Consider the following 115343-nt stretch of genomic DNA (forward strand, 5'->3'; position numbering starts at 1 on the left):
CTGAAGGGACCGCCCCATGGGCCCGCACGGTGGCACGCACCCCGCCCCTGAGGCGTCCGAACATGGCCCCACACAGGGAATTTCAGGGTATCCCGCAACCCCTGCGCTTGCTGCAAGGGGCAGTCCCGGCTTTGTTTTGGTCGAATAGTTGCAAGTCAGAGCGACATCGAGGAAGAAATTCACCTAAATTCCCTTGATTCGGACGCGCCTGCGCATAGGATGAATCGTAGACGGGGGCTTTCCATGCCCCCACTATCGAGAAGAGGTGCCTTTTGTCTATTTTTGACGAGCTGAAGGGCAAGGCCGCAGAACTGAAGGACAAGGCGGCCGAGTTGATTCACGAAAACTCGGACAAGATTGGTGGCGCCATTGACAACGCCGGCGACTTCATCGACGAAAAGACCGGGGGCAAGTTCTCCGAGCACGTCGACAGGGTCCAGGATGGCGTCAAGGACCACCTCAACAAGGATCAAGGCGACGGCGGCACGCCGACCGTCTAGGTCCCTGCCTGGTTTACTAGGACTCTTGCCCTAGGCACGACAAACGGGTGCCGGTACCGCCGTGAGGCGGAACCGGCACCTGTCGTTTGCACGGAAAGAAGCGATTTGACCTCCACCGCCATACCCGGCCCTCCACGGCGATCCGCACTTGCGCAGCCGATCATGGCGGGTCTTGTCACCGCCTTGGTCGGATACACCTCGTCCTTTGCCGTGGTGCTGACCGGGCTCAAGGCCGTCGGGGCGACGGACGCCCAGGCCGCCTCGGGGCTTTTCGCCCTCACCATTGCACTGGCCATTTGTGCAGTCGGTCTGGCGTGGTTCACCAAGCGACCGATCACCACCGCTTGGTCGACCCCCGGTGCCGCGTTGCTGGCCGGGGCCGCTGCCGTGAACTTCGGTTGGAACGAGGCGGTCGGCGCCTTCATCATGACCGGCGTGCTGATTGCAGCCACCGGGGCCATCCCCTGGCTGGGCCGGCTTCTGGCCGCAATCCCCGTCCCCCTGGCCCAGGCCATGCTGGCCGGCGTGCTGCTCAAGCTCTGTCTGGCACCATTTGTGGCGCTGTCCACCATTCCGCTGCATGTCGCACCGGTCATCGTGGTGTGGCTGGTCTTCCTGCGGCTGAGTCCGCGGTGGGCGGTTCCCGCCGCGATGGCCGCGGCACTGGGCATAGCAGGCTTTTCCCTGGGGCAGGCCGGCGCAACGGGAATGATCGGTGACTTGCTGCCGGGCCTCGAGTTCACCGCCCCGGCATTCAGCCTCGAAGCATTCACCGCTATCACCCTGCCGCTTTTCGTGGTCACGATGGCGTCGCAAAACGTTCCGGGCGTGGCGGTGCTGGCAAGCTTCAATTACGAAACGCCGTGGCGCGCCTCCATGCTCGCCACCGGCATCGGCAGTTCCGCGGCGGCATTCCTTGGCGGGCATGCCATTAACCTTGCGGCGATTTCCGCCGCCCTGGCGGCCGGGGACGAGGCCGGCGAAGACCGGTCCAGGCGGTGGATCGCGGCGGTATCGTCCGGCGGCTTCTATGTGCTGCTCGGGCTGGCGTCGGCCGCGATCACGGCACTGGCGACCGCGAGCCCCGAGGGCCTGCTGGAAGCCGCAGCGGGCCTGGCCCTGCTGGGCACCCTGGGCGCTTCCGCCTCCTCCGCCCTGTCGGATCCCTCCAGCCGCATGAGTTCCCTGGTCGCATTCCTGATTGCCGGATCCGGCCTGAGCTTCGCCGGGATCGGCGGGGCATTCTGGGCGTTGGTTGCGGGCCTGGCGCTGCGTCTGCTCATCGAACGCAAGCGCCACTGACCCGGCGCAGGTTCCACCCGCGGAGTCGTTGGCCCCGGGGAATGCACGAAAAAGGCCGTGGCGCCCGCCCCGCTCCCCCTCGAAAAGACGGGGCTTGCGGATTCGGGCAGTCACGGCCTTCATGGCTGGAGTCTAGAGCGCCGGTTCCCCGGTCTGGCCTTCGCGGGCCAGTGCGGTGAGGCGCGAGACGGCCCGGAAGTACTTCTTCTGGTAGCCGCCGGCCATCATTTCCGGGGTGAACAGCTCGCTGAACGGCTTGCCCGAGGCGATGATCGGCACGTCCTTGTCGTACAGGCGGTCGGCCAGCACCACGAAGCGCAGCGCAACGGCCTGCTCGGTGATGGTTTCGACGTTGTGCAGGACCAGCACGTCGGTCTCGGCCAGCAAGGCGCGGTACCGGCTGGGGTGGACCTTGGACATGTGCCCGATGAGGTCGGAGAACTCGTCGACGGCGAAGGTCTTGTCCCCGTAGCGCTCGACGGCGAATTCCTCGATGAAGCCGTCCTCCAGGGGCACCGGCGCGTCGGGCAGTCCACGGTGGCGGAAGTCAACGCCTTCGACGCGGTGCACGTCGAACTGCTCGGAGAGCACCTTGATCTCGCGCTGGAAGTCCACCGCGGCAAAGCGCCCCTCCCCCAGTGCGCCGGGCAGGGTGTTGGAGGTCGCCGCGATCTTCACGCCGGCATCGGAGAGCTCGCGCATGAGACGGGACATCAGCACGGTGTCTCCCGGGTCGTCGAGCTCGAATTCATCGATGCAAACCAGCGAGTAGCCGCTGAGCACCTCGACGGTCTGGCGGAACGACAGGGCGCCGACGAGGTTGGTGTACTCCACGAAGGTGCCGAACGCCTTGCGGCCCGGGGCCAGGTGCCACAGCGAGGCCAGCAGGTGGGTCTTGCCGACGCCGAATCCGCCGTCGAGGTACATGCCCGACTTCTCGACCTTCTTTTTGCCAAAGAGCTTGCCCAGGAAGCCGCCCTTGGAATTGCCGATGGTCGAGGCAAAGTGCTTGAGCTTCGTGACCGCCTCGGCCTGGGTGGGCCAGGCCGGGTCCGGCCGGTAGGTGTCGAAGGACACCTCTCCGAAGCGGTAGGACGGGTGGAAGCCGGCAAGCAGGTCGTCGATGGAGACCGTGGGGGTCCGTTGGGAAAGATGCGTAATCGTGGCCATACGGCGGAACGGTCCTTAAATCTTCGGGTGGTGGTGTGCGTGCGCGGCGCAAAGACACGCCCCCGCCATTTTATGCCCACACATTCGACAACCACTAAAACGGGGGTCGCGCCCTTCAGGCGCCGGCCCGCGGCCCCCGGCGCAAAGGCCGACGCTTGGAGCGAAATATGGCGTCGAATGACAGTGGTTCGCCGCCGGCAGGGCCCCGGATCGCTAGGCTGGAAGCAACACCATTTCCCCGATTTTCTTGTTGCGAGGTCAATTCACCATGAGCCTTCCCATCGATTCCAATCCGTCATTCGCCAACTACGCCCACCCCGAACGGCTGGTCTCCACCGAATGGCTGGCGGCAAACCTGTCCACCGAGGGCCTGGTGATTGTCGAATCCAACGAGGACATCCTGCTCTACGACACCGGCCACATCCCCGGAGCGGTGAAGGTCGACTGGCACACCGAGCTCAACGACGAAGACACCCGCGACTACGTCGACGGCGAGCGCTTCGCCGCGCTGATGGCAGCCAAGGGCATCGGCCGCGACTCCACCGTGGTGATCTACGGCGACAAGTCCAACTGGTGGGCTGCCTACGCGCTGTGGGTCTTCACCCTCTTCGGCCACGCGGACGTCCGCCTGCTGGACGGCGGCCGCGACAAGTGGATCGCCGAGGGCCGGGAGACCACCCGCGAAAAGCCCGTGGCCGTGCCGGCCAGCTACCCGGTCATCGAGCGCGACGACACCGTCATCCGCGCATTCCTGCCCGAGGTGCTGGGGCACTTCGGCAAGCCCATGATCGATGTGCGCTCCACCGAGGAATACACCGGCGAGCGCACCCACATGCCCGCATACCCGGAGGAGGGCACGCTGCGCGGGGGGCACATTCCGACGGCCGCCTCCGTTCCGTGGGCCAAGGCGGCGGCCGAGGACGGCACGTTCAAGTCCCGTGCCGAGCTCGAGGAAATCTACCTGGGCGAGGCCGGGCTGGCGGCGGGCGACGACGTCATCACCTACTGCCGCATCGGCGAGCGCTCCAGCCACACCTGGTTTGCCCTGCAGTTCCTGCTCGGCTTCGAGAACGTGCGCAACTACGACGGTTCCTGGACCGAATGGGGCAATGCGGTGCGCGTTCCCATCGTCAAGGGCATCGAGCCCGGCGCCGTGCCCGCGGGATACGGAGCCTAGGACCATGAGCGAGATGCCCGCTGCCCTGGCCGAGATCGTCGAGGACTTCCAGTCGGTCACCGAGCCCGAACGCCTGGAAATGCTGCTTGACTTCTCCGAGGAGCTCCCCGAGCTCCCGGCACGCCTGGCCGAGCATCCCGACCTGTTGGAGCAGGTCGTGGAGTGCCAGACGCCGCTGTTCCTGAACATCGAGGTGGAGCCCGGGGGCGAGCACCGGGTCTCCCTGTTCTTCTCCGCTCCCCCGCAGGCGCCGACCACCCGCGGCTTCGCCTCGGTCCTGCACCAGGGACTCGACGGGCTGCCGGCCGCGGAGGTGCTTGGCGTCCCGGACGACATGCCGCAGTTGCTGGGGCTGACCCGGGCCCTGACGCCGTTGCGTTTACGGGGCATGAGTGCCATGCTTGCCCGTATCAAGCGACAGGTCAGCGAGCGGGTTGCCGCTGCCGGCTCCTAGGCCGAAACCATCGAGGAAGTTTGGGCGTCGGCACGTGCCGGCGCCCAAACACGTTTTTGGAGGATCCCGAAAGCCCATGTCCAAGAAGAAGAGCACGCATTCGACCGGCACGCCCGCGACCACGCTGCTGGACCGCGAGTCCGTCCCCTATACGGTTCACTCCTACACCCACGACCCGGCCGTGGACAACTACGGGCTGGAGGCCGCCGAGGCCATCGGCGTTCCCCCGGGCAGGGTGTTCAAGACGCTGCTGGTCTCCACCGGAGAACCCGGGCCCGCGGCCCTGGTGGTGGGCATCATTCCGGTCGACCGGACCCTGGACCTCAAGGCCATGGCCACGGCCCTGGGCCTGAAGAAGGTGGAGATGGCGGACCCGGCGGTGGCCGAGCGCCGCACCGGATACGTGGTGGGCGGCATTTCGCCGCTGGCCCAGCGCAACCGCTTGCGCACGCTGCTTGATGCCGGCGCGCTGGCCCATGAGACCGTCTACGTCTCCGGCGGGCACCGCGGGCTTGACCTCGAGCTGGCCCCGGCCGACCTGCAACGGCTAACCGAGGCAGAGGTTGCCCACATCTCCCACTAGTTCGCGGCGGCATCCCCGGGACGCGGTGCATCGAGCACGCCCGTCACGAACGCGGCGACCTCGGCCTCCCAGCGCTGCGGGTCGACGTTCCACTCGCGGGTGTGCCCGGCGCGGCTGAAGCGGCGCAGGCCCACCAATTGCGGGCTCAGCTCCGTCAGCTGTTCCGAGGGGCCGATCGGGACGAAGTCGTCGTCCTCGCTGTGCAGGATCAGGGTGGGCATGCGCAACTGGTCGTGCCGCTCGACCCAGTTCAGGATCTTCAAGTCCAGGGGGGCCGCGAGCCCGGTCATCCAGCGTCCCGCCTTGTTGCCCAGCAGCCATTGGCCGAACCTGCCCACGGCCTCGGGGATGCGGTTGCGCTTGGCCTGGTGCGAGAGCACGTCGATCCAGTTGATCACCGGCCCGTCCAGCACCAGGGCGCCGATCCTGCGTGCGTGCCGCGACCTGTCCGCCACCTGCAGGGCGATGGCCCCGCCCATGGACCAGCCGAAGAGCAGGATTTCCTTCGCGCCGTGGTCAAGGGCGTAGTCGATGGCGGCCTCGATGTCCGGCCATTCCGTGGCGCCCAGCCCGTAGCGCCCGTCCACCGCCGCCGGGGCCACCCCGTCGTTGCGGTAGGAGACCAGCAGTGCGCTGAGCCCCAGGCGCTGCAGCGTCGGGACGGCACGCAGTCCCTCCTTGCGGTTGGCGCCGCGGCCGTGGACGCAGATGGCCCAGGTGTCGGCCTCCGCGTCCCCCTTGATGAACCAGGCCGGGGCCATGCCGCCCATGATGGGGATCTCGACGTCGCTGTACGCGACGTCGACGTCCTCCGGCGAGTCATAGACGATCCCGGAAAACCGACCGCGGGCGGCGGCGGCAAGGTCGCCGAAGTAGACCTGCTCCACCTCCCGGGTCACGGTGCCGTCGCCCGGTCGGTAGCCCTTGGGCTCGCCCAGGCGCGCGTGCCCGGTGTCGGCCGAGAAGAACAGCGAGTAGCGTCCCGGGGCGGTGGAATCCTTGTTCGCCGACAGGATCACGTCCCTGCCCTTCTCGGTGGGCACCAGGGCCAGGATCTCCAGGCTCTGGTCCGGCTCCGCGTCGGGGGTCACCACGCGGCGCGCGAAGTAGGCCGCCAGCGCCGAAACACTGCCGGCAAACACCGAGCCGGCCGCCGCTCCGATGCCCACGCCCAGCAATGCCCAGCTCAGTCCCTTGCCAGCGGATCGCGCGCGCGGGGGCTTCGGGGAAAGTTGTTCCTTCATGCCTACCATCATTGCAAACAATGGCCACCGTCTTGTGGTTTTGGCGGGCACCGGATTCCGCGCCCGTGTTGCGCCGGGGGCACGCGGGAATGGGCGCGGCCACATAGGTGTTGTGCGTTGTGTGAGTGATATCCAGCCCCCAGAAGAATCCAGCACCCCCGACATGCCAAGCGTCACCAAGACCGACGAACAGTGGCGCACCGAATTGACCCCCGAGGAGTACCAGGTCCTGCGCAAGGCGGGAACCGAGCGCCCCTTCACCGGCGAGTATTGGGACACCACCACCGAAGGCGTCTATGAATGCCGCGCCTGCGGCCAGGAACTCTTCACCTCCAACGCCAAGTTCGATGCCAACTGCGGGTGGCCCTCCTTCTTCGCCCCGTTGGCGGAGGACCGGGTCCGCTACATCCGCGACTCCACGCTCGGCATGGTCAGGGTCGAGGTGCGCTGCTCCGCCTGCGATTCGCACCTGGGCCACGTCTTCGAGGGCGAGGGCTTCAATACCCCCACCGACCAGCGCTATTGCATGAATTCGGTCTCGCTGCGGCTGAAGTCGAGCTAGCCGGCACCCCGCGGTTTGGGCCCGGGCCCGGGGGCATCGCGATGACCCGGGGCCCGAGCATTCCCCGTGCGCATGCCTTGGTGCCCGCCCCACGGCACTTGCAACAGTATTGCTGATGCTAGAGCCGTATTTCAATCAGCAACCATGACCCCTCAGTACGCTGGAGCCAAGCCAAGTTCCGCAGCATCCGCGCGGCGTGTCCGGCCGTACCGAAAGGGGTCCCCCACCATGTCCCAGGCAACTCTTCCCAAGCCGCTGTCCAACGCGGAACTCGTCACCTCCGGGCCCTGGCTGGCACTGAAGAACGCCGCCACCGAGTTCCAGGGCCTGCAGGGACAGGACGGCTCGGTGCCGGTGGATGCCGACAAGCCGCGCGCCGCGGCCCTGGCGGGAACAATCGCCGAGTCGCTGGAGGCACTGGCCCCGCACTTCCCGCACGATGCCGCCTACTTTCGGGGGCTCGCCGCCGACCTGGACAACTGGTCCCGGGCGGGCTTCGGGGTCCCCGACTTCCTCGACTCCCTGCAGGCGTTCGCACCGCAGCTGGCGCGCGAGGACGGATTGCGCCACCTGGTGCTCTTCCCGATGTACACGCAGAACGGGTCCACCGACAGGTTGCTTGAAGCTGTGCTCGTCGAGGTCATCTGGCCCGAGTTCATCTCCGGCCTGGAGTCCGGGGACTACTCCAACAAGCTCTTCGTCCCGCTGCGCTTCCTGGACTTCACCCCCGGCTATGACACCAACTCGGCGGTGCTCTTCCCCGAATCGGTCGCCATCCGCGAAACGCCCGCCTTCACCTGGGGGGCCATCTTCCAGGACCGCGAGGCGGCACGCTTCCGCCGCGTGCTGAAGTCCGCCGCGGAGATCACCAACCTGGAACTGCCCGCGGATGCCGCTGAAATGCTCGGGGACCAAAGCCTCACCGAGGAGACCTTCGTGATGTGGGACCTGATCCACGACCGCACCCACATGCGCGGGGACCTGCCCTTCGACCCGTTCATGATCAAGCAGCGCATGCCCTACTTCCTGTACTCGCTCGAGGAGCTGCGCTGCGACCTGACCGCCTTCCGCGAATGCGTCAAGATCGCCAACGCGGCCTCCGCCGACGAAACCACCCGCCACCGCGCCAAGCTGGTCCAGTATGCGGTGATCTTCGACCGGATCTTCCGCTTCGCCATCACCGGCACGCGCACCCGCAACTACGACGCCGTGGGCGGCCAGCTGCTCTTCGCCTGGATGCACCAGCACCATGTGCTGCACTGGACCGACACCAAGCTGTCCATCGACTGGGACCAGGTCCCCGCGGTGGTTTCGGCCCTGGGCGACGCCATCGACGAACTGTACTGGCGCTCGATCGACCGCCCGAAGATCGCCCACTGGCTGGCGGCCTACGAGCTGGTCTCCGCAACGCTGACCCCGCACCCGGCCTCCGTCTGGGCCAAGGGGCCCGACGCGCTGCCGCTTGCCGGCCCGCTGCGCGAGACGACCAACCAGGTCCTCGACGACGAGTTCCCGCACTCGATGTTCTACGAGGCACTGGCCAAGAAATTGCGTCCCGTCATCGACTCCACCGTCGGCATCACCGGCACCTCGTCCATCTAGCACACCCGCCGACCCCGGAATCGAAGGCTAGAATCTGTTTCATGGCTGACCTCACTGACTTGAGAGTACTCATTGCCGGGGCGACCAGCGCCTCGGGCGTCGCGGCGGCGCACGCGCTGTGCGCGGCCGGCGCCACGGTGCTGGCCGCCGGCTCCAACGCCGGGCGGCTGGCCGAGCGGCTGCCCTTCGTGCACGGGCGCTACGAGGTCGACCTGGCCAACCACGCGGCGGTGACCGAGCTGCGCCAGCTGATCGATGTCGAGCGAGGCCCCATCGACGGGCTGCTGCACCTGGTCGGCGGCTGGCGCGGCGGCAAGGGCCTGGCCGGGCAGGGCGACGACGACTACGAATTCCTGCACACCCAGGTCGTCACCACGCTGCGCAACACCACCCGGGTCTTCCGCGACGACCTGGTGGCCTCGCGGTGCGGCCGGGCCGCCATCGTCTCGGCCACCGCGGTGGACGCCCCGTCGGGTTCCAACGCCAACTACACCACGGCCAAGGCCGGAGCCGAGGCCTGGATGCGCTCGGTGGCCGCGGAACTGCGCACCGCCCAGTCGGGGAACAAGGAGCACCCGGTTCCCCAGCGCGCCGCCGCCGCCGTCTGGGTCGTCAAGGCGTTCACCGACGCCGCAACCCGCGCGGCGCACCCGGAGCGCGGCACCGCCGGCTTCACCGACGTCGCCACACTCGGCGCGGCGGCCATCGAGCTTTTCTCCGGCGATGCCGACGCACTCAACGGCGCGCGGATCCACCTGCCCACCCGCTAGCACCCCTCTCCCCCATCCCCCCTGCAATCCCCCGTAAGGACCCCATGCCAGTGACTTCCATGATCCACGACCCCTCGGTGCGCGGCTTCGCCTCGGACAACTACTCCGGGATCCACCCCGAGGTCCTTTCCGCCCTGGCCGAGGCCAACGGCGGGCACCAGGTCTCCTACGGAGAGGACCAGTACACCGCGGAGCTCGGACGCGTCATCGCCTCGCACTTCGGCGAGACGGCCACGATCTTCCCGGTGTTCAACGGCACCGGCGCCAACGTCACGGCCCTGCAGTCGCTGCTGCCGCGCTGGGGCGCGGTCATCTGCGCCGACAGCGCCCACATCAACGTCGACGAGAACGGCGCACCCGAACGCATCGGCGGCATGAAGCTGCTCTCCGTGCCCACACCCGACGGCAAGCTCACCCCGGAGCTCATCGACCTCGAGGCCTGGGGCTGGGGGGACGAGCACCGCGCCCAGCCGCTTGCCGTCTCGCTGACCCAGTCCACCGAGCTGGGCACCCTCTACACCCTCGGGGAACTGCGGGCCATCACCGAGCACGCCCACTCCCTGGGCATGCGCGTGCACATGGACGGCGCCCGGCTCTCCAACGCCGCCGCCGCCCTGGGCACGGGCCTGGGCGAGATGACCACCGGCACCGGGATCGACATCCTGTCCCTGGGCGGCACCAAGAACGGCATCATGTTCGGCGAGGGCATCGTGACCCTCACCGAGGGCCCGGCCGAGTCGATGAAGTACCTGCGCAAGATGAACATGCAGCTGGCCTCCAAGATGCGCTTCATCTCCGCCCAGCTGCTGGCCCTCTACGGCACCGACCTGTGGCTGCGCTCCGCCGCCCACGCCAACGCCATGGCCGCCAGGCTCTCGGCCGCGGTCGCGGCAACCGACGGGGTGGAGCTGGTGTACCCGACCGAATCCAACGGCGTGTTCGCCGCGCTGCCCAACGCGGTGGCGGACCGCCTGCGCGAGCGCTTCCGCTTCTATGACTGGGACCGCTCCGCCGGCCAGGTGCGCTGGATGTGCTCCTTCGACACCACCGAGGCGGACGTCGATTCCTTCGTCGCCGCACTCACCGAGGAACTTGCCAAGCAGTAGGTTGCCACCGGTCGCCGGTGAGCGGGGGCACAACGCCCTTCCGCTCCCCGGCGTGCCGCAGGCGGCCAAGCCATGGCCGCACTTTAGACTCGCCATGTGACATCAAACGGACCAGTCCAAGCAGTGCCGCCAGCCTTCCTCGAGGCCCTGGCCGCGGTTCGCCGCGCCAGCTGCCGGCGGGAGATCCACCTCCAGGAGATCCCGGCCCCGGCCCGGCTGGCACCCTACGCCCTGGCCCTCTCCGCCGATGTCTATGAACGCGTCGCGCGCAGGACCGCGTCCCCCGCGGAGTCCGCCCCGCCGGCGCACGCCGAGGAACTGGCCACCGGCCGCTTCGTGCTGCTGCACGATCCCGCGGGCTCCGCGCTCTGGGACGGCACCTTCCGCATCGTGACCTACATCCGCGCCCGCATGGAATCGGAGATGGGAAACGACACGATGCTCGGCTCGGTCGCCTGGACCTGGCTGCTGGACGCGCTGAACGAATCCGGCGCCGACTACCGGCAGGCCGGCGGCACCGCCACCCGCGTGCTCTCCGAAAGCTACGGCACCCTGGAGCACCGCAACGAGACCATCGACATCGAGCTGCGGGCCTCCTGGACCCCGGGCGACCACGACATCTCCACCCATCTCGAGGCCTGGGCCGACATGGTCTGCACCTTCGCCGGCCTGCCCCCGCTGCCCAGCGGCGTCACCGCGCTGCCGCACCGCCGGCTCTCCTAGAACCCGCGGCCCCGCGGCCCGGCACATCGGGCCCCGGCGCAATCGGTACTAGAATCGTTAGACCATGACCCGTACCCACCACGCCACGAGCCCCAGCCACAGCGCCGTGACGGACGAATCGTCCGCACCGGCGCAAGCCCCGGATCCCGCCGACCCCGTGCAGGAGGCTCCCCCGGAGCCCGTCCTGCTGGACATGCCGCGCGACGGGGTGCCCGAGGTCATCACCACCGAGCCCGGCCTGCGCCGCGCCGCGCGTGCCATCGCCGCCGGCACCGGCCCGGTCTCCGTCGACGCGGAGCGGGCCTCCGGCTTCCGCTACGGCCAGCGCGCCTTCCTGGTCCAATTGCGCCGCGAGGGATCGGGCAGCTGGCTGATCGACCCGGTGCCCTTCGAGAACCTGGATCCGATCCAGGAGGCCATCGGGGACGAAACCTGGATCCTGCACGCCGCCTCCCAGGACCTGCCCTGCCTGCGCGAGCTGGGCATGGACCCGGCACGGCTCTTTGACACCGAACTTGCCGCCCGCATTGCCGGGCTGCCGCGCGTGGGCCTGGGCCCGGCCGTGGAGTCCCTGCTGGGGCTGCGCCTGGCCAAGGAGCACTCGGCCGCCGACTGGTCAACCCGCCCGCTGCCCGAGCCGTGGCTGCGCTATGCGGCGCTGGACGTCGAGGTCCTGGACCGGCTGCGCGAGGAACTGATCAAGATCCTGTCAGCCGACGGCAAGCTCGGCTTCGCCGAGGAGGAATTCGAGGCGGTGCGCACCGCTCCCCCTGCCCCTCCCCGCGTGGACCCGTGGCGCCGCACCTCGGGCCTGCACCAGATCCGCGACCGCCGGACGCTGGCCGCGGTGCGCGCCCTCTGGGAGACCCGCGAGTCGCTGGCCCAGACCCGGGACACCGCGCCGGGCCGGCTGATCCCGGACTCGGCGCTGGTCGCCGCGGCCAGGGCCATGCCCAAGAGCGTTCCGGCGCTGCTGAAGACCCCCGGCTTCCACGGCCGCTCCGCGGCCAAGGACGCCCCGAAGTGGCTGCGCGCCCTGCAGGACGCCGCGACCACCTCCGACCTGCCGCCGAACCAGGTGCCCTCCAACTCCCCGCCCCCGCCCAAGGTCTGGGCGGACAAGGACCCGGTGGCCGCGGCGCGGCTGCAGACCGCGCGGGCCCGGGTGGCCCGCACCGCGGAGTCCCTGAACATCCCCACCGAGAACCTGCTCACCCCCGACACGCTGCGCCGGCTGTGCTGGAGCCCGCCGGCGGAGATTGACCCGGACACCGTCGCGGCCGCCCTGCGGGCGCTCGGCGCCCGTGAATGGCAGATCGAGCTGGTGGGCCCGGTGCTCACCGTGGCGCTGCTGGACCCCGACGAGTTGGCCAGGCGCTGATGAACGGCCGGGCAGGCACCTTCCGCAACCGGGAGGAACCTGCCCGGCTTTTTTCTTGCCCGGGCAGGCGCGGCTTGCACTCTAAGTTACTCACCAGTAGCGTATGGGGTGGATCACATCCCCATCCCGATCACAAGGAGTACCGGTGAGCCCCCAGCCAGTGAACACTTCCAACGCGCGGCAGGTCCGCGACGTCGTCTTCGTCGACGGCGTCCGCACCCCCTTCGGCAAGGCCGGAGAGAAGGGCATCTACCACGGCACCCGCGCCGACGACCTCGTGGTCAAGTGCATCCGCGACCTGATGCGCCGCAACCCCTCGCTGCCCGCGTCACGCATCGACGAGGTCGCGATCGCCGCCACCACGCAGACCGGGGACCAGGGCCTGACCATCGGGCGAACCGCCGCGCTGCTGGCCGGACTGCCCCGGTCGGTCCCGGGATTCGCCATCGACCGGATGTGCGCCGGGGCCATGACCGCGGTGACCACCACTGCCGGCTCCATCGCCTTCGGCGCCTACGACGTGGTCATCGCCGGCGGCGTCGAGCACATGGGCAACCACCCCATGGGCGCCGGGGCCGACCCGAACCCGAGGTTCCTCTCCGAACGCATCGTGGACCCGGCGGCCCTGAACATGGGAAACACCGCGGAGAACCTGCACGACAGGTTCCCCGACATCACCAAGGAACGCGCCGACGCCTACGCGGTGGCCTCCCAGGAAAAGCTCGCCGCCGCCTACCAGGCCGGGAACATCCAGCCGGACCTGGTCCCGGTCGCGGCCCGCCGCCCCGGGGAGGGCTTTAAGCTGCACACCGCCGACGAGCCGCCCCGCCCGGGCACCACCCTGGAGTCGCTTGCCGAACTGCGCACCCCCTTCCGCGCCCACGGCCGGGTCACCCCCGGCAACGCCGCGGGCCTGAACGACGGGGCCACCGCCGCGGTGCTCGCCAGCGCGCAGGCCGCCGAAGAGCTGGGCCTGGGCGTGAAGATGCGCCTGGTCTCCTACGCCTTCGCCGGGGTCGAGCCCTCGGTCATGGGCATCGGGCCGGTGCCCGCCACCGAGAAGGCGCTGGCCCAGGCCGGCCTGGGCATCGAGGACATCGGGCTGTTCGAGATCAACGAGGCCTTCGCCGTCCAGGTGCTCTCCTTCCTTGACCACTACGGGATCGAGGACACCGACCCGCGGGTGAACCGCTACGGCGGCGCCATCGCCGTGGGACACCCGCTGGCCTCCTCGGGCGTGCGCCTGATGAACCAGCTGGCCCGGCAATTCGAGCAGGACCCCTCGGTCCGCTACGGCCTGACCACCATGTGCATCGGGTTGGGCATGGGCGGGACCGTCATCTGGGAAAACCCCCACCACGCCGACTACGGAAAGGATGCCTAAGGCCATGAGCCAGAGCACCATTGAAAGCTTCGCAGCCCTCGCCTCGCTGGTACCCCACGAGATCATCACCCACTCCCTGGTCGAAGACGTCCGGCTGCCCGGCGGGCGGACGATGGCGCTGCTGACCCTGGACAACGGGTTCGACCACACCAAGCCCACCACCCTGGGCCCCAACACCCTGCTGGAACTGCACGCGGCGCTGTCCGCGCAGAAGCAGCGCGCCGCAGCCGGGGAAATCCAGGCCCTGGGGCTCACCGGGAAGCCCCACTACCTCGTCGCCGGCGCCGACCTCAACGGCGTCAAGTCGCTGGCCTCCCCGGAAAACGGCGCCGCCATGGCAACCCTGGGCCACGCGGCCTACGACCTGCTGGCCGACCTCGGGGTCCCCACCTTCGCGTTCATCAACGGCGTCGCGCTGGGCGGCGGGCTGGAGATCGCCCTGGCCTGCACCTACCGCACCGTCTCCACCGGGGCCACCGGCATCGGGCTGCCCGAGGCCTTCATCGGGCTGGTCCCGGGCTGGGGCGGGGTCTACCGGCTCCCGCGCCTGACCGGGCCCGAGGCCGCGATGACCGTGATGATCGAAAACCCGCTGAACAACAACCGCTCCCTGGACGGCGCCGCCGCATTCAAGCTCGGCATTGCCGACGCATTGTTCGAACCCGCCGACTTCCTGGAGCAGTCCCTGCTCTGGGCCGACGGCGTGCTCACCGGCGCAACCACGGTGCAGCGCCCGAACGCCGTGGAGCCGAACGGCAACCCCGACATCGCCGCACGCTGGGCGGCCGCCGCGGCCAAGGCCCGGGCCTTCGTGGAGGCCAAGACCTCCAACGCAGCACCTGCACCTGCCAAGGTGCTGGAGGTCTTCGAGGCCGGCGCCACCATCACCCAGAAGGAATCCGCCGCACTGGAAATCGCGGCGCTGACCGAACTGATGCAAACCCACGCGTTCCACAACACCGTGTACGCGTTCCTCGACCTGGTGCAGAAGCGCTCCAAGCGCCCCGCCGGCGCCCCGGATGCCAAGCTGGCGCGGCCCGTGACCAAGGTCGGGGTGGTCGGCGCCGGGCTCATGGCCGGCCAGCTGGCCCTGCTCTTCGCCAAGAACCTCAAGGTCCCGGTGGTCATCACCGACATCGACGCCGCACGGGTCACCTCGGGGCTGGCCCACATCCACGGCGAGGTCGACAAGCAGCTCGCCAAGGGCCGCATCTCCAGCGACGCGGCCAACCGCACCAAGGCCCTGGTCACCGGCTCGGTGTCCAAGGACGCCTTCGCCGACGCCGACTTCGTCATCGAGGCGGTCTTCGAGGAACTGGCTGTCAAGAAGCAGGTCTTTGCCGAGGTCGAGGCCGTCGTCTCCCCCGAGTGCATCCTGGCCACCAACACTTCCTCACTCTCGGTCACCGAGATGGGCCGGGACCTGGCACACCCCGAACGCCTGGTGGGTTTCCACTTCTTCAACCCCGTGGCGCAGATGCCGCTGCTGGAAATCGTGCGCGCCGAGGCAACCGGCGAGGTGGCCCTGGCCACCGCGTTCGCCGTGGGCAAGGCGCTGCGCAAGACCAGCGTGCTGGTGGCGGACGAGGCCGCCTTCGTGGTGAACCGCATCCTGCTGCGCCTGATGGGCGAGGTCGCCAAGGCCTTCGATGACGGGACCGACGCCAAGGTGGCGGACACGGCACTGCGCCCCCTGGGGCTCCCCATGAGCCCGTTCACGCTGCTGGCGATGGTCGGGATCCCGGTGGCGCACCACGTCTCCGAATCGCTGCACGCCGCCTTCGGCGAGCGCTTCCACGTCTCGGGCAACCAGGAGGTGCTCATCTCCCACGGCATCAAGTCGCTCTGGGCACCTGCCGCCGACGGCGGGGAGGAGATTCCCTCCTCCACGCTGAAGCTGCTGTCCTTCGGGAACACCCCGAGCACCGGAGCGGAACTGCTACGGCGCACCCAGGACGCTCTGGCCCAGGAGATCGGGTTAATGCTCGCCGAGGGCGTGGTCGCGGGTCCCGAGGACATCGACCTGTGCATGGTCATGGGCGCGGGATGGCCCATGCACCTGGGCGGCATCACCCCGTACCTGGACCAGGTGGGCGCCTCCGAACGCGTCAACGGCGCGAAGTTCCACCGGGACCGGGGCTGATCCCGCTCCCGCCGCACCGGATGGGCCGCCGGAGGAAGATTCCTGCGGCCCATCCATCGACCTCGAATCGATTCTGCGCGACACTTTGGGTATGAAACAAAAGATCACTCTGCTGCCCACCCGCCGCAGTGTCATTGAGGCCTCGCTGGTTGCCGGCGCGGCGGTGACCTTGGTGTCATGCGGCTCCGGCGACAAGGCCCAGGACCTCCCCGAATCCACCGGCACGGCCACCGACGCGATCGACGCGGCGAAGCTGCCGGTGCAGGGCACCGCCTCCGTCACCGTCGACGGGCGCGGCTACCTGCTCTACCGCCCCGACGAGTCAACCGTCCTGGCCTACACCTCGGTGTGCACTCACCAGGGCTGCAAGGTCGGCACCGGCAGCGGCGAGGTCTTCGAGTGCCCCTGCCACGGCTCCCAGTTCTCCAAGACCGACGGCTCGGTCGCCCAGGGGCCGGCCAAGAAGTCGCTGGCGAGATTCGCCGCCGCCATCGAGGGCGACAAGGTCAAGATCTACCTCTGATCCGCCACTGCCGCGGGTGTAAGTGACATCGCACCCCGACTCGGCCCTTCCCGTGCGCGTGCATGGAATGATGGGGTGCATGAATCCGCTTTCCTCCCCCGGCACGCGCCGGGCCTTCGTCGGCACCACCGTGGCCGCCGGCGCCACCCTGGCCCTGGCCGCCTGCGGCGACGGTTCCTCCGCGGCGCCGAACAACGTGCCCTCAGCCCCGCCCGAGCCCGTCGGGGCGGGCACCGTCGTGGCGACCACCGCGGAATTGGCCGTTGGCACCCGGCTGGCGGTCTCCGCCGTGCGCACCCGGGGCGAGGAAGCCGGCCAGGAGGCGGGCTTTCTGCTTTTCCGTCCCAACCGCCATACCGTGCTGGCCTACACCGCGATTTGCACCCACCAGGGGTGCGCCGTGGGCGCGAAGGCGCCCGAGGGCGAGGCCTTCTACTGCTCCTGCCATGGCTCCTACTTCCAGCCCGAGGACGGCAAGGCCGTTGCGGGACCCGCACGCGGCGCGCTGGAGCGCTTCGCCGCGCAGATCAAGGGCGAGCAGGTCCTGCTCTTTATCTAGGTCCCGCCTTGCCCGGCCCCTCGACGGCAGGGCGGCTATCGCCCGTCGCCAAATCCGTGGGTCATGAAGTCGACGGTCGAGTCATCGAGCCCCGACAGCGAGAGCCAGCCGGCGTCGCTGGGGTCCCCGGGCACCCCGAACGCGGTGAGGCTCGCGCCCCAGCGGGTGCACACCAGCTCGTTGTCCGCGTTGACCCAGTGGGTGGCAACCAACAACCCATCCGCCCAGGCCTCAAAGCGCCGGGCGGTGAGGGTGGTGCCCAGCGGGATGGAAAGCTCCTCGGGCGGGCCGACCCGCCGGATGTGCGCATTGGGTTCCGCGGGAGGATGGACCCCGGGATCCAGCGCTTCCTGGCCCGCCTCGTTCAGGCGCCAGTACACCATCTGGTTTTCCGGGTCCTCGATGGCGCGCATCACCATGAGGATGTCGGCAAAGCTCGGCATGGAGTCCACGGGTGAACCCTGTGGTTCCCGGCGCATGAGCCGGGCCTGGTCCATGCTCCGGTCCCGGAACCAGCTCAGTTCCCAGCTATTGGCGGCCGGGTCCAGCCGCACCCGCGACTCGGCCCGGTAGGGTTCGACATCGTCCTCCACCAGGACGCGGGTCAGCAAGACATTCGATTCCAGGTTCCGGTAGAGGACCCCGATCCGCTGCCGGTCGCGAACCAGCACATCCCACCGCTCAAAATCCTTTGGCATGTTTTCTCCCGTGGCTCGTTGGCCCCCAAGAAATCCCACAATACCGGCCCGGAGGGCGGATTCGCCGCCCGGGGGTCCGTCCCGCCGCAACAGGAGGGCCTAGGCCCGGATGCCCCCTGGCGCTCCCAGCCGGTGCACGCGGTGCGCGGCGGCGGCCATGAACGCCTCGTCGTGGCTGGCGAGCAGCACGGCCCCGCCGCGCTCCAGCACGGCCCCCAGCGCCATGTGCAGCCGCTCCACCCCGTGCGCGTCCAGCGCCTCGGTCGGCTCGTCGAGCAGCAGCACCATCGGCTCGCGCACCAGCACCGTGGCCAGGGCCACGAGGCGGCGGGCGGAGGCAGGCAACTCGTAGGGGTGGGTGTCCGCCGCCGCGGCGAGCCCCAGCGCATCCAGCACCGCCGGGACGCGGGCCGCCTCCGGGCCGCGCCGGGGCAGGCCGAAGGCGACCTCGCGGTGGACGGTCCGCTCGAAGAGCTGGTCGGCGGGATTCTGCAGCAGCATCCCCACTGACCCGCCGGGGTTCGTTCGATGCACGATTTCTCCGGCGCCGGGGCGCAGCAGGCCGGCGGCGGCCTTGAGCACGGTGGTCTTCCCCGACCCGTTCGGCCCGGTGAGCGCGACACACTCACCGGCCCGCAGCCGCAGGTCCAGGCCGGCCACAATGGGCTCGGCCGAAGCGGCGTAGCCGAGGTCGACTCCGGCAAATTCAAGCAGGACCGACGCATGGGACAGCGGCCGGCGGTTCGCCGCGGTTGCGGTGCGGGGCGCCACGGCGGTGTCCGCCTCGTGGCAGCTTCCCCCGCGCAGGAACAACACCCGGTCGGCGCCGGCCGCGAGCCGGTCCCGGGAGCGGGTGAGCAATACCAGCGCGGTGCTTGCGGAGCGCAGCCGCCCGACCAGTGCCGAGACGCGGGCCGCCGCCGCGGCGTCAAGCCCTGCAAGCGGTTCGTCCAGGACCAGCACCGGCGGGGCGTCCAGGGCGAGCGCTGCCAGCGCCACGAGGCGTTCCTGCCCGCCGGAGAGCTTCCCCGGATCGCGGGGCAGCAAGGCGTGCAGCCCCAGCCGGTCCGCGAGCGCGGCGATCCGCTCCCGCATCCGCGCGCGCGGCACCCCGGCGTTCTCGAGGCCGAGGGCCAGTTCCTCCTCCACGGTTTCGCGCACCCCGGAGAGGTAGTGGCGGGCGTCCTGGGGCAGCATCCCGACCTGGCGGGCCCACCCCACCGGATCGATGCGCGGCCCGGCACCGGCGGTGTGGCGGATCTCCTGCCCGGCCAGGTGCAGCGTCGCCTCCAGCTCGTCGCCCCCGTGCCGCGGCAGCATCCCGGCCAGCACGGCGCCGAGCGTGGACTTTCCCGATCCGGAGTCCCCCGCGATCACCGTCAGCGATCCGGGCGCAAGGGACAGGTCGATGTCGCGCAGCGTGTCGCCTTCGGCCCCGGAATAGCTGAAGCGTTCCAGGGCCAGCCGCAGGACCGTGTCCCGGCCCGCGCTCATGCCAGCTCCATCCAGGTCGGGGCCAGGACCGCCAGCGGGCCCAGGACGATGCAGGCCATGGCAATGCGGCGCAGCCGGCGCTGTCCTGCCGAGTCCGGCACGCTGCGCAAGCGGGTGTGCGGCCCGGCGGCCGGGAAGCCGCGCGCGGCCAGGTGGGTGGAGCGGTCCGCTGCGTCCTGCAGGGCCGAGAGGACCAGCGGCACCGAGCGCAGCCTCACGCGCCGCCACCAGCCCAGCGGTCCGGCTCCCGCGGCGGCCCCGCGCAGCGCCTGCGCCTCCCCGATGGCCCGCTGCCGCTGCGCCAACCGGGGCAGCAGGGACAGCGTGGCCGCCACCAGGTAGCCCAGTTGCGGCGGGGCGCCGGAAAGGTCGACGGCGGCGACGAGGTCGTGCCGGTCGATCAACAGCGTGCACAGCAGCCCGGCGACCACCAGGACGGCGGTGCGCAGCCCCAGTTCGGCTGCAAGCCGCAGTCCCTCGGCGGTGATCCGCAGCGGGCCCGCGGCCGCCAGCACCTGGCTGCCGGCGGTGTCGACCATCCCGTGGATGAGCAGCTGGGATCCCCAGGCCGGTGCCAGGATGGCAGCGGCCAGCCCCGCCAGCCTGCGTGCGCGGCGCGCCCACACGGCCAGCAGCAGGCAGCCCAGCAACACCGTGCAGCTCAGCCACCAGCGGCCGGCCGCCGTGGTGGTGGCCACGACCGCCGCCGCGAGGGCGAGCACGGTGAAGGGATGCAGCGGCGCGGTGCGGGGCACGGGCACGTTCCTAGCGGGAGCCGCGGCGGCCAAGAACCCGGTAGCGGCGGACGAACGCGAATCCGGCGGTCAGCCGCCCGGGCAGCGCGTAGATGAGGAGCGCTGCGAGCAGGAAGACGATGGCCTTGTCCCCGGGATCCGAGATCAGCGCCTGCTTGGTGACGGCGCCCAGCAGCGAGTCGCCCATCGAGCGGAACGCGGCGACCAGGGCGCCGGTGCCGACCCCGGAGGTCCCGCCGAAGACGAACGCGGCGACGGGTGCGGAGAGCACGCCGACCAGCACGCCGGCGACAAGTCCGGCGACCGGGGCCAGGTAGGGGCGGCGCAGCGCGCCGAAGCGGGCGGCGGTTCCGGCCAGGAAGCCGACCAGTGCCGCACCCGCGGCGAAGGGCAGCACCGTCGGGTTGAACAGCGACCAGATGAGCGTGCCGAGCACGCCGGTGGCGGCGCCTGCCCGGCGTCCGGCCAGGAAGCCGACGAGCACGGTGCCCAGCGAGTCCAGGTAGAGCGGGATCATCACGGAGCCGACGAACTGGCCCAGCACGATGTTCAGCGCCAGGGCCACGGGGATCAGCGTGAGGGTGGCGACGGGAAGTTCGGGCAGCACGGCTGCCAGCAGCAGGATCGCGGCGGCCAGGTAGGCGGCGAAGGTGGCCAGGGCAACGCCCTGGCCGAGGCCGTCGATGAGGCCGGCCGGCTGGGTCAGGACCAGGGCGGTGTAGGTGCCCATCAGCAGGAGCACTCCGGCGGCGGCCATCAGCCGGCGGCGCAGCGGGTGCCCGGTGGCGTTCTCGGGCAGGGTCAGGTTCGGTGACATGGGGGTCATTCCTCGGGTGCGGGTGGGCGCCGCCGGGGATGCCGGTGGCGCCGGGAAGCGGGAACAGGGCCTAATGTCACCTCGGCCCGGAGAACGATTCTAGCCGACGCGGTCGGCGGCCGCTTCGCTCAGGAGGCCGTATCGATCCGCCGGGCCAGGGCACCGAGCCGCGCGACGAGCTCGGCGAACCCGGCTTCCGGGTCGTTCCAGGACACGACGTGCGCGTTGGCCGGCTTGCCCCAGAGCGAGCGGAAGTCCGCCACGGTGGTTCCGATGAGCAGCGGGGAGTCGGTTTCGACGTCCACGGTGGCAGGGGCGCTGCGGTACTCCAGGGTGCCGGCGGCGATCCCGGCCGCAAAGTAGTCGTGCACGTGGGCAATGTAGCCCTGGTCGTAGGCGCGGTGGAACTCGAAGTAGAAACGCAGGGCATCGGAGAGGTAGCGCACCAGCGGGTTCGGGGACGCGCTGCGCTTGCCTTCCGGGTCCCCGGGCAGCACGATCTCGGGTTCGGCGCAGCCGGCGGCGGCGGCCAGGTCGGTGAGCAACCCCGGGCGCATCTCGAAGCGCTCGGTGCTGTCCAGCGAGCACACGACCGGCAGCCTCTCTGCCTCCAGCCCGGCGGCGGCTGCAGCGGTGTAGGCGGCGTAGACCTCGGCGGCGGCATGCGGGTCGACGTGCGTGTTCCACTCCGCGGTCGGGGTGGTGTTGCCCTGGTGGTAGAAGGCCCCGCCCATGATCACCACCCGGCCCAGCAGCCACGGCAGCCTGGGTTCGCGGCGCAGGGCGAGCGCAAAGTTGGTCAGCGGGGCACTCAGCAGCGCGGTCAGTTCCCCGGGGGCGGCGCGCGCGGCCTCGATCCAATACTCGACGGCGTCATCCCGGTCCGTGCGCGCGGGGCCGGGATCCGGCAGCGTGGCATGGCCGACGCCCTGCGGGCCGTGGGTTTCCGGGGTGGTGACCAGCGGGACCGCCAGGGGTTCGCGCGCACCGATGAGCACCGGCACCTGGGGCTGCCCGCACAGCGCCAGCAGCGCCCGGTTGTTCGCGGCGACCCGGTCGGCGTCGACGTTTCCGGGCGAGGAGGTGACCGCCACGATTTCAACGTGCGGGCAGGCGGCCAGGTAGGCCAGGGCAAGTGCGTCGTCGATCCCGGTGTCGTTGTCGACCAGGATCCGGGTGCGCGGGAATGCCATGGCCTAGAAGAGCGCGATCTTGGGCACGGCGGGGAAGATCGCCTCCAGCTCGGCCAGGTCCCCGGCACCCGGCTTCCAGCCGGCGGAGTCGGCGTTTTGCCGCACCTGTTCGGGGCGGGTGGCCCCGGCGATGACGCTGGCGACCGAGGGCCGGGAGGCGAGCCAGGAGAAGGCGACCTGAAGTTCGGTCAGCCCGCGGGCGGCGGCGAACGCGCCGAAGTCGCGCAGCTGCCCGAAGTCCACGGTGTCCATCAGGTGCCTCCGGGCATGGGTCAGCCGGGAGCCCTCGGGGGCCGTGCCGCCGGAGTACTTGCCGGTGAGCAGTCCGTTGGCCAGCGGGAAGTACGGCAGCAGGCCCAGCGAATAGGCCTCGGCCGCGGGCGCGACCTCGAGCTCGGCGCGGCGATCCAACAGGTTGTAGTGGTTCTGCGAGGAGATGAAGCGCGCCCCGCCGGCGGCGCGGGCGGTGAACTCGGCCTCCGCGATCTGCCATCCGGCGCGGTTCGAATGCCCGAGGTAGCGCACCTTGCCGGAGCGGACCAGGTCATCGAGCGCCGCGAGGGTCTCGGCGATGGGGGTCAGCGGGTCAGGGGTGTGGAATTGGTACAGGTCGATGTACTCGGTGCCCAGGCGCCGCAGCGAGGCTTCCACGGCGCGGACGATGTAGCGGCGCGAGCCGCGGGCACCGAAGTCGTTGCCGTTGGCCCCACCCATGTCCATGCCGAACTTCGTGCCGATCACGACCTCGTCGCGGCGCTTGCCCAGAGCCTTGCCGAGCATGGTTTCCGAGAGCCCGGGCTCCCTGCCGTAGGTGTCGGCCACGTCGAAGAATGTGATTCCGGACTCAAGGGCGGCGTCGATGACGGCGTCGGTTCCGGCTTGGTGCTCGGTTGCGGTGCCGGCACGGCCCAGGTTGTTGCAGCCGAGCCCGACGGCCGAAACCACCAGCCCGGAATTGCCCAAACGGCGATACTCCACAGTGCTCATAAGGATTCATCCCTTCAAATAATTATGCATACGGTGCCGCCCGCGCAGGCGCCACCGGCACGGGCCCGTGACCACGGCCCCCGGAAAACTCAAGTATGGCCTGCTTTTCGGGCCGTTGCATGTCGCCCTGCAGACTTGTCATTGTTCCGCGGAAACTCCCTTGCACGCTATAGGATGGGGAGCATGTCTAAAGTCCTCACCTCCCTGCCCGTTGGCGAACGCGTAGGTATCGCGTTCTCCGGTGGCCTTGATACTTCCGTCGCAGTTGCCTGGATGCGTGAAAAGGGTGCGATCCCTTACACGTACACCGGCGACCTTGGCCAGTACGATGAACCGAATATTGATGCAGTCCCCGGCCGCGCCCTGGAATACGGCGCCGAGGCCGCACGCCTGGTCGACTGCAAGCCGGCCCTGGTCGAAGAGGGCCTGGTGGCCCTGGCCTGCGGCGCCTTCCACATCCGCTCCGGCGGCAAGGCCTACTTCAACACCACCCCGCTGGGCCGCGCCGTGACCGGCACCCTGCTGGTGCGTGCCATGCGCGAAGACGGCGTGGACGTGTGGGGCGACGGCTCGACCTACAAGGGCAACGACATCGAGCGGTTCTACCGCTACGGACTGCTCTCCAACCCGAAGCTGCGCATCTACAAGCCGTGGCTCGACCCGGCCTTCGTCCAGGAACTCGGCGGCCGCTCGGAAATGAGCGAATGGCTCGTCGAGCGCGACTTCCCGTACCGCGACTCGGCCGAGAAGGCCTACTCCACCGACGCCAATATCTGGGGCGCCACCCACGAGGCCAAGACCCTCGAGCTGCTCAACACCTCCCTGGAGTCGGTTGAGCCGATCATGGGCGTGCGCTACTGGGACGAGTCGGTCGAGGTCAAGACCGAAGACGTTTCGGTGACCTTCGAGGCCGGCCGCCCGGTCGCCATCAACGGCGTGGTCTTCACCGACGCCGTCGCCCTGGTTGACGAAGCCAACAAGATCGGTGGCCGCCACGGCCTGGGCATGAGCGACCAGATCGAGAACCGCATCATCGAGGCCAAGTCCCGCGGCATCTACGAGGCGCCGGCCATGGCGTTGCTGCACATCACCTACGAGCGCCTGCTCAACGCGATCCACAACGAAGACACCGTGGCCAACTACCACGCAGAGGGCCGCCGCCTGGGCCGCCTGATGTACGAGGGCCGCTGGCTGGACCCGCAGGCACTGATGCTGCGCGAGTCCCTGCAGCGCTGGGTCGGCTCCGCCGTCACCGGCACCGTCACCGTGCGCCTGCGCCGCGGCGACGACTACACCGTGCTCGACACCGTGGGCCCGAACCTCAGCTACCACCCGGACAAGCTGTCCATGGAGCGCGTGGGCGACTCGGCCTTCGGCCCGCTGGACCGCATCGGCCAGCTGACCATGCGCAACCTGGACATCGCCGATTCCCGCTCGCGCCTGGAGCAGTACGCGAACCAGGGCCTGCTGGGCGAGAAGACCGTGAAGCTGGTCGGCGAGCTGGAGGCCGGCGGAGCCTCGGCGATCGTCGATGCCGAGGCTGTTGACGCCGACGAGCTCGCAGGCGACCGCGCCCTGGAGCGCGCCGCCTTCGATTCGGGCACCGACTAAGTAGCAACACCGGCGGCCTGTTGAGGCGGCCATGGCGGGCGGGATCCTTTTGCCGAGAAATCGGCGAGGGACCCCGCCCGCTTTTTCATCCCCCGGCCACGGCTTGCTAGACTCCGGTCCATACGCCGAGATCGGAGAATCCTTGACCAGGAACACCGCACGCCGCCAACTATGGAACGCTGCACACGTTGAGCGCGCCGTCCTTGCCGAGGACCTCGCCACGCTCGAGGACTCCCAATGGGCCACACCCTCGCTGTGCGGCCGCTGGAGCGTCAGGGAAACCCTGGCCCACCTCACCGCCGCGGCAAGCATCGGACCGGCGCGTTGGTTCGGCAGCGTCCTGGGTGCCCGGTTCGACTTCGACCTGCACAACGACAGGCGGCTGGCCGAACATCTCGGTGCCACCCCGGCCCAGACGCTCGAGGGCTTCAATGAAATCATCACCAGCACCACCGCGACCTTCGGTCCGGTCGAGGCCTGGCTGGGCGAGGTCATCATCCACTCCCAGGACATCCGCCATCCGTTGGGGATCGCGCAACGAGTAGGAATCGAGGCCGCAACGGCCGTTGCGGGCTTCCTGGCCAAGGGCGACTTCACCGTCCCCAGCAAGACCAACGCCGCAGGATTGCGCCTCGAGGCCACCGACGGCCCGTTCGCGATCGGCGACGGCCCCCTGGTAGCCGGCACCACCATGGCGCTGGTGATGGCCATGGCCGGACGCGGCGCCTATTGCGACGAGCTCACGGGCCCCGGCGTCCAGGCCCTGCGCGCCCGCTGCCTCCCGCCGCCAGGCACCGGGACGCAGGATCGCAGGGCCTGAGGAGCCCCGGGCAGCACGATGCCCGGCAACGATTCCTCGCTGCCGGGCATCGGGTCGGGGTTGCTAGGCCAGGGTGAACGGCGCCTTGGCCGGCAGCGGGTAGGCCTGCCTGGCCTTCTCGACGTCCTCGAACGGCGCGGTCGCAATCGACAGCTTGGTGAAGTCCAGCTTGGCCTCGCGCAGGCACGTCTTGATGGCAGCAACTGCCTTCTTGGGCTCCGGGGAGAGGATGCGGATGTTCAGCTTGTGCGGGGCGTAGTCGGAGGACTCCACGGTGCCCAGGCCGCGCCAGGCCAGGTGGCCGACGAGTGCTTCCTTCGCGGTGGTTTCCAGGTACTTGTCCCTGTCGGTGCCGGTGGCGGTCTTCAGCGCGTACTGCACGATGACCCACCCCTGGTCTTCCTCGGCCAGCGGCACGAAGCCGTCCTCCTGGCAGGCCTCGGTGAACGCCGCCAGCAGTCCCTCGGCCGTCGCCGCGGTGACGTCCTTGGCGGTCTCGGTCTTGGACTGGTGCCCCACGGTGCCGTGGTTCACGACGAACTGGCCGAGCTCCTCGCCCTCGTAGGTGGAGAACCAGGCCTCGCGGAAGTACATGGTTCCGTCTTCGTCGCGGCGGTAGGTGCGGACTATTGACATGCGGTGGTGCTCCTTAGCGGGATGATGCGTCTGAAAATGCGGTGCGGCCGCGGACCAGCCAGCCGGTCGCGGTGCCGTCGTAGGGGGCGCGCGACTCACTGAGGGAACTAAGCAGCGCCCTGGCCTCGTCGCCGATGGACTCCACGAGTTCCCGCGGATAGTCCATGAGGGCGGCGTGCTCCGCGAATTCGTCCTCGTCGTCAAGGAAGATCCCGCGTGAGCGCGAATCTATGACATCGAGGTCCATGTCCACGGAGTTCGCTTCCCACCCGCCGCGGGAAAGTTCCCGCCAGCCGATCTGGGTGGACAGGTCCAGGTACACGCGGAAGTCCTCGGCGGGGTCGTCGTAGAAGGTGCCCAGCCACTGCCCGGCGCGCGGAACCAGGCACACCGCGTCGGTGTCGGCCCAGTGCCCGTGGCCCGGGCGCGAGACCAGGGAGCCGGCGGGCTGGTAGATCCAGTGGCCATGGGCATCCGCGCCGAGGTAGCGCCCGGGAACCACCCAGTGCGGGGTCCCGTTGTATTTCCAGGCGCGCACCACCACCAGGTCCCCGGGGACGGCCCCGGCCGGGTCCCGGGGCAGGTTCGCGGGCACGGGCGCTGCGGCGCTCACAGCTGCGGGATCTGTCCGGTGGGCATCTCGGCCCCCGGCAGCGGACGGGCGAAGGGGACCTTGGTGCCCAGCACCTGGGCCAGGGTGTCGTTCGCGATCCGGTCGGCGGTCAGCCCCACCCGCTCCATGACCTGGTCGCGGGTTCCGTGGGCGAGGAACTCGGTGGGCAGGCCCACCTCGTTCAGGGCGGTGTCGACTCCGGCGGCCCGCATTTCCTGGCGGATGCGCGAACCCACGCCGCCGGCGCGGACCCCGTCCTCGACGCAGACCACGATGCGGTGGCGGGCGGCCAGGCCGATGATGGAGCGCGGCACCGGCAGCACCCAGCGCGGGTCGACCACCGTGACGGTGATGCCCTGGGCGTTCAGGCGCGCGGCGACGTCCAGGCAGAGTTCGCTCATGGCACCCACCGAGACGATGAGCACGTCGCGTTCCTCGCCGGAGCCGAGCTTGGCCAGCACGTCCACCCCGTCGTGCAGGCGCTGGATCGCCACGATCTCCGCACCGACATTGCCCTTGGAGAAGCGCACGACCGAGGGTGCGTCGGAAATGGCCACCGCCTCGCGCAATTCCTCGCGCAGCCGCACCGCGTCGCGGGGGGCTGCGAGGTTCAGGTTGGGCACGATCTGCATCAGGGCCATGTCCCACATGCCGTGGTGGCTGGGCCCGTCCGGCCCGGTGACCCCGGCACGGTCAAGCACGACGGTGACGCCGGCCTTGTGCAGGGCGACGTCCATGAGCAGCTGGTCGAACGCCCGGTTCAGGAAGGTCGCGTAGACGCAGACCACGGGGTGCAGGCCGCCGAAGGCAAGGCCCGCGGCCGAGGTCATGGCATGCTGTTCGGCGATTCCCACGTCCAGCACGCGTTCGGGGTGCCGCTCGGACATGGTCTTCAGGCCCACCGGCTGCAGCATCGCGCCGGTGATCGCCACGATGTCCGGGCGCTCATCGGCGATGTCGGCGATCTCCTCGCCGAAGACCGAGGTCCAGGAACGCGCCGAGGCCTTGGAGACCGGTTCGCCGGTCTGCGGGTCGATGACCCCGACGGCGTGGAACTGGTCGGCCTCGTCGGCGCGGGCCGGGGCGTAGCCGCGGCCCTTTTCGGTCAGTGCGTGCACGATGACCGGTCCGCCGAAGTTGCGGGCCTGCTGCAGCGCCTGGTCGACGGCGGCCTGGTTGTGCCCGTCGATGGGGCCGATGTATTTCATGCCCAGGTCCTCGAAGAGGCCCTGGGGTGCCCACCAGTCCTTGATGCCCTTCTTGGTGGCATGCAGGGACTTGTAGGTGAACTGGCCCACGGGGCCGGAGTCCTTCAGGCGGTTCTTCAGCCTGTCCATGGTGTTTTCGTAGGCCGGGTGCGTGCGGAACATGTCCAGGCGCTGGCGCAGCCCGGCCAGTTGGTCGGCGAGGCCGCCGATGGTCGGGGCGTAGGAGCGGCCGTTGTCATTGACCACGATGACCACGCGGCGGTCCTTGTCGGCGGCGATGTTGTTCACTGCCTCCCAGGCCATGCCGCCGGTCAGGGCGCCGTCGCCGACCAGGGCCACAACGTAGCGGTCGGCTTCCCCGGTGAGCTTGCGGGCGCGGGAGATCCCGTCGGCCCAGGACAGCGAGGAGGAGGCGTGGGAGGACTCGACGATGTCGTGCACGGACTCGGCACGTTCGGGATAGCCGGAGAGCCCGCCGGCCTGGCGCAGCGTGGAGAAGTCCTGGCGTCCGGTCAGCAGCTTGTGCACGTAGGACTGGTGCCCGGTGTCGAAGATGATGGAGTCGGTGGGTGAATCAAAGACCCGGTGGATGCCCAGGGTCAGCTCGACCACGCCGAGGTTGGGGCCCAGGTGGCCCCCGGTGCGGGCCACGTTCTTGATCAGGAAGGAGCGGATTTCCTTGGCCAGCTGGTGCATTTTAGCCGCGTCCAGGCCACGCAGGTCCCGCGGTTCCTTGATGGTCGGGAGCAGTGGCACGGAGGCATTCCTTTCGCAGTGGCAAATACCCGTTCAATCTTACCGCTCGTCCCTTGCCGCCGGGCACCATGGCGGTGCACGCCACAATGTCCCGCCCCGCCCCCCGCGGGTGTTGGCCCGGCGGGGCCGCCCTTGCGTAGGATCATGTTGTGGGCAAACCACGTCCTTCAGCACCCCCTACCGCGACCAAGGATCCCCAGAGCCATGAGCACTTCGCACCCCCGGACCCCCTCGGTCCTCTTTGTCTGCAACACCAATGGAGGCAAGTCCCAGCTGGCCGCGGCGCTGCTGCGCCAGGCGGCCGGCGATGCGGTGGCGGTGGAATCCGCCGGGCTTATTCCGGCCCACCACATCAACGAGCTTGCAGCCTCGGTGGTTGAGGAAGTCGGCGCCGACATGCGTGCCGAGGTCCCCACCGCGTTGACCGAGGAGGCGCTGCGCGCCGCGGACCGGGTCATCATCGTCGGCGGGGCGAAGGTTCCCGAGCTCGAGGGCGTCGCCATGGAGCGCTGGGTTCCCGCCGAGGCCCCCGCTGGCCTGGCCACCGAACGGGAGCGCATGGAATTCCTGCGGGATGACATTGCCGCTCGGGTGGCGGCGTTGAACGACGAGCTCGGGACCGCAACCGTCTAGTCGCCATTGTCCCGGAGCCGCACTTCGAAGCCGTCGCGGGCCGGGCATCCACGAATGAGGCCGCCCCCGCTCTCCCCCGGGCCAACGAACGCCGGGACCACCCCACGGTGGCCTTGGTGATGGCACAGGTCAGTGCCCGGCGGCGCCGTCGTCCCGGTCCACCCGTCCACCGCCGGTTCCGTCCGCCCTCCTTGGCTGGCGGGGATCGTCGGCCGGGTCCCGTGGTGCGACGGAGCCGTCGAGATCCCGGCCGTCCCCGGGTTCGGCATCCGGGTCAAGCGATTGGGCCCTGGTGGCCTGTTCATGGGCGCTGGCGCGTGCCGACTGGGCGTCCGCGGTCTGGTTGCGCGCCTCTGCCTGCAGGCGATCCGCGTCAACCTGGGCCTGTTTGGCGTCTGCGGCCGCCCGGGCGGCCTTGGCCTCGCTCTCCCGGGCATTGAGCTCGTCGTCTGCCGCCGACTCGCGGAGGGTTTCCGCCCGCTCGTGGTCCTTCTCCTTCTTCCGCCGCTGGCCAAGGAAAAACACGAGTCCAAGGACTGCCAAGACGACAACGATGATGACGATGGTCCACACCAGCTGGCCTGAATCCATGATTTTCGACCTCGTTCCAATTGCAGCAATGGGTGTGGGACCAGTAAAGCCCAAAACAGGAACGGCCGCCATGGATATGCCGCCGCCCATCGCGCTGCCCCGAGGCGAACTCTTGTTTCCCGCGATTCCCTGGACGTTGAAGAAGCCAAGGGCGCCAAGGCCGGGTTAAAGACCGCAAGGGCGGGCCGTTCCGGATTTCTCCGGTACGGCCCGCCCTTGCGAGCGTGGATCTGGCGCTAACCGATTAGTTGGCGGAGATCTGACGCAGGACGTATTGCAGGATGCCACCGTTGCGGTAGTAGTCTGCCTCGCCCGGGGTGTCGATGCGCAGGACGGCATCGAAGGAGACGCTCTTGCCGTCTTCCGCCACGGCGGTGACCTTCAGGGTCTTGGGGGTGGTGCCGTTGTTGAGTTCGGTCACTCCCTCGACGGAGAAGGTCTCGGTGCCGGTCAGGCCCAGGGTCTCGGCGTTTTCGCCGGCCGGGAACTGCAGCGGGAGAACGCCCATGCCGATCAGGTTCGAGCGGTGGATGCGCTCGAACGACTCGGTGATGACGGCCTTGACGCCCAGCAGCGCGGTGCCCTTGGCAGCCCAGTCACGCGAGGAGCCGGAACCGTATTCCTTGCCGCCCAAGACGACCAGCGGGGTGCCGGCTTCCTTGTAGTTCTGCGCAGCGTCGTAGACGTAGGCCTGCGGAGCACCTTCCTGGGTGAAGTCGCGAGTGAAGCCGCCCTCGACGTTGTCCAGGATCTGGTTGCGGATGCGGATGTTCGCGAACGTGCCGCGAATCATGACCTCGTGGTTGCCACGGCGCGAGCCGTAGGAGTTGAAGTCCTTGCGGTCCACGCCGTTGGCCAGCAGGTACTGGCCGGCCGGGGAATCGGACTTGAAGGAACCCGCCGGGGAGATGTGGTCGGTGGTGACCGAATCGCCCAGCTTCAGCAGTACGCGCGCACCGGAAATGTCCTCGACAGGAGCCGGGGTTGCCTGCATGCCCTCGAAGTATGGGGGCTTGCGGACGTAGGTCGAATCCTCGGCCCACTCGAAGGTGTTGCCTGCCGGGGTGTCGAGCGCCTTCCAGCGATCGTCGCCGTCAAAGACGCCCTCGTAGCCGCGGGCGAACATGCCCTCGTCGATGGAGGAATCGATGGTCGCCTGGACCTCGGTCGGGGTCGGCCAGATGTCCTTGAGGAACACCTCGTTGCCGGCCTCGTCGGTGCCCAGGGAATCGTTCTCGAAGTCGAAGTCCATGGTGCCGGCCAGGGCGTAGGCGATGACCAATGGCGGGGACGCCAGGTAGTTCATCTTCACGTCCGGGTTGATGCGTCCTTCGAAGTTGCGGTTGCCCGAGAGCACCGCGGTGGCGGAGAGGTCGTGGGCCTGGATGGCCTCGGAGATCTCAGCGTCCAACGGGCCGGAGTTGCCGATGCAGGTTGCGCAGCCGTAGCCCACGATGAAGAAGCCGAGCTTCTCCAGGTACGGCATGAGGCCGGACTTCTCGTAGTACTCGGTGACGACCTTCGAGCCCGGGGCGACCGAGGTCTTGACCCACGGCTTGGCCACGAGGCCCTTTTCCACTGCCTTGCGTGCCAGCAGTGCTGCGGCAAGCATGACCGAGGGGTTGGACGTGTTGGTGCAGGAGGTGATCGAGGCGATGGAAACCAGGCCGTGGTCGATCGAGAAGGACGTTCCGTCGGCCTTGGTGACCTCAACGCTGGTCGACGGGCGACCAATGTTCAGCTCGTCGGCTGCGCCTGCGGCGTAGTTGTGGATGTCCTTGCGGAACTGCTCCTTCGCGCTGGAGAGCTCGATGCGGTCCTGGGGACGCTTCGGGCCGGCGATGGAGGGAACCACGGTGGACAGGTCCAACTCGAGGAACTCGGAGAAGCGGATCTCGCGGCTCGGGTCGTGCCACAGGCCCTGCTCCTTGGCGTAGGCCTCGACGAGGTCCACGTTCTCCTGGGAGCGGCCAGTCAGGCGCAGGTAGTCCAGGGTGACATCGTCAATCGGGAACATGGCCGCAGTGGAACCGAATTCCGGGGACATGTTGCCGATGGTCGCGCGGTTTGCCAGCGGAACCTCGGCAACGCCCTGTCCGTAGAACTCCACGAACTTGCCCACAACTCCGTGCTTGCGCAGCATCTCGGTGATGGTCAGCACAACGTCGGTGGCGGTGGCGCCGGCGGCGATCGCGCCGGAGAGCTTGAAGCCCACCACGCGCGGGATCAGCATGGAAACCGGCTGGCCGAGCATTGCTGCCTCGGCCTCGATGCCGCCCACGCCCCAGCCCAGCACGCCCATGCCGTTGACCATGGTGGTGTGCGAGTCGGTGCCGACGCAGGTGTCCGGGTAGGCACGCAGCACGCCGCCGACCTCGCGGGTCATCACGGTGCGGGCCAGGAACTCGATGTTCACCTGGTGCACGATGCCGGTGCCCGGCGGGACGACCTTGAAGTCGTCAAACGCGGTCTGGCCCCAGCGCAGGAACTGGTAACGCTCGCCGTTGCGCTGGTACTCGATCTCCATGTTGCGCTCGAGCGCACCGGCGTTGCCGAATGCGTCGATCTGCACGGAGTGGTCGATGACCATTTCGGCAGGTGCCAACGGGTTCACGCGGGTGGGGTCGCCACCAAGGTCCTTGACGGCCTCGCGCATCGTGGCGAGGTCAACGATGCACGGAACACCGGTGAAGTCCTGCATCAAGACGCGTGCCGGGGTGAACTGGATTTCGGTGTTGGGTTCGGATGCGGGATCCCACTGGCCCAGGGCCTTGACGTGGTCCGCGGTGATGTTCGCACCGTCTTCGGTGCGAAGCAGGTTCTCCAACAGAACCTTGAGGCTGTACGGAAGGCTTTGCGCACCTTCGACGGCGTTCAGCCGGTAAATTTCATATTCGTTGCCCTTGACGTCCAATACGCCCTTGGCACCAAAACTGTCCACATTGCTCACGGGGACTCCTCTCGCCGGATTCTTCATCTTCGTTGCACGCCCACAAGGAAATCCAGTTAGGCGATCCTAACTGAGTTTACCTGTGGTTTATTGCGGCAGAGCTATAGACAGTCTATCCCCCGCCGCCCCTACAACCCCGCCAACCCGACATTTTCGAGCCGGACGGAGTCACATCATCGCCTAGTGGCGGACAAAGAGTCCCACGGTTTCCATGTGGTGCGTGTGCGGATAAAGGTCGATGACATCGACCTCTTCCAAGCGGAACCCCGAGGCCATGAGATCGGCCGTGTCACGGGCAAATGATGCAGGATCGCAGGAAACGTAGGAGATCTTCTTAGCGCCCGAGCGCACCATCGCGGAAACGGCGGTCTTGCCTGCACCGGTGCGCGGCGGATCAAGCACAATCGAATCCAGCTTGGCCTTGCGCGTATTCAATTCCCGCGACAAGGTCTTCTCGACCCGCCCCTGGGAAATGATCGCCTGCGGGAATTCGCGCAGGTTCTTGACCGCGTCCTTGCTGGTTCCGGGGGCGCCCTCGATGGACAGCAGCATGCCGTCATCGCCCACCGCCTTGGCCAGGGGCGCGCTGAAGAGACCTGCCCCGGCGTAGAGGTCGGCGATGCGCGTCCCGTAGCCCGGCGCCAACTGGCTCATCACGCGCTCGACCAGGGTGACCGGGGCCAGGCGGTGGATCTGCCAGAAGCCCTCGCCGGTGATCCGGTAGTCGTGTCCGGCCACGGCCTCCGAAAGCCAGGTGCGCCCGCGCAGGCGCTGCAGCGCGCCGCGGCCGTCGGCCACCGAGCCGCCGACCTGTGTGACGGAGGCCGCGGAAACCCCTTCCGGCAGGCGCTTGGCCGCACGCCCGGCGGCCCCGGCGACGGTGCCGTCCTCGACGAAGAGCACCAGCACGCCGGAGTCCTCCCCCGAGCCGACGGCAACCTCGACGCGGCTGATGCCCACCAGAGGCAGCTCCCAGAGCTTGAGCTCGTTGATCTTCGGGTGCGCCAGCGGCATTTCCTTGACCGGTACCAGGTCGTTGGAGCGGAAGGGGCTCATGGCCAGGCGGCCCTTGGCATCGACGGCGAACGCCGTGCGGGTGCGCCAGCCCAGCGCGTCCGCGCTCTCGCCTTCGGGGGCCCGCACCGAGGTGAAGCCGTGTTCGGCCGCGTTGATGCCGCCCAGGCGTGCCAGCTGCTCAACGAAGATCTGGCCCTTGATGTCGCGCTGAGCCTCCAGGGAGATGTGCCCGAACTCGGCGCCGCCCACCGGCAGCGCACCGCGTGCGGCGGCGTGCAGGGAGTCGGCCTGGGTCCAGAAGTGCGGCACCCGGTGTTCGGAGGCCTCGTGGACCTCGACGACGTCGCCGCGCCAGAAGCGGGCCTTCTCGCCGTCGTCGCGCACGGCGACGGACACCAGCTCGCCCGGGATGCCGTGGCGCACGAAGATCACGCGGCCCTCGTGTCGGGCGACGGTGTGGCCGCCGTGGGCCGGTGCGTCGAGGCGCACCTTCAGGATGTGTTCTGCGGGGCTCATGGCTTGTCTTTCAGCTTGGAAATCGGGGGTGATGCCGGAGGTGTCTTGGTCTTGGGGCCGGCCGAGCCCTCTTCGGTGGGTCCCAGGAAGGTCGAGACGTCGGAGGAGGCCAGGCGCCAGGGCACCGAGGCCACCACGACCCCGGGCTCGTAGTGCAGGCGGTTCTTGATGCGCATGGCGGTCTGGTTGTGCACCAGCTGCTCCCACCAGCGGCCCACCACGTATTCGGGGATGTAGACGACGATCAGGTCGCGCGGCGAATCGCGCTTGATCGAGCGGATGTGCTCGATCAGGGGCGCGGAGATCTCGCGGTAGGGCGAGGCCAGCACCGTGATCGGCACCGGGATGCCCAGGGCCTCCCATTGCCTCAGCGTCGCCTCGGTGCGTTCCGAGTCCGCGTCCACCACGATGGCATCCAGCTTCGAGGGGCGCGCGGCGCGGGCGAAGGCCACGGCGCGCAGCACCGGCTTGCGCAGCGTGGAGACCAGCACCAGCGCGTGGACGCGGGCCGGCAAGGCGGTGGCGGAGTCGTCCCCGCCGATGGCAAGTTCCTCATCGACCTGCACGTAGTGCCGGTGCAGCGAGTCCATCATGAGGAACAGCACCGCGATGCCCAGCACCGCAAGCCAGGCGCCGTGGACCAGCCGCGTGCCCAGCACGATGACCAGCACCGCGGCGGTGAGTGCGAAGCCCGCCAGGTTCAGCAGCCGCGAGCGGTGGATCCGGGCGCGCACGCGCTTGTCCGGGGTCTGGGCCAGCTCCCTGCCCCAGTGCCGGATCATGCCCAGCTGGCTGAGCGTGAAGGACACGAAGACGCCCACCACGTAGAGCTGGATCAGGGTCGGCACGTGGGCATCGAACACCCAGATCAGCACGATGGCGGCAATGGACAGGGCCAGGATGCCGTTGGAGAACCCCAGCCGGTCCCCGCGGGTGCGCAGCTGCCGCGGCAGGTAGCCGTCGGTGGCCAGGTGGGAGGCGAGGTTGGGGAAGGAATTGAAGGACGTGTGCGAGGCCATCAGCAGCACCGCGACGGTCAGCGCCAGCACCAGGTACAGGCCCAGCGAACCGGGACCGAAGATCGCCTCGGCCAGCTGCCCGAGGACCGGGTGCTGGATGTAGTCGGCCGGGATCGGCCCGCCGTCCAGGCGCAGGCCGGTGGCGGGGTCCTCGACGACGTGGACCCGGGCGGCCCGCGCCAGGTACATGGTGCCCAGGGTCAGTGCGCCGGCAAAAAGGCCCAGCAGCAACAGCACCGTCGCCGCGTTGCGGGCCTTGGGCGCGGCGAGGGTGTGGACGTTGGAGATCGGGACCTCGACGCCGGTTAGCGCGGCGGATCCGGTGGAGAAGGCGCGCAGCACCAGCAGCACCCCGGCCAGGCCGGTGAGCCCGTGCGGGTAGTCGGGATCGGGAACGACCTCGAAGCCTGCGCTGGGTGCGCTGCCCAGGGTACCGGTGGCGGCAAGGATCCCGCCGGCGGCCAACATCACCAGGACCACGCCGATGAACAGGTAGACCGGCGCGGCGTTGCCGATCTTGGACCTGCCCCGCCCGCGCAGGTTCAGCACCGTCAGGACCACCACCCCGGCCGTGGCAATCCATGCCTGGCTCCCGGCCATCGCGGGGAACGCGGCAACCACGTAGTGCGAGGCCGAGGAAATCGACACCGCCACGGTGAGCACGAAGTCAACCAGCAGTGCCGCGGCCACCGTGGTCCCGGCCCGCGGGCCCAGGTTGACCGAGGCGATCTCGTAGTCGCCGCCGCCGGAGGGGTAGGCCTTCACGGACTGGCGGTAGGAGGCGATGATGACCAGCATCACCACCATGACGGCCAGGCCCACCGAGGGCGAGAACGCCATGGCGCCCAGCCCTGCCAGCGCCAGGGTGAGGATCACCTCGTCCGGCGCATAGGCGATGGAGGAGAGGGCGGAGGCGGAGAAAATCGGCAGCGCAAGGCGCTTGCGCAGCGGGGCCTGCTTCAGGCGCTCGGTCCTGAAGGGGCGCCCCACCAGAATCCGCTTCAACGCGTCGAGGAATGAAAGCACGATCCAAAGCTAGCCCCCTTTGCCCGCACCTGTCATACACCACACCGTCGGCGGCGACGTGAAGAATCACGCATCGGGGACCCGAATCGTGAAAGACTGGTGCACGAACCGTGCCGCGGAGGACCGCAGGCAGCTCGGTGGGAACCAAAGGATGGATCATGGCGCACTTCGTCATCATGGGCTGCGGACGGGTGGGAGTGACCCTTGCCCACACACTCGACGACGCCGGGCACTCGGTGGCGATCATCGACCAGGACGACCGGGCCTTCCGCCGCCTGCGCCGCAGCTTCTCCGGCCTGAAGGTCTCCGGGGTCGGCTTCGACAGGGAAACCCTGGAGCGGGCGAAGATCTCCGAGGCCTACGCCTTTGCCGCGGTCTCCAGCGGCGACAACTCCAACATCCTGGCCACCCGGGTGGCCCGCGAGACCTACCACGTCCCGCACGTCGTGGCCCGGATCTACGACCCGGGACGTGCCGAGATCTACCAGCGCCTGGGCATCCCCACGGTGGCGGCGGTGCGCTGGAGCTCCGACCAGGTGTTGCGCAGGATCCTGCCCGAGCACTCGCTCCACGGGGACTACCGCGAGGCCTCGGGCCGATTGTTCCTCGGCGAGGTGAACATCCACGAGGGCTGGTACGGCTACGGACTCGAGGAGCTCGAGGCCGCCGCCCCGATCCGCATCGCCTACCTCTCGCGCTTTGGCGAAGGCGTGCTGCCGGTGCCCGGCATGCGGCTGCAGCAGGGCGACATCGTCCACGCCATGATGCCGGTGGACGCCGGCAAGGACATCGAGAAGGTCCTCTCGGCCGCCCCCAAACCAACCACGGAGCAAAACGCGTAATGAAGGTCATGATTGCCGGAGCAGGGTCGGTGGGCAGCTCCATCGCCAAGGAATTGATCAGCCACGGGCACGAGGTGCTGCTCATCGACGAGAAACCCGAGGTGGTCTCGCGCGCCGGGGTGCAGGGGGCCCGCTGGCTCTTCGGGGACGCCTGCGAACTCTCGGTGCTCAAGGAGGCCAGGCTCGAGGAGGTCGACGTGGTGGTCTCCGCCACGGGCGACGACAAGGTGAACCTGGTCGTCTCCCTGCTGGCCAAGAGCGAGTTCGGGGTCGGTCGCACCGTGGGCCGGGTCAACAACCCGAAGAACGACTGGATGTTCGACGACGCGTGGGGCGTTGACGTCGCGGTGAGCACCCCGCGGCTGATGACGGCCCTGGTCGAGGAGGCCGTGGAGGTCGGCGACCTGGTGCGGCTGATGACCCTGCAGTCGGGCGTGGTCTCCATGGTGGAGTTCACCGTCCCGCATGATTCGACGATGATCGGGCGCACCATCGGCTCGGTGCCGTGGCCGGCCGGGGCGACGGTGGTGGCGATCCTGCGCGACGACGTGCCGCTGGCACCCAGCCAGGACGACGTCATCGAGGGCGGTGACGAGTTGTTCTTCGTGACCACGATCGTGGCCGAGGACGAGCTGCGCACCGTGTTGCGCGACGCGCGCGTCGATTCCTAGCGGCATCGGGCCGGCTAGGCGCGGGGTCCCGGCGTCGGCCCGGCGGTCGTTGCCTTCTGCGGCCGGGAGATCATCCAGGCGATCCACAGTCCGGCCGCGTAGAGCGGCACTCCCATGGCCAGGCGCGCCGCGCCCAGGGCCGGGACATTGTCGGCCAGGTACAACGGCACCTGGACGGCCAGCCGGGCGGCAAAGACCGCCACCACGATCCAGGTCGCCCAGGCATACTGCCGGGCGCGAAGCCGGTGCTCCCGCCATTGCATGTTTTCCGAGCGGATGAACCCGAAGATCACGCCCATCAGCGGCCAGCGGACCAGGATGGAAACGACCAGCGCGCCGCCATAGGCCAGGTTCGTGTAGAAGCCGGGGACGTAGTAGTCCTTCGCCTCCCCGGTGACCCGGGAGAAGACCGCGCAAATGGCCACGCCCGCCAGGCCGGTCAGCGCCTGGGCGAGGGTCCCGCGGCGCACCAGGCGCAGCACGGTGAACACCAGGGCCACGGCGACCGAGGCGATCAGCGCCGTGTTGAGTTGCTGCCACAGCGTGAAGATGACCAGGAAGACCAGGCCGGGCAGCAGCGACTCGACGAGCCCCCGCACCCCGCCAATGGTCTTGAGCACGTCGATCTGGCCGTCGTCGCGGCGTTCGATGCCGGCGTTGGCGCCGATGCGCCGGGCCACGTCCTCGGCACCGGGGCCGTGCTCCTGCGGCTGGGGCGTTTCTTCGTTGTGCTCGCTCATGGCGTTCGGTTGTCCTTGGGGCGACTCGAGGGTGTGATTCGGCGGTGCGCGGCGCTAGCGGGCGGTGCGCTCGGGGAGGATCTCGTAGCGCGGGTTGAAGACCGTGGGCACCAGGTCGATGGGCGCGACCATGCCCTGGTAGCTGATCCGGGAGCCTGCCACGAGTCCCGGGACCCGGCGCTGGCCCACGAAGACCAGCCGCAGGTGCGGCACCGCATTCCGGCGGCCCCCGGGCGGGGCCGGGTGGTCAACGACCGTGACGGTGAAGGCCGGGGCCTGCGCCGGGGGAAGGATCGTCATCGATTCGACATAGCCGCGGTGGGAGATGCGCCCGCGCACCGGAAGCTCCGCCAGCGACGCCAGCGGCTGGATTCCCTCCCCCGCCGGTTCGCCGGGCTGCTTGGCGGCTTCGTCCCGGGGGGCCTGCGGCCGCTTGGCCTTCACCGGTTTGTCCTTGGGCAACGGATCAGCCGATCTGCGTGATTTCCGGGCCGCGTTCGGGACGCTCGGTGCCGGGCTGCTGGTCCGCGTCCGGCCGGGCCAGGGCCCCGGAGGGCACGGTCAGCGGCAACAGCTCGGTGGGGGGCATCGGCGTGTCGCCGCGCACCACCACGACCTGGGCCAGGGCGTCCTCCATGGTCTTGGACTCGGCCGTGTCGGTCAGCGCGGCCCCGCCGATGACGGCGCGCAGGAACCAGCGCGGCCCGTCGATGCCCAGGAAGCGCAGTGCCACGTGGCCCTGGCGTCCGTCGGGGGCCGCCTGCGGGACGCGGGCGAGCAATTCGTTGCCGAAGCGGCCGGGCACCATTTCGGTTTCCCCGCCCTGGTCGGCGATGCCGGTGGCGATCTGGGTGGAAATGCCCGGCCACAGCTCATCGGTCTTGGGGGCGGCGAAGACCTGCAGCTGCATGCGCGAGCCGCCGATCTCCAGGGCCACGGCGATGACGCGCTGCGTGGATTCCTCGACTTCCAGACGCAGCTGCAATCCGGGAACCGGCTTGATCAGCAGGGCGCCCAGGTCCAGGTAGCCGTCGTGGTCCTCGAAGTCGTCCCCGTCGAACGGTCCCCCGGTGCGTACCGGCGCGGTGCGCGCGGAATCCGCGGCGGCCGCGGGGCCGCCCCGGGGTGCGGCCTCAGGGGCGTCCGCCGTAATGTCGCCCGCGGCCTGCCCGGGCTTGCTGGAGGCGGCGGCGTTGAGCCCGGCGATGGTCTGCTCGGGCTGCGCTTCGGCGCCGGCCTTCTTCTTGCGCTTGAAAATCATGGAAGTTGCCTTCTTGCTGTATCGACCGTGAGATTTCGGTGGTCGGCCCTAGTGGCTGCTGTTTGCGGTTTCAAAGCCACCGGTGGAACCAAAGCCGCCGGCGCCGCGCGAGGAGTCGTCCAGGTCCTGGACCTGGATGAAGTGGGCCCGCTCGACCTTCTGGATCACCAGTTGGGCGATGCGGTCCCCGCGCTTGAGCACGATCGGGGTGGCTGCATCCGTGTTCAGCAACGTGACCTTCAACTCACCACGGTACCCGGCGTCCACGGTTCCCGGCGCATTGACCACCGTCAGTCCGTGCTTCGTGGCCAGGCCCGAACGCGGGTGGATCAGCCCCACGTAGCCCAGGGGCAGGGCCAGGGAGACACCGGTGGGCACCAAGGCCCGCTGCCCCGGCGCCAACGTCACGTCCTCGCGGGCACACAGATCGGCACCCGCATCGCCCTCGTGTGCATAGCTCGGGACCGGGAGGTCCGGATCAAGCATTTTCAGGGCGATATCGACTCTCGATTCGGACATGTATTTTCCACTCCAGGGGGTTCGGGATTGAGGTGCCGGCCGCGTCGCGGCCTCTGCCGTTCCCCATTAACTCTAGTCCCTTGCGCGCCTGTGCGCTGGCCGGGAGGCGACACCCAACCGCCTATGCTTGTGGGTATGGCCGAGAACCCTTCACCACAGCACCCTGCCCCCGTCCACTTCCGCGAAAGGCTCTGGCCTTCCTGGTGGATCTGGGTCGTGACGCTGGGCCTGGGCGCCACCGCCGCCGTCGCATTCATGCCGGTGGGCATCGGCTGGGGCGTGGTCGCCGGCATCATCGCCCTGGGCCTGATTGCCTTTGCCCTGGTCATCAGCACCCCGACGATCGAGGTCCGCGATGAAACCGTGCGCGTGGGTCGTGCCACCATCGAACGCGAGTTCATTGGCGACGTCACCGGATACCGCGGGGCGGCCGCCTACCACCAACGCGGTCCGGGCCTGAACGGGATCGCCTACATGTGCATCCGCGGCTGGATCGACCCGGTGGTGCGCATCGGGATCACCGACGAGCGCGACTCCACTCCGTACTGGCTGACCTCGACCCGGCGGCCCGAGGAGCTCACCGCGGCCCTGGGCGGGGTCATGGTGCAGTACCGCGAACCGGTGGAGAGCAGCGAGGCGGAAGCCGGCAGCTCCCCCGACGCCACCGACGAACCCGGCACCGCATAGGCCACCGCGCCCCGCAGGAATTGCCACAGCGCCCGCCACCCGTTTCGGGTGGCGGGCGTTGTGGCGTGCGCCGTGCGCGGGCAGTGCCCGCGCACGGCGCCTAGCCCTCGCAGTCGGTGCAGTAGAGCAGGCCGTCCTTCTCCAGGGCGATCTGCGAGCGGTGCCGCACCAGGAAACAGGAGGCGCAGGTGAACTCGTCCGCCTGCGCCGGCAGCACCATGACCGCAAGCTCTTCGCCGGACAGGTCGGCACCCGGCAGCTCGTAGCTGTCGGCCAGGGCCGCCTCGTCTTCGTCAATGAGGTTCGAGGCGTTGGTGTTGGTGTTGCGCTGCGCCTTCAGCTCGGGCACGGCCTCGGGCTTCTCATCGTCTTCGGCATGCTTCCGAGGTGCATCGTAGTCGGTTGCCATAATTGCTGCTTCACACTCCGCTTGGTTCAAGCTGTTGTTCGTATCGGGTCGCCCCGGGGTCCGGTTCCGGCCCCCTGGTCAACCCACGCGTATGGATGCGCTTATGATGCAACGCAGAATGACGCATTTTTGTGCCCGGTCGGGAACCGACTGTTCATCATTGCATCTTCGGGTCCAAAGGCGGGATTTTTTACCCGGTTTAACCGACTTTTCCGCAGCTCCGTGGGAATAATCATGAAGCCGGTCCGCGCCACACCAATGCACCTCTTAGGTAATTGACCCTGCAGGTGGCAGAGTTTTAGTCACAACACGACGGTTTGTGGAGGATAGTCATGCGTCAACTCCGACTGGTGGGAATCCACGAGAACGGTGAGAGCCTGCACCTGAGCAGCGATGACGGGAACAGCTACGTGCTGCCCGTCGATGAAGCGCTGCGCAGTGCATTGACTCGAGCAGCCCGGGCCGATCGTTCGGAGGCCCAGGCCGCGCCGTTGTCGCCTCGCGACATCCAGTCCCGGATCCGTTCCGGTGCCACGGCGGAGGAAGTGGCGGCCATTTCCGGCATGTCCCTGGAGCGCATCATGCGCTACGAGGGCCCGGTGCTGGCCGAACGCGAATACATCGCCTCCCAGGCACGCAACGTGGAGGTCTCCGCCCCGCAGACCCACGACGGCTACCGCAGCATCTTCGGCGAGGAGCCGGCAAACCTCGGCGAGATGGTCGCCTACCGCATCCACTCCCTGGGCATCGACAACGAATCCCTCGCCTGGGACGCCTGGCGTGCCGCCGACGGCTCCTGGGAGGTCGTCGCCCGCTTCGACCTGCCGGAAACGGACGCGAGCATCGCCCTGGACTCGGGCGCCGAGGAATCGATGGCCCGGTGGTCCTTCCACCCCAACCGCAAGTCGCTGCAAAACGCGAACCGCTGGGCACAGGTCCTGAGCGAACTCGAGCCGCTGGACGCGCCCGTGGGCGCCCGCCGCCTGACCGCCGTCGCCGACGACCCCTTCGATGTCGAGGCGGACGGGGACGACGTCGACTTCGAGGCGGCGGTTGCCGATTCCGAACAGCTGCTGGACGCGCTCAGCGCCCGCCGCGGGCAGCGCCTGGGGATCGATGAGGAGGGCGACGATGCCCTGGCCGCGATGCTGTCGCGCTCCCCGCACCCGGACGACGACCCGCGTCTGGCCGGCCCCAAGCCCCAGGACGACGGGCTGCCCAGGCTCTACGACGGCGTCAGCACGCGCACCACATCCATCTCCCTGGTGCCCAACCTGCGCCCGGAGGCCCCTGAAGCCGGGGAAGGACCCGAGGATTCCGAGCCCGCCACCGATGAGGAGGCCGGCGGCAAGAAGAAGGCCAAGCGCTCCTCGGTGCCCAGCTGGGACGAGATCGTCTTCGGGCGGCGCAACAACAACGACTGATCCCCGCGGCGACACCGCCGGCGCGGAAAAGGCCCGGTCCCGGCAAGGATTTCCTTGCGTGGACCGGGCCTTCGCTTTGCCGCGCTACTGCCTGCTGCGCTACTTCCGGGATCCCGGGCGCGCCAAGGTCAGCAGCGGGACCTCGCACTCGGCGCGGGTGAGCGAGCCGTGCTGGCCGATCATGGTGAAGGCCGCCGGCTTGACCCGCCGCCCGTCAAGGAACGCGATCTCCTCCGCGGCCAGGATGAGCAGGTCGCCGATGCGTTCGCGCACCGCGTCGTCCACGGGGCCGAAGAGTCCCAGGTCGATGGCTTCGTCGCGGCCCAGCACCCAGGCCTTGGCACCGAAGCGTTCCCGCCAGGCCTCGGCCACCGCCTCGCGCTGCGCCGGCGGGGTCTGGGAAGCGAAATGCAATTGCACCCCGCGCGGCTCGCCGGCGGTGAGTTCGACCCCGTCCACGAGCTCCGGGAACTCGGAGTAGTCGATCCGCCATTGCTCGTCCACGTCGACCATGCCGTGGTCGGCGGTCAGCAGCAGCAGCGTGCCGGCCGGGACCCGGGCCGCCAGGGTGCGCATGACCGAGTCAAGGTCCTCAAGTGCGTTGCCCCATTGCGCCGAGTCCTTGCCGTAGCGGTGCCCGGCCTTGTCCAGCTCGTTGAAGTAGCAGTAGACCAGGGAGCGGGGATTTGCCGCCAGGATCTCGCAGGTGGCGCGCACCCTGGCGTGCGGGGATTCGGCGGCCGTGAAAACGGGTCCGCGCAGTGCGGCCTTGGTCAGTGCCGAGTCCTTGAATTGGGACAGGGACACCGTGGCGGTGTGCACCCCGGCGGCTTCCGCCCGCTCGAACACGGTCGGGTGCGGCTGCCAGGAGACCGGGTCCAGGTCCCTGGGCCAGCCGCCCAGCTGGTTCACGACCCGGCGGCGCACCGGGTCCACCACGTCGTAGCCCACCACCCCGTGCTGCCCCGGCGGCAGGCCGGTGCCCATGGAGGTCAGCGAGGCCGCGGTGGTGGAGGGGAATGACGCGAGCAGGGTCTGCGAGTTTTCCATGAGCTTGCGCAGGAACGGGGCATGTCCCCCGCGGGCCTTGAGCAGGGCCTTGCCCAGTCCGTCGACCATCACCACGGCGATGCGGTTCGCCGCCGGAAGCCCGAGGGCGTTTTCAAAGCCCTCGACGCCCAGGGCCGCCGCGGCGCTGGGCAGCAGCTCGGCGATGGTCCTGCTGCCATAGGGCGGGGCCGCCGGCAAGGCGGTGGCCGGGGTTCTGCGAGTGCTGGTTGCCACGAGGCCGTGTTCTCCCTTGTGGCCTTAGCCCTGGTGGGTGTTTCGACCGAAGCGCGAGCCGACCCGTCCGCGCACCTCGGCGGCCGGTGCCGGCGCTGCGGCGGGCCGTGCCTCGGTGCCGCGGGGGGCCGAGGCACGGCGCATGGCCTTGGCAAAGCTGCGGGCGGCGGTCACTGCCTTGACGCCGTCGGCCTCGGCGCTGACGCGCAGCACCAGGTCCTCCTGCTGGGAGGTTCCGGTGTAGCCGTGGTCGGCGTCGCACGCGGGGTCGGCACAGCCGGCCGGTGCCAGGTCGATGCGCTGGGCACCGGCCCAGGCGATGCCCAGGGTCAGTTCCTTGACCATGTCCCCGCTGCGGTAGTTCTGCGGCTGGTGGTAGACGTAGCTGGTGGCCACGGTGGTGACCTTGGACAGCTGGACCAGCTCGGTGGAGACCTGGGCCATGACTTCCTTGCCCTTCTCGTCCAGCTGCTGGTCATCGACGTGGGCCACCAGCAGCACGTCCTCCGCCAGCACCAGGACGGTGATGTGCCGGTGCACCTCGTGCTGGTCGAAGTGGGTTTCCAGGTGCACCAGGTGGGCGCCGGTTGCCCGGCCGTCGAGGGCCTCGTCGATGATGTCGGCAACCATTTTGGGGTAGAACCCGGCACGGTCGAGGTCAGCTTGCAGGTCGGGGCCCGTGGCCGAAGAAAGGGGGGTCATGCCCTCCAGTCTACCCAAGGGCGCGAATCGGCTGGTTCCGCCCGGCGCGGCACCCCGCCCGCGGGCACGGGGTCACTGGCTCATGGCACGGCGTGCGGAATCGGTGCGCTGCTCCGGGTTGCCCAGCCACAGCTCGACGGCCAGCACGGTCGTGCCGTCGGCGGCGGCCATCACCGGGTTGATTTCCAGCAGGGAGACCTCCGGGTGGTTGTCCTTCAAGGTTGCCACGCGGTTCAGCAGGTCCTCCAAGGCACCCAGGTCCACGGCCGGCAGCCCCTGGTAGCCGCGCAGGCGGGCGGCGGCCCGGGGTGCGCCCACCAGGTCGGACAGGTCGGTATTGGTCAGCGGCGGGATGCCGTGGGCCCAGTCGTCCAGCAGGTTCACCGCGTCCCCGGCCAGCCCAAAGGAGACCACCGGACCCAGCAGCGGGTCCTCGACGGCACGGATCACACAGCCCTGGCCGGCGGGGGCCATTGACTGGACCTCGAGGTCCCTGGCCGCGTACGGGGCCAGGACCTCCCGCATGTGCCCGATGTTTGAGCGCAGGGAAGCCTCGTCGGTGATGTTCAGCCTGACGCCGCCCAGATCCAGACGGTGGCGCAGGTGCTCGTCGCGGGCCTTGAGGGCCACCGGGAAACCGAGCCGGGTTGCCGCGGCCACCGCCTCGTCGCTCGTGTCAAAGCGCGCCGATTCGAGGACCTGGATCCCGTAGAGGCCCAGCAGCTGCGCGGCCTTGGCCTTGGGCAGCCGCAACAGCTCAACCCCCTGCACCGACGCCAATGCATCCTCGATGAAGTCCTCGGCGGCCGCCACGTTGATGCCGGCCGGCTCGGTGACCTCGCCGTGTTCGCGGGAGCGCCACGTCGCGTAGCGCACGACGGCCGCCAGCGCGTTCACCGCCACGCCCGGGCTGGAGTAGCAGGGCAGCTCGAGGGCGTGCCCCTGCGGATCCGTTCCGGCATCGAGCAGGCCATCGGCCAGGCTGGCGGCATCGATGATGCCGGGGAAGACCGCGACAACGGTTTTCCCCGCCGCCGCGGCTGCCTCGCGAATGCAGGTGGCCAGGACCGCGGTACCCAGCCCGGGCGTGGGCAGCAGGGTGACGATGGCGCAGTGGACCGCGGGGTTTGCCAGCGCACGGTGCAGGGCGGCGGCGAGGCGGGGCAGCGCCTGCGACTGGCCGTCCTCGAGCGTGATCTCGGCATCCGACACCACGACGTCGAGGCGGTTCTGCTCCGCCGCGTCCGCCACCACGGAGGCCAGCGCATCGGAGTTGGAGAGCACGGCGAGCCCGTTGCCGGCCGGCAGCACCTGGGAGGCAACCACCTGGGCGATTTCCATCAATTCCTCGTTGGTGCGGACCCGGATGACCCCGGATTGGCGCAGCATCGCATCCACCGCCGCGGTGGGCGCCTGGGTGGTGCGCACCGCATGGCCCGGGGGCAGCCGCAGCCCCATGACATCGGACTTGGCCACAATGACGGGCTTGGAGTGCGAGAGCCGGCGGGCAATGCGGGAGAACTTGCGCGGGTTGCCGAAGGATTCGAGGTACAGGCCCACGGCGCCGGTGCCGGGGTCGTCCTCCCAGAACTGCATGGCGTCGTTGCCCGAGACATCCGCCCGGTTCCCGGCCGAGACGATCGAGGAGACCCCGACCCCGCGACGCACCGAGGCCGCATAGAGCAGCACCCCGATGGCGGCGGACTGGCTGAAGAGCCCCAGGCTGCCGTGCTTGGGCATGCCGGGGGCCATCGAGGCGTTCATGGACGTTGCCGGGTCCGTGTTGACCAGGCCCAGGGATGCCGGGCCGATCACGCGCATGCCGTTGCCCCGTGCCAGGCGCACCAGCTCGCGCTGGCGCAGCAGCCCGGCCTCACCGTCCTTTTCGAAGCCGCCGGTGGCAATCAGCAGGCCCTTGGCCCCGGCGCGCGCGCACTGCGTGATGACCTGGTGGATCTGGTCCTGCGGCACGGCGACGACGGCGAGGTCGACGGGGCCCGGGACCTCGGCCACCGTGGCGTAGCTGCGCATCCCGCCGAGTTCGAAGGCCTGCGGGTTGATCCCGTAGACGGGTCCGGTGAATCCGCCCTCGATGATGTTGTGCAGCAGGGTGTGGCCGATGGTGCCCCATTCGCGGCTGGCTCCGATGACCGCGATGGAAGCCGGGGCCAGCAGGCCGGCGAGCGATTTGGCCTCGGCGCGGTGCTCGCGGGATTCCATCACCGCACGGGACTTCTCCGTGGGGTCGATGGGGAACTCGAGCATCACCACGCCCTCGTCGAAGTGCCGCTTGACCGCGTACCCGGCCTCGGCGAAGACCGTGAGCATCTTCCGGTTCTCCGGCAGCACCTCGGCGGAGAAGCGCTCGATGTCGTTTTCCCTCGCCGCGGCGGCCAGGTGCTCGAGCAGGATCGAGCCCACGCCCATGCCCTGGTAGGCGTCGGAGATGTTGAAGGCGACCTCGGCGTCCGCGGGGTCATCGAGCCTGTCGTAGCGACCCACCCCGATGATGTCCTCGCCCCGGATGACCACGAAGGCGACCCTGTCGACGTGGTTGACCTCGGTGAAGCGCTTGAGCTCTTTGGCGGTGAGCGAGGATTTGTACGTAAAATAGCGCATGTAGACCGAAGCCTCGGATTGTCCCCGGTGCATTTTTTGCAAATTGTCGGCGTCACCGGGTTGAATCGGGCGTAGATGTGCCGTGGATCCGTTTCGCAGGACAACGTCCGCTTCCCAATGGGACGGATATTCACCGGGTTTACGACCATCCACCATAGGCTTAGCCTAGCGGTCGGCGTTGCGCGAGCACTTGGACCGACGCGCCGGAACCGCAGCACGAGATGAAACCCGACCTTGCCCAAGGTCGGGCATCAGTACCGAATCGAGGATTCACACCAAATATGGCGCGCAAAAAGCCCGAACCACTGCCCGCAGACTTCGTGGAGCACATCGTTGACATCGATGTGACCAAGGAAATGGAGGGATCCTTCCTCGAGTACGCCTACTCGGTGATCTACTCCCGCGCCCTGCCCGATGCCCGCGACGGGCTCAAGCCGGTGCAGCGGCGCATCCTGTACATGATGTCCGAGATGGGCCTGCGCCCGGACAAGGGGCATGTGAAGAGCGCCCGCGTGGTCGGCGAGGTCATGGGCAAGCTGCACCCGCACGGCGACACCGCCATCTACGACGCGATGGTGCGCATGAGCCAGGGCTTCGCGCTGCGCCTGCCGCTGATCGACGGGCACGGAAACTTCGGTTCGCTGGACGACGGGCCGGCGGCCCCCCGCTACACCGAGGCGCGGCTTGACGCCTCCGCCGTGGCGATGACCGCGAACCTGGACGAGGACGTCGTGGACTTCGTCCCGAACTACGACAACCAGTTCATGCAGCCCTCGGTGCTCCCCGCCGCCTTCCCGAACCTGCTGGTCAACGGCACCACCGGCATCGCGGTGGGCATGGCCACCAACATGGCCCCGCACAACCTCGGCGAGGTCGTCGCCGCGGCCCTGCACCTGATCGCCCACCCGGACGCCGACCTGGCCGCCATCATGAAGTTCGTCCCGGGCCCCGACATGCCCACCGGCGGCAAGATCGTGGGCCTGGACGGCATCCGCGACGCCTACCGCACCGGACGCGGCACCTTCAAGACCCGCGCCAAGGTGGAGCTGGAGCAGATCACCGCCCGCCGCGCCGGCCTGGTGGTCACCGAGCTGCCCTACATGGTCGGCCCGGAAAAGGTCATCGAGAAGATCAAGGACGCGGTCAACGCCAAGAAGCTCACCGGCATCGCCGACGTGGTCGACCTCACCGACCGCAACCACGGCCTGCGCCTGGTGATCGAGCTGAAGAACGGGTTCAACCCCAACGCGGTGCTGGCGGCGCTGTACAAGTTCACCCCGATGGAGGATTCCTTCGGCATCAACAACGTGGCCCTGGTCGAGGGCCAGCCGCGCACCATGGGGCTGCTGGAGCTGCTCACCGTCTACGTCGAGCACCGGCTGCTGGTGGTGCGCCGGCGCACCGCCCACCGGCTGGCGAAGAAGCTTGACCGCCTGCACCTGGTCGAGGGCCTGCTCATCGCGATCGTCGACATCGACGAGGTCATCGCCATCATCCGCTCCTCGGACGAGACGGCCCAGGCCCGCGAGCGCCTGATGGCCATCTACGACCTCTCCGAGCTGCAGGCCAACCACATCCTGGAGCTGCGGCTGCGCCAGCTGACCAAGTTCTCCCGGCTGGAGCTGGAGAAGGAGGCCGAGGAGCTGCGCGCGGCCATCGAGGAGCTGAAGGCGATCCTGGACTCCGACACGCTGCTGCGCGAAGTGGTCTCCGGCGAGCTGGCCGAGATGGGCGAGAAGTTCGCCACCCCGCGCCGCACCGTGCTGCTGGAAACCGAGTCCGGCTCCCCGCTGAAGGGCACCTCCATGCCCGCGGTCGCGGGCACCGGCAAGGCAGCGCCGCTGAGCCTGGAGATCGCCGACGACCCCTGCCGGGTGCTCCTCTCGGCCACCGGCCAGGTGGCGCGCACCGGATCCGCCGAACCGCTGGACGGCGCCGGGGCACGGGTGAAGCACGACGTGCTTTCCTCCGTGGTGGCCACCAGCGCGCGCGGCGAGATCGGCGGGATCACCTCCACCGGCCGGATGCTGCGGCTGCAGGTCGTGGACCTGCCGATGCTGCCCCCTGCCCACGGCTTCCCGCAATTGACCGGCGGGGTGAAGGTCGACGAGTTCGCCCAGCTGGCCAAGGGCGAGAAGATGGTCGCACTGGTGCCGCTGGATGCCGTCGTGGCCCTGGGCACCGCCAACGGCGTGGTCAAGCGGCTGAGCCCGGACTACCCGCTGAACCGGGACGAGTGGGAGGCCATCACGCTCAAGGACAAGGACACCGTGGTGGGCGCCGCGGTGGGGCCTGACGGCGCCGACCTGGTCTTCGCCACCCGCGCCGCGCAGCTGCTGCGCTTCGCCGCCTCCGCGGTGCGCCCGCAGGGCCGCACCGCCGGCGGCATGGCCGGCATCAAGCTGGGCGCCGATGACAAGGTGATCTTCTTCGGCGTGGTCCCCGCGGACGCCCAGGCACCGGTCTTCGTCTCCATCGCCACGGGATCCAACACGCTGCCGGGCACCGCCTCGCACTCGGTCAAGGTCACCGACTTCGCCGAGTACCCGGCCAAGGGCCGGGCTACCGGCGGGGTGCGGGCGCACCGCTTCCTGAAGGGCGAGGACCACCTGGAGCTGGCCTATGCCGGCGCCGGGCCGGCCCGGGCGTCCTCCGCCGCCGGCGTGGTGCGCGCCCTGCCCACCGAGTACGCCAAGCGCGACGGCTCCGGGGTCCCGCTGGCCCAGGGCATCGACCTGCTCGGCGGCACCCCGGCCTCCGAGGGAACGGATGCGCAGGATGCCCCGGCACCCGCGGGGCAGCTGCCGCCGCCCGGCTCCTCCGGGCGCGCGCCGCTCGCAGCGCCCACCGAGGACAGCGTGCCCTTTGCCGATTCCGGGGCGGTCGAGGTCGAGGCCGCCCGCCGGGTCGCCATCCAGGACTCGCTGCTGGACGGCTAGCAGCGGCGAACCGCCAACCGGCGTGGTCCGGGGCCGCCCCGGACCACGCCGGCATCCCCGGCCGGGTCCTGCGGGCCATGGACCACCGGGCGTTTGATCCCCGAGCGAAAGAGGAACCACATGATCCAGGAACCATTGGTCTTCGTGGGGATCGTGCTGTTTGCCGTGGTCTTGGCCAGTTCCGTGGGCCAGTGGTCCACGCGCCGGCCGAAGCGGGACCGGATGAACCCCGAAGCGATCCGCCAGCCGAAGGTCCTGGCCGTGGCGGGCTGGCTGGTTGCGCCGGTCGGGCTGCTGCTCGTGCTCTCCGCAATCGCCGGCACCTCCGACCCGGAGGACCGCATGCCGATGCTCATCATCGGCATCTTGCTGCTCGCCACGGCTGCATTCCTGGTGGCCACCTACCTGAACTCGTACATCGTCATCCGCGATGACGAGATCATCCAACGCACCATCTTGCGCCGGCTGCGCACCATCCGCTACGACAACATCGACAAGTGCCGGAGGCTCCGCAACGGCCCGGTGCCGCTGCTCAAGCTGTGGGGCTACGACGGGGTCGTGATCCGGTTCCAGGCTTCCGCCTCCGATGCATCCCCGGTTCTCGCCGCCCTCAAGCGACGCCAGACCCCCGGCGCCTGAGGGTATCTTTCCGGGCTCATGCCGGCACCGCGACCCGGTGCGCCGGATCCGCCAGGTCCAGCACCGCGTCGCCCAGGGCGGCGACCGCTGCGTCGTGGGTGACCAGCAGCACCGCCTGCCCGGTGAGCGCGGCACGCAGGTCGGCCACGAGCTCCACGGCCTCGTCCGCACCCAGGTGGGCGGTGGGCTCGTCCAGCAACAGCACCCCGGCCCGGGCCACCAGGGCGCGTGCCACGGCCAGGCGCTGGCGCTGCCCGCCGGAGAGGTGGTGGCCGCCGGAGCCGATCCGCGAGTCTAGCCCCGCCGGCAGCGTGGCGAGCCAGGAACCCAGTCCCACCCGGGCCAGCACCGCTTCCAGCTCTGTGTCCCCGGGCTGGTCCCCGGTGTCCCGGCCCAGGGCCAGGTTGGCGCGCACCGAGGAATCGAAGAGGTGCGCTTCCTGCGGGCACCAGGAAACCCGCGCCAGGTCCCCCGCGCGTGCCGCCGCCCAGGGACCGCTCCCGCGCCGGGCCTGCAGCGTTCCGGCCAGCGGTTCCAGGGCGCCGAGCATGGCGGCCAGCAGCGTTGACTTCCCCGTTCCCGAGGGCCCTGTCACGCAAACCCAGCGGCCGGGTACCAGCTCCACGTCCAGGCCCCTGAGCACCGGGCTGTTGGCCACCCAGCCGATGTCGGCGCCGCGCAGGCGCATCCCCAGGGCACCGGCGGTGTCCGCCGGCGCTGTGCTCGCGTCAGTGCCCGCGCCGGAGGGGGCCGGCTTTCCGTCCGCGAGGTTTGACCAGACGCGGCGCAGCACCGCATCGAGCTGCGGCAGCTGCTGGATGGCGATGGCGGTGTTGGCGATCGGCTCGCCCAGGGCCAGCAGCAGCAACCCGGCGACGGCCGCCTGCTCTCCCCCGGTGCCCACCGTCATCACGGCCAGCACCGCCGCCGTGGCGGACAGCAGCGCCGCGCCGCCCTGGGCCAGCCCGGCGCCGCGTGCCGCAGCCCGCAGCGATGCCGTGGCGGCGGCGTCCTGGTCGGTGAACCTCTCCAGCGCGCGTTCCGCTGCCCGGTTGGCGCGCAGGTCACCTGCCGCGCGCAGCAGCGTGGGCACCCGCGTGCCGAGCCACATGCGGTGTTCGGCCACCTCGGTGGTGCTGCGCTTTTCCACGGCCAGCACGGCCAGCGGCAAGCCGATGAAGGCCGCCGCCCCCAGGCCGAGGGCCAGCGGCAGGGCTGCGGGCGCCCAGAAGCCGATCCCCACGGTGACGGCAGTCCAGGTGGCGATTCCGGCCACCGGCGGCACCAGGACCCGGGGCACTGCGTCGCGCACCTCGTCGACCTCGGCCACCAGGTGCCCCAGCGCCGCGCCCGAGCGGGTGATCCTGCCCCAGCTGTGGGGCCGGGCCACCAGTGCATCCCAGAGGCGCTGTCGCAGCGTGGAGGCGAAACCCATGACCGCGTCGTGCACGCGCAATTGTTCGGCATAGCGCAGCACCGCGCGGCCGATGCCGAAGGCGCGCACGCCCACGATGGCAACCATCAGGTGCAGCATCGGGGGCTGGTGGCTTGCGGAGACGATGAGCCAGCCGGAGATCCCGGTCAGTCCGGCGCCGAAGATCGCGGCGGCCGCGGCCAGCAGCAGGCCCGGGACCATGCCGTGGCGCAGCCACGGCATGGAGCCCAGCAGCCGCCAGTGCGCGGCCCGCGCGCCGGTGCCCCGGCTGTGCCCCTGGCGTTCTGCGCCCGGGATTCCGGGAGCCGCCGGGGATTTTGGGCCCACGGAATCCGGTGCAGGCTCTTCGGCGGCCGATTGCCCGGCGGCGTGCCCGTCGCGCAGCTGCGTGGCCAGGGCACGGTCGTGGGTGGCCACCAGCAGCGCGCATTGCCCGCGCAGGGCACAGAGGGAACGGCGGATGCCGGAGGCGGATGCCTCGTCAAGGTGCGCCGTCGGCTCGTCGGCCAGCACCAGGTTGACCCGTGGATCGGCCGCCACCCGGGCGAGCACCCGAGCCACGGCGAGGCGGCGCAGCTCGCCAGGGCTGCAATCGACCAGGTTCCGTGCCGCCAGGTGGGAGATGTTCGCCTCGGCCAGCACCGAGTGCAGCATCGCCGCGGAGAGTTGCTCCCCGGCGTGCAGCCGGATTTCCTGCTCCACGGTGGCCTCGGTGAACAGCGGGTGCTGGGAAATGTATGCCATGCGGGAGCGGTCCACCCTGATCCGGCCGGTGGTCTCGGCCCCCGGCTCGAGCTGCCCGAGGACCGCATGCAGCAGCGTGGTCTTTCCGCTCCCGCTGGCGGCATCCAGCACGTGCGCGGATCCGGCGGCCAGCGCCAGGTCCAGCTCCCTGACCACCGGTTCGGTGCGTTCGGCGTGCCGGATGGAGAGGTTCTCCAGCTCCAGCACGCGGGAGGCCGAGGCGGGTGCCGGGCCGGCGGTTTCGCGGGCGCCGGCGGGATCCGACCCGATGAATCCCTCGCTGCGTTCCAGGGCCTCGACCCCGTCCTCCGAGGAGTGGAAGGCCGCTCCCAGGGCGCGCAGCGGCAGGTAGCATTCGGGGGCCAGGATCAGGGCCACCAGCCCGGCCTCCAGGCCCATGTGCCCGTAGACCAGGCGCACGCCGATGAACACGGCAACGACCGCCACCGAGATGGTGGCGATGAGTTCCAGGGCGAGGCCGGAGAGAAATGCGGTGCGCAGCGTCTTCATGCTGGACTCGCGATAGTCCTCGGATACCCGGGCCAGGGCGCGGCCCTTGCCCTCCGCCCGGCGCAGGCCAATCAGGGCGGGAAGTCCCTGGGCCAGTTCCAGCAAATGGTTCGAAAGCCGGTCCAGCCCGGCGGCGGCCGCCTTGATGCGGTCCTGGGTGTGCAACCCGATCAGGATCATGAAAACCGGGATGAGCGGTACCGTCAAGACGACGACCAGTGCGGAAACCCAGTCGGCGACCAGGATCCGGACCCCGACGAGGATCGGGATGACCAGCGCCGAGACCAGCGCGGGAAGGTACTTGGTGTAGTAGTTGTCCAGCCCGTCCAGCCCGCGGCTGGCCAGGGCCGCCAGCGCGCCGTGGCCGGGGTCGGTGGCCGCCGCCCTGCCCTCCAGGCCCGCGGCCAGGAGCCGGGCACGCAGGTGTTCCTTGGCCCCGAGCCCTGCCCGCTGGGCAGCGAATTCCGTGCCCCACACGGCCGCGGCCCGCAGCATCGTTCCGCCCAGGCCGAACACCAGCAGCCGCTGGACATCGAGGTCGATTCCGGCCGCCAGTTGGCTGATCGAGGTGGCCAGGGCGTCGGCAACCAGCACCAGGCCAACGGCCTTGAGTGCGGCGAGTCCGGCCAACAGGGCCAGGACCTTCCGGGAGCCGGTCCCGGCGGGAAGAGCGGGTTTCATGGCGGGTTTTCTTCTCCTGGCTCCGTTAGACGATCGGGGTCACGTTGTGCGCCTCGGGGATGTGCTCCTCGGTGACGCGCTTGCGGAACACCCAGTAGGTCCAGGCCTGGTAGGCCAGGACCAGCGGCAGCCCGAACGCCGCGACGATGCTCATGAGCTTGAGCGTGTAGGGGGTCGAGGATGCGTTGGAGACGGTCAGGTTGAAGGCCGCGTCGATGGTGGAGGGCAGGACGTTGGGATAGGCCGCCGTGAATATCGCCGCGACACCGGCCAGCAGGAAAACGCCCAGTCCGATGAATACCAGGCCCTCGTTGTTCCTGCGTGCCCGGAACCAGGCGAACAGCAGTGCGCCCACCGCCAGTCCCAGCGGCGCCAGGGCCACCACGCTCCGGTTCAGCAGGACCACGGCCACGGCCCAGGCCGCCAAGGGCGTCAGCGCCACCGGCAGCCAGCGCGCCACGAGCCTTGCCGCCCGGGCACGGATGTCGCCGTCGGTCTTCAGGCCCAGGAAGGCCAGCGCGTGGATCAGGCAGAATGCGACGACGGCGAGCCCGCCCAGCACCGCATACATGTTGAACCAGGCGAAGGGTCCGCCGACGCGGTCGCCGTTGGCGTTCAGCGGGAGACCGGTGGTGCTCAGGGCGAGCATCGCCCCGACGCCGAAGGCTGCCACAAAGGAGCCCAGGAAGATGGCCCAGTCCCAGGCGTTTCGCACGGCAAGGGTATGGGCCTTGCCGCGGTATTCGAAGGCCACGGCGCGGAAGATCAGGGCCACGAGCACCAGGGTCAGCGGGACGTAGAGAGTTGAGAAGAGCGAGGCGTACCAGTACGGGAAGGCCGCGAAGGTCGCGGCGCCGGCGGTGATGAGCCACACCTCGTTGCCGTCCCAGACGGGGCCGACGGTGTTCAGCAGCACGCGGCGCTGCTTCTCGTTTTTGGCGAAGGTCTTCATGAGCATCCCCACGCCCAGGTCGAATCCTTCAAGGAACAGGTAGCCGCCCCAGAGCACGGCTATCAGGATGAACCACAGGGTGGGCAGGAAATCCACGGTCAGAGTCCTAACTCGTAAGTCGTCGGGTCAGTAGGCGAAGGACAGCACGTCGGTGTCCTTGTCGCCGTCGTCGGGGTGTTCATGCAGTTCGGGCATGGCCGAACCGATTCCGCCGCGGACGTACCGGATCAGCAGGACGACCTCGACGACCAGCAGGAACGCATAGATCGAGACGAGGGCGATCAGCGAGAAGAGCATCTCCCCCGCGCTGACCCCCGGGGAGACAGCGGCGGCGGTGTACATGAACACCTGGTCGATGCCTTGAAAGCTGGGATTGGGGGCCACGACGAATGGCTGGCGACCCATTTCGGTGAAGATCCATCCGGCGGAATTCCCGCCCAGTGGGGCCAGAATTCCGAGGACGGCCAGCCGGGAGATCCACTTGCTGTGCGGAACGGTTCCCTTGCGGGTCAGCCACAGGGCCACGGCGGCGGCAACCGCCGAGAGCCCGCCCAGGGTGATCATCAGGCGGAAGCCCCAGTAGGTGACCTCCATGACCGGCAAGTAGTTGATTTCGCTTCCGGCGCGTTCCCCGTACATCGGGTCATCCGGGAGGTGGGTGCCGTACTTTTCCTGGTACTCGGGCAGGAGTGTGTTTACGCCCTTGACTTCGGTCGTGAAGTTGTCGTGGGCGAGGAATGAAAGCAGCCCCGGGATTTCGAAGACTCCGACGACGTTGTCGCAGGTCGTTGCCCCGCCGCCCCGCAGGTCGCTGACGGACAGGAGCGAGAATCCCGTCCCGTCGTGGCATGCCGCCTCTGCCGCCGCCATCTTCATGGGCTGCTGTTGGATCATCAACTGGGCCTGGGCGTGGCCGGACAGGGCAACCCCCATGAAGGAAACCATCGCAACGGCGGCGCCGATGCGCAGGGACTTGATCCAGACCTGGTAATCGACCTTGTCGCGGTTTTTCCCCAGCGTGCCTGATTCCCCGACGATGACCTTGCCCGCGGCGTCCACCGTGTCGATTCCCGCCTGGCGGCGCTTGTAGAGGTGGAACCAGGAGATGCCCAACAGGAACCCGCCGGCCACGGCGAAGGCCCCGAAGATGGTGTGCGGGAAGGTGACCAGGGCGGTGTTGTTGGTAAAGACCGCCCAGGCATCGACCATCGTGGCTCGGCCGTCGACGATTTCGGTGCCCACGGGGTGCTGCATCCAGGAGTTGGCCACCAGGATGAAGTAGGCCGAGAAGATGCTGGCCAGCGAGGCAATCCAGATGGTGGCCAGGTGGATGCGTTTGGGCAGCCGGTCCCAGCCGAAGATCCACAACCCAAGAAGCACGGATTCCAGGAAGAAGGCCAGCAGCGCTTCCATGGCCAGGGGTGCGCCGAAGACGTCGCCGACGAAGCGGCTGTATTCGCTCCAGGCCATGCCGAACTGGAATTCCTGGACGATGCCGGTGGCCACGCCCATGATGAAGTTGATGAGGAAGAGCTTTCCCCAGAACTTCGTCATGCGCAGGAATTCCTCCTTGCCGGTGCGGTGCCACGCGGTCTGCATGACCGCAACGGTGAGACCCAGGCCGATCGTCAGGGGAACCATCAGGAAGTGATAAACGGTCGTGATACCAAATTGCCATCTGGCAATTTCAAGTACATCCATGCCAAGCCCTTCAGTGCAGAAATTCGCGGCGTCGAGGCGGACCCGCGCCCCAAGTTCTACGATTCGTAGAACTCCTTTCTACTCACTGTAGAACATTTGGCCCCGGCGCGGTAAACTGGTGCCAACGGGAAGCGTCCACGACGCGGACCGTTGGCCCCTGCGTTAGCTGCACGGGTCTTGGAACACTTTGTTAGGAAATGAGATTGGCCACTCTTGGCGACCTTGAACGCGCAGTAATGGAACTCCTTTGGGATGCCGAATCCCCGCTCACGGCCAATGAACTTCGCGACCAACTTGCAGCACCCGGCGACGTCGAGGGCAAGGAACTTGCCGTGACCACCGTCCTGACGGTGCTGGCGCGGCTGGAGAAGAAGGGCCTGGTGGCGCGCGAACGCGACATCCGCCCGCACCGCTACACGTCGGTGACAAGCCGTGAGGACCACACCGTGTCCTTGATGAACGAAGCCCTGGGTACCGTGCTGGATCGCGAAGCCGTGTTGGCTCGCTTCATCGGCGGCATTTCCGCCGAGGAAGCACAGTCCTTGCGCCTGCTCCTCGATACACCACGTAACGCCTAGCGACGATCGGCACGGTCACCAAACGTGCTGCTGACGTCCTATCTCCTGGCGGGGCTGGCCATTCTTCTGGCATGGCCCATACCCGTCGCACTCTCGCGCGCCCGCTGGACGGCCCGATCCCCCTTCGTCGCGATGGTTGTTTGGCAGGCCATAGCATTGGCCGGCGGCCTGTCCATGATTGGTGCGATGCTTTTTTGGGGCCTCGAACCATTGGGAGATTCCCTTCTGGGAGCCCTGCACGGAGGGCTGAGGCTTGTCCTCGGTGATCCAGACGTCCGGTCCCCGGGAACCATCCACGTCTTTGCCTTGAGCACCGCGGCGCTGCTGGGTTTCCATCTGGTCCTCACCTTGATCAGGGCCGCCTGGCGCATTACCCGCCAGCGGGCACGACACCGGCACATCCTTTCGCTGCTCAGCGAGAAATCCACCGCCAATCCCGGCACCTTGGTGTTGGACCACGAAACCCCCATTGCCTATTGCCTGCCGAGCTTCACCGGTTCCGTCACGGTTCTTTCGCGCGGCCTGGTCCAACGGTTGAACGAGGATGAACTTCGGGCGGTTCTTGCCCACGAAAAGGCGCACCTTGAGCAACGCCACGACCTGCTGTTGCTGGCCTTTACCTCTTGGAATGACGCCCTGCCCTGGCTGCCCACCGCGAAGCACTCGCTGGCTGCGGTCCAGGAACTGGTGGAGATGCTTGCCGACGACGCTGCCCTGCGCGTCGTCACTGCCCCGGTTTTGCTGCGTGCCCTCTTGACTGTCGCCACCGGCGCCCTGGGGGAACCGTCGGAGCGGGAGAATGCTGTCCTGCCCGGCGCGGGGACCGGCGGAGCACCGACCGAAGAGCTTTCATCGCATCGCCTGCGGCGGCTGCTGACCCCCGAGATGCCGCTCTCCGCCACGATGCGCACCCTGGTTCTCACGGCCGCGCTGCTCCTTCTGGCGTTGCCGACCACCATGTTGGTGGCACCGGGGCTTTTCAGCTAATCCTGCCGAGGTCCCTCGTGCGCTCAGCGCCGGCCGTCGCCGGACACGCCAATGGCCGGCAGATGCCCCCGGAATTCAATATCCTTAGGGTGCACCCGCCGGCCATGTCGTTTTCCCGCTACGCGTCGATCCGGTCGCGTTCGAGGCGCTCGGCCCCGGAGATGATGAATTCCTTGCGCGGTGCAACATCCGAACCCATCAGCAGGTCAAAGACCCGCTCGGCCGATTCGGCGTGCTCCAATCCCACCCGGCGCAGCGTGCGGTGGCGCGGATCCATGGTGGTTTCGGCCAACTGGTCCGCGTCCATCTCGCCCAGGCCCTTGTAGCGCTGGATGGGTTCCTTGTAGTGCTTGCCGGCCTTTTCCAGGGCGGCCAGCACCTCGTGGAGCTCGTTTTCCGAGTATGTGTACACCATTTCGTTGTCCTTGGCCCCGTGGTTGATGACCTCGACCCGGTGCAGGGGCGGCACCGCCGCATAGACCCGTCCGGCCTCCACCATGGGGCGCATGTAGCGGAAAAACAGCGTCAGCAGCAGCGTGCGGATGTGCGCGCCGTCGACGTCGGCGTCGGTCATCAGCACGACCTTGCCGTAGCGGGCCGCGGAGATGTCGAAGCTGCGCCCCGATCCGGCGCCGACCACCTGGATCAAGGCGGCGCATTCGGCGTTGGAGAGCATGTCGGCAACCGAGGCCTTTTGCACGTTGAGGATCTTGCCGCGGATCGGCAGCAGCGCTTGGAAGTCCGAGGACCGCGCCAGGCGGGCGGTCCCCAGGGCGCTGTCACCCTCGACGATGAACAGTTCGGTCTTCTCGGTGTCGGTGCTGCGGCAATCGGCCAGCTTGGTTGGTAGCGAGGAGGTTTCCAGCGCGTTCTTGCGGCGCTGGGTCTCCTTGTGGACGCGCGCGGAAATGCGCGACTTCATCTCGCTGACGACCTTCTCCAGCAGCATCGCCGCTTGGGTCTTGTCGCCCTTGGCCGTGGAGTTCAGCTTGTCCGTGAGGCTTTTCTCGACCACCTTGGCAACGATCAGGCGCACCGCCGAGGTGCCGAGGATTTCCTTGGTCTGCCCCTCGAACTGCGGCTCGGCCAGCCGCACCGTCAGGACGGCGGTCAGCCCGGCGCCGACGTCGTCCTTCTCGATCTTGTCGTTCCCCGCCTTGAGCTTGCGGGCGTTGGCCTCAATGACCTTGCGGAAGGTCTTGAGCAGGGCCTGTTCGAAGCCGGTCTGGTGTGTTCCGCCCTTGGGGGTGGAGATGATGTTGACGAAGGAGCGCAGGTTGGTCTCGTATCCGATCCCCCAGCGCAGGGCGATGTCCACCTCGCAGGTGCGTTCGACTTCGGTGATCCGGCTGTGTCCGGAGTCATCGATGACCGGCACCGATTCCTTGAAGGTCCCCGAGCCGTGGAAACGCCAGATGTCGGTGACCGCCGCGTCGTTGGCCAGGTATTCCACGAACTCGGAAATCCCGCCATCGTGGTGGAAGACCTCCTCGTAGGGGCCGTCCTCGCCCAGCGTGCCGGCCAGGCCGCGCTCGTCGCGCAGCGTGATCTTCAGGCCCGGCACCAGGAACGAGGTCTGGCGGGCGCGTGCCTGCAGTTCGGTGTAGGAGAACTTGGCGTCGGGCGTGAAAATCTGTCGGTCGGCCCAGTAACGCACGCGGGTTCCGGTCACGCCGCGCTTGGCCTTCCCCACCACGTCGAGCACCGAGGCGGTGGAGAACGGCTCGAAATTGGAATCCGGCTTGGGCTTGCCCGCGTCGGCGAAGCGTCCGGGCTCGCCGCGGCGGAACTGCATCCCATAGGTCTTGCCGCCGCGGTCCACCTCGACATCGAGCCGGGAAGACAGCGCGTTGACCACGGAGGCGCCCACGCCGTGCAGGCCGCCCGAGGCGGTGTACGAGCCGCCGCCGAACTTGCCGCCGGCATGGAGCTTGGTGAAGACGACCTCGACGCCGGAGAGCCCGGTCTTGGGTTCGATGTCCACCGGGATCCCGCGACCGTCGTCGTGGATCTCCACCGAACCATCCGGGTGCAGGCTGACCTTGATGGATTGTCCGTGGCCCGCCAGCGCCTCATCGACGGAGTTGTCGATGATCTCCCACAGGCAGTGCATGAGTCCGCGCGAATCGGTGGAACCGATGTACATGCCCGGACGTTTGCGTACCGCCTCGAGCCCTTCCAGGACGGATAGGTGTCGGGCGTTGTAGTCAGTGCTTTTGGCCACGGTGATAGAACTCCTCAAAAACGTCGGAACGACGCTAACCACAATAGTCTCTGGCCCCGCCATTTCGCTGATGCGTGCCGCCAGTGAGCGGCAGCTCACCCCCGGATGGGCTACGCGGTCAGCGAAAGAGCGAACTTTCAAGAAGAAAAATGCCGTGTTGCTGGTTGTATTGGATACACATCGAATGAAGGAGGTCATCATGACAACGACCGCAGTAACCCGAGAGCTGAATGCCCTTGATCGTTGCGACCGGTGCGGTGCACAGGCTTTTGTGCGTGCGGTATTGGAGACCTCCGGTGGTGAGCTATTCTTCTGCGGACACCACGCTCGCGCGGTAGAGGAAAAGCTGCGCCCCTTGACCAACGAATGGCAAGACGAAACAGCGCGTCTCTACGAGAAGCCTGTTTACGACGACGAGGACTAATACGGTCGCCAGCCTCTTGCTGAGCTGACTGACGAGCGGGACCCCGGCAACAAGCCGGGGTCCCGCTGTCGTTTGGTGAACACTCAACGCGAACTGGAGACTCACGGCTTAAACGCAAGGTGCCGGTGTCCCCCCGCGGACTTGCTGGGGAAAACACCGGCACCTGCATCGGGCCCTCGGGCCGAACTCCTAGTCCAGGTAGTCGCGCAGGACCTGGGAACGGGAGGGGTGACGAAGCTTGGACATCGTCTTGGACTCGATCTGGCGGATGCGTTCACGGGTGACACCGTAGACCTTGCCGATTTCGTCAAGGGTCTTGGGCTGGCCGTCGGTCAGGCCGAAGCGCATGGCCACGACGCCGGCTTCGCGCTCGGAGAGCGTGTCAAGCACCGAGTGCAGCTGTTCCTGCAGCAAGGTGAAGGACACCGCGTCGGCGGGGACAACGGCCTCGGAGTCCTCGATGAGGTCACCGAATTCGGAGTCGCCGTCTTCACCCAGCGGGGTGTGCAGGGAGATCGGCTCGCGGCCGTACTTCTGGACCTCGACGACCTTTTCGGGGGTCATGTCCAGTTCCTTGGCGAGCTCCTCCGGGGTGGGTTCGCGGCCCAGGTCCTGGAGCATCTGGCGCTGCACGCGGGCCAGCTTGTTGATGACCTCGACCATGTGCACCGGGATGCGGATGGTGCGGGCCTGGTCGGCCATCGCGCGGGTGATCGCCTGGCGGATCCACCAGGTGGCATAGGTGGAGAACTTGAAGCCCTTGGTGTAGTCGAACTTCTCGACTGCACGGATCAGGCCCAGGTTGCCTTCCTGGATCAGGTCCAGGAAGAGCATGCCGCGACCGGTGTAGCGCTTGGCCAGCGACACCACGAGGCGGAGGTTGGCCTCGAGCAGGTGGTTCTTGGCGATCTTGCCGTCGTGGACGATCTGCTCGTAGTCCCAGCGCAGGCGCTTGTCCATCTTGCCTTCGTCGGCGGCGAGCTTCTCGTGGGCGAAAAGGCCGGCCTCGATGCGCAGGGCCAGATCGACTTCCTGCTCGGCGTTCAGCAGGGCGACCTTGCCGATCTGCTTTAGGTAGTCCTTGACCGGGTCGGCGGTGGCGCCGGCGACCATGACCTGCTGCTGCGGGGCGTCGTCTTCGTCTGCGGTCAGGACAAAGCCCTTGGAGTTCTCGTCTACCGCGGGTGCCTTGGGGGTCTCGTCGGCATCGTCGGCGTCGGTTTCAGCTTCTTCGGACTCTACGTCCTCATCGGCCTTGGCACGGGACTTTGCAGGAGCGCGCTTCGCAGCAGGCTTCTTCGCGGTGGCGGCCTTTGCGGCAGCCGGCACGGCAGCTGCCTTATCCGTAGTTGCATCCTGCGGATCGGCGGCAGCATCCGCTGCCTGGCCATTGGTGGTCGTCTCAGAAGACACGAAATACCTTTCTCACGGTTCGTCCGCGATGCCACCTACCGGTAACACCACTATGACCCTGTCAAGTCCGCGTCCCGCCGAATAACGGCGAGTCGGGATCCAGGGTCCAATTAGTTGAACGCCTTTTTCCCGCCATTTGTTCCCATCGAACCAACTCGATGGTGCCGGCTTGATAGCCATGGAACACGAACCCAACCGGGTCTGTTGGTTAACAGTGTCTCACGTTTCAGTGTCACGGAGATTCATCGGGAACGTGATCCGACGAATTATCTGCCACGGGGTTCCCCGCCGGGCTCAGGCACTGAGCCGTCCTTCCAGCCGGAGCCGCCATGCGCGTGCCGGATCCGCCACCCACGATGGCATTTCGCCCGATTCCACCAATTTGCCCATGAGCTGTGCGAGCCGGTATTCCGGATCGTTTTTCAGCGCCGACCCAAAGAGCCTTAGCGCGGAGCTCCCCTTTCCCTTGGCCCAGTTCACCCAGCCCAGCAGGCACAGGAGCGCGCAGGCCTCCTCCCCTTCCGCAACGCCGAGCAGGTCGCGGCAAAGGAACCACAGGCGCTCAATCCTGTCCCAGTCGGGGGTGCATGGCGCCGTTCCCAGCAGGAAGTCGGAGAAGTCCTGCGATGCCCGCCCGAAGTCGGAGGCGCGAGAGACCTCTTTCAACGCCTCGAACGCGCGCAGGGTTCCGCGGCCGGCCAGGTAGGGAAGGATGTCGCGAATCATGCGGTCGCTGAGCGAGAGCAGGAGCGAAGCGCACAATACGTCGTCGGCCCGCAGCCGGCGTTCGGCGACGGCCGGATCCGCATCCAGCAGCCCGGCCCAGTCCTTGACCAACGACTCCCGCGGGACGGATCCGGACAGTTCCCGGGCCAGGATTTCCTGGTTCATCCTGACCGCGGACTTGTTGCCCCATTCGGCAACGCCGCCGCCGTCCCAGATTTGTTCCTCGGGTGCCGATCCGGCGACAACCATCCGCAGGTGGGTCTCCGTCAGCGCGAGGTCAGGCAGGTCGAATCCCTCACTGGGACAGCAGTTCTCGCTGAGGCAGAAGTAGCTGTGCCAGCGGTTGGCACCCACATACCAGGCGTCCCGGACCTGGATTCCCGAGTGCACGAGCTCGGGGGCCAGCCGCTCGACGAGTTCGTGCTTGGGCAGGGAATCGTGGCTCCCGCCGGGGACCTGCCCGGTGTAAACGGCGGCAAAGACGGCGGTTGCGTCCGGTACCTTGTGCACCAGCTGAACCAGCTGTTCGGCCCATTGGGCCGCCGTCGCGCTGCTGCATTCCGTTCGCGGCAGGTCAACCCGCAGCGTGGCAGCCAGGCACGAGCCCTGCATGATCAGCAGCACCACTGCATTGCGGGGGTAGAACCCCAAGGCGTGGGGAATGTAGGCCAGCACCTCTTCGGGGCTGGCCAAGGAAAAGTTAGACGCTGAGGGTGTAGTAGTCATGCACCCCATGCTGCGCCCGGCCCAAGGGCGGCGGGAGGCGACCCTGGTTTCATGTGGATACCGCCGACCGGGGCCGGCCCGGCGTCCTGCGGCGTGTGCGGAGCAGTCGCGTTCCCGGCTGCGGCCAGATGCGCGGCAGCGGCCGGCGCTACTCGATTTCGGTGCGCCTGGACATCTCCCGGGCCGAACGCGGCGGGTACTCGCCCCGCAACGCCATGCCGCGGCGCGCCTTGTTGCGGGTGAGGATCATGCCGACCACGCCACCGAGGATCACGACGAACTGGAAGGACAGTGCCCACCGGAACGCGTCAAGGGAGTACAGTTCGGCGCCGGGTCCCGCCGCCTTCTGCTGGAGGTCAAGCAGCCAGCCCACGACGTACACGGTGACCAGTGCGGCCAGGAACCCGCCGACATTCACGATGCCGGTGGCGGTGCCGATGACATGTGGCGGGTTGAAGGTGCGGGCGAAGTCAAACGCGATCATGGAAGCCGGGCCGCCCAGCGCAACGGACACGATCAGGACCACCAGCAGCCACATTGGTGCCTGCCCGGGCCAGAGCAGCACGACGATCCAGCTCAGGGCGATCGCCCCGATGACGTTGAACGCAATCGCCGAGCGCCGTTGCGGATGCCGCGCCACCGCCGCACCGAGGACGGGTCCGGCGACCAGGGCGACGACCACGAAGATGGAGAGCAGCCCCGAAGCGGTGGCCGGGCTGACTCCCTGGCCGGAAACCAGGAAAGGATACCCCCAGGTCAGCAGGAAGACGTTGGTGGTGAACTGGGTGGTGAAGTGCGTCCAGAAACCGAGCCTGGTCCCCGGTTCCCGCCAGGCGTTGGAAAGCAGCACCCTGGCCCGGGCCGGTGCCCGCGGTGCCTCGCTGCTGCGCGGGCCGTTGCTGATCAGCACCAGGGCAAGGGCAAATCCGAGCACCGACAGCGCCGCCAGGGAAAGGAACGCCGGAGTCCAGCTCCACAGGTGCAGCAGGGCAACGAACGGGATCAGCGAGAGCAGCTGGCCCAGTTGGCCCACCATCCCGGTGGCCTGGGTGAGCATCGGGATGCGGTAACCGGAAAACCAGATCGGCAGCAGCCGGATGACCGAGACAAAGGTCATCGCATCGCCCGCGCCGACGAAGAACCGCCCGACCAGGCCTGCACCGACCGAATCGGCCATGGCAAGCAGCAGCTGGCCGACCATCATCAATGCCGCGCCGCCGGTGATCATGGCCCGCGGCCCCCACCTGTCCACCAGGATGCCGACAGGAATCTGCAAGCCCGCATAGACAACCAGCTGCACCACGGAGAACGTCGCAAGGATCGAGGCGGAGGCGTCAAACCTGTCGGTGGCCTCCAGGCCGGCCACGCCGAAGCTGGTCCGCTGGGTCACCGCGATGAGGTAGGCCGTAATGCTGACAATCCACACCACCCACGAGCGGGCGGAGTCCAGGTGTTCGGCCTTGGTCACTAGGAATCCTTGGCGGCCGTGCCACCCTGCTCGGGGAAGCCGGAGAGGAACGCCTCGACGGCCAGGGCGAGTTCGTCGCCGTCGGGGACCTCCGCATCGGGCGTGACCAGCAACGAGCGACGCTCGACATCGGGGACGTGCTGGTCAAAGCGTTCCTCGAAGTTTTCCACCATCCGGGCGACGTCGGGGGTGGCGGCAACCTGTTCGGCGATCTGCGATTCGAGGTTGCGCCCGGCCTCGCGCAGGCGGTCGGTGGGCAGGCCCAGTTCCATGGCGGCACCGACGTATTCCAGGACGCCCACGGCAACCTGGGGGTACTCGGCCTCGGAGAGGTAGTGGGGCACGTGGATGGAGTAGCCCACCGCGTCCCTGCCGGCCTCGACCAGGCGGACCTCGATGAGGCTGGCCAGGCTCGCCGGCAACTCCGCCGTGGGGGTCCAGGTGGAGATCCCGTCGATCAGGTCCTTGCGGTTGCCGTGTGCAGTGACACCCAGCGGGCGCGTGTGCGGAACCGGCATCGGCACGGCGTCAAAGGAGACGGTCAGTCGCACGTTGAAGGCATCGACCAGCGCGATGACCGCGGCGGTGACCCGTTCCCAGGCCAGGTCCGGCTCGGTCCCGGTCAGGAAGAGGAAGTTGCGCTCCAGCCCGTCGGTGAGCCGGTAAAGCTCAAGGCGCGGGGCCTGATACGCGGCGAAGTGGTCGCCGAGGAAGGAAATCTGGGGGCGCCGTTCGCGATAGTTGACGAGCTGGTCCGTATCGAACGAGGCGATGAGCTGAGGATCCAGCGCATCCAGCAGCTCGGTGCGCACTTGGGACAGCGCATGGCCGGCATCGGCGTGGCCGCGAAGGCCGACGAGCAGGTCAAGGCCCTGAAGGTCGAGTGCATCCAGGTCGAGGTCTTCGAACCTGATCAGGGAATTGTGGTCAAGCATTGCCGCTGCTCCTTTCGGGTTGCGTCGCTGGGTTTCACCGGCCACCACCTGCGCCCTGGGTTTGACTCAAGGTGGCCACCGGTCCCCCGGGCGGGGCCGGATCGGGGCAACGCCAACTGCGGGGAAACCATGGAACGGGTGCGGGCCGGATGATCCCAATCGGGATTCGTTCGGTCGCGTACTACTGGGGTCAACCCCAATGGCAGGCGTTTTCTTCCCGTGGCCCGCAACCAATTCTAGGCCGCTTGCCAGGCGAATGCGCTGTGGGATCGGTCTCAACGATACGATCGGTAAAGGCCAATCGGCTTTTGCGTCCCGGCGACCCCGGGACGCGGCCGCCATCCCGGCCCCTTCGATGCATGCGCATCTGACGTGCATGCACAGAAACCAATGAAGAGGAATCGTTCCGTGATCAACTCCATCGATCTCAAGCTGACCGCCGTTTCGACCGACATCAAGCGCATCGGCGCGGACGCACTGGTTCTCGGTGTCGTCAAGGGCACCGATGGTCCCGTCCTGGTGGCCTCGCCCTTCAGCGCCAAGGTCACCGAAGCCCTCCAGGGTTCCCTGTCCGGCCTGAACGTCACCGGCGCCGCCGACGAACTCGTCCGCATGCCGGCCCCCGCCGAAACCAAGGCCCTGGTCCTGGCCCTCGCCGGCCTGGGGTCATTCGAGGAATCCACGCTGAGCGCGGAGGCGCTGCGCCGCACCGCGGGCTCGGCCGCGCGCCAGCTTGCCGGGCTCTCCACCGTGGTCTTCGCCCTGCCGGCGGCCACCCTCGAGCAGGCCGCCGCGGTGGCCGAGGGGGTCGCCCTGGGCGCCTACCACTTCAACAGCCACCGCTCCACCCCGGCCACCAAGCTCCCGCTGACCGAGGCCGTCATTGCCACGGCGGCCTCCGCGGATCCGGGCCTGCCGGCGGCGCTGAAGCGTGCGGCTATCCTGGGCCGCGCCGTCCGCGCCACCCGCGACCTGGTCAACGTCGCGCCCAACGTGCTCTACCCGGCGTCCTTCGCGCAGGAAGTCAAGGACTCGACCAAGGGACTGCCGCTGAAGGTCACGATCCTCGACGAGAAGAAGCTGGAGAAGGACGGCTACGGCGGCCTGATGGGCGTCGGCGGCGGGTCCGATCGCAAGCCGCGCATGGTCAAGGTGCAGTACGCGCCGGCCAAGGCAACCCGGCACCTGGCGCTGGTGGGCAAGGGCATCACCTTTGACACCGGCGGCATCTCCATCAAGCCGGCCGCCGGCATGCACGCCATGAAGTGCGACATGGCCGGGGCCGCCACCATCTTCCAGGCCATTGTTGCAATCGCCGAACTCAACCTGCCGATCACCGTCACCGGCTGGCTCTGCCTGGCCGAGAACATGCCCGGCGGCGCCTCCACGCGCCCGGGCGACGTCATCACCATGTTCGGCGGCAAGACCGTCGAGGTGCTGAACACCGACGCCGAGGGCCGCCTGGTGATGGCCGACGGACTCGTGGCGGCCAGCGCAGAAAAGCCCGACGCCCTGATCGACGTGGCCACGCTGACCGGTGCCCAAATGGTCGCCCTGGGCCTGCGCACCGCCGGAGTCATGGGCGACGAGGCGCTGCGCAACGCCGTGGTCGCCGCCGCCGGCAAGGCGGGCGAGGCCGCCTGGGCCATGCCGATGCCCGAGGAACTGCGCCCCACCATCGATTCGCAGGTCGCCGACCTGGCCAACATCGGTGAGCGCATGGGCGGGATGATGACCGCCGCGGTGTTCCTCAACGAGTTCGTGGGCGAGGCCAACGGGGCCAAGATCCCCTGGGCGCACCTGGACATTGCCGGCCCGGCCTTCAACGAGCAGGCCCCGTACGGCTACACCCACAAGAACGGCACCGGATCCTCGGTGCGCACCCTGGTGGCGCTGGCGGAGGAAATGGCCTCCGCGAAGTAGGCCTGCGGGCACAGTCCCCGGACCCGATCTTTTCTACTCTCCGTAGTAGAAATGCACGCAAGCGCGGCGGCGGCGCCCCCTCGGGCGCGCCGAATCGCCGCCGCCGCTGTGCGACCGGTCACAGGTACGCGCAATCTGCCTCACCGTATGTGGCCGAGCGCGTTTCGGGGGGCTAAGGTAAACCTGATAGATCACTAGCATGACCGTATTTTCGCGCCCGTTGAACCGGGCGCGCAGGTACACCCAAACAGACCCCTGGTCGACCACGACGTCGGCCACAACTCATAACGAGGGAGCGTTCACGTGGCCGAATCGGCAGCAACGCAAGAATTCGACATCCTCATTCTCGGTGGCGGTTCCGCCGGCTACTCGGCAGCATTGCGCGCCGTCCAGCTGGGGTTCACCGTTGGCTTGATTGAAAAGGCCAAGCTCGGTGGCACCTGCCTGCACACCGGTTGCATCCCCACCAAGGCGTACCTGCACTCCGCCGAATTGGCCGAGAACGCTCGCGAAGGCGCGAAGTACGGCATCAACACCACCCTCGATTCCATCGACCTGGGTGCAGTGCGCAGCTACAAGGACGGCATTGTCGCCGGCAAGCACAAGGGCCTGACGGGTCTGCTGAAGATGAAGAAGGTGACCGTTATCGAAGGTAACGGCCGCCTGGTCTCCCAGGACACCATCGACGTTGACGGCGTGGCGTACAAGGGCAAGAACATCATCCTCGCCACCGGTTCCACCTCCAAGACCATGGGCATCGAAATCGGCGGCCGCGTGCTGACCAGCACCGAGGCACTGAACATGGACACCCTGCCCAAGAGCGCCATCGTGCTCGGCGGCGGCGTCATCGGCGTCGAGTTCGCTTCCGTGTGGAAGTCCTTCGGCGTAGACGTCACCATCGTTGAGGGCCTGCCGTCGCTGGTCCCGAACGAGGATCCGGCGATCATCAAGAACCTGGAGCGCGCCTTCAAGAAGCGCGGCATCAAGTTCAACACCGGCGTCTTCTTCGAAAAGGTCGAGCAGGACGCCAACGGCGTCAAGGTCTCCCTGGCCGACGGCAAGACCCTCGAAGCGGAGATCGTCCTCGTGGCCGTGGGCCGCGGCCCGGTCACCGAGGGCCTGGGCTACGAAGAGCAGAACATTCCGATGGACCGCGGCTTCGTGCTCATCAACGAGCGCTGCCACACCGGCGTGGGCAACATCTACGCGATCGGCGACATCGTCCCGGGCGTGCAGCTGGCCCACCGCGGCTACCAGCACGGCATCTTCGTCGCCGAGGAAATCGCCGGCCTGAACCCGGTGGTCGTCGAGGACATCAACATCCCGAAGGTCACCTTCTGCGAGCCGGAAATCGCTTCGGTCGGATACTCCGAGCCGGCCGCGAAGAAGAAGTTCGGCGACGACCAGATCGAAACCACCGAGTACAACCTGGCCGGCAACGGCAAGTCCTCGATCCTGGGCACTTCCGGCCTGATCAAGATGGTGCGCGTGAAGAACGGCCCCATCGTGGGCGTTCACGGCATCGGCGGTCGCATCGGCGAGCAGATCGGCGAGGCACAGCTCATCGTGAACTGGGAAGCCTACCCGGAGGATGTTGCGCAGCTCATCCACGCACACCCGACGCAGAACGAATCGCTCGGCGAGGCCGCCATGGCCCTGGCCGGCAAGCCACTGCACGGTTAGTCACATTTGCTTCACCGGGCATGCGTTCCCCCGCGGAACGCATGCCCGGTGCACTAAGCTCGGAGGCACTGACCTCCCACGGGATGTGCGGGAAACCGCGGATCTCTCGCACACAAATTTTTTAGATTTTTAGGAGAACGGGAACAAGATGTCTGAAACCGTGAACTTGCCCGCCCTGGGTGAAAGCGTCACCGAAGGCACCGTTACGCGCTGGCTCAAGCAGGTCGGCGACCGCGTCGAGGTCGACGAGCCGTTGCTGGAGGTCTCGACCGACAAGGTTGACACCGAAATCCCCTCGCCGGTCGCCGGCGTCATCGAGGAAATCCTCGTGGCCGAGGACGAGACCGCCGAAGTTGGAGCCGCATTGGTTCGCATCGGTGATGGCTCGGGCTCCGGCTCGGCACCCGCCGAAGCTGCCCCGGCCGCAGAGGCACCTGCCGCACCGGCCGAGGCCCCGGCCGCAGCTGCACCGGAGGCACCGGCACCCGCCGCCGCACCGGCCGCTCCCGCCGCACCGGCGGAAGCCGCATCGGGCACCGAGATCACCCTCCCGGCACTGGGCGAGTCCGTCACCGAAGGCACCGTCACCCGCTGGCTCAAGGCCGTCGGCGAAGAGGTCGCCGTTGACGAGCCGCTGCTCGAGGTTTCCACCGACAAGGTCGACACCGAGGTTCCGTCCCCGGTCGCCGGCACCCTGTTGGAGATCCGCGTTCCGGAAGACGAAACCGTTGAGGTCGGCGCCGTCCTGGCGATCGTCGGCGCCGCGGGTGCAGCAGCACCCGCAGCCCCGGCCGAGGCCGCACCGGCCCCCGCCGCCGAGCCCGCTCCGGCCCCGGCAGCTCCCGCAGCAGCTCCGGCTCCCACCGCCGAGCCCGCTCCGGCCCCGGCAGCCCCCGCTGCAGCACCTGCCGCCGCCCCGGCTGCCCCTGCCGCCGCCCCGGCCGCTGCTCCGGCCGCCGGCAACGACGGCTACGTGACCCCGCTGGTTCGCCGCCTGGCCAACCAGAACAACGTCGACCTGGCGACCGTCACCGGCACCGGTGTCGGTGGACGCATCCGCAAGCAGGACGTCATCGACGCGGCCGCCGCCGCAACGACCGCTCCGGCCGCCGCCACCTCCACGGCTCCTGCCGCGGCACCGGCAGCCAAGGCAGCGGCACCCGTCGTGGCCTCCTCGCTGCGCGGCACCGTCGCCAAGGCACCGCGCATCCGCCAGGTCATTGCCCGCCGCATGCGCGAGTCGCTGGAAATCTCCACCCAGCTGACCCAGGTCCACGAGGTCGACATGACCCGTGTCGCCAAGCTGCGCAATGCCGCCAAGAACGAGTTCGCGGCCGTCAACGGCTCCAAGCTCACCTTCCTGCCGTTCATCGCCAAGGCCGTGGCCGAGGCGCTGAAGCAGCACCCGAAGCTGAACGCCGAGTACGACGAGTCCAAGCAGGAGATCACCTACCACAACGCCGAGCACCTGGCGATTGCGGTTGACACCGACAAGGGCCTCCTGGTTCCGGTCATCTCCAACGCCGGCGACCTGAACCTTGCCGGCCTGGCCGGCAAGATCGCCGACGTGGCAAAGCGCACCCGCGACAACAAGATCGGTCCGGACGAACTCTCCGGCGGAACGTTCTCGATCACGAACATCGGTTCGGTCGGTGCGCTCTTCGACACCCCGATCATCAACCAGCCGCAGGTTGCCATCCTGGGCACCGGTTCCATCGTGAAGCGCGCTGTCGTCGTGTCCGGCGTCGACGGCGACGACACCATCGCCATCCGCCACATGATGTACCTGTCGCTGACCTACGACCACCGCTTGGTCGACGGCGCCGATGCGGGACGCTTCCTGCAGACGCTGAAGGCACGCCTTGAAGAAGGCGCATTCGAAGCCGACCTGGGCCTCTAACCCCGGTTAGCCACTGAAGGGGACGGTCACCGCTGAACGCGGCGGCCGTCCCCTTTGCTATGTCGTCGACCACCTTCGGACGGCCGGATTCTGTGCGGTGTGCAGTTTCCATTAGGCTGGCTGGCATGACCTTTTTGCATGCATTCCTCGTATTCCTGCACGTCCTGGGTGCGGCGGCGCTCGTTGGCGGCTGGCTCGCAACATTCAAGACCCCGACGGTGAACGTCTGGCAATGGTATGGCGCCATCGCCCAGCTGGTAACCGGCCTGTTGCTGGTCGGCCTGGCCGAAATGGGTGACGGGCCGGTCAACCACGCCAAGATCGCCGTCAAGCTCCTGCTGGCCATCGGCGTCTTCGTCGCAGCCCTTCTGGGCCGCCGCAAGATCAAGAACGGCCTCGAGGTTCCGACCGGCCTGGCCCACGGCACCGGCGGCACCGCGTTGATCGCCATCGCCGTGGCGACCCTCTGGGTCTAGCCACCGGCGCACCGCCTGCTCCGGCAAGGCACAGGTGGACAGGGGCGGCGTGCCATCGGGATTCCCGGTGGCACGCCGCTTCGCCGTTTAACCAGGTCCTTTGGTTCGGTTGCCCCGGGCCATAGGATGGCCGTGGAGGCGTTCGCCTCCATCCCGTTGCAGATTCAAGGAGTTGTCACCATGGCAGTCACCACCAGAAGCGCAAGCACCGTTTGGACCGGGGACCTGGCTTCCGGGTCGGGGGAAACCACGTTCGAGACCTCGGGCATCGGCACGTTCCCCGTCACCTGGCGTGCCCGCACCGAGGCGTCCGAGGGCAAGACCAGCCCGGAGGAATTGATCGCCGCGGCCCATGCATCGTGCTTCTCGATGGCACTGAGCAATATCCTCAAGCAGGCAGGACACGTCGCCGAGAAGCTGGAAACCTCGGCAGAGGTCGACTTCGACACCAGCGACGGAGCCAAGATCAGCGGCATCCGGCTGTCGCTGAGCGCCACGATCCCGGGCATCGATGCCGCGGAATTCCAGAAGCACGCAAACGCCGCCAAGGAGGGCTGCCCGGTCTCCGCCGCACTGGCGGCCGTCCCTTCCATCACCCTTGACGCCCACCTGAACTAAGCTGCCGGACTGCCGGTGTGGGCGCCGTGAACTCGGCCCACACCGGCCCCCGCGCCTCACCGGACCGGCGATACCTGCCACATGCGCCATGCGCCATCCAGGTGCCGCAGGACCATGCGGACCCTCTGGCGTTCGGATTCCCTGGCACTCACGATGACGGCTCCCTCGCTGTCCACATAGCGATAGCCTCCCTGAACGCTGGTGGCCTCGATGGCCGCCTCCCCCGGATTGGCTCCGGGGAGGACGGCAACATCGCTCAGGCGCGTCTCCAGGGCCTCCAGCCGCAGCCCCAGCTTCCGCATGCGTGCCACGACCTTTTCATCCGCTGCAAGCGCCGGGGAACCCGCCGCATGGACCTTCCCCAATTCCTTGAGGCTTCCGGCCATCAGGCCCCGGTCGCGGCGGGCGGACAAGTCGGCCGCCACCAGCACCAGTTCTCGGCCCGGATCCGGGGTCGCCTCGGGAGCCGTCGGCATGAGCTGCACAGGAGCTTGCGGCGCCCCTGCCACGGCAGGCTCGTAGGCGTCGTTGAGCGTGCTGGAAGCCACCGCGGCCAGTGCCACCGCCAACAACCCGAGGGCCACGGCCGCGGCAATGCGGCGATTTCCGCGCTTCAGGCCGTGGATCCGATGTTGCCTGGCCCAGCGTTCCTCCCCGCCGGGCTCCTGCTTCGGTGACGGCGGCCTTGCATCGCCCTCAAACACGGCCCGGAGCCGCCGCGGCACAGGCCTCCGCTGGGCCTTGATCTGGGCCTTGCGTTCCTTCAGCATTTCCCTGTCCGCCGCCGAGGGGCTGCCGGCGCGTCGCACCCCGCCCAGAAATCCTGCGGCGGCGGGGGCTTGCCGGGTGGTGAGCATATGCTTGAGCGCGTCTGGTTCAATCGCAGCGCTCAGCTCAACGGCCTCAGGATCCCCCGCGACAAAGATCCGCTGCCCAAACTGGGCCGCACTTGGTCGCCGCTCCGGATCCGGGTCCAGCCCCTGCTCCAGCAATTTAGCGAATTCGTCGTTCACCTCCGGAACCATGGCGCCCAGCGGAACCCTGCTGTTCGTGGCGTTGGGGGGCCTGCCAGTCAACAGGTACCACGCACAAGCGGCCAGGGAATAGAGATCCCGCGCCGGTTCCAGCCCTCCTGCACCCGGGCCTAAAACCGATTCGGGGGCGCGGAATCCCTGGGTGCCGTACTCCCCCGGGGTCTGGCCCACAACACGATGCGTACCGAAGTCCCCAAGTTTTGGCTTGCCTGCCGCAGTGAAGAGGATGTTGCGCGGGCTCAGGTCGCCGTGGGTCAGCCCCCGTGCGTGCAGGAATGCGAGCGCCTCGGCGATCGGTGCCATTACGGTGATGGTTTCCCCCACGTTCAGCGGTCCGCGCACCGACACCACCTGGGCCACGGATCCTGCGGGGCAATATTCCATCAAGATGCCCGGTCCGAGGGAGGTCTCAAGCAACCCGAACGATTGCACAAGAAACTCGTGCACCAGCTGTAGCGCCTCGGACTCGACGACGCTTTCGGGAGCGTCGCCGCCGAGGATCTTTACGACCATTTCCTTATGCGTCGTGTTGTCCTCGACGACCCACACGCTGCTGCCCGAGCCCTCATCCAAGTGCCGAAGTACGCGAAATCCATCGATTCGCGGGAATGGCAATGGCTGTATCTGGGATTCCATGGTTCTGTTCTACGCCCAATGCAATTCCCGTGCTCAAGTTATCCACAAGCAACAATGGGTAGCGGATTCGAGGGCGCCCCGGGAAGCGCGTACTGTTGTCGCCATGACCATCAAATTCGAGCGAATTGGCCATGCCCCCGAGCTGGTCGATTACCGCGTTGCATGGGACATGCAGCGCCAGGTACACAATGACGTGACCGAAGGGAATTCGGGGCCCGTTGTTTTCCTCCTGGAACACGCGGCCGTTTACACGGCCGGCCGCAGAACGGAACCTGAAGACCTGCCGGTTGACGGCACCCCGGTGATCGATGTCGATCGCGGAGGCAAACTCACCTGGCACGGCCCCGGCCAGTTGGTGGGGTACCCGATCGTTCGCCTGTCCGACATGAAGGGCATCCGGGAATACGTCTCGATTCTCGAAGAAGCCCTGATCAACGTCGCAGTTGGCTACGGCATTGCCGCTACCCGCATCAAGGGCCGCAGCGGTGTGTGGGTTGCCGGGACGGACGGCGGCCAGGATCGCAAGCTTGCCGCGATCGGGATCCGCGTCGACCACGGCGTGACCATGCACGGTTTCGCCCTGAACTGCTCCAACGACCTGGCGCCCTACGCACAGATCATCCCCTGCGGAATCACCGACGCCGGCGTCACCAGCATCAGCCTGGAAACCGGAACCACCGTCACCCCTGCCGATGTCCTCGACCGCGTTGAGCAGGAGCTGGATGCCTTGTTGAGCCCGATCGTGTCGTTGACAGCTACAATCCCCGAAGGAGCCCGTTCATGAGTGCCGCACCCGAAGGTCGCCGCCTGCTGCGCATCGAGCAGCGAAATTCCGAAACACCGGTCGAGCGCAAGCCCGAGTGGATCAAGGCAAAGATCAACATCGGCCCTGAGTACGTGGGTCTGAAGAAGCTGGTCAAGTCCGAGGGCCTGAACACCGTCTGCGAAGAGGCGGGCTGCCCGAACATCTTTGAATGCTGGGAAGACAAGGAAGCAACCTTCCTCATCGGCGGCTCGGAATGCACCCGCCGCTGCGACTTCTGCCAGATCGACACCGGCAAGCCCCAGCCCATTGACCGCGCCGAACCGTTCAAGGTCGCCATGAGCGTGAAGAAGATGGGCCTGCGCTACGCCACCGTCACCGGCGTTGCCCGCGACGACCTCGCGGACGAGGGCACCTGGCTCTACGCCGAGACGGTGCGCCGCATCCACCAGCTGAACCCCGGCACCGGCGTGGAGCTGCTGATCCCGGACTTCTCCGGCAAGCCCGAGCACCTGGACGAGATCGCAGCGGCCGCCCCCGAGGTGTACGCGCACAACCTCGAGACGGTTCCCCGCCTGTTCAAGTCCATCCGCCCCGCGTTCCGCTACGACCGCTCCCTGGATGTCATCTCGCAGGGCCGTGCCAACGGCATGATCACCAAGTCGAACCTGATCCTCGGCATGGGCGAAACCCGTGAGGAAATCACCGAGGCCATCAAGGACCTCGTGGATGCCGGCTGCGACCTGCTGACCATCACCCAGTACCTGCGCCCCACCGAGCGCCACCACCCGGTCGAGCGCTGGGTCAAGCCGCAGGAATTCGTGGAGCTGCAGCAGGAAGCCGAGGAACTGGGCATCCTGGGCGTCATGAGCGGGCCCCTGGTGCGTTCTTCCTACCGCGCCGGTCGCCTATGGGCCGCCGCCATGCGCAAGAAGGGCAACGCAATCCCGGAGGCCCTGGCGCACATTGCCAGCTCCGGCGACACCCGCCAGGAGGCTTCTTCGCTGGTCGGCTCCTAGCCGGTTCCGGATCGCGTAGAATTAAACCACTATGGCCAAAAACACCGATAACGCCTCGTCCGAGGCTGCAAGTCCGAAGCGCGGACTGTTCTCGCGCAAGCCGAAGGCCGAAAAGGCCAACAAGGAACCGGGCCGGCTGAAACAGCTGGGCCAGGTCTTCCAGATGACCCGCAAGAACGACCCCATGGTCGTCTGGCTGATGATCCTGGCTGCCCTCGGCATCCTTGTTGTGGGCCTGATCATTGGCCTGCTGATCAACAACTGGATCACCGCCGTGCTGATCTCACTGCCGCTCGCCCTGCTGGCGGCAACCATGATCCTTTCCCGACGTGCCGAAAAGGCTGCCTTCACGCAGCTTGAGGGACGCCCGGGAGCGGCCGGCGCCGCCATGAGCGTGTTGCGCCGCGGCTGGATCCTGAAGGACGAGCCGGTTGCAGTGAACCCCCGCACCAAGGACCTGGTGTTCATGGGCATTGGCCGCGCAGGCGTCGTACTTGTCACCGAAGGTCCGAACACCCGTGTTCGGACCCTGGTCGACGCCGAGCGCAAGCGCATGGGTCGCGTGCTTCCCAACGTTCCGATCCACGTGATCAACGCCGGAAACGACGAAGGGCAGACCCCGCTTGCCGAGGTCGGCAAGAAGATGAAGAAGCTTCCCAAGTCGATCACCAAGCTGGAGATCAGCGCCGTCGACAAGCGCTTGAGCACCCTTGGCAGCGCAAAGCTCCCGATTCCGAAGGGCATCGACCCCAACCGGGCCCGTCCGAATCGCAAGCAAATGCGCTGACGCCAGGGCACGAGTACCGTTAACGTACAAGGGCGGGTGTTGGAACCATTGGTTCCAGCACCCGCCCTTGGTTAATGCTGCTGCCCGCTGGGTCAGGATGATCCGGACCGATCAGATGCGCACCAGGATCGTCTTGCCGATCCGGTCGTGATAGCCGCGCTGGTCCGAGTCGCTAAACAGGACCGGGATGACCAGGCAAAGCAGCACGGTGCGCACGACTCCCGTCAGGGGCTTCACCGCAGTGCCGTCCAGGCCCTGGACCTGCATTCCGAAGACGCGATGGCCGATGGAGTGCCCGGTGATCCCGACAAACAGCATCTGCGTGGCGGCAAAGATGACCAGGTTGGCGGTGGGGTCCGACTTGAAGAAGAACATGGAGATCAACATCGCGATCCCCCAGTCCACCAACAGTGCCGCGACACGCCGGCCAATGCGGGCGACGGACCCGGGCCCCTTTTCCGGGCGGCCCAATTGCTTGCCTGGCCATTCTTGGTTGCTCATTTGCGGCGGGCCCTCGAGCCACGAGCCAAAGTCTTTTCTTTCCACTCCCCCAGCCTACCGGGGCAGGTCGCGTCCATCCGCGGCCGGGGACGGGATTTCGCACGGGGCGCAGACACACCTCGCACAAAGGGCGCATCGAGTGTGATCTAACCGACATCGCATTCGCGGTATTCGCCGCCTATGTAACGTAATGGAAACAATAGAGACACAGGAGAGTAATCGCTAGGGTCTAGTGTTGATAACACAGGAAGAAAAACGTTGGCATACGTTTTACGGCACGGCACGCAAGCCGTCACAGCAGAAATCCCACACAGGAGTCCCTGACCATGTTCAAGAGTCCAGAAGAAGTCATCGCATATATTGCCGAAGAAGACGTCAAGTTCGTTGACATCCGCTTCACCGACCTTCCCGGCGTCCAGCAGCACTTCAACGTCCCGGCCCGCACCGTCGACGCAGATTTCTTCCTCAACGGCCAGCTCTTCGACGGTTCCTCGATCGCCGGCTTCGCCGGCATCGCCGACTCGGACATGCAGCTCATCCCCGACGTGACTTCCGGATTCGTTGACCCGTTCCGTCTGGAAAAGACCCTCGCGTTCAACTTCTCGATCATCAACCCGCGCACCGGCGATCCGTACCACCGCGACCCGCGCGGTGTGGCAGAGCGTGCCGAGGCCTACCTGTCATCGACCGGCATCGCCGACACCGCCTTCTTCGCCCCCGAGGCCGAGTTCTTCATCTTTGACAACGTCCAGTACGAGTCCAAGCCGCAGGGTTCCTTCTACAAGGTCGACTCGATCGAGGCTCCGTGGAACACCGGCAAGAAGGAAGAGGGCGGCAACCAGGGTTACAAGACCCCCTTCAAGGGCGGTTACTTCCCGGTTTCCCCGACCGACAAGCAGGCCGACCTGCGCGACGCCATCTGCCTGGAACTGGAAGCAGCCGGCCTTGAGGTCGAGCGCAGCCACCACGAGGTCGGCGCAGCCGGCCAGGCCGAGATCAACTACAAGTTCAACACGCTGACCCACTCGGCCGATGACATCCTGAAGTTCAAGTACATCGTCAAGAACGTGGCCGATGCCTGGGGTAAGTCCGCAACCTTCATGCCGAAGCCGATCTTCGGTGACAACGGCTCGGGCATGCACTGCCACCAGTCGCTGTGGGCCAACGGCGTTCCGCTGTTCTACGACGAGAAGGGCTACGCCGGCCTGTCCGACACTGCCCGCTGGTACATCGGCGGCCTGCTGAAGCACGCCTCCGCAGTGCTGGCCTTCACCAACCCGACCGTGAACTCCTACCGCCGCCTGGTCAAGGGCTATGAGGCGCCGGTCAACATGGTGTACTCGCAGGGCAACCGCTCGGCCGGTATCCGCATCCCGATCACCGGTTCGAACCCGAAGGCCAAGCGCATCGAGTTCCGCGCACCGGATGCCGCTTCCAACCCGTACCTGGCCTTCGCCGCCCAGCTGATGGCAGGCCTCGACGGCATCAAGAACCGCATCGAGCCGGCGGACCCGATCGACAAGGACCTCTACGAGCTCCCGGCCGAGGAAGCCAAGGACATCCAGAAGGCCCCGGCGTCGCTGGACGAGGCACTCGAGGCCCTGGAGAACGACTTCGACTTCCTGCTCGAGGGCGACGTCTTCACCGAGGACCTGATCCGCACCTGGATCGAATACAAGCGCGAAAACGAAATCAAGCCGCTGTCGCTGCGCCCGAACCCCTACGAGTTCGAGCTGTACTACGGCTGCTAGGTAGGGCGCCGGGACGCCCCGGCCCCGATTGAAAATGTCCGTGTGGACGCCGTTGCTTCATTTTGAAGCTCCGGCCCCGCACGGACATTTTTGTTTTCCGGGATGGGTCCGGAATCGGCTAGGACTTCTTCCCAAAGCGCTGGTGCACGGCCTGGCGACTCACGCCCAGGACCAGTGCGATGGCCTCCCAGGAGAAGCCCTCGGCGCGTGCGCGGCGCACCAACACGGATTCCTGCCGCCGGGCGTCCTGCTGAAGTTCGGCCACCGCGCGCAGGGCGCCCATCGTCCCGCCTTCGCCCTGCTCAAGATTTGTCTTGGTCATCGCACACCTGCCTTTCGGCGTCAATCTATCTTGACACCAGCACCTCGTCAAGGTTTGTTGACACGAGCGTTCGGCAGGCGGCAGTCCTCGGTCAACCCGCCAGCGAGGTGAGCAGGAAGGCGCTGTCTTCGGACGCCACGACGTTGTGCATGGCCGCCGGCAGCACGAACAGGCCCCCGTGGGCGATGGCCCGGGAATCGCCCTCCCAGTTGACCACGATGGATCCGCGCAGCACCTGCAGGGTCGCCGCCTCGGGCTTTTCATGGTCGTTCAGCGCGGACCCCGCCAGCAGTGTGACCAGCGTGTGGCGCAGGCGTCCGTCATTGAGGACCGCAACGGCGCTGCGTCCATTGGTGGAGGCGCCGGCCTTCTCGAATTCCCTGGCGACCAATTGGTCAAGTTCCGCGCTGGTGACGTGCATGGAAATCCCCACCCTTTCAATGACAACTAGCTGGCCCCGACTGGTTCCACCAGACTAGGCTCTCTGGTCCTCAAAACCATAGAAGTGCCGCTCAAATACCTGCCGCGACCGCCGCGTCGCCTTGAGGTAGTCGTCCTCCATCACCGAGGCCTCCCCCGGCGCATAGCCGCACCAACGGGCCACCGCTTCCATGTCCCGCCAGGAATTGGGCAACACGTCACTGACCCGGCCGGTGCAAATAAGTCCCGCGCTGCGGATCCTGGTCGCCAGCGACCACGCATGGTCCAGCACGGCCACGTCCTCGGCGGGGATCAGCCCGGCCTCGGCGATGGCCGCCAGCGCCGGACGGGTGGAGGTGGTGCGCAGGTCCGGGTGGTCCTTGGCATGCTGTAGCTGCATGAGCTGGACCAGCCACTCGACGTCGCTGAGCGAACCGCGGCCCAGCTTCAGGTGACGTTCGGGCTCGGCTCCGCGGGGAAGCCGCTCGGCCTCCACGCGCGCCTTGATCCGGCGGATCTCGCGGACCTGTTCCTCGCCCATGACCTGTTCGTAACGCAGCGGGTCGACCATGGCCATGAAGTCCGCGGCCAATTCCTCCGACCCGGCCATGGGCGTGGCCCGCAGCAGCGCTTGTTGCTCCCAGATCTGGGACCAGCGCCGGTAATACTCTTCGTAGGAGGCCAGCGAGCGCACCAGCGGGCCGCTCTTGCCCTCCGGGCGCAGCGCCGCGTCGATTTCCAGCCGGGGCTCGGCCTGGATGGCCGGCACCATGGGCCTGCCCAGCAGCGACCCGAGGGCCGTGGCGATGCGCAGCGACTGTTCCTGCGCACCCTGCTGGTCTGCCTCGTCGAAGGCGCGCTGGACGAACATCACGTCCGCGTCGGAGCAGTAGCCGATCTCGTGCCCGCCCTGCCGCCCCATGGCCACCACCAGGAACTCGCCCAGCTGCGGGGTCGCGGCGTATTCGGTGCGCTGGGCCACCTCCAGGGCGCCGCGAATGGCGGCCCTGTCGTTGTCGGCCAGGGCCCGCCCCACGGTGTCCTGGTCGATGACCGCTGCGCCGTCGGCCAGGGCGATGCGCAGGATCTCACGGCGCCTGATCACCCGGATCAACCGGATCGCCTGGTCGGAGCCGAGGTTCCGCTTCAGCTTGGAGGAGATCTCGCCCCACAGCGTCTCATAGCCCAGGGGCTGCAATGACTTGTTGGATCCGAGCCAGGCAGCCGATTCCGGGGAGACCTCCAGGAGATCGGTGATGAAGCGGGAGTTGGACAGGATCCTGCACAGGCGTTCGGCGGCCGCGGACGAATCGCGCAGCATGCCCAGGTACCAGTGCGACTCCCCCAGCGACTCGCTCAGCCGCCGGAAGCCCAGCAGCCCGGCATCCGGGTCCACGCCCTCGGCGATCCACCCCAGCAGCACCGGCAGCAGCTGCCGCTGCAGGGCCGCGCGCCGGCGCATGCCCCCGGTCAGGGCCTCGATGTGGCGCATTGCCGCCTTCGGGTCCACGTAGCCCAGCGCCCGCAGCCGGGATTGCGCCGCCTCCGGGGACAGCCTGACCTCGTCGGCCGAAAGGTTCGAGGCGCTGTTGAGCAGCGGCCGGTAGAAGATCCGTTCGTGGAGCAGGCGCACCAGGCGCCTGGTCTCGCCCCAACGTTCCAGCAGCCCCGCGGCGGTGGACAGCCCGACCCCCAGGGTGGAGCGCACCGCCCGCGCCAGGACTCGCTGGCCCGATTCCTTGTGCGGCATCAGGTGGGTCCGGCGCAGGTTCACCAGTTGGATGCGGTGCTCGAGCACGCGCAGGAAGCGGTAGGAAAGGTCAAACTTCTCGGCGTCGTCGCGCCCGATGTAGCCGGCCAGGCTCAGGGCCGCGATGGCCCTGGTGGTGGAACGCACGCGCACCGTCTCGTCCACCCGGCCGTGGACCAGCTGGAGCAGCTGCACGGTGAATTCGACGTCACGCAGCCCGCCGGGGCCGAGCTTGAGCTGGTACGCCAGCTCGGCGGGCTTGATGTTGGCGGTGACCCGCCGGCGCATGCGCTGCACCGACTCCACGAACCCGTCCCGTTCCGAGGAGGCCCAGACCAGCGGCGCCACCATGGCCTCGTAGGCGGCGCCGAGTTGCGCGTCCCCGGCGATCGCGCGGGCCTTAAGCAGCGCCTGGAACTCCCAGGACGCCGCCCAGCGCGCATAGTACGCGGCGTGGGATTCCAGGGTGCGGCTCAGCGCCCCGTCCTTGCCCTCGGGGCGCAGGTTCGCATCCACTTCCCACAGGCCCGGTTCGATCCCGGCGGTGTCGATGGCCCGGGAGATCCCCGCGGCCAGGTCCCTGGCCAGGGCGTGGGCCAGGTCCTCGTCGAGCCGGTCGCTGGAGTGCACATAGATGACGTCGACGTCCGAGACGTAGTTCAGCTCGTGCGCGCCGCACTTGCCCATGCCGATCACGGCCAGGCGCAGGTCGGAGATGTCCTCGACCGAATAGCGCTGCCGGGCCTCGGCCCGGCTGATGGCCAGGGCGCCCTCGATGGCGGCCGCGGCCAGGTCGGCCAGTTCACGCCCGACCTCCGGCATGGCCTCCAGCGCGTCGCCCGCCCCCAGGTCGCGGTGGGCCAGCGAGAGCAGGGCGCGCCGATAGGCCACACGCAGCACCCGGTGTCCGTCTTCCCCGGAGACCGTGGCCACCGGCGGGATGCCCGAAGCGGGGTCGGCCCCCACGGCCAGCAGCAGCTCCGCACGCAGCTCCTGGGCGCTGCGTCCTTCCATGCGTGCCGGCGCCGGCACCGCAAGGATCTCCAGGCAGGAGGGCTCGCGGATCAGGAAGTTCGCCAGCGCGTCCGAGGCACCCAGCAACCGCAGGAACCCCGGCGCGGTGCGCGGGCTTCGGGCCAGCTCCAGGGCCGCCGGGGCATGCGGGATGAGGCGGATCAGCGCCAGCAGCGCCTGGTCGGGGTCCGCGGCATGGGCCAGGTGGCCCACGAGCGCCCGGTGGTCAATGTCCGCCAGTTCCTTGTCGGCCAGGAAGCGCTTGGCCCGCTCCAGGTCGTCGAATCCCGCGGAAATCAGCTGCTTCGTGGAGATATGCAAGGACACCCCTAGAGGATCCCCAGGTAGCGCCGAAGTTCGAACGGGCTCACGTTCTGGCGGTATGCTTCCCACTCGTCGCGCTTGTTGCGCAGGAACGAGGTGTAGACCTGCTCGCCGAGGATGTCCGCCACCAGCTCGGATTCCTCCATGGCGCGGATGGCGTCGTGCAGGGACCCGGGCAGCGGGTCGTGGCCGCTGGCGCGACGTTCGGCGCTGCTCAGGCCCCACACGTCTTCTTCGGCATGGGGTTCGAGCTCATAGCCCTCCTGGATGCCCTTCAGCCCTGCGCCCAGCAGGCAGGCGTAGGCCAGGTACGGGTTGGTGGCCGAGTCGATGCCGCGGTACTCGACACGGGCCGACTGGCCCTTGCCCGGCTTGTACAGCGGCACGCGAACCAGCGCGGAACGGTTGTTGTGGCCCCAGGACCGGTGGCTCGGGGCCTCCCCGCCGCCCCAGAGGCGCTTGTAGGAGTTGACGAACTGGTTGGTCACGGCGGTGAACTCGGGGGCGTGGCGCAGGATCCCGGCAATGAACTGGCGTGCGGTGTCTGAGAGCTGGAATTCGCGCCCGGCCTCGAAGAAGGCGTTGGTGTCGCCCTCGAAGAGGGAGAAGTGGGTGTGCATGCCGGACCCTGGTTCGTCGGAGAACGGCTTGGGCATGAAGGTGGCATAGATGCCCTGCTGGATCGCGACTTCCTTGATCACGGTGCGGAACGTCATGACGTTGTCGGCCGTCTGCAGCGCGTCCGCGTAGCGCAGGTCGATCTCGTTCTGGCCCGGCCCGTTTTCGTGGTGGCTGAACTCCACGGAGATGCCCACGGCCTCGAGCATGGTCACGGCGGTGCGGCGGAAGTCCTGGGCGACGCCGCCGGTGACGTGGTCGAAGTAGCCGCCCCGGTCAACCGGGACCGGGTAGCCGTCCGCGCCCAGCTCGGAGGAGCGTAACAAATAGAATTCGATCTCGGGGTGCGTGTAGCAGGTGAACCCCATGTCGGAGGCGACGGCCAGCTGGCGCTTGAGCACGTGGCGCGAGTCGGCGGCGGCAGGCAGCCCGTCCGGCGTCAGGATGTCGCAGAACATCCGCGACGTGGGCTCGGTCTCGCCGCGCCACGGCAGGATCTGGAAGGTGGAGGGGTCGGGCTGCAGCAGCATGTCCGATTCGTAGATGCGCGACAATCCCTCGATGGAGGACCCGTCAAAGCCCAGGCCTTCCTCGAAGGCGCCCTCGACCTCGGCCGGGGCCAGGGCAACTGACTTCATGGAACCCACCACATCGGTAAACCACAGGCGCACAAATCGTACGTCCCTCTCCTCAATGGTTCTAAGGACGAATTCCTGCTGGCGATCCACGGCGGGTTCCTTCCACAAGCGGTTTTGGCGGCGATTCCCGCCCCACTGACTCACTTTATACGTTTTTGCGGCCAGGACACGGAAGGACAGGTTTGCCGATTGTGCATTAGTCTCTTGCCCATGAGTGCTCATCCTTCCACGCCAGCAAATCCCCCTGCCCCGGGCGCCGTTTCCGGTCCGCGGATCCGCCTCCACCACCTGCAAGCGGCCAAGGACGAGGGCAGGAAATTCGCGATGCTCACCGCCTACGACACGATGATGGCGAACATCTTCGACGCAGCCGGCATCGAGGTGCTCTTGGTGGGTGATTCGGCGGCAAACACCGTAATGGGGTACTCCTCGACGTTGCCGATCACGCTGGACGAGATGATCGTGTTTTCCCGGGCGGTGGTCTCGGGTGCCAAACATGCCCTGGTGGTGTGCGACCTCCCGTTCGGATCCTACGAGGTCTCCCCCGAGCAGGCGGTTGCATCGTCCGTGCGCCTGATGAAGGAGGGCGGCGTTCATGCGGTGAAGCTGGAGGGCGGCCAGTTCTTTGTCCCGCACGTGCGTGCCCTGGTGGCCGCGGGCGTGCCAGTCATGGCGCACATCGGCTTCACCCCGCAGTCCGAACATGCACTGGGCGGCTACCGGGTCCAGGGCCGCGGAGACGCCGCGGCGGCATTGGTCGCCGACGCGCAGGCGTTGGAGGCGGCCGGCGCATTTGCCGTGCTGATGGAAATGATCCCCACCGCGACGGCCCGCCGTGTCGATGAGTCGGTACGCGTCCCCACCGTCGGAATCGGTGCGGGAGCCGTCACCACCGGACAGGTGCTGGTCTGGCAGGACATGCTGGGCCTGGGCAGCGGCAAGAGCGCCCGCTTCGTGAAGAAGTACGCCGACCTGCGCGCCGTGGTGGCGGGGGCCGCGGCCGCCTACCGCGAGGATGTGCTCGCCGGAACCTTCCCGGCGGCGGAACACGAGTTCGGGGACCGGTAGTCCCTAGTCCTCCTCTTCCTCGTCTTCCTCGTCCCACTGCTCGTTGCGTTCGCGCACCTTGGTCATGGCCAGCTCGGCCTCGGCACGGGAGGCGTACGGGCCCAGGAGCTGGGACCAATCGGCCTGCGGCCCCGTCTCCACCTGGCCGGTGGTGATGTTGAACCAGAATTCGCCCTCGCCGGGCAATGCTCCACTCATCGGGATTGATCCCACCTTTCGTATGCGCTGCGTTGATCTCGACATGTTGATCTCGATATGCCACCACCCTACAGCCGATGGGCCGCCGGACGCCCGGGCAACGGCCCGGCACCATGGCGCCGGGCACCAGCGACCCCGCTAGAATGGGAACCATGCCTTTAGCTTCAACCGCACCCATCGGTTCCCTCGTCCCCGGTGCCCCCACCCCGCAGCGAACCGTCCCGAACTCGATCCCCCGCCCCGAGTATGTCGGGCGCCCCGCACCACGCAAGTCCGATGCCCCCGAAGTCCGCTCTGCCGACATCATCGCGCGGATGCGCGTGGCCTCCAAGATCGCGGCGCAGGCCCTGGCCGAGGTCGGCAAGGCCGTCGTCCCGGGTGTCACCACCGACGAACTTGACCGGATCGGGCACGAATTCCTGCTGGACCACAAGGCCTACCCCTCGACCCTCGGCTACCGCGGCTTCAGCAAGTCGCTCTGCGCCTCGATCAACGAGGTCATCTGCCACGGCATCCCCGACACCACCGTGGTGCAGGACGGGGACATCGTGAACATCGACATCACCGCGTTCATCGGCGGGGTCCACGGCGACACCAACGCCACCTTCCTGGCCGGGGACGTCGACGAGGAATCCCGGCTGCTGGTCGAGCGCACCGAGGAATCGCTGCGCCGGGCCATCAAGGCCGTCATGCCGGGACGCGAGATCAACGTCATCGGGCGCACCATTTCCGCCTATGCAAAACGCTTCGGCTATGGCGTGGTGCGGGACTTCACCGGGCACGGCGTGGCAGAATCCTTCCATACCGGATTGATCATTCCGCACTACGACGCGGCACCGGCCTACAGCCAGCTGATCGAACCGGGCATGACGTTCACCATCGAACCCATGCTCACTCTGGGCACCATCGAGTGGGACATGTGGGACGACGGCTGGACCGCCACCACCAAGGACCGCAAGCGCACGGCACAATTTGAACACACACTGCTCGTCAACGAGGACGGCGCCGAAATCCTGACCCTGGCCTAAACCAGGGAGCCCGTTTTAGCCCTCCTTAGAGAAAGAGCCCGACCCGCATGTCTGAACGCGCACTGAACCCTTCGCCCACGGCCATCGGCATCGACATCGGCGGCACCGGCATCAAGGGCGGCATCGTCGACCTTGATGCCGGAAAGCTGATTGGCGAACGCGTCCGCATTGACACCCCGAAGCCTGCGACCCCGGCGGCGGTGGCCGAGGTGGTAGCGCAGATCGTCGCGGAACTCGACGAACGGGACGGCGCCCCGGGGGCCGAGACCCCGGTGGGGGTCACCTTTCCGTCCATCATCCACCACGGAGTGGCCCGCTCGGCCGCCAACGTGGACAAGTCCTGGATCGGCACCGACGTGGATGCGCTGTTCACCAAGCGGCTGGGGCGCGAGGTTCACGTGATGAACGACGCCGACGCCGCAGGACTGGCAGAGGCCCGCTACGGTGCCGGGGCCGGCGTTGACGGGACCGTGCTCGTGATCACCCTGGGCACGGGCATCGGGTCGGCCCTGATCCACAACGGCGTGCTGGTTCCCAACGTGGAGCTGGGCCACCTGGAGATCGATTCGGCGGTGGCCGAGACCCGCGCCTCGGCCTCGGCACGCGAGCGCGACGAGCTGGGCTGGGACGAATACGCGGTGCGGTTGCAGCGCTTCTTCTCCCACGTCGAGTTCCTCTTCTCCCCCTCGCTGTTCGTCATCGGCGGCGGCATCTCCAAGCGCGCTGACGACTACCTTCCCAAGCTCTCGCTTTCCACCCCGATCACGGTGGCGAAGTCAAAGAACAATGCCGGCATCGTCGGGGCGGCCCTGCAGCAGTCGGGCCTTTCCTAGCCATTTGCCGGGCAGGACGCCAATGGCGGGCCTCCCGCTTCCCCAGTCGAATCGGGAAGCGGGAGGCCCGCCATTGGTCTTTGGGCTTCCGGCTGCGGCGCGGGCCTAGCGCTTGGGTCTAGCGCGCACCGAGGGGACGCTGGTGCCCCACCGGCCGGGTGTCGCGTTCGGCCCGCAGCTTCGCGATGGCCCCCTCGAAGTCCTCCAGCGACTTGAAGTCCTGGTAGACGCTGGCGAAGCGCAGGTAGGCGACCTCGTCGAGGCGCTGCAGCGGCGTGAGGATCGCCAGCCCCACCTCGCGGGCGTTGATTTCCGCCGCTCCGCTGGAACGAACGGCTTCCTCGACTTCCTGGGCCAGCAGGGCCAGGTCGTCGTCGGTGACGGGGCGGCCCTGGCAGGCCTTGCGCACGCCGTTGATGACCTTGGCCCGGCTGAAGGGCTCGGCCACCCCGGAGCGCTTGAGCACGTTCAGGCTCGTGGTTTCCGCCGTGCTGAAGCGGCGGCCGCATGCGGCGCATTGCCGGCGGCGGCGAATCGCGGTGCCGTCGTCGGTCAGGCGGCTATCGACGACGCGCGAATCGGTGTGCCTGCAATAGGGACAGTACATGGCACCCCTTCCTCGGGTCTTTATCTGCAAAGCACATGCGTGCTCGGGATCAGTTTAGGGCCACATATAGCGTAATCACAACAATGTCATTACCATATATTGTGGTCTTTGACACATCGGGGGCCTCGCCCCGCCGAATAGGGTTCGGCTAGGCAAAGCGGATGGCCACCGCGTCGCCGTGCGCCGGCAGGTCCTCGGCGTTGGCCAGGGCCACCACGTGGGGGGCAACCACCGACAGCGCGGCTCGGTCGTAGTCGATGACCTGGACTGCCTTGAGGAACGTATTGACGTTCAGCCCCGAGGCGAAGGCGGCGGTTCCGCTGGTCGGAAGCACGTGGTTGGACCCGGCGCAGTAGTCCCCCAGGCTCACCGGCGAATGCGACCCGACGAACACGGCGCCCGCGGCGGTGACCAGCGCCGCGTCGTCGGCGGCCGTGGCGGTGTGGATTTCCAGGTGCTCGGCCGCATAGACGTTGCACACCGCGATGCCCGCGGCCATGTCGTCAACCAGGACGATGGCCGACTGCTTTCCGCCCAGCGCGATGCGCACCCGCTCGGAATGCTTGGTGGTCGCGCACTGGGCCTCCAGCGCGTTGCGCACCGCCTCGGCAAGCTCGGGCGAATCGGTGATGAGCACCGCCGCGGCGTTGGGATCGTGCTCGGCCTGGGAAATCATGTCCGCGGCGATAAAGCCCGGGTTCGCGGCGGCGTCGGCCAGGATCGCGATCTCGGTGGGTCCGGCCTCGGCGTCGATGCCGACCACGCCCTTGACCAGGCGCTTCGCGGTGGCGACAAAGAGGTTTCCGGGGCCGGTGACCACGTCGACCGGCTCGATGGCCAGCCGCGCGTCAACGCCCTCGGGCACCGGCACCCCGTAGGCGAGGGCCGCAATGGCCTGGGCCCCTCCCATGGCGTGGACCTCCTCGACGCCCAGCAGCCGGGCCGCGGCCAGGATCGTGGGGTGGGGCAGCCCGCCGAATTCCTTCTGCGGGGGCGAAGCGATGGCCAGGGAACCGACGCCCGCGGCCAGAGCCGGGACGGCGTTCATGATCACCGAGCTCGGGTACACCGCCAGGCCTCCCGGGACGTAGAGTCCCACCCGGCGCACCGGGACCCAGCGCTGGGTGACGGTGGCGCCCGGGCCGTAGTCCACGCTGGTGTCCTCCGGCACCTGCGCGGCGGCAAAGGCGCGCGCCCGGGCAATGGATTCCTCCAGCCCGGCGCGGACCTGGGGATCGAGCTCGGCCAGGGCGCGTTCCATGGCCTCGGCGGGAACACGCGTGTAGTCCTGCTGCACGCCGTCGAACTTTTCGGCCAGCTCCGACAAGGCGGCGAATCCCTCGGAGCGCACGCGGGCGATGATCGACTCGACGGCTTCCGCGGCGGTGGCGAAGTTCAGCTCGGGGCGCGGCAGCACCGCCTTGAGGCTCGCATGGTCAAGGGGCGCACCCCGCAGGTCGAGGTCCTGGAGCGCGGAAAAGGTCTGGGGGCGTACGTTGCTGGTCACCGAACCAGTTTATAGGGTCAGGGGGTCGCGGCCGTGAAACCCCCGTGCCGGCCCGCCTTAACATTCGCGGCCCCCTCCGCTGCTTCCGCGCACGCGGCCGTTGTGAAATAGTCACAGCGTAAGAGCCACAACAAAACCCGAGGGGCAAAGATGATCAAAGCACACGGTTCGCTGGAGTCGACCGCCGACGGCGTACGGATCGCCATCGAGCGCCACACCGAATTCGACCCGGAAGACATCTGGGAGGCGTTCACCACCGCCGCGGGGCTGGCCGGATGGGTCGGGGTGCTGCGCGGTTCCCGGGAGGGCGGCGACCTGAGCTTCTCGATGGTCGAAGACGGCCAGGAATCCCCGCCCGAACCGGTGCAGATCCTGCGCTGCCGGGCACCGCACGAACTGGCCTTCAACACCGTCAGCGAGCATGACACCTGGAACCTCGGGTTGGAGGTCTCCGGGACGCCCGGAGCCGGGAAAATCAGGTTCACCCAGGACCTGGGGCCTGGCCAGGACCCCTGCTCGATCGGTCCGGGGTGGGAGTACTACCTGGAGCGTGCCATCGTCCACCTGCGGGGAGGCGACGTGGCCACCGTGGAGTGGGATCGCTACTACCCCGCCCTCGTCCCGGTCTACACCCCGGCGGCCGGCTGACGTTCCGCCGGGCGCCGACCGCTAGACGTCCAGGCAGGTCGGGCCCAGCAGCACCTTCAGGTCGCCGAACAGCGCCGAGTTCGGGGTCACCCGGTAGTTCAGGCCCAGACCCATCATTGTCACTCCTCGGGTGCTGTGCAGCTTCACGCGCACCTCGGTGGTGCCCTGGTGCACGCGCAGCACGTCGCCGAGGGCGGAGATGACCTCCTCGGTGGCCTTGTGGTTGGCCATCGAAATGACCACCGGGCCGCTCTCCCCGTCCTCGCGGATCTCCGGGACGGTGAGCTCCTGGGCGTTGAGCGTGATCGAGCCGTCGTCGCGTTTCTGCACCCGGCCCTTGACCACCACGATCAGGTCCTCGGCCAGCACGTTGGCGATCGGCGCGTAGGCGTTGCCGAAGAACATGGTCTCCATGGACCCGGAGAGGTCCTCGATCTCGCAGCGCGCGTACGGGTTTCCGCTCTTCTTGGCGATGCGGCGCTGAAGCGAGGTGATCATTCCGCAGATGGTCACGGTGTGCCCGTCCTGCGGTCCGTCGTCGGAGAGCACCTGGGTGACCGACATGTCCGCGTTCTGCTCGAGCAGCCCGCCCAGGCCCTTCAGCGGGTGGTCCGAGACGTAGAGCCCGAGCATGTCGCGCTCGAAGGCCAGCTTGTCCTTCTTTTCCCAGTCGGGCAGGTCCGGGACCGACACCGTCATCCCGGCCGCGGCGGTGGGATCGTCGAAGGCGCTGAAGAGGTCGAACTGGTTGGCCGCCTCGTTGCGCTTGACCGCGATGACCGAATCCACGGCCTCTTCGTGGATGGCGACCAGGGCCCTGCGGGCATGCCCCATGGAGTCGAAGGCGCCGGCCTTGATCAGGGATTCGATGGTGCGCTTGTTGCAGACCACCGCCGGGACCTTTTGCAGGAAGTCGGCGAAGTTCTCGAAGTTTCCCTTTTCGGCGCGGGCCTCGACCAGGGCGTTGACGACGTTGGCGCCCACGTTGCGGATCGCGCCCATGCCGAAGCGGATGTCGTTGCCGACCGGGGTGAAGTTCAGGGCGGATTCGTTGACGTCGGGGGCCAGCACTGTGATGCCCATGTGGCGGCATTCGTTCAGGTACATGGCCGTCTTGTCCTTGTCATCCGCAACGGAGGTCAAGAGCGCAGCCATGTACTCGGAGGGGTAGTGGGCCTTGAGGTAGGCGGTCCAATAGGAAATGACGCCGTAGGCGGCGGAGTGGGCCTTGTTGAAGGCGTAGTCGGAGAAGGGCAGCAGGATGTCCCAGAGGGCCTTTACGGCCTCCATGGTGAAGCCGTTGTCGATCATGCCCTGGGAGAATCCGGCGAACTGCTTGTCCAGCTCGGACTTCTTCTTCTTGCCCATGGCACGGCGCAGGATGTCTGCCTGGCCCAGCGAGAAGCCGGCCAGCTTCTGCGCAATGGACATGACCTGCTCCTGGTACACGATCAGGCCGTAGGTGCCGCCCAGGATTTCCCGCAGCGGTTCCTCCAGGGTCGGGTGGATCGGGGTTTCTTCCTGGAGCTTGTTCTTGCGCAGCGCGTAGTTGTTGTGCGAGTTCGCGCCCATCGGGCCCGGGCGGTAGAGCGCGAGCACCGCGGAGATGTCTTCGAAGTTGTCGGGGCGCATGAGCTTGAGCAACGAGCGCATGGGCCCGCCGTCGAGCTGGAACACGCCCAGGGTGTCGCCGCGGGCCATCAATTCGTAGGCGCCGGCGTCGTCGAGTTCCAGGCGCTCGAGGTCCAGGTCCACGTCCTGGTTCGCCTTCATGTTTTCCAGCGCGTCGGAAATGATGGTGAGGTTCCGCAACCCCAGGAAGTCCATCTTGATCAGCCCCAGGCCTTCACAGGTCGGGTAGTCGAATTGCGTGATGACCTGGCCGTCCTGGATGCGGCGCATGATCGGGATGACGTCGATGATGGGGTCCGAGCTCATGATGACGCCTGCGGCGTGCACGCCCCACTGGCGCTTCAGCCCCTCGATGCCCTTCGCGGTTTCGAAAACTCGTGCGGCCTCGGGGTCGGTGGCGACCAGCTGGCGGAAGTCCCCGGCCTCGGAGTACCGCTTGGACTTGGGGTCCTCAATGTCATTGAGCGGGATGTCCTTGGCCATGACGGCAGGCGGCAGCGCCTTGGTCAGGGATTCACCCATGGAGAAGGGGTAGCCAAGCACACGGGAGGAGTCTTTCAGCGCCTGCTTGGTCTTGATCGACCCGTAGGTCACGATCATCGACACACGCTCGTCGCCGTACTTTTCGGTCACGTACCTGATGACCTCCGAGCGGCGACGATCATCGAAGTCGACGTCGAAGTCGGGCATGGAGACGCGTTCCGGGTTCAGGAACCGCTCGAAGATCAGCCCGTGGACCAGCGGGTCAAGGTCGGTAATGCGCATCGCGTAGGCAACCATGGAACCTGCACCCGAACCACGGCCGGGCCCTACGCGGATGCCGTTGTCCTTGGACCAGTTGATGAAGTCGGCAACGACCAGGAAGTAGCCGGGGAAGCCCATCTTGATGATCACGTCGAGCTCGAAGTCCGCCTGCTTGCGCGAGGCCTCCGGGACGCCATTGGGGTAGCGGTAGTGCATCCCCTTGTCGACTTCCTTGATCAGCCAGCTGGTCTCGTCCTCGCCCGGCGGGCAGGGGAAACGCGGCATGTAGTTGGCGCTGGTGTCAAAGGACACCTCGGCGCGTTCGGCGATCAGCAGGGTGTTGTCACAGGCATCGGGCATCTCGCGGAAGAGGTGCCGCATTTCGGCCGGGCTCTTGAGGTAGTAGCCGGACCCCGAGAAGGCGAAGCGCGAGCCGCCCTGGTCGTAGGTCGGCTCATCGAGGGTGGAACCGGAGTTGATGGCCAGCAGGGCCTCGTGGGCCTTGGCATCGTGCTCGTGGGTGTAGTGCAGATCGTTGGTGGCGACCCTCGGGATGTTCAGTTCCTTGGCCAGACGCAACAGGTCCTGGGTGACCCGGCGCTCGATGTCCAGCCCGTGGTCCATGAACTCGCAGAAGTAGTTTTCCTTGCCGAAAAGGTCCTGGAATTCCGCTGCTGCGGCCTTGGCCTCGTTGTATTGGCCGAGGCGCAGCTTCGTCTGGACTTCCCCCGAGGGGCAACCGGTGGTGGCGATGATCCCCTCGTGATAGGTGTTCAGCAGATCGCGGTCCAACCGCGGGTACTTGCCAAAGACCGAGTCGAGGGAAGCCAAGGAAGAGGCCTTGAACAGGTTCTTCATGCCGGTGTTGTTGTAGCTCAGCAGCGTCATGTGGGTGTAAAGGCCACCGCCGGAGACGTCGTCGCGCTTCTGGCTCTCGTCGGTGCGCCACTTCACGCGGGTCTTGTCGTCGCGTGCGGTGCCCGGGGTGACGTAGGCTTCGATGCCGATGATCGGCTTGATCCCTGCCTGGGTTGCCTTGTTCCAGAAGTCGAAGGCACCAAAGAGATAGCCGTGGTCGGTCGTGGCCAAGGCCGTCATGCCCAGCCGGTTGGTCTCCTCAAAGAGTTCCGTCAGGCGCGCGGCACCGTCAAGCATTGAGTATTCGGTGTGCGTGTGAAGGTGTACGAATCCATCGCGATTAGAGCTAGCCACCGATCCAGTCTAGGCGTTCACACCGACACCCGACCACCGGGGCGCACCGATGTGTGGAGCGGCACCCGGCCATGGGCCGGGTGCCGCCGGGGTCACATTAGAAGTTGCCGTCGCGCAGCATTTCCAGGGCGTTGTTCAAATCCAGCGGGTAGTCGCTGGTGTACTCGACCCACTCCCCGTTGACCGGGTGGAAGAACCCCAGCATTTGGGCATGGAGCCACTGGCGGGTCAGCCCGAGGGCGGCCGACAGCTTCGGGTCCGCCCCGTAGGTCTGGTCTCCCGCACAGGGATGCCGCAGGGCACTGAAGTGCACGCGGATCTGGTGGGTGCGGCCGGTTTCCAGGGTGACTTCCACCAGCGAGGCGCGGCCAAATGCCTCGAGGACCTTGTAGTGGGTCACCGAGTCGCGGCCGTCCTCGATGACGGCGAATTTCCAGTCGTGCCCGGGATGGCGGCCCAGCGGAGCGTTGATGGTGCCTTCCAGCGGGTCGGGCAGCCCCTGCACGACCGCGTGGTAGATCTTCTTCGGGGTCCGTTCCTTGAACGCGCGCTTGAGCGCCGTGTAGGCGCGTTCGGACTTGGCGACCACCATCAGGCCGCTGGTGCCCACGTCCAGTCGGTGCACGATGCCCTGGCGTTCGGCCGATCCCGAGGTGGAAATTCGGTAGCCGGCGGCGGCCAGGGCGCCGACCACGGTGGGGCCGACCCAGCCCGGCGAGGGGTGTGCCGCGACGCCCACGGGCTTGTCGATGACGACGTAGTCATCGTCGTCGGCAATGATCTTGAGGTCTTCCACGAGTTCTACCCTGATTTCTAGTGGGTCTGGCCGAAGCGGAATGAAGACTTCGATGGTGTCGCCGGCAGTGGTCTTGCGGGACTTGCCCAGTACCTTGCCGGCGAGCGTCACGTTCCCCTCGGCGCAGAGCAGTGCCGCCTGCGCGCGGGAGATCTCGAGCCGCTGGGCCAGGAAGGCATCCATGCGCAGTGCCGCCTCGTCCGGCGAGACGAGCAGCGATTCGGTGCGTTCCCCGGTCACTGCTGTTCCCGCGGCTCGGGCTCGGCGTCCTGCTCCGGCTTCTTCTTCGCCACGGACCTGCTGCCATCGAGTTCGCGGCCGGTGAAGAGCAGCAGGCAGATCCCGATCATCGAGCAAACAATGAACATGTCGGCGATGTTGAATATCGCGAAGTTCGGCAGGGCAATGAAATCAACCACGTGTCCCTGTCCGAAGGAGGGCGGACGGAAGAGCCTGTCGGTGAGGTTTCCGGCGACGCCGCCCATCAGTCCGCCCAGGGCGAGGGCCCAGGGCCACACGCGGATCTTGCGCACGAGGAACACCGCCACGTAGAGGAGCACGGCCGCCTGGATGATGCTGAAGATCCAGGTGTAGCCCTCGCCCATGGAAAACGCGGCGCCGGAATTCTTGATGTAGTACCAGCGCAGCAACGGAGCGAAGACGTCGACGACTTGGCCCTCGTACATCGACGATTCCACGATGCGCTTGGTGAACTGGTCCAGGACCAGGGCAAACACTGCCAGGACGCTCGTGGCCAGCACGAGGCGCCGTGCGGTTCCACTGCCGGGTGCGGGCTTGGCGGCACCTTGCGGCACCGGTGGTGTGGAGCTGTTTTCCATCATGTCCTTTAACGCATTGTTGGCGGTCGGTAACCCGACCGCCAACAATCTTAAGCCATCAATATGTGCGGCAAGTGCTGAAACAGATTAGCCGTTTTCCTTGGCTTCTGCCGTATCCATGGAGCCCTTGGCTTCCAGATCGCGCAGCTGACCCTCGATGTAGGTCTTCAGGCGGGCGCGGTAGTCGCGCTCGAAGCCACGCAGCTGCTCGACCTTGCGCTCCAGAACAGTCTTCTGCTGTTCCAGTGCCGACAGGGTCTTGCGGCTCTTCTCCTCGGCCTCGGAAACGAGGCTGTTGGCCTCGACCTGGGCTTCGGCGATGATCTTGTCACGCTGTTCAACACCTGCGGAGACGTATTCGTCGTGCAGGCGCTGGGCCATGGCCAGGACGCCGGCGGCGGACTCGGCCGTGGAGGCCGGGGCTGCTGCTGCGGCGGGGGCCGCTGCAACGACCTTGGCCGGCTCGGCTGCCTTGGGGGCTTCGGGAGCCTTGGTCTCTTCCTTCTTGACCTCGGGAGCCTTGGCATCCTTGGGCTTTTCCGCCTCGGCCGGCTTGGCTGCAGGGGCTGCTGCCACAGGGGCTGGTACGGACTGTTCGCCTTCGCTGATGCCGGCTTCCGACAGGCGGCGACGCAGTTCGTCATTCTCCTGCGTCAGACGACGTAGCTCGACAACGATTTCGTCTAGGAAATCGTCAACTTCATCCTGATCGTAGCCTTCACGAAACTTCGTCGGCTGAAATCGCTTGTTGACTACATCTTCTGGCGTGAGAGCCATCTGGTCACCTCGATACTTGGTTCTCTCCTCGAACCGCTGAAGTGCGGCCCGAGTACACTTACCGTTTATTGGTGCGCAACCCGGTGCAGTCGTTGCGCCTAATGTGACAACACTATAACGACTGGGCCGGTAAAGGCTAAAGGAAACGAACTTTCCTTCCGAAAATTCATCGACTTGACCCTTGTCGCACCGTAATTCAGGCCTCTTCCGAGGCCTATCCCTGCGCCGCTGCAACACCCAAACTATTGACAATGATCTTGAGCACTATGACGGCGAAGAACAAAATGATGAACGCCAAATCAAGGCGGATTCCGCCGAGATCTAGCGGTTTAATGCGCGAGCGCAACCAGCGCATCGGAGGATCCGTGGTCTTGGCAATCAATGAGACCGCGACCAGGGCCATACCGCGCGGGCGCCAGGAGCGCGCAAAGGACTCCGTGACATCGAGCACTATGCGCAACAGCAACATGACTTGCAGCACCGTCAGCACCACATAAAGTAGCGCGAAAATAAGCTCCACTATGCCTTCGAACCCTTGGACTTAGCTCTGGTTGAAGAAGGTTGCCTGGTCTTCGGACTGTTTCTTGTCCTCACCCAGGACCTCAACCGTGGAGGGCGAAAGCAGGAACACCTTGTTGGTGACCCGCTCGATGCTGCCGTGCAGGGCAAAGACCAGCCCCGCGGAGAAGTCGACCAGACGCTTGGCGTCCGCTTCGCCCATGTCCGTGACGTTCATGATGACGGGGATGCCGTCACGGAAGTTCTCGCCAATGATTTTCGCGTCATTGTAAGAACGTGGATGAACGGTGGTGATTTGACGCAATGAAGAGTCCTCGTCCCGTGCTGAAGGTGCGCGCTTGATGGGTGTTACCGGAGCCCGGTATTCGTTTTCGATGACAGGGCGGGGTGCCACTTGTGCTACCGGAGCAGGCTGTGCGGCAACCGGCTCTTCGCGGACCGGCTCGACGACGCGCACATCTTCACGCGCTTCAATGTCGTGCTTCTCGGCCTCGAAGTTCTCGTCACCTTCGGCGAGTCCCAGGTAGATCATTGTCTTGCGCAATGCGCCAGCCATGGTCTTCTCCTTTTGATCGTGCGCGGTCGGCGGTCTACCGAACCGCAAATCTCTCCGCTATCTCGACGCTACAGCACCATTTGGCGGTGCCGGAGGACATCGGTGCGATTCGGGCGGTGTGTCGCCCTGTGTCGTTCGGCGCGCCGCGCCGCGGCCCCGTTCCCGTATGGCGGCCGGTCAGGCCCGGGCACCGGCCTCGGCGTGGACATCCCGGCCCGTCGCCTGCCAAACCAATCCGGCCAGGCGGCCGGTGCGCGGGTCGCGGCGGTAGGAATAATAGGTGTCGTCCTCCAGGGTGCAGGCCCCGGATTCGGTGACCGCCACGCCCAGAGCGCGAAGTTCGGATGCCGCGGCCCGCGGCAGGTCCAGTCCGGCAGTGCCCTGGCTGGTGGTGGAGCCGATCCCGGGACGAAGCGCCTCGGCCTCCGCGGCCATGGCCGCGGGAACCTCGTAGCAGCTTCCGCAAATGGCCGGGCCGATCCAGGCCTCGACGCCATCCGCTCCGGCCGCACGCATGCGGTTGAAGGTTGCGGTCAGGATTCCGTCGAGCAATCCGCGGCGGCCCGCGTGCGCGACCGCGGTGACAGGTCCCTGCGTGGAGGTCCCCACAAGGACGACGGGTACGCAATCGGCGACCATGACGGCCAGGGGGTGGGCGGCGTCCGCCGAAACCAGTGCGTCGCCGGTGGGTATGGCGGATTCCTGCGGGGGCCCGTCCACGTCAAGCACGGTGGCAGAGTGGATCTGGTCCATGTAGCTGAACCGCTGCTCCCCCAGCCCCAGGCCACGTTCCAGATCGCGACGCCGCAGCAGCACGGCGTCGCGATCATCCGGAACGTGGAAGGCAAGGTTTCCTTCGGCCGTGGATGTGAATGCAATGTGCACGCCGGGGGCAAGCACTGATTGGTATCGCAACATGGGGCTCGGAAGGTTCCCTTCTGCCGTTGGTCCCGCTTACTTCAGGAAGTCCGGGACGTCCAGGTCGTCGTTGGTGGCCGAGAGATCCGGCTCAACGATGGCAGGAAGTTCCTCGAAGCCCGGATCCGCGGTTGCAACCGCAGCGTGGACCTCTTCGCGGCGGGGTGCCGCCTGGGGCGAGGCCGGTGCCGCGGCGGGAGCAGCGGGAGCCGCCGCCGGGGCGGCGGGGGCGTTGCGGACAGCCGGCTGCAGGGTCTGCGGCGCGCTGGTGGCATCGACCTGGTCGAAGCCGGCAGCGATCACCGTCACGCGGGCCTCGTCGCCCAGGGCGTCGTCAATGACGGCGCCGAAGATGATGTTGGCTTCCGGGTGTGCGACTTCCTGCACGAGGCGTGCGGCCTCGTTGATCTCGAACAGGCCGAGGTCCGAGCCGCCCTGGATGGACAGCAGGACGCCGTGGGCGCCGTCGATGGAGGCCTCCAGCAGCGGCGAGGCGATGGCGAGTTCGGCGGCCTTGACCGCGCGATCCTCGCCGCGTGCCGAACCGATGCCCATGAGTGCCGAACCGGCTCCCTGCATCACGGACTTGACGTCCGCGAAGTCGAGGTTGATCAGGCCCGGGGTGGTGATCAGGTCGGTGATCCCCTGGACGCCGGAAAGCAGCACCTGGTCGGCCTGGCGGAATGCGTCCAGGACCGAGACGTTGCGGTCGGAGATCGAGAGCAAGCGGTCGTTCGGGATGACAATGAGGGTGTCGACCTCGTCGCGCAGCGCCTCGATGCCGTTTTCGGCGCTGGTCGCGCGGCGGCGGCCCTCGAAGGTGAACGGACGGGTGACCACGCCAATGGTCAGCGCGCCGAGGCCGCGGGCGATGCGGGCGATGACGGGTGCGCCGCCGGTGCCGGTGCCGCCGCCCTCGCCGGCGGTCACGAAGACCATGTCGGCCCCGCGCAGCACTTCCTCGATCTCCTCCGCGTGGTCCTCGGCTGCCTGGCGTCCCACATCGGGGTTGGCTCCGGCACCCAGGCCACGGGTAAGTTCGCGTCCCACATCGAGTTTGACGTCGGCATCGCTCATGAGCAATGCCTGCGCATCCGTGTTGATTGCAATAAATTCGACGCCTCGCAGGCCAACTTCGATCATGCGGTTGACGGCGTTGACGCCACCACCGCCGATGCCGACGACCTTGATGACGGCGAGGTAGTTCTGTGGAGCTGCCACGTCCTGATTCCCTTGTTCGATGTGCTGCTGACCGAGGAAGCTCAACCGGACCAACGTTAACCCTCAACTCGAAGGTTATAGTTATGTCAAGCAACCGCTATGAAAACGCTATGTTTCACAGTTCGTACATGCAACGACCAAGGCCGCGTGTCGCCCCTAAGTCGTTGATTTTTCTTGTATTCGGGCCCCTGGAGGTCCGTTACCGGGCCACCGGGTGCTGCGGGCTGGAAATGTCGTACACCTTGATGGGTGCCTTCTTGTCCTTCGGGGCCCCCAAAAGTGCCTCCAGGACCTGGGTCTTGAGCGCCGCGTCCTGGTCGTTGCCCCAAATCACCAGTTGTCCGCTGTTGAGCTTGAGCTCGACAAAGTCCTTGCTGGTGGCCGTCGCGTGATCCACGTTCGCCAATAGCTTATCCGGTAGTTCTGAGAGAACCCGGGTGAGCATCGAAAACACCTTGGGGTCCTTGGTCACCTTCGAGGATCGGATGGTGGGAAGCTTCGGCTTGTCCTTCGCCCTCAGCGAGGCCAGGACCTGCCCCTCGGGACCCACCAGGGAGCGCTTCTTCCCTTCGAGCAGCACCGCCACGGGGACGAATTCGACGACCTGGACGTGCAGCGTGTTGGGCGCCTCGGCCTGGACGATTGCGTCCTTCACGGCGGGCTCCCCCGCCAGCAGCTCCATGACCCGTCCGGTCCCGACCCGCGAGAGCGGCACGCCGTGCAGCGGCTCGAGGGCCTGTTCGACGGTCCTGTCGCTGACCAGCGAATTGCCCGAGACCGTGACCGACTTGATCGCCAGGATCGGCGAAAACGTCAGCACGAGGACCAGGACGACCACGAGACCTGCGACCACCGATCCGCCGATGAGCCAACGCCGCCTGGCGCGCACCCCGGGATCCTCGGGCAGGTCCAGGACATTGTTGGGGCCCTGCCCGTGCCCGGCCTTGCCTGCCATCAGCTGCCCAGACGTTTTTCCAGCGCGGCCACGATGGCGCCGGCCTGCTCGGTGACGTCCCCGGCGCCGATGGTCATGATCACGTCCCCGGGGCTGGCCAGGTCCGCAAGCACCTCGGCGGCCCGTGCCATGGACACCAGCCCCCCGGCGGTGTTCAGCTCGCGGGTCAGCAATTCGCTGGTCACCCCGGGAATCGGGGTTTCACGTGCCGGGTAGATTTCCAGGACGTGCGCCGAATCGGCCAGCGAGAGGGCCGCGGCGAACTCGCGGTGGAATTCCTTGGTGCGGGAGAAGAGGTGCGGCTGGAACAGGACGTGCACGGCCCCGTCGCCGGCGACCGCGCGGGCGGCGCGCAGGGCGGCGGTCACCTCGGTGGGGTGGTGGGCGTAGTCGTCGAAGACCCGCACTCCCCCGGCCTCGCCGCGGAAGTCGAAGCGGCGCGCGGCACCGGTGAAGGCACCCAGGCCCGCCACCGCCGCCTCGGGCTCCAGGCCGCAGTCCAGGCCCACGGCGAAGGCCGCGGCCGCATTGAGCAGGTTGTGGTTTCCCGGCACGGCAAGTTCCAGTTCCGCCGTTTCACCGCTTCCCCACTCCATGGTGCAGGCGAAGCGCAGTCCGACCGGCTTCGCGTCGCTCAGCCTGCGGTCCGCGCCCTCGGAGAAGCCGTAGGTCTGCACGCGCAACGCCGGGCGCTCGCGGCGCATCCGCACGGCCAGGGCCAGGGAGCCCGGATCATCGGCACAGCAGATCAGCAGGCCGGAATCCGGAAGCAGCGAGGCGAAGTCGTAGAACGCCCGGTGCACCGCCTCGACGCTGCCGTAGTGGTCAAGGTGGTCGGCCTCGACGTTGGTGATGACCGCGACATCGGGGGCGTAGTTCAGGAACGAGGCATCGGATTCGTCGGCCTCGGCCACGAACACCCTGCCCTGCCCGTATTCCGCGTTCACGCCCAGCGAGGCGATGTTCGCCCCGACGGCGAAGGTCGGGGAGATCCCGGCCTCGCGCAGCATGAAGGCGATCAGCGAGGTCGTGGTGGTCTTCCCGTGGGTCCCGGCCACGGTGATGACCCGGTGCCCCTCCATGGTGGCGGCAAGCCCCTCGGAGCGGTGCAGGATGCGCAGCCCGCGGGCCAGGGCCTCGTCGTATTCCGGGTTGCCCTCCTTGATGATCGAGGAGACCACCACGGTGTCGGCATCGCCGAGGTTGGCCGCGGCGTAGCCGACATTGATGCGGGCGCCGGCCTGGCGCAGGTCATCGAGCACCGGAAGGTCCTTGGCGTCGGTTCCCGAGACGTTCAGCCCGCGGGCCAGCATCAGCCTGGCAACCGCCGAGACGCCCACCCCGCCGATGCCCAGCAGGTGGACGTTGCCCAGCGTGGCCAGTGTGTGTTGTTCCTGCATGTCCCTTAGCTTCCCGTGTTGGTGGTTTGTGGCGGTGTTCCGTGGCCGAGCGACTCGCGGATCATGGCGGCCATGACGGCAGCCGCGTCGCTGCGCCCCTGGGCCTTGGCCGCCGCGCCCATGGCGGCAAGCGCCTGCGGGTCCTTCAGCAGCGGCAGCAGCGTCGTGGCCAGGTAGTCGGGGGTGAAGTCGGCGTCGTCCACCAGCAGCGCGCCGCCGGCGGCGACCAGGTCCGCGGCGTTCAGGCGCTGCTCGCCGTTGCCGATGGGCAGCGGGACGAGCACCGAGGGGGTGCCCGCGACGGCAAGCTCGCACACCGTCCCTGCCCCGGAGCGGGCGACCATGAGGTCGGCCGCCGCGTAGGCCTGGTCCATGGAGTCGACGTACTCGACCTGCCGGTATCCGTCCGCGGCCAGCGGCTTGCCCGCGGCGTCGAGCACGGCCTTGCCGCTCCCGGTGATGTGCAGGACCTGTACCCCGGCGCCCGTGAGTTCGCCCAGGCCCGCGGCTATGGTCGCGTTGATGGACGCCGCCCCCGAGGATCCTCCGGTGACCACCAGTGCCGGGGCGTCCCCGGTGAAGCCCAGGGCGCGGCGTGCCCCCTCGCGCTGTGCCTCCCGGTCCATTCCCGCCACGAAGCCGCGCATCGGCATGCCGATGACCTTCGCCCCGGGCAGCCCGGTGCCGCTGAAAGCGGCCCCGACGCCGGCGGCGTACCGGGCACCGACCTTGTTGGCCAGCCCGGCGCGCGCGTTGGCCTCGTGGACGAAGATCGGCAGCCCGAGCTTCTTCGCCGCCAGGTAGACCGGGGTGCACACGTAGCCCCCGACCCCGAGCACCGCCTGGGCGCCCGTGTCGTCAAGGATGGCACCGGCGGCCTTGATCGCGGCGCGGAAGCGGAAGGGCAGCTTGAGCAGGTCCAGGGAGGGCCGGCGCGGCATGGGGACCTTGGCAATGGTGCGCAGCTCGTACCCGGCCTCGGGCACCAGCCTGGTCTCCAGGCCGTTGGCGGTTCCCACCGCGGTGATCTGCGTGCTGGGCGCGGCGTCGCGCAGGGCGTCGGCGATGGCAATCATGGGGGTGATGTGTCCGGCCGTTCCGCCGCCGGCGATCACCACTCGTAGGGGCTCAGTCATGGGGATACGTGCACTACTTTCGGAGGGATCGGTGTTTCAGGCGGATTCCTTGGCCGCACGGCGCTTCGCCAGAAGGGCAGCCATGCCGCGCGGGGTTCCGGCCGGTTGCAGTCTAACGCGTTGTTCCCGGGCAAAGGACAGCACCACCCCGATGCCCAGGAAGGCGGCGAGCAGGGCCGAGCCGCCGGAGGAAATGAAGGGCAGCGGGACGCCGATGACCGGCAGCAGGCCGGTGACCATGCCGATGTTGATGAAGGCCTGGCCAATCAGCCAGGCCATGATGCCGCTGATGGCAACGCGCCCGAACACGGTGCCGGTGCGCACCGCGATGCGGTACATGGCGACCGCCAGCATCCCGTAGAGCACGATGACGAAGAGGGTGCCCAGCAGGCCCATTTCCTCGCCGAGCACCGCGAAGATGAAGTCGTTCTGGGCCTCGGGGATGTGCGACCACTTCTGCCGCGACTGGCCCAGGCCCACGCCGAACCAGCCGCCGGAGGCCAGGGCGAAGAGCCCCTGCTCGGCCTGGTAGCAATAGTCCTGGGGTCCGTCGCCGCAGGCGATGTGCAGCCACGCCAGGATCCGGCCCATGCGGTTGGGGGCAAGCAGCACCATCGCCACGATCCCCACCACGCCGACCAGGCCGGCGATGCCGAAGAGCTTGGCCTTCGCTCCCCCGACAAACATCACCACGGCCAGGATCAGCAGCAGGATCAGCGCGGTGCCCAGGTCGCGGCCCAGCAGCACCAAGAGCACCACCAGCAGCCCGAAGGGCGCCAGCAGCGGGATGACCGCGTGTTTCCACTGGTCCATCAGCTTGGCCTTGCGCTCGACCACCCAGGCGCCCCACAGGGCGAGGGCGACCTTGGCGAATTCGGAGGGCTGGACCGAGAAGGGACCGAAGTAGATCCAGTTCTTGTTGCCGTAGATTTCCTGCCCGATGAGCAGCACCAGCACCAGCAACAGCCCCGCCGCCCCGAGTGCCGGCCAGGCCAGCTTCTTCAGCGTCGGCAGGGAAATCAGTTGCATGCACCCCAGGCAGACCACGCCGACCAGCGCCCACAGCGACTGCTTGAAGAAGGCGTCGAAGGCCGACTGGTTACGCGCGATCGCCTCCACCGAGGAGGAGGACAGCACCATGATCAGGCCCATGAAGGTCAACGCCAGCGTGGTGCCCAGCACGACGTAGTAGTTGATTTGGGCGCCGCGCAGCGAGGGGTCCTCGATGCGGGTGAACCACTTCGCCAGTCCACGCGGTTCCCGACCCCGGCCGCGCTTGGGGCCTGCGGTGCCGGCCTTGGCGCTCCTGCCCCGTGGGCTGCGGGATGTGCCGCTCACGACTGCTCCTTACCTGGGGTCGTCCCCCATGAGCGCACGGACCGCGTCGATGAAGGCATTGCCGCGTTGTGCGTATGAGGAAAATTGGTCCATTGATGCCGCCGCCGGCGCCATCAACACGGTGTCCCCGGCCTCGGCGATCCCGGCGGCCGCCTTGACGGCCTGCGCCATCACGGCCCAGCCGCTGGCCGTGCCGGTGGTTCCGGCGCCGCCCTCGACACCATTTTCGCGCACCTCGGCCATGATCACCGGCACCTGCGGTGCGTGTCGTTCAAGGGCGCCGAGCAGCTTGGCGGTGTCGGTGCCGATGACCACGACGGCCTTGAGCCGCTTGGCATGGGACGATACCAATTCGTCGTATTCCACGCCCTTGGACAGCCCGCCCGCGATCCACACGACGGAGGAGAAGGCCCCCAGCGAGGCGCCGGCGGCATGGGGGTTGGTCGCCTTGGAGTCGTTGATCCACAGCACGTCGTCGCGGCGGGCAACGGCCTGGATGCGGTGGTCCCCGGAATCGAAGCCGGACAGTCCCGCGGCCACGGCCGCGGGTTCGACGCCGCAGGCCCGGGCCAGGGCGGCGGCTGCCGCGGCGTTGGCGGCGGTGTGCCGGGGCACGACCTCGCCGATTTGGTCCAGGGCGATGAGTTCGGCGGCGGAGTTTCGCCGGTCCTCGATGAAGGCGCGGTCCACCAGCAGGTCCTCGACCACCCCGACCATGCTCAGCGACGGGACTCCGGTGGTGAAGCCGATCGCGCGGCAGCCCTCGACGACGTCGGCATTTTCGACCATGGCCTCCACGACGGGCTCGTCGGCGTTGTAGATGGCCGCGACGCGGGTGCGCTCGTAGATCTTGGCCTTGTCGGCCTTGTAGTTTTCGAACCCGCCGTGCCAGTCCACGTGGTCCTCGGCGATGTTCAGCACCACGGAGGCCAGCGGGGAGATGGAGTGGGTGAAGTGCAGCTGGAAGCTGGAGAGCTCCACGGCGATCACGTCGAAGCCCTCCGGGTCGCGGACCGCATCCAGGATGGGGGTGCCGACGTTGCCGGCGGCGATGGCGCGCAGCCCTGCCGCCTTGAGGATCGACTCGGTCATGCCCACCGTGGTGGTCTTGCCGTTGGTGCCGGTGATGACGACCCACTCGGCCAGCTTGCGCCCTTCCTTCTCGCGCACCCGCCAGGCCAGCTCCACGTCGCCCCAGATCTCGATCCCGGCCTCTGCGGCCGCGGCGAGCATGGGTTGGCGCGGGTTCCAGCCCGGGGAGGCAATGAGCAGTTGCGGCGCCTGGCCGTCGATGGGCGGCAGCGCGTCGGTGTGCCCAGCACCCAGAAGCACGTCGGCGGCGCCAACGATCTTCAGGGTGTCGGCCCGCGAACGGTTGACCTCGGTGTCCGCACCGTCGATGACGACGACCCGGGCACCGAGTTCGATCAGCGTGTCGGCGGCGGAGAAGCCGGACAGGCCCAGGCCCGCCACGACGACCCGCAGTCCCGCCCAGTTCGATTCCCAGCGGGTGAGGTGGTCCAGGCTGGCGCGGGTCACAGGGCCACGACCCATTCGGAGTAGAAGATCCCCAGGCCGGCGGCCACGAAGAGCCCGCCCAGGATCCAGAACCGTACCACCACGTTCTCCTCGGCCCAGCCGGAGAGCTCGAAGTGATGCTGCAGCGGAGCCATCTTGAAGACGCGCTTGCCGCCGGAAAGCTTGAAGAACCCGACCTGAATGATCACCGAGAGCGCGATGAGGACGAAGAGGCCCGCCAGCACGAGCAGCAGGATCTGCGTACGGGAGAGGATGGCGAAGGCGGCGATGGCGCCGCCGATGGCCAGCGACCCGGTGTCACCCATGAAGATCTTGGCCGGCTTGGCGTTCCACCACAGGAACCCGACCAGCGCGCCGCAAAGGATCGCGCCGAGCATCGCCAGGTCCATGGGGTCGCGGACGGTGTAGCAGACGTTCGAGGTGACGTTGACGCCGCAGGCCTGGTTCTGCTGCCAGATCCCGATGATGGTGTAGGCGCCGAAGACCATGATCGAGGCGCCGGTGGCCAGCCCGTCGAGGCCGTCGGTGAGGTTCACGCCGTTGGTGGTGGCGGTGACGATCAGGTTGGACCACAGCACGAACAGGACCAGCCCGAGCAGCGGGCCGGCAAAGGCCAGGTCCACGTTGGTGTCGCGCAGGAAGGAGATCGCCGTCGAGGCGGGGGTCAGCCCCTGGGCATTGGGGAAATTCAGCGCCAGCACGGCGAAGCCGATGCCCACCGCGGCCTGCAGCACGATCTTCTCCCAGGCCCGCAGGCCGAGCGAGCGCTTCTTGGCGATCTTGATGAAGTCGTCCAGGAACCCGACCAGTCCCATGCCGGCGAAGAGCAACAGCACCAGCAGGCCGCTGGCGGTGATGCCGGAGGAGGGCCGCTGCATCAGGGCCAGCAGCCCGTGGGTGGCGAAGTAGCTGAGGATGACCGCGGCAATGATGATGACCCCGCCCATGGTGGGGGTGCCCGACTTGGTGGCGTGGCTGGTCGGGCCGTCGTCGCGGACCACCTGCCCGTACTGCCGGCGGGTGAGCATGCGGATGAACAATGGCATGATGACCATCGTGAAGATCAAGGCAATGCCGGATCCCATGATTAGAGCAATCACTGCGCCGAGCCCTCCTTTGCGGCGGAAGCACCGCTGGTAGTTTCGGCAATTTGGTCGCCCAGGTGCCGAAGCCCCGAGCCGTTGGAAGACTTGAAGAGCACGATGTCCCCGGGAAGCAGGTTCTCGTTCAGGATCCGCGCGGCCGCCCTGGCGTCCTCGGCGTAGTACGCCTCGTCGCCCCAGCTGCCCTCGAGCACCGCGGAGTTGTAGGCCAGCTTGGCACCGCGCCCCACGACGAGCAGCTTCTTGATGTTCATGCGGACCGCGATGCGGCCCAGCATGTCGTGTTCGTGGCGGGAGTCCTCGCCGAGTTCGAGCATTTCACCCAGCACGGCCCAGGTGCGCCGGGCGTTGCCCTGCGCGTCGGGCAGTCCGAGTTCGGCCAGGGTGCGCAGCGCAGCCCGCATCGAGTCAGGGTTGGCGTTGTAGGCATCGTTGATGATGCTCACCCCGTCGGCCCGTTCGATGCGTTCCATCCGCCAGCGGCTGGTCGGGCCCAGGCCTTGGAGGGTCGCGGCGATCGTCGCCGGAGCCAGGCCGAGGTACTCCGCCACGGTGGCGGCTGCAAGGATGTTGGCCACGTGGTGGCGCCCGATGAGCCCGCTGGTCACCGGGTGTTCCGAGGAATCGGCCGCGACCAGGGTGAAGACGGGGTGGCCGTCGGCGTCGACGTCCAGGTCCCGGGCCCAAACTCCCGGCGCGGAGTTCTCGGCGGTGCGCTGCACGCCGAAGGGGCGGACCGGGGCCACGGTGCGGGTGCGCATGGCGGCCACGAGGTTGTCGTCGTTGTTCAGCACCGCAAGACCGGTCGCGGGCAGGGCCTCGACCATCTCGCCCTTGGCCTTGGCAATGTTCTCGATGCCGCCGAATTCCCCGGCGTGGGCCGAGCCGACGCCCAGGACCACCCCGACCTCGGGGTGGACCATGTCGGTGAGGTAGCGGATGTGGCCGACGCCGGTGGCACCCATTTCCATGATGAGGTACTTGGTCTCGGCGGTGGCCCGGAAGACCGTCAGCGGGACGCCGACCTCGCCGTTGTAGGAGCCCACCGGTGCCACCGTGGGGCCCAGCTTCTCCAGTAATGCGGCCAGCAGGTCCTTGGTGGTGGTCTTGCCGGCCGAGCCGGTGATGCCCACCACCCGCAACCCGTTGGAGGCCTTGAGGCGCTCGACGATGGCGGCGGCGATCTGGCCCATGGCGATGACGGCGTCGGGGACGATGATCGCGGGGTGCAGGGCACCGTCGGCGGAGTGGGTCTCGCGCTCGGCCAGGGCCAGCACCGCCCCCTGCTTCAGGGCAGCGTCGATGAAGTGGTGCCCGTCGGAGGACTCCCCCGGCTTGGCTACAAAGAGCCAGCCGGTTTCGCAGCTGCGCGAGTCGGTGTCGACCCCGAGGATGGGTGTGTCGGCGCTAGCCGTTGAGGTGAGTCGCCCGCCGGTGATTTCGGCGATTTCGGCGGAAAGAAGATCAATCATGGCACCTAGGACTTTACCCTTCATCCGTGGGATCGAAGGAATCGGAAACGGCCGACAGGGGGCTGAAGCCGTGCGCCAGCAGTGCCCGGCGCAGTTCCTCGCGGTCGTCGAGTTCCAGGTTCTCGCCCATGACTTCCTGGAATACCTCGTGGCCGCGCCCGGCCACCAGGATGGTGTCCCGTTCCCCCGCCAGGGCTACTGCCGCCGCAATTGCCGCGGCCCGCGGATGGATCTCCCGGACCTCGGTGCGCAGTCCCTGCGCCTGGATTTCCGCACGCGCCCCGGCAGCCACCGCGGCCCGAATGGGTGCGGGGTCCTCGGAGTGCGGGTCGTCATCAGTGACAATGACCACGTCTGCGTGTCTGGCGGCCACGGCTCCCATGATCGGGCGCTTGGTCGCATCGCGCTCACCGGTGGCCCCGAAGACCACGATCACCCGGGATCCGGGTTCCGCCGAGCGCACCGATGCCAGGGCACGGGCCAGGGCGTCGGGGTTGTGGGCGAAGTCGACGATGGATGCCGGGGCCTCGGCGATGACCTGCATGCGGCCCGGCACCTCGACGGTCAGCGGATTGGCCTCGTTCAGGGCCTCCTGCAGCCGGTCCGGGTCGACCCCGGACGCCAGGACCATCAGGACGGCCAGGGCCGCGTTGGAGACGTTGAAGTCCCCGGGCAGTCCCGTGCCCAGCTCCAGGACGATCTCCTCGGGCCCGCGCAGCTGGAACCTGTGGCCCAGCCCGGCCGGGACCACGTTGTCGATGACCCAGTCGGCGTCGGTCGCCGGGTCGCTGGCCAGGGTCCAGACCTCGGCCGTGGCCTGTGCGGCCATCTTCCGTCCCCACGCGTCGTCCACGGTGATCACCGCGCGGTCGCTGCGCTCCAGGTCGAAGAGCAGCGCCTTGGTGTCGAAGTATTCCTGCATGGAGCCATGCAGGTCCAGGTGGTCCTGGGTGAGGTTGGTGAAGCCCGAGACGGCGAAGCGCAGTCCGTCGACCCTCCGGTAGGACAGCGAGTGGGAAGAGACCTCCATGGTTGCCGCGGCGACGCCGAGTTCCCGCATGCGTGCCATCAGGCCGTGCAGCTGGGGGGCCTCGGGAGTGGTGAGGATGCTGGGGATCGGCGTCTGCCCGGCGGCAATCTCGATGGTGCCCACCAGGCCGGTCTCCCGCCCCAGGGCGCGGAGCACCGAGCGGATCATGTAGCTGGTGGTGGTCTTGCCGTTGGTACCGGTGAGCCCGAAGAGTTCGGGACAGGCCTCATCGGTGCCGTAGACCAGGGCGGAGAGTTCCCCGATGACCTCGCGGACCTGGTCCACCAGCAGCACCGGCAGCCCGAGGGCCGACGCGGCGGCCTCGCCCTCGATGTCCGTCAGGATGGCGGCGGCGCCGGCCTGGAGGGCTGCCTGGGCGAATTGTGCCCCGTGGAACCGGGCACCGGGCGCGGCCACATACAAGTCCCCGGGCTGCACGGCGCGGGAGTCCAGGCAGATCCCGGTGACCGTCGCCCCGCCGTCTCCGATGATGTTCGCGCCGCGCCCGGTCTCATGCAGGTATTCGAGCATTGCGGTCAATGTGGTGGCGCTATTGTCCAGTGGACGCAGCAGGGCTTCCGCCGCGCGGGGGGTGAGGGCTTCAGGCATTACCAAGATTTCTTTTGTTCGGATCCGATGAACACGTCGTAGCCGTTGGGCTTCGAATTGCTCGGCGCAACGTTGTAGGCGCTCAGGGTCTTGCTCATGACTTCGCTAAAGGTGTCGCCAACCGACCACGACTTCCAGTTTCCCTTGGGCCGGTACATCGTGACCACGACTGCAATCTCGGGGTCGTCAAGCGGGGCGACGCCGGCGAACGAGTTAGTGTACCCGTCGTAGCCGCCGTTGGGTCCGGCGGCCTGGCCGGTGCCCGATTTGCCGCCAACGCGGTAACCGGACACTGCCATCTTAGTGCCGGTGCCTTCCTGGACCACAGTCTCCATCATCCTGAGCATCTCCTTCGAGGTCTTCTCGGAGAACACCCGCTCGCTCTTGGGCGCGGCGGCCTTCTCGACGGTGCCGTCGGGGTTGATGAAGGAATCGATCAGCGTCGGGTCGATGCGCACCCCGCCGTTGGCGATCGCCTGGGTGATCTGCGCGGTGTGCAGCGCGGTCTGGGTGTAAGCCTGGCCGAACATGGTCGCATACTGCTGGCGGCGTTCCCAGTCCTGCGGGGCCGCAAGGATGCCCTGGCTGGCCCCGGAAAGTCCGATGTTGATGGCCTTTCCCAGGCCGAGCTTCTTCATGTACTTGTAGCGCGTCTCGTTGCTCATCTTGTTGCCGATCATGACGGTGCCTGTGTTGTAGGAGCGGGCAAAGATGCCCGCGGCCGTCATGTCGTAGGTCGAGTGCTTCAACGAGTCGTTGATGGTTTCCTTGTTGATCGTGTAGGCGTTGGGCACCCTGAACGCGTCGGTGGGCTTCATCACGCCCTCCTCCAGTGCCGCGGCAAAGGTGGGCATCTTTCCGGTGGAACCCGGCTCGAAGGCCTGGGTGATCGAGGCCGAGGTGCGGAAGCGGGCCTCGGTCGCGCTGGGGTCGTTGGGGTCCATCTGGTTTGAGTCCCCGATGGCGATGATGCGTCCGGTCTTCACCTCGGTGACGATCACGGAGACCCAATCCGCGTTGAATTGATTCTGCTTCTTCAGGGCCTCTTCCTGGGCGATGAAGTTGATGTCGCCGTCGATGGTGAGCTTGATGTCCTGGCCGTCGACCGCCGGCACCTCCGTCATTTCCGCCACGGGGATCCGCACGCCGTCGGCACCGATCTCGTAGGTGCGCGTTCCGGCGGTTCCCGTCAGGCGATCGTTCTGGCTCAGTTCCAGGCCTTCGGCGCCGTTGTGGGACTGCTGGTCCTCGGAGTTCTTCACGAATCCCAACAGCGGTCCCGCAACAACCCCGTTGGGGTACTGCCGCTCGCTGCGAAGCTGGCCGGTCAGGGTGGGGATGCGAAGTTCCATGACCGCGTTGCGCACTTCGGGCGTCACGCCCTTGGCCACCACCGAATACGCGTTTTTCTTGGCCCCGGGATCCCCGACGATGGCGGTGCGCACCGTGTTGACGTCCTGGTCGAGGATTCCGGCCAACTCGCCCACGGCTTGTTCGATGCTGACCTTTTCGCGGGTGGCGCCGCCGGACGGCTTGTTGCGGACGATTGGCTTGTCCGCATTGACCTTGCGTTGGTCGATGACCAGGTCATAGCGATCGACACTGGTGGCCAGGATGGTGCCCTTGGTATCCAGGATCTGTCCGCGCTTGGGCTGGGTTTCCTGGACCCGGGTGCGATTCTTGACCGCGTCGGCCGCGACCGCCTGGGCATTGAGCGACTGGACGAAGAACAGGCGGCCGCCGATAAGCAGGAGCAGTACCAACGCGAAGACCACGACCATGCGCAGGCGCGGATGCGTGGCTCCGGTGTTGGATGCGGATTTTTTGGGCATACTGTCCTCAGCTCATACCGGGTGGGCGTGGTGGTGCTAGTCGTGGCCCGGGGATGGCCCGGGATCCAAGATACCCCTATTGTCCCGGGGTCTTCAGGCTCGGCGCCGGTATCGTTCCGCCGTTGAGCTCGGACTTGGAAAACTTGGGGCGGGCACCGTCGGTCGTCTCGGGGGCGTCGGCTTTGGAAACCGGGGTATTTGCTGCATCCCAGTTGTCCGCCGGGGCCTCCGGCGCAATCGCCGGGGTTGTCGGCACCGCGGCGGGGGCCGGGGCCTTCGCGGCGACCGGGGCCTCGGGCTTCGCGGGTGCCTTGAGGGCGAGGGCCTTTGCTGAGGCGTCCTTGGCCGGCTTCTCGGCCGGGGTCGCTGTCCCGCTGACCTTTCCGGTTTCCAGGTTGATGGCCGCGGGCGCGCCGGGCTTGACCATGCCCAGTTCGGCGGCCTTCTTGGCGACCACCTGGGGCGCTCCCAGGTACAGGGCCTCCTGGCGCAGCGCCTCGTTTTCCTGCGAGAGCGTGCGTTCCTGCCCACGCAGGTCAACCGCCGTGTACTGGCCGTTGGCAATGTACACGTTGATCAGCAACACGGCCACCACCGAGGCGATGACAAGGGCGAAGATCGAGACGATGAACGGGACCCGGCGCTTGGACCCGAGCGCCGGAACCACCGAGAGCGTCGTGCGGCGCCTGGCTGCCGGTTCCTGTGGGCGGGTCGCCGGCACGGGCTGCGGGGCATGGCTGAGCGCGTTGGCACCCTGGGTTGCGGGAAGCTCGATGACGCGAGAACGTACGCGGTTGGGTGTCCGGTTGCTCATAATCAGCTCCTCTTCAGGATGCGTTCCACGGCTCGCAGCTTGGCTGAGGCTGCACGTGAGTTTTCTGCGATTTCTTGGTCGGTTGGCTTCTCGGTTCCCCGGGTGAGGACCTTGAACTGCGCCTTGTGCTCCTCCAGCTCGACGGGGAAACCCGCCGGTGCCGAGGATTTGGATCCGGCGGCGAAATGCCGCTTGGTGATCTTGTCCTCCAGCGAGTGGTAGCTCATCACCACCACCCGCCCTCCGACATGCAGGGAATTCATGGCTGCCGGAATGGCCCGATCCAACACGTCGAGTTCCTCGTTGACTTCGATGCGAAGTGCCTGGAACGTTCGCTTGGCGGGGTGTCCCCCGGTGCGGGCGGCCGCGGCCGGAACGACGGAGCGGATGGCCGCGACCAGCTCCTCCGTGGTGCTGAACGGCTTGGCCTTGCGTGTCTCGACGATTGCCGAGGCGATGCGTCCGGCGAACTTTTCCTCGCCCCAGGCCCGGATGATGCGCACCAATTCCGCTTCGCTGTATTCATTGACGATGTCGGCCGCGGTTGGGCCGCGCGATGTGTCCATGCGCATGTCAAGCGGCGCGTCGTAGGAGTAGGCGAAGCCGCGCTCCCGTTCGTCCAGCTGCAGGGAGGAAACCCCAAGGTCAAAGAGCACGCCGTCGATTCCGTCAAACCCGAGATCGTCCACGACGTCGGCGATCTCGTCGTAAATGGCATGGACGAGGTCCGTGCGGGTTGCATAGGGTTCCAGGCGAGCCCCGGCCAAGGCCAGTGCCTGTTCGTCACGGTCAAGCCCGATCAGGTGGAGGTCGGGGAACCGCTGCAACAGGGCCTCCGAGTGTCCACCCATGCCCAGGGTGCAATCCACGACCACGGCACGGCCGCGCGCGGCAATGCCGGCTTTAATCCCCGGCTCCAAAAGCCCTACGCATCGATCGAGCAGTACTGGAACATGGCGTTCCGAGGCGGGTCGCTCTGCGGCTCCGTCTAAATTCACCGCTCCCCCTTTCGCGTGGGCGTTGTGCTTCAGGTTTTGGCTGGAATCAGATCCCCCTCCGACCCGCTGCGGCCCAGCCTGGCTCCGGGGAAGTGGAGTCAGGATGTGCGTTGCACGGGCGGCTGGAGATCTCATCCAAGCCACTTTCGGGCTTACAACCACTGTGTGGTGGCTAGAAGCCCGGAAGTACTTCGTCATCTGTTTCGGAGAACACGTTCTCCTGTTGTTCGAGGTAGGAATTCCACGCGGTGGAATCCCAAATCTCGACCCGGTTGCCCGCGCCGATCACTGTGACCTCGCGGTCCAGCCCCGCATATGTTCGAAGCATGGACGGAATGGTGACCCGCCCTTGCTTGTCCGGCAATTCATCCGAAGCACCGGAGAGAAAAACACGTGCATAGTCCCTCGCCTGGCGTGACGAGATGGGAGCCTGGCTCATTTGCTCATGCTGCTTCTCGAATTCACGTTGGCTAAAGACGTAGATGCAGCGTTCCTGGCCACGAGTCAGAACCAAACCATTGGCTAATTCGTCCCGATACTTGGCCGGGAGGATTAATCGCCCCTTCTCGTCCAGGCGCGGCGTATACGTTCCAAGGAACATACAGACCGCCTCCCGGTTGAAAGAAGCAACTTGCTCCATTCCCCTCTATTTCGCTCCACTTTACTCCACAACCCTCCACTGTCAACGACCGATCCGGCATTTTGGCGTGAAAATAGAACGAAAACTGTTGATTTTCCGCGGAATTCCAGCGGGGGGCGAAGTGGAGGGGATCTTATTCAGATCAAACTCCCAGAAAACACTGGGTGACGGGCGACACATTGGCGATTTTGAAAAAACGCCGATTCATAAGGCAATTCAGCGAACCACGGCAGGAGGGGCCCGGCGCGGAGCGGTGGACGTGGGGCAAAGTGGAGGAAAACCGGGCGGCCACTGTGGGGCTGCGCGACTGGCGGGGAATAAAATTTACGCCGATTGGTCATACTCGGCGCGTCGCCGACATCCCCCGGCCCCTGCGGAGGGGAATTTCACCTCCTGCGGGCACCCGGCCAGTGGCGCACTCCGATGGAGCCGCG

The 115343-nt window shown here is 67.6% G+C and carries 100 protein-coding genes; 40 read left to right on the forward strand and 60 right to left on the reverse strand.

Annotation, left to right across the window (positions count from 1 at the left end; genetic code table 11):
* The first annotated feature begins 272 nt into the window (after positions 1–272).
* Both KRR55_RS14280 and KRR55_RS14285 read left to right on the forward strand, forming a co-directional pair.
* Complete coding sequence (locus KRR55_RS14280; protein ID WP_217389791.1) at positions 273–500, forward strand: antitoxin; 228 nt, start codon at positions 273–275, stop codon at positions 498–500.
* 162 nt (positions 501–662) lie between these two features.
* Positions 663–1802: a benzoate/H(+) symporter BenE family transporter gene (locus KRR55_RS14285; protein WP_217389792.1), complete on the forward strand. Its 1140-nt coding sequence runs from the start codon at positions 663–665 to the stop codon at positions 1800–1802.
* Positions 1803–1934: 132 nt separating this feature from the next.
* On the opposite strand, the gene zapE is transcribed toward KRR55_RS14285, so the two are convergent.
* A complete protein-coding gene (zapE, locus tag KRR55_RS14290; RefSeq protein WP_217389793.1) occupies positions 1935–2972 on the reverse strand; it encodes a cell division protein ZapE in 1038 nt (345 codons plus the stop codon).
* 268 nt (positions 2973–3240) lie between these two features.
* On the opposite strand from zapE, the gene KRR55_RS14295 reads away from it, so the two are divergent.
* The 3 genes from KRR55_RS14295 (at position 3241) to ybaK (ending at position 5186) form a co-directional block, all read left to right on the forward strand.
* Positions 3241–4149: a sulfurtransferase gene (locus tag KRR55_RS14295; RefSeq protein WP_217389794.1), complete on the forward strand. Its 909-nt coding sequence runs from the start codon at positions 3241–3243 to the stop codon at positions 4147–4149.
* A gap of 13 nt (positions 4150–4162) precedes the next feature.
* The gene (locus KRR55_RS14300) at positions 4163–4603 is read left to right on the forward strand and encodes a SufE family protein (RefSeq protein WP_217389978.1); all 441 of its coding nucleotides are present in this window, start codon (positions 4163–4165) and stop codon (positions 4601–4603) included.
* Between the two features lie 76 nt (positions 4604–4679).
* Positions 4680–5186, forward strand: a complete 507-nt coding sequence (ybaK, locus tag KRR55_RS14305) for a Cys-tRNA(Pro) deacylase (RefSeq protein ID WP_217389795.1) — start codon at positions 4680–4682, stop codon at positions 5184–5186.
* On the opposite strand, the gene KRR55_RS14310 is transcribed toward ybaK, so the two are convergent.
* Positions 5183–6430: an alpha/beta hydrolase gene (locus tag KRR55_RS14310; protein WP_217389796.1), complete on the reverse strand. Its 1248-nt coding sequence runs from the start codon at positions 6428–6430 to the stop codon at positions 5183–5185. The two genes, ybaK and KRR55_RS14310, sit on opposite strands and share 4 nt — an antisense overlap.
* A gap of 163 nt (positions 6431–6593) precedes the next feature.
* Between KRR55_RS14310 and msrB the strand changes: the two genes are divergently transcribed.
* The 10 genes from msrB to KRR55_RS14360 all read left to right on the forward strand — a co-directional run bounded on the left by msrB (position 6594) and on the right by KRR55_RS14360 (position 17183).
* Positions 6594–6992 (forward strand): peptide-methionine (R)-S-oxide reductase MsrB, encoded by a 399-nt coding sequence (msrB, locus tag KRR55_RS14315; protein ID WP_217389979.1) that lies wholly within the window; start codon positions 6594–6596, stop codon positions 6990–6992.
* Between the two features lie 228 nt (positions 6993–7220).
* Positions 7221–8594 (forward strand): DUF6421 family protein, encoded by a 1374-nt coding sequence (locus tag KRR55_RS14320; protein ID WP_217389797.1) that lies wholly within the window; start codon positions 7221–7223, stop codon positions 8592–8594.
* Positions 8595–8635: 41 nt separating this feature from the next.
* The gene (locus KRR55_RS14325; RefSeq protein WP_217389798.1) at positions 8636–9364 is read left to right on the forward strand and encodes an SDR family NAD(P)-dependent oxidoreductase; all 729 of its coding nucleotides are present in this window, start codon (positions 8636–8638) and stop codon (positions 9362–9364) included.
* 44 nt (positions 9365–9408) lie between these two features.
* A complete protein-coding gene (locus tag KRR55_RS14330) occupies positions 9409–10470 on the forward strand; it encodes a threonine aldolase family protein (RefSeq protein WP_217389799.1) in 1062 nt (353 codons plus the stop codon).
* A 96-nt stretch (positions 10471–10566) separates the two neighbouring features.
* Positions 10567–11193 carry a DUF3000 domain-containing protein gene (locus KRR55_RS14335; RefSeq protein WP_336245127.1) on the forward strand — a complete coding sequence of 209 codons (627 nt, stop codon included), beginning with the start codon at positions 10567–10569 and terminating at the stop codon, positions 11191–11193.
* Positions 11194–11257: 64 nt separating this feature from the next.
* A complete protein-coding gene (locus KRR55_RS14340; protein ID WP_217389800.1) occupies positions 11258–12574 on the forward strand; it encodes an HRDC domain-containing protein in 1317 nt (438 codons plus the stop codon).
* 145 nt (positions 12575–12719) lie between these two features.
* Positions 12720–13958 (forward strand): thiolase family protein, encoded by a 1239-nt coding sequence (locus tag KRR55_RS14345; protein WP_217389801.1) that lies wholly within the window; start codon positions 12720–12722, stop codon positions 13956–13958.
* A 4-nt stretch (positions 13959–13962) separates the two neighbouring features.
* Positions 13963–16101, forward strand: a complete 2139-nt coding sequence (locus tag KRR55_RS14350) for a 3-hydroxyacyl-CoA dehydrogenase NAD-binding domain-containing protein (RefSeq protein WP_217389802.1) — start codon at positions 13963–13965, stop codon at positions 16099–16101.
* A gap of 91 nt (positions 16102–16192) precedes the next feature.
* Complete coding sequence (locus KRR55_RS14355; RefSeq protein ID WP_217389803.1) at positions 16193–16624, forward strand: QcrA and Rieske domain-containing protein; 432 nt, start codon at positions 16193–16195, stop codon at positions 16622–16624.
* Between the two features lie 79 nt (positions 16625–16703).
* Entirely contained in the window at positions 16704–17183 is a 480-nt protein-coding gene (locus KRR55_RS14360; RefSeq protein WP_217389804.1) for a Rieske (2Fe-2S) protein, read from the forward strand.
* A gap of 35 nt (positions 17184–17218) precedes the next feature.
* On the opposite strand, the gene KRR55_RS14365 is transcribed toward KRR55_RS14360, so the two are convergent.
* The 6 genes from KRR55_RS14365 to KRR55_RS14390 all read right to left on the reverse strand — a co-directional run bounded on the left by KRR55_RS14365 (position 17219) and on the right by KRR55_RS14390 (position 23127).
* On the reverse strand, positions 17219–17881 hold the full coding sequence (locus tag KRR55_RS14365) for a hypothetical protein (RefSeq protein WP_217389805.1): 663 nt from the start codon (positions 17879–17881) through the stop codon (positions 17219–17221).
* Between the two features lie 99 nt (positions 17882–17980).
* Entirely contained in the window at positions 17981–19375 is a 1395-nt protein-coding gene (locus KRR55_RS14370) for an ATP-binding cassette domain-containing protein (RefSeq protein ID WP_217389806.1), read from the reverse strand.
* Positions 19372–20130, reverse strand: a complete 759-nt coding sequence (locus KRR55_RS14375; RefSeq protein WP_217389807.1) for a CbiQ family ECF transporter T component — start codon at positions 20128–20130, stop codon at positions 19372–19374. The genes KRR55_RS14370 and KRR55_RS14375 overlap by 4 nt, the downstream gene beginning before the upstream one ends.
* A 10-nt stretch (positions 20131–20140) precedes the next feature.
* The gene (locus KRR55_RS14380) at positions 20141–20947 is read right to left on the reverse strand and encodes an ECF transporter S component (RefSeq protein ID WP_217389808.1); all 807 of its coding nucleotides are present in this window, start codon (positions 20945–20947) and stop codon (positions 20141–20143) included.
* A 128-nt stretch (positions 20948–21075) separates the two neighbouring features.
* Positions 21076–22140: a nucleoside hydrolase gene (locus tag KRR55_RS14385; protein ID WP_217389809.1), complete on the reverse strand. Its 1065-nt coding sequence runs from the start codon at positions 22138–22140 to the stop codon at positions 21076–21078.
* Between the two features lie 3 nt (positions 22141–22143).
* Positions 22144–23127, reverse strand: coding sequence for an aldo/keto reductase (locus KRR55_RS14390; protein ID WP_217389810.1), 984 nt, complete (start codon positions 23125–23127; stop codon positions 22144–22146).
* 183 nt (positions 23128–23310) lie between these two features.
* Here KRR55_RS14390 and argG point away from each other — a divergent pair, with 183 nt between their 5' ends.
* Together argG and KRR55_RS14400 are read left to right on the forward strand one after the other, a co-directional pair.
* Positions 23311–24738 (forward strand): argininosuccinate synthase, encoded by a 1428-nt coding sequence (gene argG, locus KRR55_RS14395; protein WP_217389811.1) that lies wholly within the window; start codon positions 23311–23313, stop codon positions 24736–24738.
* A 142-nt stretch (positions 24739–24880) separates the two neighbouring features.
* Positions 24881–25558: a maleylpyruvate isomerase family mycothiol-dependent enzyme gene (locus KRR55_RS14400; protein ID WP_254456247.1), complete on the forward strand. Its 678-nt coding sequence runs from the start codon at positions 24881–24883 to the stop codon at positions 25556–25558.
* A gap of 63 nt (positions 25559–25621) precedes the next feature.
* Here KRR55_RS14400 and KRR55_RS14405 read toward each other — a convergent pair whose 3' ends face one another.
* The 3 genes from KRR55_RS14405 to dxs are packed head-to-tail and all read right to left on the reverse strand — an operon-like array spanning position 25622 to position 28771.
* Positions 25622–26194 carry a hypothetical protein gene (locus KRR55_RS14405; RefSeq protein ID WP_217389813.1) on the reverse strand — a complete coding sequence of 191 codons (573 nt, stop codon included), beginning with the start codon at positions 26192–26194 and terminating at the stop codon, positions 25622–25624.
* Positions 26195–26207: 13 nt separating this feature from the next.
* Positions 26208–26807 carry a DUF402 domain-containing protein gene (locus KRR55_RS14410; RefSeq protein ID WP_217389814.1) on the reverse strand — a complete coding sequence of 200 codons (600 nt, stop codon included), beginning with the start codon at positions 26805–26807 and terminating at the stop codon, positions 26208–26210.
* Positions 26804–28771 carry a 1-deoxy-D-xylulose-5-phosphate synthase gene (dxs, locus tag KRR55_RS14415; protein ID WP_217389815.1) on the reverse strand — a complete coding sequence of 656 codons (1968 nt, stop codon included), beginning with the start codon at positions 28769–28771 and terminating at the stop codon, positions 26804–26806. The genes KRR55_RS14410 and dxs overlap by 4 nt, the downstream gene beginning before the upstream one ends.
* A gap of 204 nt (positions 28772–28975) precedes the next feature.
* On the opposite strand from dxs, the gene KRR55_RS14420 reads away from it, so the two are divergent.
* On the forward strand, positions 28976–29404 hold the full coding sequence (locus tag KRR55_RS14420) for an arsenate reductase/protein-tyrosine-phosphatase family protein (protein ID WP_217389816.1): 429 nt from the start codon (positions 28976–28978) through the stop codon (positions 29402–29404).
* A gap of 129 nt (positions 29405–29533) precedes the next feature.
* Here KRR55_RS14420 and KRR55_RS14425 read toward each other — a convergent pair whose 3' ends face one another.
* The 4 genes from KRR55_RS14425 to KRR55_RS14440 form a co-directional block, all read right to left on the reverse strand.
* Positions 29534–29995, reverse strand: coding sequence for a hypothetical protein (locus KRR55_RS14425; protein ID WP_217389817.1), 462 nt, complete (start codon positions 29993–29995; stop codon positions 29534–29536).
* Between the two features lie 244 nt (positions 29996–30239).
* The gene (acnA, locus tag KRR55_RS14430) at positions 30240–32945 is read right to left on the reverse strand and encodes an aconitate hydratase AcnA (RefSeq protein WP_336245128.1); all 2706 of its coding nucleotides are present in this window, start codon (positions 32943–32945) and stop codon (positions 30240–30242) included.
* 180 nt (positions 32946–33125) lie between these two features.
* Positions 33126–34478, reverse strand: coding sequence for a class I SAM-dependent RNA methyltransferase (locus KRR55_RS14435; RefSeq protein WP_217389819.1), 1353 nt, complete (start codon positions 34476–34478; stop codon positions 33126–33128).
* On the reverse strand, positions 34475–36523 hold the full coding sequence (locus KRR55_RS14440; protein ID WP_336245129.1) for an APC family permease: 2049 nt from the start codon (positions 36521–36523) through the stop codon (positions 34475–34477). Before KRR55_RS14440 ends, KRR55_RS14435 begins: the two co-directional genes overlap by 4 nt.
* A gap of 158 nt (positions 36524–36681) precedes the next feature.
* Here KRR55_RS14440 and KRR55_RS14445 point away from each other — a divergent pair, with 158 nt between their 5' ends.
* Together KRR55_RS14445 and KRR55_RS14450 are read left to right on the forward strand one after the other, a co-directional pair.
* A complete protein-coding gene (locus KRR55_RS14445; protein WP_217389820.1) occupies positions 36682–37365 on the forward strand; it encodes a potassium channel family protein in 684 nt (227 codons plus the stop codon).
* The gene (locus KRR55_RS14450; RefSeq protein WP_217389821.1) at positions 37365–38036 is read left to right on the forward strand and encodes a potassium channel family protein; all 672 of its coding nucleotides are present in this window, start codon (positions 37365–37367) and stop codon (positions 38034–38036) included. The genes KRR55_RS14445 and KRR55_RS14450 overlap by 1 nt, the downstream gene beginning before the upstream one ends.
* A 14-nt stretch (positions 38037–38050) precedes the next feature.
* Here the strand turns inward: KRR55_RS14450 and KRR55_RS14455 are convergent, their stop codons facing one another.
* Genes KRR55_RS14455 through dut form a run of 4 tightly spaced genes read right to left on the reverse strand, consistent with a single transcriptional unit; the run spans position 38051 to position 40556 of the window.
* Positions 38051–38776 carry a DUF3159 domain-containing protein gene (locus KRR55_RS14455; RefSeq protein WP_217389822.1) on the reverse strand — a complete coding sequence of 242 codons (726 nt, stop codon included), beginning with the start codon at positions 38774–38776 and terminating at the stop codon, positions 38051–38053.
* A 54-nt stretch (positions 38777–38830) separates the two neighbouring features.
* Entirely contained in the window at positions 38831–39220 is a 390-nt protein-coding gene (locus KRR55_RS14460) for a hypothetical protein (protein ID WP_336245130.1), read from the reverse strand.
* A gap of 22 nt (positions 39221–39242) precedes the next feature.
* Complete coding sequence (locus KRR55_RS14465; RefSeq protein ID WP_217389823.1) at positions 39243–40037, reverse strand: DUF3710 domain-containing protein; 795 nt, start codon at positions 40035–40037, stop codon at positions 39243–39245.
* A gap of 48 nt (positions 40038–40085) precedes the next feature.
* Positions 40086–40556: a dUTP diphosphatase gene (gene dut / locus KRR55_RS14470; protein ID WP_217389824.1), complete on the reverse strand. Its 471-nt coding sequence runs from the start codon at positions 40554–40556 to the stop codon at positions 40086–40088.
* Positions 40557–40691: 135 nt separating this feature from the next.
* On the opposite strand from dut, the gene KRR55_RS14475 reads away from it, so the two are divergent.
* Positions 40692–41243, forward strand: coding sequence for a DUF3093 domain-containing protein (locus KRR55_RS14475; RefSeq protein ID WP_217389825.1), 552 nt, complete (start codon positions 40692–40694; stop codon positions 41241–41243).
* Positions 41244–41343: 100 nt separating this feature from the next.
* On the opposite strand, the gene KRR55_RS14480 is transcribed toward KRR55_RS14475, so the two are convergent.
* Positions 41344–41652, reverse strand: a complete 309-nt coding sequence (locus KRR55_RS14480) for a DUF4193 domain-containing protein (protein ID WP_217389826.1) — start codon at positions 41650–41652, stop codon at positions 41344–41346.
* A gap of 332 nt (positions 41653–41984) precedes the next feature.
* Here KRR55_RS14480 and sepH point away from each other — a divergent pair, with 332 nt between their 5' ends.
* Positions 41985–43076: a septation protein SepH gene (sepH, locus tag KRR55_RS14485; RefSeq protein ID WP_217389827.1), complete on the forward strand. Its 1092-nt coding sequence runs from the start codon at positions 41985–41987 to the stop codon at positions 43074–43076.
* A gap of 99 nt (positions 43077–43175) precedes the next feature.
* On the opposite strand, the gene KRR55_RS14490 is transcribed toward sepH, so the two are convergent.
* From KRR55_RS14490 to KRR55_RS14500, 3 genes are all read right to left on the reverse strand, one after another.
* Positions 43176–44360 (reverse strand): alkaline phosphatase family protein, encoded by a 1185-nt coding sequence (locus tag KRR55_RS14490; RefSeq protein ID WP_217389828.1) that lies wholly within the window; start codon positions 44358–44360, stop codon positions 43176–43178.
* Positions 44361–44384: 24 nt separating this feature from the next.
* Positions 44385–45062 (reverse strand): DUF5998 family protein, encoded by a 678-nt coding sequence (locus KRR55_RS14495; RefSeq protein ID WP_217389829.1) that lies wholly within the window; start codon positions 45060–45062, stop codon positions 44385–44387.
* 72 nt (positions 45063–45134) lie between these two features.
* Positions 45135–47837, reverse strand: coding sequence for a bifunctional acetate--CoA ligase family protein/GNAT family N-acetyltransferase (locus KRR55_RS14500; RefSeq protein ID WP_217389830.1), 2703 nt, complete (start codon positions 47835–47837; stop codon positions 45135–45137).
* Positions 47838–47962: 125 nt separating this feature from the next.
* On the opposite strand from KRR55_RS14500, the gene KRR55_RS14505 reads away from it, so the two are divergent.
* Positions 47963–50620 carry a DNA gyrase/topoisomerase IV subunit A gene (locus tag KRR55_RS14505; protein WP_217389831.1) on the forward strand — a complete coding sequence of 886 codons (2658 nt, stop codon included), beginning with the start codon at positions 47963–47965 and terminating at the stop codon, positions 50618–50620.
* A 120-nt stretch (positions 50621–50740) separates the two neighbouring features.
* Positions 50741–51259, forward strand: a complete 519-nt coding sequence (locus KRR55_RS14510; RefSeq protein WP_217389832.1) for a hypothetical protein — start codon at positions 50741–50743, stop codon at positions 51257–51259.
* 16 nt (positions 51260–51275) lie between these two features.
* On the opposite strand, the gene cydC is transcribed toward KRR55_RS14510, so the two are convergent.
* From cydC to KRR55_RS14525, 3 genes are read right to left on the reverse strand one after another with little or no spacing between them, the layout of a single operon-like run.
* Positions 51276–54629, reverse strand: a complete 3354-nt coding sequence (gene cydC, locus KRR55_RS14515; RefSeq protein ID WP_217389833.1) for a thiol reductant ABC exporter subunit CydC — start codon at positions 54627–54629, stop codon at positions 51276–51278.
* A gap of 25 nt (positions 54630–54654) precedes the next feature.
* Entirely contained in the window at positions 54655–55677 is a 1023-nt protein-coding gene (gene cydB, locus KRR55_RS14520; RefSeq protein WP_217389834.1) for a cytochrome d ubiquinol oxidase subunit II, read from the reverse strand.
* A 30-nt stretch (positions 55678–55707) separates the two neighbouring features.
* The gene (locus KRR55_RS14525; RefSeq protein ID WP_217389835.1) at positions 55708–57282 is read right to left on the reverse strand and encodes a cytochrome ubiquinol oxidase subunit I; all 1575 of its coding nucleotides are present in this window, start codon (positions 57280–57282) and stop codon (positions 55708–55710) included.
* A 203-nt stretch (positions 57283–57485) separates the two neighbouring features.
* Between KRR55_RS14525 and KRR55_RS14530 the strand changes: the two genes are divergently transcribed.
* Together KRR55_RS14530 and KRR55_RS14535 are read left to right on the forward strand one after the other, a co-directional pair.
* Positions 57486–57860, forward strand: coding sequence for a BlaI/MecI/CopY family transcriptional regulator (locus KRR55_RS14530; RefSeq protein ID WP_217389836.1), 375 nt, complete (start codon positions 57486–57488; stop codon positions 57858–57860).
* Between the two features lie 24 nt (positions 57861–57884).
* Positions 57885–58847 (forward strand): M56 family metallopeptidase, encoded by a 963-nt coding sequence (locus KRR55_RS14535; RefSeq protein ID WP_217389837.1) that lies wholly within the window; start codon positions 57885–57887, stop codon positions 58845–58847.
* 118 nt (positions 58848–58965) lie between these two features.
* Here the strand turns inward: KRR55_RS14535 and KRR55_RS14540 are convergent, their stop codons facing one another.
* Complete coding sequence (locus KRR55_RS14540) at positions 58966–61071, reverse strand: DNA gyrase/topoisomerase IV subunit B (protein ID WP_217389838.1); 2106 nt, start codon at positions 61069–61071, stop codon at positions 58966–58968.
* A 199-nt stretch (positions 61072–61270) separates the two neighbouring features.
* Between KRR55_RS14540 and KRR55_RS14545 the strand changes: the two genes are divergently transcribed.
* Positions 61271–61495, forward strand: a complete 225-nt coding sequence (locus KRR55_RS14545) for a DUF7455 domain-containing protein (RefSeq protein ID WP_217389839.1) — start codon at positions 61271–61273, stop codon at positions 61493–61495.
* Between the two features lie 189 nt (positions 61496–61684).
* Here KRR55_RS14545 and KRR55_RS14550 read toward each other — a convergent pair whose 3' ends face one another.
* The 4 genes from KRR55_RS14550 to KRR55_RS14565 all read right to left on the reverse strand — a co-directional run bounded on the left by KRR55_RS14550 (position 61685) and on the right by KRR55_RS14565 (position 66763).
* On the reverse strand, positions 61685–62908 hold the full coding sequence (locus KRR55_RS14550) for an RNA polymerase sigma factor (protein ID WP_217389840.1): 1224 nt from the start codon (positions 62906–62908) through the stop codon (positions 61685–61687).
* 294 nt (positions 62909–63202) lie between these two features.
* Positions 63203–64360, reverse strand: a complete 1158-nt coding sequence (locus KRR55_RS14555; protein ID WP_217389841.1) for a DUF4192 domain-containing protein — start codon at positions 64358–64360, stop codon at positions 63203–63205.
* A 148-nt stretch (positions 64361–64508) separates the two neighbouring features.
* Positions 64509–65828, reverse strand: a complete 1320-nt coding sequence (locus KRR55_RS14560; RefSeq protein WP_217389842.1) for an MFS transporter — start codon at positions 65826–65828, stop codon at positions 64509–64511.
* The gene (locus KRR55_RS14565; RefSeq protein WP_217389843.1) at positions 65828–66763 is read right to left on the reverse strand and encodes a proteasome assembly chaperone family protein; all 936 of its coding nucleotides are present in this window, start codon (positions 66761–66763) and stop codon (positions 65828–65830) included. The genes KRR55_RS14560 and KRR55_RS14565 overlap by 1 nt, the downstream gene beginning before the upstream one ends.
* Before the next feature lie 408 nt (positions 66764–67171).
* Between KRR55_RS14565 and KRR55_RS14570 the strand changes: the two genes are divergently transcribed.
* From KRR55_RS14570 to KRR55_RS14590, 5 genes are all read left to right on the forward strand, one after another.
* Positions 67172–68686, forward strand: coding sequence for a leucyl aminopeptidase (locus tag KRR55_RS14570; protein WP_217389844.1), 1515 nt, complete (start codon positions 67172–67174; stop codon positions 68684–68686).
* A gap of 303 nt (positions 68687–68989) precedes the next feature.
* Positions 68990–70369 carry a dihydrolipoyl dehydrogenase gene (lpdA, locus tag KRR55_RS14575; RefSeq protein ID WP_217389845.1) on the forward strand — a complete coding sequence of 460 codons (1380 nt, stop codon included), beginning with the start codon at positions 68990–68992 and terminating at the stop codon, positions 70367–70369.
* 148 nt (positions 70370–70517) lie between these two features.
* Complete coding sequence (gene sucB, locus KRR55_RS14580) at positions 70518–72269, forward strand: 2-oxoglutarate dehydrogenase, E2 component, dihydrolipoamide succinyltransferase (protein WP_217389846.1); 1752 nt, start codon at positions 70518–70520, stop codon at positions 72267–72269.
* A 125-nt stretch (positions 72270–72394) separates the two neighbouring features.
* Positions 72395–72745, forward strand: a complete 351-nt coding sequence (locus tag KRR55_RS14585; RefSeq protein ID WP_217389847.1) for a hypothetical protein — start codon at positions 72395–72397, stop codon at positions 72743–72745.
* A 180-nt stretch (positions 72746–72925) separates the two neighbouring features.
* Complete coding sequence (locus KRR55_RS14590; protein ID WP_217389848.1) at positions 72926–73363, forward strand: OsmC family peroxiredoxin; 438 nt, start codon at positions 72926–72928, stop codon at positions 73361–73363.
* A gap of 56 nt (positions 73364–73419) precedes the next feature.
* On the opposite strand, the gene KRR55_RS14595 is transcribed toward KRR55_RS14590, so the two are convergent.
* Complete coding sequence (locus KRR55_RS14595) at positions 73420–75033, reverse strand: serine/threonine protein kinase (RefSeq protein ID WP_217389849.1); 1614 nt, start codon at positions 75031–75033, stop codon at positions 73420–73422.
* A 103-nt stretch (positions 75034–75136) separates the two neighbouring features.
* On the opposite strand from KRR55_RS14595, the gene lipB reads away from it, so the two are divergent.
* The 3 genes from lipB to KRR55_RS14610 are packed head-to-tail and all read left to right on the forward strand — an operon-like array spanning position 75137 to position 77602.
* Positions 75137–75817, forward strand: coding sequence for a lipoyl(octanoyl) transferase LipB (gene lipB, locus KRR55_RS14600; RefSeq protein WP_217389982.1), 681 nt, complete (start codon positions 75137–75139; stop codon positions 75815–75817).
* A complete protein-coding gene (lipA, locus tag KRR55_RS14605; RefSeq protein WP_217389850.1) occupies positions 75814–76815 on the forward strand; it encodes a lipoyl synthase in 1002 nt (333 codons plus the stop codon). The genes lipB and lipA overlap by 4 nt, the downstream gene beginning before the upstream one ends.
* A 31-nt stretch (positions 76816–76846) precedes the next feature.
* The gene (locus KRR55_RS14610) at positions 76847–77602 is read left to right on the forward strand and encodes a DUF4191 domain-containing protein (RefSeq protein ID WP_217389851.1); all 756 of its coding nucleotides are present in this window, start codon (positions 76847–76849) and stop codon (positions 77600–77602) included.
* 111 nt (positions 77603–77713) lie between these two features.
* Here KRR55_RS14610 and KRR55_RS14615 read toward each other — a convergent pair whose 3' ends face one another.
* Complete coding sequence (locus KRR55_RS14615) at positions 77714–78103, reverse strand: RDD family protein (protein ID WP_217389852.1); 390 nt, start codon at positions 78101–78103, stop codon at positions 77714–77716.
* Between the two features lie 326 nt (positions 78104–78429).
* Here KRR55_RS14615 and glnA (KRR55_RS14620) point away from each other — a divergent pair, with 326 nt between their 5' ends.
* Positions 78430–79854, forward strand: a complete 1425-nt coding sequence (gene glnA / locus KRR55_RS14620) for a type I glutamate--ammonia ligase (protein ID WP_217389853.1) — start codon at positions 78430–78432, stop codon at positions 79852–79854.
* 118 nt (positions 79855–79972) lie between these two features.
* On the opposite strand, the gene KRR55_RS14625 is transcribed toward glnA (KRR55_RS14620), so the two are convergent.
* The 4 genes from KRR55_RS14625 to glnA (KRR55_RS14640) form a co-directional block, all read right to left on the reverse strand.
* Entirely contained in the window at positions 79973–80176 is a 204-nt protein-coding gene (locus KRR55_RS14625; protein WP_217389854.1) for an AsnC family protein, read from the reverse strand.
* 91 nt (positions 80177–80267) lie between these two features.
* Complete coding sequence (locus KRR55_RS14630; protein WP_217389855.1) at positions 80268–80597, reverse strand: cupin domain-containing protein; 330 nt, start codon at positions 80595–80597, stop codon at positions 80268–80270.
* Between the two features lie 54 nt (positions 80598–80651).
* The gene (locus KRR55_RS14635) at positions 80652–83681 is read right to left on the reverse strand and encodes a bifunctional [glutamine synthetase] adenylyltransferase/[glutamine synthetase]-adenylyl-L-tyrosine phosphorylase (RefSeq protein WP_217389983.1); all 3030 of its coding nucleotides are present in this window, start codon (positions 83679–83681) and stop codon (positions 80652–80654) included.
* A gap of 8 nt (positions 83682–83689) precedes the next feature.
* Entirely contained in the window at positions 83690–85030 is a 1341-nt protein-coding gene (gene glnA, locus KRR55_RS14640; RefSeq protein ID WP_217389856.1) for a type I glutamate--ammonia ligase, read from the reverse strand.
* 120 nt (positions 85031–85150) lie between these two features.
* On the opposite strand from glnA (KRR55_RS14640), the gene panB reads away from it, so the two are divergent.
* On the forward strand, positions 85151–86008 hold the full coding sequence (gene panB / locus KRR55_RS14645; protein ID WP_217389857.1) for a 3-methyl-2-oxobutanoate hydroxymethyltransferase: 858 nt from the start codon (positions 85151–85153) through the stop codon (positions 86006–86008).
* A gap of 3 nt (positions 86009–86011) precedes the next feature.
* On the opposite strand, the gene KRR55_RS14650 is transcribed toward panB, so the two are convergent.
* A complete protein-coding gene (locus KRR55_RS14650; protein ID WP_217389858.1) occupies positions 86012–86206 on the reverse strand; it encodes an SPOR domain-containing protein in 195 nt (64 codons plus the stop codon).
* A gap of 152 nt (positions 86207–86358) precedes the next feature.
* On the opposite strand from KRR55_RS14650, the gene map reads away from it, so the two are divergent.
* Positions 86359–87234: a type I methionyl aminopeptidase gene (map, locus tag KRR55_RS14655; protein WP_217389859.1), complete on the forward strand. Its 876-nt coding sequence runs from the start codon at positions 86359–86361 to the stop codon at positions 87232–87234.
* 47 nt (positions 87235–87281) lie between these two features.
* Positions 87282–88067, forward strand: coding sequence for a polyphosphate--glucose phosphotransferase (ppgK, locus tag KRR55_RS14660; RefSeq protein ID WP_217389860.1), 786 nt, complete (start codon positions 87282–87284; stop codon positions 88065–88067).
* 118 nt (positions 88068–88185) lie between these two features.
* Here ppgK and nrdR read toward each other — a convergent pair whose 3' ends face one another.
* Both nrdR and hisD read right to left on the reverse strand, forming a co-directional pair.
* Entirely contained in the window at positions 88186–88674 is a 489-nt protein-coding gene (nrdR, locus tag KRR55_RS14665; protein ID WP_217389861.1) for a transcriptional regulator NrdR, read from the reverse strand.
* Between the two features lie 148 nt (positions 88675–88822).
* Positions 88823–90181, reverse strand: a complete 1359-nt coding sequence (gene hisD / locus KRR55_RS14670; protein WP_217389862.1) for a histidinol dehydrogenase — start codon at positions 90179–90181, stop codon at positions 88823–88825.
* A gap of 150 nt (positions 90182–90331) precedes the next feature.
* Here hisD and KRR55_RS14675 point away from each other — a divergent pair, with 150 nt between their 5' ends.
* Positions 90332–90829, forward strand: a complete 498-nt coding sequence (locus KRR55_RS14675; RefSeq protein WP_217389863.1) for an SRPBCC domain-containing protein — start codon at positions 90332–90334, stop codon at positions 90827–90829.
* A gap of 21 nt (positions 90830–90850) precedes the next feature.
* Here the strand turns inward: KRR55_RS14675 and dnaE are convergent, their stop codons facing one another.
* The 20 genes from dnaE to mraZ all read right to left on the reverse strand — a co-directional run bounded on the left by dnaE (position 90851) and on the right by mraZ (position 114870).
* Positions 90851–94417 (reverse strand): DNA polymerase III subunit alpha, encoded by a 3567-nt coding sequence (gene dnaE, locus KRR55_RS14680; RefSeq protein WP_217389864.1) that lies wholly within the window; start codon positions 94415–94417, stop codon positions 90851–90853.
* 97 nt (positions 94418–94514) lie between these two features.
* The gene (locus tag KRR55_RS14685) at positions 94515–95396 is read right to left on the reverse strand and encodes an RluA family pseudouridine synthase (protein ID WP_217389984.1); all 882 of its coding nucleotides are present in this window, start codon (positions 95394–95396) and stop codon (positions 94515–94517) included.
* Positions 95397–95449: 53 nt separating this feature from the next.
* The gene (gene lspA / locus KRR55_RS14690) at positions 95450–96052 is read right to left on the reverse strand and encodes a signal peptidase II (protein ID WP_217389985.1); all 603 of its coding nucleotides are present in this window, start codon (positions 96050–96052) and stop codon (positions 95450–95452) included.
* A gap of 87 nt (positions 96053–96139) precedes the next feature.
* Positions 96140–96829 carry a DivIVA domain-containing protein gene (locus KRR55_RS14695; RefSeq protein ID WP_217389865.1) on the reverse strand — a complete coding sequence of 230 codons (690 nt, stop codon included), beginning with the start codon at positions 96827–96829 and terminating at the stop codon, positions 96140–96142.
* Between the two features lie 214 nt (positions 96830–97043).
* The gene (locus KRR55_RS14700; RefSeq protein ID WP_217389866.1) at positions 97044–97349 is read right to left on the reverse strand and encodes a YggT family protein; all 306 of its coding nucleotides are present in this window, start codon (positions 97347–97349) and stop codon (positions 97044–97046) included.
* 21 nt (positions 97350–97370) lie between these two features.
* Positions 97371–97904, reverse strand: coding sequence for a cell division protein SepF (locus KRR55_RS14705; RefSeq protein ID WP_217389867.1), 534 nt, complete (start codon positions 97902–97904; stop codon positions 97371–97373).
* A gap of 177 nt (positions 97905–98081) precedes the next feature.
* A complete protein-coding gene (locus KRR55_RS14710) occupies positions 98082–98822 on the reverse strand; it encodes a purine nucleoside phosphorylase YfiH/LACC1 family protein (RefSeq protein ID WP_217389868.1) in 741 nt (246 codons plus the stop codon).
* 36 nt (positions 98823–98858) lie between these two features.
* Positions 98859–100043 (reverse strand): cell division protein FtsZ, encoded by a 1185-nt coding sequence (gene ftsZ, locus KRR55_RS14715; RefSeq protein WP_217389869.1) that lies wholly within the window; start codon positions 100041–100043, stop codon positions 98859–98861.
* A gap of 199 nt (positions 100044–100242) precedes the next feature.
* Positions 100243–100998, reverse strand: a complete 756-nt coding sequence (locus KRR55_RS14720; RefSeq protein ID WP_217389870.1) for a cell division protein FtsQ/DivIB — start codon at positions 100996–100998, stop codon at positions 100243–100245.
* The gene (murC, locus tag KRR55_RS14725; protein ID WP_217389871.1) at positions 100998–102398 is read right to left on the reverse strand and encodes a UDP-N-acetylmuramate--L-alanine ligase; all 1401 of its coding nucleotides are present in this window, start codon (positions 102396–102398) and stop codon (positions 100998–101000) included. The genes KRR55_RS14720 and murC overlap by 1 nt, the downstream gene beginning before the upstream one ends.
* 5 nt (positions 102399–102403) lie before the next feature.
* Complete coding sequence (murG, locus tag KRR55_RS14730; RefSeq protein ID WP_217389872.1) at positions 102404–103534, reverse strand: undecaprenyldiphospho-muramoylpentapeptide beta-N-acetylglucosaminyltransferase; 1131 nt, start codon at positions 103532–103534, stop codon at positions 102404–102406.
* A 36-nt stretch (positions 103535–103570) separates the two neighbouring features.
* Positions 103571–104872 (reverse strand): putative lipid II flippase FtsW, encoded by a 1302-nt coding sequence (ftsW, locus tag KRR55_RS14735; protein WP_217389873.1) that lies wholly within the window; start codon positions 104870–104872, stop codon positions 103571–103573.
* Positions 104873–104881: 9 nt separating this feature from the next.
* Complete coding sequence (gene murD / locus KRR55_RS14740; RefSeq protein WP_217389874.1) at positions 104882–106426, reverse strand: UDP-N-acetylmuramoyl-L-alanine--D-glutamate ligase; 1545 nt, start codon at positions 106424–106426, stop codon at positions 104882–104884.
* The gene (mraY, locus tag KRR55_RS14745) at positions 106408–107511 is read right to left on the reverse strand and encodes a phospho-N-acetylmuramoyl-pentapeptide-transferase (protein WP_217389875.1); all 1104 of its coding nucleotides are present in this window, start codon (positions 107509–107511) and stop codon (positions 106408–106410) included. The genes murD and mraY overlap by 19 nt, the downstream gene beginning before the upstream one ends.
* Positions 107508–108986 carry a UDP-N-acetylmuramoyl-tripeptide--D-alanyl-D-alanine ligase gene (locus tag KRR55_RS14750; RefSeq protein ID WP_217389876.1) on the reverse strand — a complete coding sequence of 493 codons (1479 nt, stop codon included), beginning with the start codon at positions 108984–108986 and terminating at the stop codon, positions 107508–107510. Before KRR55_RS14750 ends, mraY begins: the two co-directional genes overlap by 4 nt.
* Before the next feature lie 13 nt (positions 108987–108999).
* Positions 109000–110625 (reverse strand): UDP-N-acetylmuramoyl-L-alanyl-D-glutamate--2,6-diaminopimelate ligase, encoded by a 1626-nt coding sequence (locus KRR55_RS14755; RefSeq protein ID WP_217389877.1) that lies wholly within the window; start codon positions 110623–110625, stop codon positions 109000–109002.
* Entirely contained in the window at positions 110625–112457 is a 1833-nt protein-coding gene (locus KRR55_RS14760) for a peptidoglycan D,D-transpeptidase FtsI family protein (protein WP_217389878.1), read from the reverse strand. The genes KRR55_RS14755 and KRR55_RS14760 overlap by 1 nt, the downstream gene beginning before the upstream one ends.
* Positions 112458–112533: 76 nt before the next feature.
* Positions 112534–113271, reverse strand: a complete 738-nt coding sequence (gene ftsL / locus KRR55_RS14765) for a cell division protein FtsL (RefSeq protein WP_217389879.1) — start codon at positions 113269–113271, stop codon at positions 112534–112536.
* Positions 113272–113273: 2 nt separating this feature from the next.
* On the reverse strand, positions 113274–114269 hold the full coding sequence (gene rsmH / locus KRR55_RS14770; protein ID WP_217389880.1) for a 16S rRNA (cytosine(1402)-N(4))-methyltransferase RsmH: 996 nt from the start codon (positions 114267–114269) through the stop codon (positions 113274–113276).
* Between the two features lie 172 nt (positions 114270–114441).
* Entirely contained in the window at positions 114442–114870 is a 429-nt protein-coding gene (gene mraZ / locus KRR55_RS14775) for a division/cell wall cluster transcriptional repressor MraZ (RefSeq protein ID WP_217389986.1), read from the reverse strand.
* Positions 114871–115343 lie beyond the last annotated feature (473 nt).

Origin of the sequence: Paeniglutamicibacter quisquiliarum (assembly GCF_019084045.1) — a bacterium.
In the GTDB taxonomy this organism is placed as follows: domain Bacteria; phylum Actinomycetota; class Actinomycetes; order Actinomycetales; family Micrococcaceae; genus Paeniglutamicibacter; species Paeniglutamicibacter quisquiliarum.

Bases quoted from the DNA above. Each gene is read 5' to 3' on its own strand.
- KRR55_RS14285 (WP_217389792.1), top strand. From the start codon at position 663: ATGGCGGGTCTTGTCACCGCCTTGGTCGGATACACCTCGTCCTTTGCC.
- zapE (WP_217389793.1), bottom strand. From the start codon at position 2,972: ATGGCCACGATTACGCATCTTTCCCAACGGACCCCCACGGTCTCCATC.
- KRR55_RS14295 (WP_217389794.1), top strand. From the start codon at position 3,241: ATGAGCCTTCCCATCGATTCCAATCCGTCATTCGCCAACTACGCCCAC.
- KRR55_RS14300 (WP_217389978.1), top strand. From the start codon at position 4,163: ATGCCCGCTGCCCTGGCCGAGATCGTCGAGGACTTCCAGTCGGTCACC.
- ybaK (WP_217389795.1), top strand. From the start codon at position 4,680: ATGTCCAAGAAGAAGAGCACGCATTCGACCGGCACGCCCGCGACCACG.
- KRR55_RS14310 (WP_217389796.1), bottom strand. From the start codon at position 6,430: ATGAAGGAACAACTTTCCCCGAAGCCCCCGCGCGCGCGATCCGCTGGC.
- msrB (WP_217389979.1), top strand. From the start codon at position 6,594: ATGCCAAGCGTCACCAAGACCGACGAACAGTGGCGCACCGAATTGACC.
- KRR55_RS14320 (WP_217389797.1), top strand. From the start codon at position 7,221: ATGTCCCAGGCAACTCTTCCCAAGCCGCTGTCCAACGCGGAACTCGTC.
- KRR55_RS14325 (WP_217389798.1), top strand. From the start codon at position 8,636: ATGGCTGACCTCACTGACTTGAGAGTACTCATTGCCGGGGCGACCAGC.
- KRR55_RS14330 (WP_217389799.1), top strand. From the start codon at position 9,409: ATGCCAGTGACTTCCATGATCCACGACCCCTCGGTGCGCGGCTTCGCC.
- KRR55_RS14340 (WP_217389800.1), top strand. From the start codon at position 11,258: ATGACCCGTACCCACCACGCCACGAGCCCCAGCCACAGCGCCGTGACG.
- KRR55_RS14350 (WP_217389802.1), top strand. From the start codon at position 13,963: ATGAGCCAGAGCACCATTGAAAGCTTCGCAGCCCTCGCCTCGCTGGTA.
- KRR55_RS14355 (WP_217389803.1), top strand. From the start codon at position 16,193: ATGAAACAAAAGATCACTCTGCTGCCCACCCGCCGCAGTGTCATTGAG.
- KRR55_RS14360 (WP_217389804.1), top strand. From the start codon at position 16,704: ATGAATCCGCTTTCCTCCCCCGGCACGCGCCGGGCCTTCGTCGGCACC.
- KRR55_RS14365 (WP_217389805.1), bottom strand. From the start codon at position 17,881: ATGCCAAAGGATTTTGAGCGGTGGGATGTGCTGGTTCGCGACCGGCAG.
- KRR55_RS14370 (WP_217389806.1), bottom strand. From the start codon at position 19,375: ATGAGCGCGGGCCGGGACACGGTCCTGCGGCTGGCCCTGGAACGCTTC.
- KRR55_RS14380 (WP_217389808.1), bottom strand. From the start codon at position 20,947: ATGTCACCGAACCTGACCCTGCCCGAGAACGCCACCGGGCACCCGCTG.
- KRR55_RS14385 (WP_217389809.1), bottom strand. From the start codon at position 22,140: ATGGCATTCCCGCGCACCCGGATCCTGGTCGACAACGACACCGGGATC.
- KRR55_RS14390 (WP_217389810.1), bottom strand. From the start codon at position 23,127: ATGAGCACTGTGGAGTATCGCCGTTTGGGCAATTCCGGGCTGGTGGTT.
- argG (WP_217389811.1), top strand. From the start codon at position 23,311: ATGTCTAAAGTCCTCACCTCCCTGCCCGTTGGCGAACGCGTAGGTATC.
- KRR55_RS14405 (WP_217389813.1), bottom strand. From the start codon at position 26,194: ATGTCAATAGTCCGCACCTACCGCCGCGACGAAGACGGAACCATGTAC.
- KRR55_RS14420 (WP_217389816.1), top strand. From the start codon at position 28,976: ATGAGCACTTCGCACCCCCGGACCCCCTCGGTCCTCTTTGTCTGCAAC.
- KRR55_RS14425 (WP_217389817.1), bottom strand. From the start codon at position 29,995: ATGGATTCAGGCCAGCTGGTGTGGACCATCGTCATCATCGTTGTCGTC.
- KRR55_RS14435 (WP_217389819.1), bottom strand. From the start codon at position 34,478: ATGAGCCCCGCAGAACACATCCTGAAGGTGCGCCTCGACGCACCGGCC.
- KRR55_RS14445 (WP_217389820.1), top strand. From the start codon at position 36,682: ATGGCGCACTTCGTCATCATGGGCTGCGGACGGGTGGGAGTGACCCTT.
- KRR55_RS14450 (WP_217389821.1), top strand. From the start codon at position 37,365: ATGAAGGTCATGATTGCCGGAGCAGGGTCGGTGGGCAGCTCCATCGCC.
- KRR55_RS14455 (WP_217389822.1), bottom strand. From the start codon at position 38,776: ATGAGCGAGCACAACGAAGAAACGCCCCAGCCGCAGGAGCACGGCCCC.
- KRR55_RS14465 (WP_217389823.1), bottom strand. From the start codon at position 40,037: ATGATTTTCAAGCGCAAGAAGAAGGCCGGCGCCGAAGCGCAGCCCGAG.
- dut (WP_217389824.1), bottom strand. From the start codon at position 40,556: ATGTCCGAATCGAGAGTCGATATCGCCCTGAAAATGCTTGATCCGGAC.
- KRR55_RS14475 (WP_217389825.1), top strand. From the start codon at position 40,692: ATGGCCGAGAACCCTTCACCACAGCACCCTGCCCCCGTCCACTTCCGC.
- KRR55_RS14480 (WP_217389826.1), bottom strand. From the start codon at position 41,652: ATGGCAACCGACTACGATGCACCTCGGAAGCATGCCGAAGACGATGAG.
- sepH (WP_217389827.1), top strand. From the start codon at position 41,985: ATGCGTCAACTCCGACTGGTGGGAATCCACGAGAACGGTGAGAGCCTG.
- KRR55_RS14495 (WP_217389829.1), bottom strand. From the start codon at position 45,062: ATGACCCCCCTTTCTTCGGCCACGGGCCCCGACCTGCAAGCTGACCTC.
- KRR55_RS14500 (WP_217389830.1), bottom strand. From the start codon at position 47,837: ATGGTGGATGGTCGTAAACCCGGTGAATATCCGTCCCATTGGGAAGCG.
- KRR55_RS14505 (WP_217389831.1), top strand. From the start codon at position 47,963: ATGGCGCGCAAAAAGCCCGAACCACTGCCCGCAGACTTCGTGGAGCAC.
- KRR55_RS14510 (WP_217389832.1), top strand. From the start codon at position 50,741: ATGATCCAGGAACCATTGGTCTTCGTGGGGATCGTGCTGTTTGCCGTG.
- cydC (WP_217389833.1), bottom strand. From the start codon at position 54,629: ATGAAACCCGCTCTTCCCGCCGGGACCGGCTCCCGGAAGGTCCTGGCC.
- KRR55_RS14525 (WP_217389835.1), bottom strand. From the start codon at position 57,282: ATGGATGTACTTGAAATTGCCAGATGGCAATTTGGTATCACGACCGTT.
- KRR55_RS14545 (WP_217389839.1), top strand. From the start codon at position 61,271: ATGACAACGACCGCAGTAACCCGAGAGCTGAATGCCCTTGATCGTTGC.
- KRR55_RS14555 (WP_217389841.1), bottom strand. From the start codon at position 64,360: ATGACTACTACACCCTCAGCGTCTAACTTTTCCTTGGCCAGCCCCGAA.
- KRR55_RS14565 (WP_217389843.1), bottom strand. From the start codon at position 66,763: ATGCTTGACCACAATTCCCTGATCAGGTTCGAAGACCTCGACCTGGAT.
- sucB (WP_217389846.1), top strand. From the start codon at position 70,518: ATGTCTGAAACCGTGAACTTGCCCGCCCTGGGTGAAAGCGTCACCGAA.
- KRR55_RS14585 (WP_217389847.1), top strand. From the start codon at position 72,395: ATGACCTTTTTGCATGCATTCCTCGTATTCCTGCACGTCCTGGGTGCG.
- KRR55_RS14590 (WP_217389848.1), top strand. From the start codon at position 72,926: ATGGCAGTCACCACCAGAAGCGCAAGCACCGTTTGGACCGGGGACCTG.
- KRR55_RS14595 (WP_217389849.1), bottom strand. From the start codon at position 75,033: ATGGAATCCCAGATACAGCCATTGCCATTCCCGCGAATCGATGGATTT.
- lipB (WP_217389982.1), top strand. From the start codon at position 75,137: ATGACCATCAAATTCGAGCGAATTGGCCATGCCCCCGAGCTGGTCGAT.
- lipA (WP_217389850.1), top strand. From the start codon at position 75,814: ATGAGTGCCGCACCCGAAGGTCGCCGCCTGCTGCGCATCGAGCAGCGA.
- KRR55_RS14610 (WP_217389851.1), top strand. From the start codon at position 76,847: ATGGCCAAAAACACCGATAACGCCTCGTCCGAGGCTGCAAGTCCGAAG.
- KRR55_RS14615 (WP_217389852.1), bottom strand. From the start codon at position 78,103: ATGAGCAACCAAGAATGGCCAGGCAAGCAATTGGGCCGCCCGGAAAAG.
- glnA (WP_217389853.1), top strand. From the start codon at position 78,430: ATGTTCAAGAGTCCAGAAGAAGTCATCGCATATATTGCCGAAGAAGAC.
- KRR55_RS14625 (WP_217389854.1), bottom strand. From the start codon at position 80,176: ATGACCAAGACAAATCTTGAGCAGGGCGAAGGCGGGACGATGGGCGCC.
- KRR55_RS14630 (WP_217389855.1), bottom strand. From the start codon at position 80,597: ATGCACGTCACCAGCGCGGAACTTGACCAATTGGTCGCCAGGGAATTC.
- panB (WP_217389857.1), top strand. From the start codon at position 85,151: ATGAGTGCTCATCCTTCCACGCCAGCAAATCCCCCTGCCCCGGGCGCC.
- KRR55_RS14650 (WP_217389858.1), bottom strand. From the start codon at position 86,206: ATGAGTGGAGCATTGCCCGGCGAGGGCGAATTCTGGTTCAACATCACC.
- map (WP_217389859.1), top strand. From the start codon at position 86,359: ATGCCTTTAGCTTCAACCGCACCCATCGGTTCCCTCGTCCCCGGTGCC.
- ppgK (WP_217389860.1), top strand. From the start codon at position 87,282: ATGTCTGAACGCGCACTGAACCCTTCGCCCACGGCCATCGGCATCGAC.
- nrdR (WP_217389861.1), bottom strand. From the start codon at position 88,674: ATGTACTGTCCCTATTGCAGGCACACCGATTCGCGCGTCGTCGATAGC.
- KRR55_RS14675 (WP_217389863.1), top strand. From the start codon at position 90,332: ATGATCAAAGCACACGGTTCGCTGGAGTCGACCGCCGACGGCGTACGG.
- KRR55_RS14685 (WP_217389984.1), bottom strand. From the start codon at position 95,396: ATGGATGCCTTCCTGGCCCAGCGGCTCGAGATCTCCCGCGCGCAGGCG.
- lspA (WP_217389985.1), bottom strand. From the start codon at position 96,052: ATGGAAAACAGCTCCACACCACCGGTGCCGCAAGGTGCCGCCAAGCCC.
- KRR55_RS14695 (WP_217389865.1), bottom strand. From the start codon at position 96,829: ATGGCTCTCACGCCAGAAGATGTAGTCAACAAGCGATTTCAGCCGACG.
- KRR55_RS14705 (WP_217389867.1), bottom strand. From the start codon at position 97,904: ATGGCTGGCGCATTGCGCAAGACAATGATCTACCTGGGACTCGCCGAA.
- KRR55_RS14710 (WP_217389868.1), bottom strand. From the start codon at position 98,822: ATGTTGCGATACCAATCAGTGCTTGCCCCCGGCGTGCACATTGCATTC.
- KRR55_RS14720 (WP_217389870.1), bottom strand. From the start codon at position 100,998: ATGGCAGGCAAGGCCGGGCACGGGCAGGGCCCCAACAATGTCCTGGAC.
- murC (WP_217389871.1), bottom strand. From the start codon at position 102,398: ATGCAGGAACAACACACACTGGCCACGCTGGGCAACGTCCACCTGCTG.
- murG (WP_217389872.1), bottom strand. From the start codon at position 103,534: ATGACTGAGCCCCTACGAGTGGTGATCGCCGGCGGCGGAACGGCCGGA.
- murD (WP_217389874.1), bottom strand. From the start codon at position 106,426: ATGGGTCGTGGCCCTGTGACCCGCGCCAGCCTGGACCACCTCACCCGC.
- KRR55_RS14750 (WP_217389876.1), bottom strand. From the start codon at position 108,986: ATGATTGATCTTCTTTCCGCCGAAATCGCCGAAATCACCGGCGGGCGA.
- KRR55_RS14755 (WP_217389877.1), bottom strand. From the start codon at position 110,625: ATGCCTGAAGCCCTCACCCCCCGCGCGGCGGAAGCCCTGCTGCGTCCA.
- KRR55_RS14760 (WP_217389878.1), bottom strand. From the start codon at position 112,457: ATGCCCAAAAAATCCGCATCCAACACCGGAGCCACGCATCCGCGCCTG.
- ftsL (WP_217389879.1), bottom strand. From the start codon at position 113,271: ATGAGCAACCGGACACCCAACCGCGTACGTTCTCGCGTCATCGAGCTT.
- mraZ (WP_217389986.1), bottom strand. From the start codon at position 114,870: ATGTTCCTTGGAACGTATACGCCGCGCCTGGACGAGAAGGGGCGATTA.